Source organism: Citrobacter sp. C6_1, from assembly GCF_014596835.2.
In the GTDB taxonomy this organism is placed as follows: Bacteria; Pseudomonadota; Gammaproteobacteria; order Enterobacterales; family Enterobacteriaceae; genus Citrobacter; species Citrobacter pasteurii.
Genome location: NZ_CP115031.1, coordinates 1,726,051 through 1,839,447, shown reverse-complemented (window position 1 = coordinate 1,839,447; position 113,397 = coordinate 1,726,051). Strand labels below are relative to the sequence as shown.

Annotated in this window: 124 protein-coding genes, 4 tRNA genes and 4 pseudogenes (2 of these 132 cut by a window edge); 61 read left to right on the top strand and 71 right to left on the bottom strand. The window is 49.7% G+C overall.

Translation table 11 applies throughout. The annotated features are described in order from the left end of the window. Nucleotides 1–516, bottom strand: the 5' portion of a protein-coding gene (locus IB196_RS08940) for a FliC/FljB family flagellin (protein WP_188235313.1). Its footprint begins 966 nt before the window's first position; only the first 516 of its 1,482 coding nucleotides appear in the window; it begins with the start codon at nt 514–516; the stop codon falls past the left edge of the window. Nucleotides 517–771: 255 nt separating this feature from the next. On the opposite strand from IB196_RS08940, the gene fliD reads away from it, so the two are divergent. From fliD to amyA, 4 genes are all read left to right on the top strand, one after another. After that, nucleotides 772–2,175, top strand: coding sequence for a flagellar filament capping protein FliD (gene fliD / locus IB196_RS08935; protein ID WP_040232447.1), 1,404 nt, complete (start codon nt 772–774; stop codon nt 2,173–2,175). Nucleotides 2,176–2,190: 15 nt separating this feature from the next. Continuing rightward, the gene (gene fliS, locus IB196_RS08930) at nt 2,191–2,598 is read left to right on the top strand and encodes a flagellar export chaperone FliS (RefSeq protein WP_005127744.1); all 408 of its coding nucleotides are present in this window, start codon (nt 2,191–2,193) and stop codon (nt 2,596–2,598) included. Beyond that, a complete protein-coding gene (gene fliT, locus IB196_RS08925) occupies nt 2,598–2,969 on the top strand; it encodes a flagella biosynthesis regulatory protein FliT (protein ID WP_005127745.1) in 372 nt (123 codons plus the stop codon). Before fliS ends, fliT begins: the two co-directional genes overlap by 1 nt. Before the next feature lie 68 nt (nt 2,970–3,037). Beyond that, nucleotides 3,038–4,525 carry an alpha-amylase gene (gene amyA / locus IB196_RS08920; protein WP_188231701.1) on the top strand — a complete coding sequence of 496 codons (1,488 nt, stop codon included), beginning with the start codon at nt 3,038–3,040 and terminating at the stop codon, nt 4,523–4,525. A 40-nt stretch (nt 4,526–4,565) separates the two neighbouring features. Here the strand turns inward: amyA and yedD are convergent, their stop codons facing one another. Then, nucleotides 4,566–4,979 (bottom strand): lipoprotein YedD, encoded by a 414-nt coding sequence (gene yedD / locus IB196_RS08915; protein ID WP_188231715.1) that lies wholly within the window; start codon nt 4,977–4,979, stop codon nt 4,566–4,568. A 185-nt stretch (nt 4,980–5,164) separates the two neighbouring features. Here yedD and yedE point away from each other — a divergent pair, with 185 nt between their 5' ends. Both yedE and yedF read left to right on the top strand, forming a co-directional pair. Next, complete coding sequence (gene yedE, locus IB196_RS08910) at nt 5,165–6,370, top strand: selenium metabolism membrane protein YedE/FdhT (protein ID WP_188231702.1); 1,206 nt, start codon at nt 5,165–5,167, stop codon at nt 6,368–6,370. Then, the gene (gene yedF / locus IB196_RS08905) at nt 6,367–6,600 is read left to right on the top strand and encodes a sulfurtransferase-like selenium metabolism protein YedF (protein ID WP_000790504.1); all 234 of its coding nucleotides are present in this window, start codon (nt 6,367–6,369) and stop codon (nt 6,598–6,600) included. The genes yedE and yedF overlap by 4 nt, the downstream gene beginning before the upstream one ends. Nucleotides 6,601–6,657: 57 nt before the next feature. Here yedF and fliE read toward each other — a convergent pair whose 3' ends face one another. Beyond that, entirely contained in the window at nt 6,658–6,972 is a 315-nt protein-coding gene (gene fliE, locus IB196_RS08900; RefSeq protein WP_005127749.1) for a flagellar hook-basal body complex protein FliE, read from the bottom strand. 216 nt (nt 6,973–7,188) lie between these two features. On the opposite strand from fliE, the gene fliF reads away from it, so the two are divergent. The 14 genes and pseudogenes from fliF (at nt 7,189) to rcsA (ending at nt 18,618) form a co-directional block, all read left to right on the top strand. Then, nucleotides 7,189–8,868 carry a flagellar basal-body MS-ring/collar protein FliF gene (gene fliF / locus IB196_RS08895; protein ID WP_005127751.1) on the top strand — a complete coding sequence of 560 codons (1,680 nt, stop codon included), beginning with the start codon at nt 7,189–7,191 and terminating at the stop codon, nt 8,866–8,868. Next, the gene (gene fliG / locus IB196_RS08890; protein WP_005127752.1) at nt 8,861–9,856 is read left to right on the top strand and encodes a flagellar motor switch protein FliG; all 996 of its coding nucleotides are present in this window, start codon (nt 8,861–8,863) and stop codon (nt 9,854–9,856) included. The genes fliF and fliG overlap by 8 nt, the downstream gene beginning before the upstream one ends. Next, nucleotides 9,849–10,556 carry a flagellar assembly protein FliH gene (gene fliH, locus IB196_RS08885; protein ID WP_005127753.1) on the top strand — a complete coding sequence of 236 codons (708 nt, stop codon included), beginning with the start codon at nt 9,849–9,851 and terminating at the stop codon, nt 10,554–10,556. Before fliG ends, fliH begins: the two co-directional genes overlap by 8 nt. Next, on the top strand, nt 10,556–11,926 hold the full coding sequence (fliI, locus tag IB196_RS08880) for a flagellar protein export ATPase FliI (protein ID WP_188231703.1): 1,371 nt from the start codon (nt 10,556–10,558) through the stop codon (nt 11,924–11,926). Before fliH ends, fliI begins: the two co-directional genes overlap by 1 nt. A gap of 21 nt (nt 11,927–11,947) precedes the next feature. Beyond that, complete coding sequence (fliJ, locus tag IB196_RS08875; protein ID WP_005127756.1) at nt 11,948–12,391, top strand: flagellar export protein FliJ; 444 nt, start codon at nt 11,948–11,950, stop codon at nt 12,389–12,391. Further along, complete coding sequence (gene fliK / locus IB196_RS08870) at nt 12,388–13,605, top strand: flagellar hook length control protein FliK (RefSeq protein WP_149691530.1); 1,218 nt, start codon at nt 12,388–12,390, stop codon at nt 13,603–13,605. Before fliJ ends, fliK begins: the two co-directional genes overlap by 4 nt. Nucleotides 13,606–13,709: 104 nt before the next feature. Then, nucleotides 13,710–14,101 (top strand): annotated as a pseudogene (locus IB196_RS08865) (flagellar basal body-associated protein FliL). Between the two features lie 4 nt (nt 14,102–14,105). After that, the gene (fliM, locus tag IB196_RS08860; RefSeq protein ID WP_005127760.1) at nt 14,106–15,110 is read left to right on the top strand and encodes a flagellar motor switch protein FliM; all 1,005 of its coding nucleotides are present in this window, start codon (nt 14,106–14,108) and stop codon (nt 15,108–15,110) included. Next, nucleotides 15,107–15,520 carry a flagellar motor switch protein FliN gene (fliN, locus tag IB196_RS08855; protein ID WP_005127761.1) on the top strand — a complete coding sequence of 138 codons (414 nt, stop codon included), beginning with the start codon at nt 15,107–15,109 and terminating at the stop codon, nt 15,518–15,520. Before fliM ends, fliN begins: the two co-directional genes overlap by 4 nt. A 2-nt stretch (nt 15,521–15,522) precedes the next feature. After that, entirely contained in the window at nt 15,523–15,897 is a 375-nt protein-coding gene (fliO, locus tag IB196_RS08850; RefSeq protein ID WP_040232452.1) for a flagellar biosynthetic protein FliO, read from the top strand. Next, nucleotides 15,897–16,634: a flagellar type III secretion system pore protein FliP gene (fliP, locus tag IB196_RS08845; protein WP_005127763.1), complete on the top strand. Its 738-nt coding sequence runs from the start codon at nt 15,897–15,899 to the stop codon at nt 16,632–16,634. Before fliO ends, fliP begins: the two co-directional genes overlap by 1 nt. A gap of 9 nt (nt 16,635–16,643) precedes the next feature. Beyond that, nucleotides 16,644–16,913 carry a flagellar biosynthesis protein FliQ gene (fliQ, locus tag IB196_RS08840; RefSeq protein WP_003030425.1) on the top strand — a complete coding sequence of 90 codons (270 nt, stop codon included), beginning with the start codon at nt 16,644–16,646 and terminating at the stop codon, nt 16,911–16,913. Between the two features lie 8 nt (nt 16,914–16,921). Further along, nucleotides 16,922–17,707: a flagellar biosynthetic protein FliR gene (fliR, locus tag IB196_RS08835; protein ID WP_040232454.1), complete on the top strand. Its 786-nt coding sequence runs from the start codon at nt 16,922–16,924 to the stop codon at nt 17,705–17,707. A 287-nt stretch (nt 17,708–17,994) separates the two neighbouring features. Beyond that, a complete protein-coding gene (gene rcsA, locus IB196_RS08830) occupies nt 17,995–18,618 on the top strand; it encodes a transcriptional regulator RcsA (RefSeq protein WP_040232455.1) in 624 nt (207 codons plus the stop codon). A gap of 47 nt (nt 18,619–18,665) precedes the next feature. Here the strand turns inward: rcsA and dsrB are convergent, their stop codons facing one another. Beyond that, the gene (gene dsrB, locus IB196_RS08825) at nt 18,666–18,854 is read right to left on the bottom strand and encodes a protein DsrB (RefSeq protein ID WP_005127768.1); all 189 of its coding nucleotides are present in this window, start codon (nt 18,852–18,854) and stop codon (nt 18,666–18,668) included. Nucleotides 18,855–19,016: 162 nt separating this feature from the next. Here dsrB and yodD point away from each other — a divergent pair, with 162 nt between their 5' ends. Continuing rightward, nucleotides 19,017–19,244, top strand: coding sequence for a YodD family peroxide/acid resistance protein (gene yodD, locus IB196_RS08820; RefSeq protein WP_005127769.1), 228 nt, complete (start codon nt 19,017–19,019; stop codon nt 19,242–19,244). Nucleotides 19,245–19,431: 187 nt separating this feature from the next. On the opposite strand, the gene IB196_RS08815 is transcribed toward yodD, so the two are convergent. Both IB196_RS08815 and IB196_RS08810 read right to left on the bottom strand, forming a co-directional pair. Further along, nucleotides 19,432–19,632, bottom strand: coding sequence for a DUF2158 domain-containing protein (locus tag IB196_RS08815; protein WP_005127770.1), 201 nt, complete (start codon nt 19,630–19,632; stop codon nt 19,432–19,434). 77 nt (nt 19,633–19,709) lie between these two features. After that, complete coding sequence (locus IB196_RS08810; RefSeq protein WP_188231716.1) at nt 19,710–20,624, bottom strand: DUF808 domain-containing protein; 915 nt, start codon at nt 20,622–20,624, stop codon at nt 19,710–19,712. A gap of 175 nt (nt 20,625–20,799) precedes the next feature. On the opposite strand from IB196_RS08810, the gene yedA reads away from it, so the two are divergent. Continuing rightward, nucleotides 20,800–21,720, top strand: coding sequence for a drug/metabolite exporter YedA (gene yedA / locus IB196_RS08805; RefSeq protein ID WP_040232460.1), 921 nt, complete (start codon nt 20,800–20,802; stop codon nt 21,718–21,720). On the opposite strand, the gene IB196_RS08800 is transcribed toward yedA, so the two are convergent. The 3 genes from IB196_RS08800 to IB196_RS08790 form a co-directional block, all read right to left on the bottom strand. Continuing rightward, nucleotides 21,712–22,179, bottom strand: coding sequence for a very short patch repair endonuclease (locus IB196_RS08800; RefSeq protein WP_040232462.1), 468 nt, complete (start codon nt 22,177–22,179; stop codon nt 21,712–21,714). The two genes, yedA and IB196_RS08800, sit on opposite strands and share 9 nt — an antisense overlap. Further along, nucleotides 22,160–23,560: a DNA cytosine methyltransferase gene (locus IB196_RS08795; RefSeq protein WP_149691527.1), complete on the bottom strand. Its 1,401-nt coding sequence runs from the start codon at nt 23,558–23,560 to the stop codon at nt 22,160–22,162. Before IB196_RS08795 ends, IB196_RS08800 begins: the two co-directional genes overlap by 20 nt. Before the next feature lie 103 nt (nt 23,561–23,663). After that, a complete protein-coding gene (locus IB196_RS08790) occupies nt 23,664–24,359 on the bottom strand; it encodes a phosphohydrolase (RefSeq protein ID WP_040232465.1) in 696 nt (231 codons plus the stop codon). Between the two features lie 439 nt (nt 24,360–24,798). On the opposite strand from IB196_RS08790, the gene ompC reads away from it, so the two are divergent. Then, entirely contained in the window at nt 24,799–25,980 is a 1,182-nt protein-coding gene (gene ompC / locus IB196_RS08785; protein ID WP_188231704.1) for a porin OmpC, read from the top strand. Nucleotides 25,981–26,150: 170 nt separating this feature from the next. Here the strand turns inward: ompC and IB196_RS08780 are convergent. After that, a tRNA-OTHER gene (locus IB196_RS08780) sits at nt 26,151–26,273 on the bottom strand. Between the two features lie 345 nt (nt 26,274–26,618). Between IB196_RS08780 and IB196_RS08775 the strand changes: the two genes are divergently transcribed. Continuing rightward, the gene (locus IB196_RS08775) at nt 26,619–27,071 is read left to right on the top strand and encodes an NUDIX domain-containing protein (RefSeq protein ID WP_188231705.1); all 453 of its coding nucleotides are present in this window, start codon (nt 26,619–26,621) and stop codon (nt 27,069–27,071) included. A 40-nt stretch (nt 27,072–27,111) separates the two neighbouring features. Here the strand turns inward: IB196_RS08775 and IB196_RS08770 are convergent, their stop codons facing one another. Next, nucleotides 27,112–28,272, bottom strand: a complete 1,161-nt coding sequence (locus IB196_RS08770) for an IS30-like element ISCfr4 family transposase (RefSeq protein ID WP_188231706.1) — start codon at nt 28,270–28,272, stop codon at nt 27,112–27,114. Nucleotides 28,273–28,568: 296 nt separating this feature from the next. On the opposite strand from IB196_RS08770, the gene IB196_RS08765 reads away from it, so the two are divergent. Together IB196_RS08765 and IB196_RS08760 are read left to right on the top strand one after the other, a co-directional pair. Beyond that, nucleotides 28,569–29,183 carry a YagU family protein gene (locus tag IB196_RS08765; protein WP_040231974.1) on the top strand — a complete coding sequence of 205 codons (615 nt, stop codon included), beginning with the start codon at nt 28,569–28,571 and terminating at the stop codon, nt 29,181–29,183. A 68-nt stretch (nt 29,184–29,251) separates the two neighbouring features. Then, a pseudogene (locus IB196_RS08760) lies at nt 29,252–29,353 on the top strand (DinI-like family protein); the annotation flags it as partial. A 67-nt stretch (nt 29,354–29,420) separates the two neighbouring features. Here IB196_RS08760 and IB196_RS08755 read toward each other — a convergent pair. From IB196_RS08755 to IB196_RS08685, 15 genes are all read right to left on the bottom strand, one after another. Continuing rightward, entirely contained in the window at nt 29,421–29,936 is a 516-nt protein-coding gene (locus IB196_RS08755; RefSeq protein WP_115643217.1) for a tail fiber assembly protein, read from the bottom strand. 2 nt (nt 29,937–29,938) lie between these two features. Further along, complete coding sequence (locus IB196_RS08750) at nt 29,939–31,228, bottom strand: phage tail protein (protein ID WP_348936031.1); 1,290 nt, start codon at nt 31,226–31,228, stop codon at nt 29,939–29,941. Beyond that, the gene (locus IB196_RS08745) at nt 31,221–31,784 is read right to left on the bottom strand and encodes a phage tail protein I (RefSeq protein ID WP_101743194.1); all 564 of its coding nucleotides are present in this window, start codon (nt 31,782–31,784) and stop codon (nt 31,221–31,223) included. The genes IB196_RS08750 and IB196_RS08745 overlap by 8 nt, the downstream gene beginning before the upstream one ends. After that, nucleotides 31,774–32,694 carry a baseplate J/gp47 family protein gene (locus IB196_RS08740; RefSeq protein ID WP_188232095.1) on the bottom strand — a complete coding sequence of 307 codons (921 nt, stop codon included), beginning with the start codon at nt 32,692–32,694 and terminating at the stop codon, nt 31,774–31,776. Before IB196_RS08740 ends, IB196_RS08745 begins: the two co-directional genes overlap by 11 nt. Further along, entirely contained in the window at nt 32,678–33,031 is a 354-nt protein-coding gene (locus IB196_RS08735; RefSeq protein ID WP_101743195.1) for a GPW/gp25 family protein, read from the bottom strand. The genes IB196_RS08740 and IB196_RS08735 overlap by 17 nt, the downstream gene beginning before the upstream one ends. Nucleotides 33,032–33,070: 39 nt before the next feature. Next, nucleotides 33,071–33,514 carry a hypothetical protein gene (locus IB196_RS08730; RefSeq protein ID WP_223236936.1) on the bottom strand — a complete coding sequence of 148 codons (444 nt, stop codon included), beginning with the start codon at nt 33,512–33,514 and terminating at the stop codon, nt 33,071–33,073. Nucleotides 33,515–33,517: 3 nt separating this feature from the next. After that, a complete protein-coding gene (locus tag IB196_RS08725) occupies nt 33,518–34,024 on the bottom strand; it encodes a DUF1441 family protein (protein ID WP_115644301.1) in 507 nt (168 codons plus the stop codon). Nucleotides 34,025–34,312: 288 nt separating this feature from the next. Continuing rightward, nucleotides 34,313–34,486, bottom strand: a complete 174-nt coding sequence (locus IB196_RS08720) for an addiction module toxin, GnsA/GnsB family (RefSeq protein ID WP_003841960.1) — start codon at nt 34,484–34,486, stop codon at nt 34,313–34,315. Between the two features lie 204 nt (nt 34,487–34,690). Continuing rightward, nucleotides 34,691–34,921, bottom strand: coding sequence for a hypothetical protein (locus tag IB196_RS08715; protein ID WP_040230727.1), 231 nt, complete (start codon nt 34,919–34,921; stop codon nt 34,691–34,693). Between the two features lie 73 nt (nt 34,922–34,994). Next, complete coding sequence (locus tag IB196_RS08710) at nt 34,995–35,183, bottom strand: cold-shock protein (RefSeq protein WP_082031717.1); 189 nt, start codon at nt 35,181–35,183, stop codon at nt 34,995–34,997. Nucleotides 35,184–35,193: 10 nt separating this feature from the next. Next, the gene (gene cspG, locus IB196_RS08705) at nt 35,194–35,406 is read right to left on the bottom strand and encodes a cold shock protein CspG (RefSeq protein ID WP_003841958.1); all 213 of its coding nucleotides are present in this window, start codon (nt 35,404–35,406) and stop codon (nt 35,194–35,196) included. A gap of 372 nt (nt 35,407–35,778) precedes the next feature. Further along, complete coding sequence (locus IB196_RS08700) at nt 35,779–36,315, bottom strand: DUF2514 domain-containing protein (protein ID WP_188232094.1); 537 nt, start codon at nt 36,313–36,315, stop codon at nt 35,779–35,781. Next, a complete protein-coding gene (locus IB196_RS08695; RefSeq protein ID WP_040230723.1) occupies nt 36,312–36,860 on the bottom strand; it encodes a lysozyme in 549 nt (182 codons plus the stop codon). The genes IB196_RS08700 and IB196_RS08695 overlap by 4 nt, the downstream gene beginning before the upstream one ends. Continuing rightward, nucleotides 36,832–37,110 carry a phage holin gene (locus IB196_RS08690; RefSeq protein WP_001568784.1) on the bottom strand — a complete coding sequence of 93 codons (279 nt, stop codon included), beginning with the start codon at nt 37,108–37,110 and terminating at the stop codon, nt 36,832–36,834. The genes IB196_RS08695 and IB196_RS08690 overlap by 29 nt, the downstream gene beginning before the upstream one ends. 155 nt (nt 37,111–37,265) lie before the next feature. Further along, a complete protein-coding gene (locus tag IB196_RS08685; RefSeq protein WP_040230722.1) occupies nt 37,266–37,454 on the bottom strand; it encodes a hypothetical protein in 189 nt (62 codons plus the stop codon). A 345-nt stretch (nt 37,455–37,799) separates the two neighbouring features. Between IB196_RS08685 and IB196_RS08680 the strand changes: the two genes are divergently transcribed. Further along, nucleotides 37,800–37,970 (top strand): YnfU family zinc-binding protein, encoded by a 171-nt coding sequence (locus tag IB196_RS08680; RefSeq protein ID WP_162835200.1) that lies wholly within the window; start codon nt 37,800–37,802, stop codon nt 37,968–37,970. Between the two features lie 407 nt (nt 37,971–38,377). On the opposite strand, the gene cspA is transcribed toward IB196_RS08680, so the two are convergent. Continuing rightward, on the bottom strand, nt 38,378–38,593 hold the full coding sequence (gene cspA, locus IB196_RS08675; protein WP_040230721.1) for an RNA chaperone/antiterminator CspA: 216 nt from the start codon (nt 38,591–38,593) through the stop codon (nt 38,378–38,380). Between the two features lie 296 nt (nt 38,594–38,889). Between cspA and cspF the strand changes: the two genes are divergently transcribed. Continuing rightward, nucleotides 38,890–39,102, top strand: coding sequence for a cold shock-like protein CspF (gene cspF / locus IB196_RS08670; RefSeq protein ID WP_072041427.1), 213 nt, complete (start codon nt 38,890–38,892; stop codon nt 39,100–39,102). 286 nt (nt 39,103–39,388) lie between these two features. On the opposite strand, the gene IB196_RS08665 is transcribed toward cspF, so the two are convergent. The 6 genes from IB196_RS08665 to IB196_RS08640 form a co-directional block, all read right to left on the bottom strand. Then, complete coding sequence (locus IB196_RS08665; protein WP_052463721.1) at nt 39,389–39,820, bottom strand: antiterminator Q family protein; 432 nt, start codon at nt 39,818–39,820, stop codon at nt 39,389–39,391. Between the two features lie 14 nt (nt 39,821–39,834). Further along, entirely contained in the window at nt 39,835–40,875 is a 1,041-nt protein-coding gene (locus IB196_RS08660) for a DUF968 domain-containing protein (protein ID WP_040230720.1), read from the bottom strand. After that, nucleotides 40,872–41,231 (bottom strand): RusA family crossover junction endodeoxyribonuclease, encoded by a 360-nt coding sequence (locus IB196_RS08655; RefSeq protein ID WP_072041430.1) that lies wholly within the window; start codon nt 41,229–41,231, stop codon nt 40,872–40,874. Before IB196_RS08655 ends, IB196_RS08660 begins: the two co-directional genes overlap by 4 nt. Nucleotides 41,232–41,233: 2 nt before the next feature. Beyond that, nucleotides 41,234–41,434: a hypothetical protein gene (locus tag IB196_RS08650; protein ID WP_040230718.1), complete on the bottom strand. Its 201-nt coding sequence runs from the start codon at nt 41,432–41,434 to the stop codon at nt 41,234–41,236. A gap of 128 nt (nt 41,435–41,562) precedes the next feature. Next, complete coding sequence (locus tag IB196_RS08645; RefSeq protein ID WP_048221170.1) at nt 41,563–41,808, bottom strand: hypothetical protein; 246 nt, start codon at nt 41,806–41,808, stop codon at nt 41,563–41,565. A 45-nt stretch (nt 41,809–41,853) separates the two neighbouring features. Beyond that, nucleotides 41,854–42,087 carry a DinI family protein gene (locus tag IB196_RS08640; protein ID WP_040230717.1) on the bottom strand — a complete coding sequence of 78 codons (234 nt, stop codon included), beginning with the start codon at nt 42,085–42,087 and terminating at the stop codon, nt 41,854–41,856. 217 nt (nt 42,088–42,304) lie between these two features. Here IB196_RS08640 and IB196_RS08635 point away from each other — a divergent pair. From IB196_RS08635 to IB196_RS08625, 3 genes and pseudogenes are all read left to right on the top strand, one after another. Beyond that, nucleotides 42,305–42,553, top strand: a pseudogene (locus IB196_RS08635) (3'-5' exonuclease); the annotation flags it as partial. 70 nt (nt 42,554–42,623) lie between these two features. After that, nucleotides 42,624–42,866 (top strand): DUF4224 domain-containing protein, encoded by a 243-nt coding sequence (locus tag IB196_RS08630; RefSeq protein ID WP_072041425.1) that lies wholly within the window; start codon nt 42,624–42,626, stop codon nt 42,864–42,866. Continuing rightward, nucleotides 42,841–43,872 carry a tyrosine-type recombinase/integrase gene (locus IB196_RS08625; RefSeq protein WP_188232093.1) on the top strand — a complete coding sequence of 344 codons (1,032 nt, stop codon included), beginning with the start codon at nt 42,841–42,843 and terminating at the stop codon, nt 43,870–43,872. Before IB196_RS08630 ends, IB196_RS08625 begins: the two co-directional genes overlap by 26 nt. Here IB196_RS08625 and IB196_RS08620 read toward each other — a convergent pair. From IB196_RS08620 to IB196_RS08610, 3 genes are all read right to left on the bottom strand, one after another. Beyond that, nucleotides 43,869–44,909 carry a DNA cytosine methyltransferase gene (locus IB196_RS08620; protein WP_188232099.1) on the bottom strand — a complete coding sequence of 347 codons (1,041 nt, stop codon included), beginning with the start codon at nt 44,907–44,909 and terminating at the stop codon, nt 43,869–43,871. The genes IB196_RS08625 and IB196_RS08620 overlap by 4 nt on opposite strands. Nucleotides 44,910–44,932: 23 nt before the next feature. Further along, the gene (locus IB196_RS08615) at nt 44,933–46,762 is read right to left on the bottom strand and encodes an AAA family ATPase (RefSeq protein WP_188232092.1); all 1,830 of its coding nucleotides are present in this window, start codon (nt 46,760–46,762) and stop codon (nt 44,933–44,935) included. A gap of 200 nt (nt 46,763–46,962) precedes the next feature. Beyond that, nucleotides 46,963–47,052 (bottom strand) — tRNA-Ser (locus tag IB196_RS08610). A 93-nt stretch (nt 47,053–47,145) separates the two neighbouring features. Here IB196_RS08610 and mtfA point away from each other — a divergent pair. Both mtfA and IB196_RS08600 read left to right on the top strand, forming a co-directional pair. Continuing rightward, nucleotides 47,146–47,943: a DgsA anti-repressor MtfA gene (gene mtfA / locus IB196_RS08605; RefSeq protein ID WP_005127779.1), complete on the top strand. Its 798-nt coding sequence runs from the start codon at nt 47,146–47,148 to the stop codon at nt 47,941–47,943. A 99-nt stretch (nt 47,944–48,042) separates the two neighbouring features. Next, nucleotides 48,043–48,118, top strand: a tRNA-Asn gene (locus IB196_RS08600). A 42-nt stretch (nt 48,119–48,160) separates the two neighbouring features. Here IB196_RS08600 and cbl read toward each other — a convergent pair. Together cbl and nac are read right to left on the bottom strand one after the other, a co-directional pair. Further along, nucleotides 48,161–49,111 (bottom strand): HTH-type transcriptional regulator Cbl, encoded by a 951-nt coding sequence (gene cbl / locus IB196_RS08595; protein WP_005127780.1) that lies wholly within the window; start codon nt 49,109–49,111, stop codon nt 48,161–48,163. A gap of 101 nt (nt 49,112–49,212) precedes the next feature. After that, nucleotides 49,213–50,130 carry a nitrogen assimilation transcriptional regulator NAC gene (gene nac, locus IB196_RS08590; RefSeq protein WP_005127781.1) on the bottom strand — a complete coding sequence of 306 codons (918 nt, stop codon included), beginning with the start codon at nt 50,128–50,130 and terminating at the stop codon, nt 49,213–49,215. 327 nt (nt 50,131–50,457) lie between these two features. Between nac and IB196_RS08585 the strand changes: the two genes are divergently transcribed. The 5 genes and pseudogenes from IB196_RS08585 to IB196_RS08565 all read left to right on the top strand — a co-directional run bounded on the left by IB196_RS08585 (nt 50,458) and on the right by IB196_RS08565 (nt 55,257). After that, nucleotides 50,458–50,533 (top strand) — tRNA-Asn (locus tag IB196_RS08585). A 166-nt stretch (nt 50,534–50,699) separates the two neighbouring features. Then, a pseudogene (locus IB196_RS08580) lies at nt 50,700–51,485 on the top strand (integrase arm-type DNA-binding domain-containing protein). Between the two features lie 1,300 nt (nt 51,486–52,785). Further along, complete coding sequence (locus tag IB196_RS08575) at nt 52,786–53,097, top strand: phage holin family protein (protein ID WP_223236915.1); 312 nt, start codon at nt 52,786–52,788, stop codon at nt 53,095–53,097. Beyond that, a complete protein-coding gene (locus IB196_RS08570) occupies nt 53,084–53,473 on the top strand; it encodes a M15 family metallopeptidase (RefSeq protein WP_005127784.1) in 390 nt (129 codons plus the stop codon). The genes IB196_RS08575 and IB196_RS08570 overlap by 14 nt, the downstream gene beginning before the upstream one ends. 254 nt (nt 53,474–53,727) lie before the next feature. Beyond that, nucleotides 53,728–55,257 (top strand): aryl-sulfate sulfotransferase N-terminal domain-containing protein, encoded by a 1,530-nt coding sequence (locus IB196_RS08565; RefSeq protein WP_005127785.1) that lies wholly within the window; start codon nt 53,728–53,730, stop codon nt 55,255–55,257. Between the two features lie 147 nt (nt 55,258–55,404). On the opposite strand, the gene IB196_RS08560 is transcribed toward IB196_RS08565, so the two are convergent. Beyond that, nucleotides 55,405–56,544 carry a cytoplasmic protein gene (locus IB196_RS08560; RefSeq protein WP_182290277.1) on the bottom strand — a complete coding sequence of 380 codons (1,140 nt, stop codon included), beginning with the start codon at nt 56,542–56,544 and terminating at the stop codon, nt 55,405–55,407. Between the two features lie 156 nt (nt 56,545–56,700). Between IB196_RS08560 and IB196_RS08555 the strand changes: the two genes are divergently transcribed. The 8 genes from IB196_RS08555 to IB196_RS08520 all read left to right on the top strand — a co-directional run bounded on the left by IB196_RS08555 (nt 56,701) and on the right by IB196_RS08520 (nt 69,213). Beyond that, nucleotides 56,701–58,257, top strand: coding sequence for a bifunctional UDP-sugar hydrolase/5'-nucleotidase (locus IB196_RS08555; protein WP_005127787.1), 1,557 nt, complete (start codon nt 56,701–56,703; stop codon nt 58,255–58,257). 213 nt (nt 58,258–58,470) lie between these two features. Continuing rightward, nucleotides 58,471–60,033 (top strand): bifunctional UDP-sugar hydrolase/5'-nucleotidase, encoded by a 1,563-nt coding sequence (locus IB196_RS08550; RefSeq protein ID WP_040230761.1) that lies wholly within the window; start codon nt 58,471–58,473, stop codon nt 60,031–60,033. A 197-nt stretch (nt 60,034–60,230) separates the two neighbouring features. Beyond that, complete coding sequence (locus IB196_RS08545) at nt 60,231–61,064, top strand: nucleoside-specific channel-forming protein Tsx (RefSeq protein WP_223236933.1); 834 nt, start codon at nt 60,231–60,233, stop codon at nt 61,062–61,064. Between the two features lie 134 nt (nt 61,065–61,198). Beyond that, nucleotides 61,199–62,812, top strand: a complete 1,614-nt coding sequence (locus tag IB196_RS08540; RefSeq protein WP_188232091.1) for a bifunctional UDP-sugar hydrolase/5'-nucleotidase — start codon at nt 61,199–61,201, stop codon at nt 62,810–62,812. 185 nt (nt 62,813–62,997) lie between these two features. Beyond that, nucleotides 62,998–64,035, top strand: coding sequence for an SPASM domain-containing protein (locus tag IB196_RS08535; protein ID WP_188232090.1), 1,038 nt, complete (start codon nt 62,998–63,000; stop codon nt 64,033–64,035). 494 nt (nt 64,036–64,529) lie between these two features. Then, nucleotides 64,530–65,846 (top strand): shikimate transporter, encoded by a 1,317-nt coding sequence (gene shiA, locus IB196_RS08530; RefSeq protein ID WP_040230699.1) that lies wholly within the window; start codon nt 64,530–64,532, stop codon nt 65,844–65,846. A 118-nt stretch (nt 65,847–65,964) separates the two neighbouring features. After that, nucleotides 65,965–67,419: an AMP nucleosidase gene (locus IB196_RS08525; protein ID WP_005128994.1), complete on the top strand. Its 1,455-nt coding sequence runs from the start codon at nt 65,965–65,967 to the stop codon at nt 67,417–67,419. Nucleotides 67,420–67,434: 15 nt separating this feature from the next. Further along, a complete protein-coding gene (locus IB196_RS08520) occupies nt 67,435–69,213 on the top strand; it encodes an aminopeptidase P family protein (protein WP_040230698.1) in 1,779 nt (592 codons plus the stop codon). Between the two features lie 55 nt (nt 69,214–69,268). On the opposite strand, the gene ptsG is transcribed toward IB196_RS08520, so the two are convergent. From ptsG to yceD, 14 genes are all read right to left on the bottom strand, one after another. Next, a complete protein-coding gene (gene ptsG, locus IB196_RS08515) occupies nt 69,269–70,702 on the bottom strand; it encodes a PTS glucose transporter subunit IIBC (RefSeq protein ID WP_005128998.1) in 1,434 nt (477 codons plus the stop codon). A 293-nt stretch (nt 70,703–70,995) separates the two neighbouring features. Beyond that, complete coding sequence (locus tag IB196_RS08510; protein ID WP_005129005.1) at nt 70,996–71,793, bottom strand: metal-dependent hydrolase; 798 nt, start codon at nt 71,791–71,793, stop codon at nt 70,996–70,998. A 10-nt stretch (nt 71,794–71,803) separates the two neighbouring features. Continuing rightward, nucleotides 71,804–72,808 (bottom strand): DNA polymerase III subunit delta', encoded by a 1,005-nt coding sequence (gene holB / locus IB196_RS08505; protein ID WP_005129007.1) that lies wholly within the window; start codon nt 72,806–72,808, stop codon nt 71,804–71,806. Continuing rightward, the gene (gene tmk / locus IB196_RS08500; protein WP_188232089.1) at nt 72,805–73,446 is read right to left on the bottom strand and encodes a dTMP kinase; all 642 of its coding nucleotides are present in this window, start codon (nt 73,444–73,446) and stop codon (nt 72,805–72,807) included. Before tmk ends, holB begins: the two co-directional genes overlap by 4 nt. Then, nucleotides 73,436–74,458 (bottom strand): cell division protein YceG, encoded by a 1,023-nt coding sequence (gene yceG / locus IB196_RS08495; RefSeq protein ID WP_040230692.1) that lies wholly within the window; start codon nt 74,456–74,458, stop codon nt 73,436–73,438. Before yceG ends, tmk begins: the two co-directional genes overlap by 11 nt. A 2-nt stretch (nt 74,459–74,460) precedes the next feature. Continuing rightward, nucleotides 74,461–75,270 (bottom strand): aminodeoxychorismate lyase, encoded by an 810-nt coding sequence (pabC, locus tag IB196_RS08490; protein WP_155021304.1) that lies wholly within the window; start codon nt 75,268–75,270, stop codon nt 74,461–74,463. A 130-nt stretch (nt 75,271–75,400) separates the two neighbouring features. Continuing rightward, entirely contained in the window at nt 75,401–76,642 is a 1,242-nt protein-coding gene (gene fabF / locus IB196_RS08485) for a beta-ketoacyl-ACP synthase II (protein ID WP_005129014.1), read from the bottom strand. 85 nt (nt 76,643–76,727) lie between these two features. Beyond that, nucleotides 76,728–76,964 (bottom strand): acyl carrier protein, encoded by a 237-nt coding sequence (gene acpP, locus IB196_RS08480; RefSeq protein WP_000103754.1) that lies wholly within the window; start codon nt 76,962–76,964, stop codon nt 76,728–76,730. A gap of 155 nt (nt 76,965–77,119) precedes the next feature. Then, on the bottom strand, nt 77,120–77,854 hold the full coding sequence (gene fabG / locus IB196_RS08475) for a 3-oxoacyl-ACP reductase FabG (RefSeq protein WP_005129017.1): 735 nt from the start codon (nt 77,852–77,854) through the stop codon (nt 77,120–77,122). 12 nt (nt 77,855–77,866) lie between these two features. Next, a complete protein-coding gene (fabD, locus tag IB196_RS08470; protein ID WP_149691507.1) occupies nt 77,867–78,796 on the bottom strand; it encodes an ACP S-malonyltransferase in 930 nt (309 codons plus the stop codon). A 15-nt stretch (nt 78,797–78,811) separates the two neighbouring features. Then, entirely contained in the window at nt 78,812–79,765 is a 954-nt protein-coding gene (gene fabH, locus IB196_RS08465) for a beta-ketoacyl-ACP synthase III (protein WP_188232088.1), read from the bottom strand. A 77-nt stretch (nt 79,766–79,842) separates the two neighbouring features. After that, a complete protein-coding gene (gene plsX / locus IB196_RS08460; RefSeq protein ID WP_071887359.1) occupies nt 79,843–80,922 on the bottom strand; it encodes a phosphate acyltransferase PlsX in 1,080 nt (359 codons plus the stop codon). 122 nt (nt 80,923–81,044) lie between these two features. Further along, on the bottom strand, nt 81,045–81,218 hold the full coding sequence (rpmF, locus tag IB196_RS08455; RefSeq protein WP_003036242.1) for a 50S ribosomal protein L32: 174 nt from the start codon (nt 81,216–81,218) through the stop codon (nt 81,045–81,047). Between the two features lie 16 nt (nt 81,219–81,234). Continuing rightward, nucleotides 81,235–81,756 carry a 23S rRNA accumulation protein YceD gene (gene yceD / locus IB196_RS08450; protein ID WP_003036239.1) on the bottom strand — a complete coding sequence of 174 codons (522 nt, stop codon included), beginning with the start codon at nt 81,754–81,756 and terminating at the stop codon, nt 81,235–81,237. Nucleotides 81,757–81,953: 197 nt separating this feature from the next. Between yceD and IB196_RS08445 the strand changes: the two genes are divergently transcribed. Beyond that, a complete protein-coding gene (locus tag IB196_RS08445; protein WP_188232087.1) occupies nt 81,954–82,538 on the top strand; it encodes a nucleoside triphosphate pyrophosphatase in 585 nt (194 codons plus the stop codon). 132 nt (nt 82,539–82,670) lie between these two features. On the opposite strand, the gene rluC is transcribed toward IB196_RS08445, so the two are convergent. Further along, nucleotides 82,671–83,624, bottom strand: a complete 954-nt coding sequence (gene rluC / locus IB196_RS08440; RefSeq protein WP_005129028.1) for a 23S rRNA pseudouridine(955/2504/2580) synthase RluC — start codon at nt 83,622–83,624, stop codon at nt 82,671–82,673. A gap of 699 nt (nt 83,625–84,323) precedes the next feature. Between rluC and rne the strand changes: the two genes are divergently transcribed. Further along, nucleotides 84,324–87,605, top strand: a complete 3,282-nt coding sequence (gene rne, locus IB196_RS08435) for a ribonuclease E (protein ID WP_188232086.1) — start codon at nt 84,324–84,326, stop codon at nt 87,603–87,605. 40 nt (nt 87,606–87,645) lie between these two features. On the opposite strand, the gene IB196_RS08430 is transcribed toward rne, so the two are convergent. Beyond that, a complete protein-coding gene (locus IB196_RS08430; protein ID WP_040230679.1) occupies nt 87,646–88,581 on the bottom strand; it encodes a LysR family transcriptional regulator in 936 nt (311 codons plus the stop codon). A 111-nt stretch (nt 88,582–88,692) separates the two neighbouring features. Between IB196_RS08430 and IB196_RS08425 the strand changes: the two genes are divergently transcribed. Then, on the top strand, nt 88,693–89,892 hold the full coding sequence (locus tag IB196_RS08425; RefSeq protein ID WP_188232085.1) for an MFS transporter: 1,200 nt from the start codon (nt 88,693–88,695) through the stop codon (nt 89,890–89,892). Between the two features lie 78 nt (nt 89,893–89,970). On the opposite strand, the gene flgL is transcribed toward IB196_RS08425, so the two are convergent. The 11 genes from flgL to flgB form a co-directional block, all read right to left on the bottom strand. Continuing rightward, on the bottom strand, nt 89,971–90,924 hold the full coding sequence (gene flgL, locus IB196_RS08420) for a flagellar hook-associated protein FlgL (RefSeq protein ID WP_005129037.1): 954 nt from the start codon (nt 90,922–90,924) through the stop codon (nt 89,971–89,973). A 14-nt stretch (nt 90,925–90,938) separates the two neighbouring features. After that, nucleotides 90,939–92,597 carry a flagellar hook-associated protein FlgK gene (gene flgK, locus IB196_RS08415; protein ID WP_155021310.1) on the bottom strand — a complete coding sequence of 553 codons (1,659 nt, stop codon included), beginning with the start codon at nt 92,595–92,597 and terminating at the stop codon, nt 90,939–90,941. Nucleotides 92,598–92,661: 64 nt separating this feature from the next. After that, nucleotides 92,662–93,612: a flagellar assembly peptidoglycan hydrolase FlgJ gene (gene flgJ / locus IB196_RS08410; RefSeq protein ID WP_121584801.1), complete on the bottom strand. Its 951-nt coding sequence runs from the start codon at nt 93,610–93,612 to the stop codon at nt 92,662–92,664. After that, nucleotides 93,612–94,688 carry a flagellar basal body P-ring protein FlgI gene (locus IB196_RS08405; RefSeq protein WP_005129044.1) on the bottom strand — a complete coding sequence of 359 codons (1,077 nt, stop codon included), beginning with the start codon at nt 94,686–94,688 and terminating at the stop codon, nt 93,612–93,614. Before IB196_RS08405 ends, flgJ begins: the two co-directional genes overlap by 1 nt. A 33-nt stretch (nt 94,689–94,721) precedes the next feature. Then, the gene (flgH, locus tag IB196_RS08400) at nt 94,722–95,420 is read right to left on the bottom strand and encodes a flagellar basal body L-ring protein FlgH (RefSeq protein WP_003836756.1); all 699 of its coding nucleotides are present in this window, start codon (nt 95,418–95,420) and stop codon (nt 94,722–94,724) included. A 57-nt stretch (nt 95,421–95,477) separates the two neighbouring features. Further along, a complete protein-coding gene (flgG, locus tag IB196_RS08395) occupies nt 95,478–96,260 on the bottom strand; it encodes a flagellar basal-body rod protein FlgG (protein ID WP_005129045.1) in 783 nt (260 codons plus the stop codon). Between the two features lie 13 nt (nt 96,261–96,273). Next, nucleotides 96,274–97,029 carry a flagellar basal body rod protein FlgF gene (locus tag IB196_RS08390; protein WP_005129046.1) on the bottom strand — a complete coding sequence of 252 codons (756 nt, stop codon included), beginning with the start codon at nt 97,027–97,029 and terminating at the stop codon, nt 96,274–96,276. Between the two features lie 20 nt (nt 97,030–97,049). Further along, nucleotides 97,050–98,261, bottom strand: a complete 1,212-nt coding sequence (gene flgE, locus IB196_RS08385) for a flagellar hook protein FlgE (protein WP_040230673.1) — start codon at nt 98,259–98,261, stop codon at nt 97,050–97,052. Nucleotides 98,262–98,287: 26 nt separating this feature from the next. Then, nucleotides 98,288–98,986 (bottom strand): flagellar hook assembly protein FlgD, encoded by a 699-nt coding sequence (gene flgD, locus IB196_RS08380; protein ID WP_005129049.1) that lies wholly within the window; start codon nt 98,984–98,986, stop codon nt 98,288–98,290. An 11-nt stretch (nt 98,987–98,997) separates the two neighbouring features. Then, nucleotides 98,998–99,402 carry a flagellar basal body rod protein FlgC gene (gene flgC / locus IB196_RS08375; RefSeq protein ID WP_005129054.1) on the bottom strand — a complete coding sequence of 135 codons (405 nt, stop codon included), beginning with the start codon at nt 99,400–99,402 and terminating at the stop codon, nt 98,998–99,000. A 3-nt stretch (nt 99,403–99,405) separates the two neighbouring features. Then, nucleotides 99,406–99,822, bottom strand: a complete 417-nt coding sequence (gene flgB, locus IB196_RS08370; RefSeq protein WP_003036189.1) for a flagellar basal body rod protein FlgB — start codon at nt 99,820–99,822, stop codon at nt 99,406–99,408. A gap of 157 nt (nt 99,823–99,979) precedes the next feature. Here flgB and flgA point away from each other — a divergent pair, with 157 nt between their 5' ends. The 3 genes from flgA (at nt 99,980) to flgN (ending at nt 101,452) form a co-directional block, all read left to right on the top strand. Then, nucleotides 99,980–100,639, top strand: a complete 660-nt coding sequence (gene flgA / locus IB196_RS08365) for a flagellar basal body P-ring formation chaperone FlgA (RefSeq protein WP_005129055.1) — start codon at nt 99,980–99,982, stop codon at nt 100,637–100,639. Nucleotides 100,640–100,732: 93 nt separating this feature from the next. Continuing rightward, nucleotides 100,733–101,026 (top strand): flagellar biosynthesis anti-sigma factor FlgM, encoded by a 294-nt coding sequence (gene flgM / locus IB196_RS08360; RefSeq protein WP_005129057.1) that lies wholly within the window; start codon nt 100,733–100,735, stop codon nt 101,024–101,026. Between the two features lie 3 nt (nt 101,027–101,029). Next, nucleotides 101,030–101,452, top strand: coding sequence for a flagella biosynthesis chaperone FlgN (gene flgN, locus IB196_RS08355; protein ID WP_040230671.1), 423 nt, complete (start codon nt 101,030–101,032; stop codon nt 101,450–101,452). An 88-nt stretch (nt 101,453–101,540) separates the two neighbouring features. Here the strand turns inward: flgN and murJ are convergent, their stop codons facing one another. From murJ to rimJ, 4 genes are all read right to left on the bottom strand, one after another. Then, nucleotides 101,541–103,076: a murein biosynthesis integral membrane protein MurJ gene (gene murJ, locus IB196_RS08350; protein WP_005129059.1), complete on the bottom strand. Its 1,536-nt coding sequence runs from the start codon at nt 103,074–103,076 to the stop codon at nt 101,541–101,543. Between the two features lie 221 nt (nt 103,077–103,297). After that, nucleotides 103,298–104,221 carry a Gfo/Idh/MocA family oxidoreductase gene (locus tag IB196_RS08345; RefSeq protein WP_188232084.1) on the bottom strand — a complete coding sequence of 308 codons (924 nt, stop codon included), beginning with the start codon at nt 104,219–104,221 and terminating at the stop codon, nt 103,298–103,300. 1 nt (nt 104,222) lies between these two features. Then, nucleotides 104,223–104,870 (bottom strand): YceH family protein, encoded by a 648-nt coding sequence (locus IB196_RS08340; protein WP_188232083.1) that lies wholly within the window; start codon nt 104,868–104,870, stop codon nt 104,223–104,225. Nucleotides 104,871–104,905: 35 nt separating this feature from the next. After that, on the bottom strand, nt 104,906–105,490 hold the full coding sequence (gene rimJ / locus IB196_RS08335; protein WP_005129064.1) for a ribosomal protein S5-alanine N-acetyltransferase: 585 nt from the start codon (nt 105,488–105,490) through the stop codon (nt 104,906–104,908). A gap of 260 nt (nt 105,491–105,750) precedes the next feature. Between rimJ and mdtH the strand changes: the two genes are divergently transcribed. From mdtH to IB196_RS08290, 9 genes are all read left to right on the top strand, one after another. Further along, nucleotides 105,751–106,959: a multidrug efflux MFS transporter MdtH gene (mdtH, locus tag IB196_RS08330; protein WP_040230669.1), complete on the top strand. Its 1,209-nt coding sequence runs from the start codon at nt 105,751–105,753 to the stop codon at nt 106,957–106,959. 116 nt (nt 106,960–107,075) lie between these two features. Beyond that, on the top strand, nt 107,076–107,636 hold the full coding sequence (locus IB196_RS08325; protein WP_188232082.1) for a lipoprotein: 561 nt from the start codon (nt 107,076–107,078) through the stop codon (nt 107,634–107,636). A gap of 104 nt (nt 107,637–107,740) precedes the next feature. Continuing rightward, nucleotides 107,741–108,787 (top strand): dihydroorotase, encoded by a 1,047-nt coding sequence (pyrC, locus tag IB196_RS08320; protein WP_040230667.1) that lies wholly within the window; start codon nt 107,741–107,743, stop codon nt 108,785–108,787. 74 nt (nt 108,788–108,861) lie between these two features. After that, nucleotides 108,862–109,107: a DNA damage-inducible protein I gene (gene dinI, locus IB196_RS08315; RefSeq protein WP_005129073.1), complete on the top strand. Its 246-nt coding sequence runs from the start codon at nt 108,862–108,864 to the stop codon at nt 109,105–109,107. A 339-nt stretch (nt 109,108–109,446) separates the two neighbouring features. Continuing rightward, nucleotides 109,447–109,701 (top strand): biofilm formation regulator BssS, encoded by a 255-nt coding sequence (bssS, locus tag IB196_RS08310; RefSeq protein WP_003036154.1) that lies wholly within the window; start codon nt 109,447–109,449, stop codon nt 109,699–109,701. A 254-nt stretch (nt 109,702–109,955) separates the two neighbouring features. Beyond that, entirely contained in the window at nt 109,956–111,074 is a 1,119-nt protein-coding gene (gene solA, locus IB196_RS08305; RefSeq protein WP_005129078.1) for an N-methyl-L-tryptophan oxidase, read from the top strand. Nucleotides 111,075–111,126: 52 nt separating this feature from the next. Next, a complete protein-coding gene (locus tag IB196_RS08300; protein WP_003846814.1) occupies nt 111,127–111,240 on the top strand; it encodes a YceO family protein in 114 nt (37 codons plus the stop codon). Nucleotides 111,241–111,501: 261 nt separating this feature from the next. Next, complete coding sequence (locus IB196_RS08295) at nt 111,502–112,068, top strand: cytochrome b (protein ID WP_188232081.1); 567 nt, start codon at nt 111,502–111,504, stop codon at nt 112,066–112,068. Nucleotides 112,069–112,070: 2 nt separating this feature from the next. After that, nucleotides 112,071–112,646: a YceI family protein gene (locus IB196_RS08290; RefSeq protein ID WP_005129089.1), complete on the top strand. Its 576-nt coding sequence runs from the start codon at nt 112,071–112,073 to the stop codon at nt 112,644–112,646. 47 nt (nt 112,647–112,693) lie between these two features. On the opposite strand, the gene IB196_RS08285 is transcribed toward IB196_RS08290, so the two are convergent. After that, on the bottom strand, nt 112,694–113,397 hold the 3' portion of the coding sequence (locus IB196_RS08285) for a rhodanese-related sulfurtransferase (protein WP_040230660.1). Its footprint extends 349 nt past the window's final position; only the last 704 of its 1,053 coding nucleotides appear in the window; the start codon falls outside the window, past its right edge; its stop codon occupies nt 112,694–112,696.

The window sequence follows — 113,397 nt, the reverse complement described above, 5'->3', positions numbered from 1 at the left end:
GCTATCCAGCCCCAGGGTTTTGGAGTTGATTTCTTTCAGGTTGATATCGATGGTTTCGCCATCGTTAGCACCAACCTGGATGGTCAGGGTGTTGTCTTTCGCCAGTACTTTCACGCCGTTGAACTGGGTCTGACCGGATGCGCGGTCGATTTCGTTCAGACGCTGAGTGATTTCAGCCTGGATGGAGTCGAGGTCAGACTGGGAGTTGGTACCAGTAGAAGACTGAACCGCCAGCTCACGAACACGCTGCAGGTTGTTGTTGATTTCAGACAGAGAACCTTCAGTAGTCTGCGCGATGGAGATACCATCGTTGGCGTTACGGGACGCCTGAGTCAGACCCTTGATGTTAGAGGTGAAACGGTTTGCAATCGCCTGACCTGCAGCATCGTCTTTCGCGCTGTTGATACGCAGACCGGAAGACAGACGCTCGATAGCGGAGCTCAGAGAAGACTGAGATTTGTTCAGGTTGTTCTGGGTCAACAGCGACAGGCTGTTTGTATTGATGACTTGTGCCATGATCTTTTCCTTATCAATTACAACTTGATGTTATTGGGCTGTTGCCCACGGTTTCTGACCGTAACCCATGTATCGGCACCTTAAATTCGAACTTTAGAAAATTTTTACTTTCCGCCCATTTTTTTCTTAGCCCCGGAAATACCCGCTTTAATTACCACTATTCCGCGCATTATTTTTGCAAAACTATTATTAAACTTTGCGCGCAGATTGCCGATATAGCGGTTAACTACTGTTTGCAATCACAAGGAATTAGGCATGCCTTCATTTACATCACTGGGCGTTGGCTCGAACTTACCACTGGACACATTGCTGACAAACTTAACCACTGCTGAGAAAAAGCGCTTAACGCCCATTACCCAGCAGCAGAGCGCTAACACCTCGCGTCTGACCGCGTACGGTACGCTGAAAAGTGCATTAGAAAAATTTCAAACGGCGAATACCGCACTGAACAATGCCGACCTGTTTAAAAGCACCACGGCAACCAGCAGCACAGAAGACTTAAAGGTCAGTACGACCGCCGGTGCTGCTCCCGGTAAATATACCGTCAGCGTGTCCAAACTGGCACAAGCACAGTCGCTATCAACCACGTCCAAAATTACCTCTACCAAAGAACAGTTGGGCGATACCAGTGTTGATGAACGCACCATAACGATTTCACAACCGGGTCGTAAAGAACCCCTGGAAATCAAATTAGGCAAAGGCGAAACCTCTCTGGAGGATATTCGTGATGCCATTAACGATGCGGACAGCGGTATTTCGGCAAGTCTGGTAAAGGTTAAGGAAGACGATTATCAGTTGGTGTTAACCGCGGAAAGCGGCACTGAAAGCGAAATGACCATCTCCGTCTCGAATGATTCGAAACTGAGCGATTTACTGTCCTATGACAGCAAAGCGGGCAGCGGCAAAATGAAGCAACTGGTCGGTGCGCAAAATGCGCAGTTGACCGTCAACGGCATTGATATTGAACGTCAAAGCAATACCGTAACTGACGCACCGCAGGGCATCACGCTGCAACTGACCAAAGAAGTAAAAGATGCCTCTATCACGGTAACAAAAAGTGATGAAAAGGCCACAACGGCAATTAAAGCCTGGGTGGAAGCCTATAACTCACTGGTGGATACCTTTGGTACGCTGACTAAATATAAAGAAGTTGAACCGGGTGAAGCGGCCAGTACAGATAACGGCGCGTTACTGGGCGACAGTGTTCTCCGTACCATTCAAAACGGTATTCGTGCGCCATTTGCTAACAGCGGCAGCGAGTCCCCGTTTAAAACCATGTCTGAGATTGGCATTACTCAGGATGGCGGCACTGGCAAGTTAAAAATTGATGAAGAAAAACTGGCTAAGGCACTGAAAGATAACACAGCAGCGACCCGTGAACTGTTGGTGGGTGACGGCAAAGAAACCGGTATTACCACCAAGATTGCCACCGAAGTAAAAAGCTATCTGGCCGATGACGGTATTATCGACAATGCGCAAGACAATATTAACGCCAACCTGAAACTGCTGACAAAGCAGTATCTGACCGTGAGTAACAGCATTGATGAAGTCGTGGCTCGCTATAAAGCACAGTTTACCCAACTCGATTCCATGATGAGTAAGCTGAACAGCACCAGTACCTATCTGGGCCAACAATTTTCAGCGATGAATAATTCCTGATAACACGAGGTAAGCATGTATACCGCGAGCGGTACCAAAGCCTATGCACAGGTCAGCGTGGAAAGCGCCGTGATGAGCGCCAACCCGCATCAGTTGATCGAAATGTTGTTTGATGGCGCACATAGCGCCCTGGTGCGCGCTCGTCTGTTTATGCAGCAAGGCGATATCGTTGCCAAAGGTGAAGCATTAAGCAAGGCAATCAATATCATCGATAATGGTTTGAAGGCGGGTCTGGACCACGAAAAAGGAGGAGAGATCGCCACCCATCTTTCTTCGTTGTACGACTATATGGTTCGCCGTTTATTACACGCAAATCTAAATAATGATTGTCAGGCGATTGAAGAAGTCGAAGGGTTGCTCGGAAACATCGCGGATGCCTGGAAACAGATCTCACCAAACGCGTCGTCCCAGGAGTCCCGTTAATGACCTCAGCCGTGGAGTTTATCAACCGTTGGCAGCGCATTGCGCTGCTCAGTCACTCGCTGCTGGAACTGGCACAGCGAGGTGAATGGGACCTTTTACTGGAACAGGAAGTTACCTATCTGCAAAGTATTGAAGTGGTCATGGAAGAACAAACTCCATCAGGCATTACGCGAAGCGTTCAGGATTTGATTGCCGGGTATATTAAACAGACGCTGGATAACGAACAGTTGCTTAAAGCATTACTGCAGCAGCGTCTGGATGAACTCAGTACGCTGATCGGTCAGTCAACCCGCCAGAAGACGCTAAATAACGCCTACGGTCGGCTTTCCGGTATGTTGCTGGTTCCTGATGCCCCAACTGCCCCACAATAATTTCCCGTTACGTCTGAAAAATCCTCCATACTCCAGAAGTCGGCCAAACGGCTTCTGGAGCACGGAAGATGAAAAATCCCACCTTATTGCAGTACTTCCACTGGTATTACCCTGATGGCGGCCAGCTCTGGTCGGAACTCGCCGCACACGCGGGTGGACTTAACGATATCGGCATCAATATGGTATGGCTGCCCCCAGCCTATAAAGGCGCGTCCGGCGGATACTCCGTTGGCTATGACTCCTACGATCTGTTTGATTTAGGCGAATTCGACCAGAAAGGCACTATTGCCACCAAATACGGCGATAAAAATCAGTTACTGGCGGCAATCGACGCGTTAAAGCACAACGATATCGCGGTACTGCTGGATGTGGTGGTCAACCACAAAATGGGAGCCGATGAGAAAGAACACATTCAGGTTCAGCGCGTAAACGCCGATGACCGTACACAGATAGATGACGAGATTGTCGAATGCGAGGCCTGGACGCGGTACACCTTCCCTGCCCGTGCGGGTCAGTACTCTCAATTCATTTGGGACTACAAATGCTTTAACGGCATCGATCATATTGAAAATCCCACCGAGGACGGCATTTTTAAAATCGTTAATGATTATACCGGCGAAGGCTGGAACGATCAGGTCGATGACGAACTGGGCAACTTTGACTATCTGATGGGCGAAAATATCGATTTTCGCAATCATGCCGTGACCGAAGAGCTCAAATACTGGGCACGGTGGGTGATGGATCAAACCCATTGCGATGGTTTTCGCCTGGATGCCGTCAAACACATCCCGGCATGGTTCTATAAAGAGTGGATCGAGCACGTCCAGGAAGTCGCTCCCAAACCGCTGTTTATCGTCGCGGAATACTGGTCCCATGAGGTCGATAAACTGCAAACCTATATTAACCAGGTCGAGGGGAAAACCATGCTGTTTGATGCCCCTTTGCAGATGAAGTTTCACGAAGCGTCCCGCCAGGGGCGCGATTATGACATGAGCCAGATTTTCACCGATACGCTGGTGGAGGCCGATCCCTTTCATGCGGTGACGCTGGTTGCGAACCATGACACCCAGCCGTTACAGGCGCTGGAAGCCCCGGTCGAGCCGTGGTTTAAGCCGCTGGCCTACGCGCTGATCCTGCTGCGCGAAAACGGCGTGCCGTCGGTGTTCTACCCCGATCTCTACGGTGCACATTATGAAGATACTGGCGGTGATGGCGAAACCTACACCATCGATATGCCGATTATTGAACAACTTGATGAATTAATCCTGGCCCGCCAACGCTTCGCCCACGGCGTACAAACGCTCTATTTTGATCATCCAAACTGTATCGCCTTTAGTCGCAGCGGTACGGATGATGATCCCGGGTGCGTCGTCGTGCTGTCCAATGGCGATGACGGTGAAAAGAGCATCGCGCTTGGCGCAAATTACGGCAATAAAACCTGGCGTGATTATCTGGGGAATCGCGCAGAAAGCGTAGTGACCGATGAAAACGGCGTGGCGACGTTTTTCTGTGATGGCGGCAGCGTCAGCGTGTGGGTGATTGAAGACGTGTTGTAGCACTTAACCCCGGTGGCGACAGGCTACCGGGGCGCAATACTTATGGCAGCGGTGTAGCTAACGGCGTTTTCTTTAACACCTCGGCGCACTCCTGCGTCGGGCGATCCACCCGTTGCAGCGTCATACCGTCATAATCCAGCGTATTGCCATCGCGATCGATCTCATACAGCTCGCGTTTCACCGTCACGTTGGTGAGGTCACCGGAAAGCATGGTCAATTTCCCGGGGACGGCAATCACTCGCTGCCACTGACGGCAATCCAGCGTATCCCCCTCTTTCGTGACAATCAGACTGGCAATCGCTTCCGGGCTCACCAGCGCGCGCTGCGGACCTTTAGACTGCCAGTAACCTGCCAGACCGGCAGGGGCTGGTGTTTTCACCACGTCATTATAATTTTGTACTTCGGCGCAGCCGGCAAGCACCAACAATACACCCACAATTGCTAATTTTTTCATCATTCATCCTGCATGCGAAGAAAAAGGGATTGTGGCATTAAAGCCCTGATGTCGCCAGCCTTTCGGCAGCCCGGAGAAAGATTGATCCCGACGGTGTTACCTCTTATTACTCATAGTCAAAAATTCTGATCGGTGTAATATCCACGCTTCTTGTTACATACCTTCTGAGTTCAGAGTCAAAACGCATGTCATGGCAACACTTCAAACAGGCCTGGTTAATTAAATTTTGGGCCCCTGCCCCTGCGGTTATCGCAGCGGGTATTCTCTCCACTTACTATTTCGGCATTACGGGAACCTTCTGGGCCGTTACCGGCGAATTTACCCGCTGGGGTGGGCAAATCCTGCAACTGTTTGGCGTGCACGCCGAAGAGTGGGGATACTATAAACTGATCCACCTCGAAGGCTCGCCCCTGACCCGTATCGACGGGATGATGATCCTCGGTATGTTCGGCGGCTGTTTTGCCTCCGCGCTGTGGGCCAACAACGTCAAATTACGCATGCCGCGCAGTCGGATCCGTATTCTGCAGGCGGTGGTCGGCGGGATGATCGCCGGTTTCGGCGCCCGTCTGGCAATGGGCTGTAACCTGGCCGCGTTTTTTACCGGTATTCCACAGTTCTCGCTGCATGCCTGGTTCTTCGCGCTGGCGACGGCAATGGGTTCATGGTTTGGCGCCCGCTTTACCCTGCTACCGATGTTTCGTATTCCGGTTAAAATGCAGAAAGTTTCCGCCGCCTCGCCGCTGACGCAAAAACCTGAACAAGCGCGTCGTCGTTTCCGCCTCGGTATGCTGGTATTTATCGGCATGATCGGCTGGGCGCTGCTGACCGCAATGGACAAGCCGAAGCTGGGTCTGGCCATGTTGTTTGGCGTTGGGTTCGGCCTGCTGATTGAACGGGCGCAAATCTGCTTTACCTCGGCCTTCCGCGATCTGTGGATTTCCGGGCGCACCCATATGGCAAAAGCCATTATCTTCGGCATGGCGGTGAGCGCCATTGGTATCTTTAGCTATGTGCAGCTGGGCGTTGAGCCGAAGATTATGTGGGCCGGTCCAAATGCGGTGATCGGCGGCTTACTGTTTGGTTTCGGTATCGTGCTGGCGGGCGGGTGTGAGACCGGCTGGATGTACCGCGCGGTTGAGGGCCAGGTGCATTACTGGTGGGTGGGACTGGGTAACGTTATCGGCTCGACCATTCTGGCTTACTACTGGGATGACTTTGCCCCTGCCCTTGCCACTCGCTGGGATAAAGTGAATCTGCTTGACACCTTTGGGCCGCTCGGCGGGCTACTGGTGACTTATCTGCTGTTGTTTATCGCATTGATGCTCATCATCGGTTGGGAAAAACGTTTCTTCCGCCGCGCCGGGCTGACGCCTGCTAAGGAATCCGCATGAAAAATATCGTACCTGATTATCGCCTCGACATGGTCGGTGAACCGTGTCCTTACCCGGCGGTCGCCACGCTGGAAGCCATGCCGCAGTTGAAGAAAGGTGAAATTCTGGAAGTGGTCAGCGATTGCCCGCAGTCAATCAACAATATTCCGCTGGATGCGCGTAACCATGGGTATACGGTGCTGGATATTCAGCAGGATGGACCAACTATTCGCTATCTGATTCAAAAATAATAAGTGTTTGCCGGATAGCGCTGTGCGTATCCGGCCTACATTCTCTGCTTGTTGCACCTACACCTGCATCGACATCACTTCCTGGTAGGCTGATACCAGTTTGTTACGCACCTGAATGCCCATCTGCATCGAAACCGACGCTTTCTGCATATCGGTCATCACATCATTCAGCGCAATGCCTGGTTCACCCAGGGTAAATTTTTCAGCCTGAACGCGAGAGGCGGTTTGCACATCGCTGATTCTGTCCAATGCCGCGTGCAGTTGACCGGCAAAACTCACGGTCGATTGTGGCTGCACATCCTGCATTTTCGCTGACATTGCCGTGGCCTGTAGCTGACTGATAACCCCTTCAATCCCCTGTATTGCCGACATTCTGATCCCCTGGATGATTTTTTACGTAGCAGAGATTACCAGTTCGTCAATAAGATAAAGGCGCTAAATAACGATAAAAAACCTCGGTTTTTAACGCATAGAAAAATTCGAAACCGCAAATAATGAGACCGTCAATTTTTCGAGTTTGCTGACCCGGGAGTGAGTCTTGTTCCACTTTGCAAAAAACGCCGTCCACGATAAGCCACGAGGTGCGAGATGAGTGCGACAGCATCGACTGCAACCCAACTGAAACCTCTCGAGTGGTTAAATCGCCTGCGCGCGAATCCCAAAATCCCTCTGATTGTGGCGGGTGCCGCTGCCGTCGCTATCATCGTTGCAATGGTTCTGTGGGCCAAAACACCTGACTACCGCACACTGTTCAGCAACCTATCCGATCAGGACGGTGGCGCGATTGTCACGCAGCTGACGCAGATGAACGTTCCTTATCGTTTCACTGAGGGAAGCGGCGCCATTGAAGTCCCTGCTGATAAAGTTCACGAACTGCGTTTACGTCTGGCACAGCAAGGGCTGCCGAAAGGCGGCGCGGTGGGCTTTGAGTTACTGGACCAGGAAAAGTTTGGTATCAGCCAGTTTAGCGAGCAGGTCAATTACCAGCGAGCTCTGGAAGGCGAATTAGCCAGAACCATTGAAACACTGGGGCCGGTAAAACGCGCCCGTGTCCATCTTGCGATGCCCAAACCGTCACTGTTCGTACGTGAACAAAAGGCTCCTTCTGCCTCCGTCACGGTAAACCTGGAGCCGGGTCGAGCACTGGACGAAGGCCAGATTAGCGCGGTAACGCATCTGGTCTCCAGCGCTGTCGCAGGCTTACCGCCGGGCAACGTGACGCTGGTCGATCAGGCAGGACATCTGTTAACGCAGTCGAACACCAGCAGCCGCGACCTGAACGATGCGCAGCTGAAATATGCCAGCGATGTTGAAGGTCGCGTACAGCGTCGTATTGAATCAATTCTGTCGCCAATTGTCGGTAACGGCAACGTACATGCACAGGTTACCGCACAGCTGGATTTTGCCAACAAAGAGCAAACCGAAGAGAAGTACAGCCCAAATGGCGACGACTCACAGGCTGTTCTGCGCTCACGCCAGCTTAACGTCAGCGAGCAGATAGGAAGCGGAGCGCCTGGCGGCGTACCGGGCGCACTGTCTAACCAGCCCGCGCCGGCGAATACGGCCCCGATTAATACGCCACCGGCAAATCAGCAAAATGCGCAGAATGCACAGAATGCGCAAACGGCAAATAACGCCAATGCCGGCCCGCGCAGCACGCAGCGTAACGAAACCAGCAACTATGAAGTTGACCGTACCATTCGTCACACCAAGATGAATGTGGGTGATGTGCAGCGCCTGTCGGTGGCGGTAGTGGTCAACTATAAAACGTTACCGGATGGCAAACCGCTGCCATTAACCGCCGACCAAATGAAACAAATTGAGGACCTGACCCGCGAGGCCATGGGCTTCTCTGAAAAACGCGGCGATACCCTGAATGTCGTGAATTCCCCCTTCACCGCGAGTGATGACATGGGCGGAGAGCTTCCATTCTGGCAACAGCAGTCCTTTATTGAACAGCTGATGGTAGCCGGTCGTTGGTTACTGGTTCTGCTGGTGGCCTGGATCCTGTGGCGTAAAGCGGTTCGTCCGCAGTTGATGCGTCGCAGCGAAGAGGTCAAAGCCGCACAAGAACAAACACGTATTCGCCAGGAAACGGAAGAAGCGGTTGAAGTTCGCCTCAGCAAAGACGAGCAGACCCAGCAACGCCGTAACAACCAGCGGCTGGGTGCTGAAGTCATGAGCCAGCGTATTCGTGAAATGTCAGATAACGATCCGCGCGTCGTGGCGCTGGTCATTCGCCAGTGGATAAATAACGAACATGAGTAATCTTAGCGGCACCGATAAAAGCGTCATCTTATTGATGACCATTGGCGAAGATCGCGCGGCGGAGGTCTTTAAGCACCTTTCCACGCGCGAAGTACAGGCCCTCAGTACGGCAATGGCCAACGTGCGTCAGATCTCCAACAAACAGTTGACGGAAGTTCTGGCCGAATTTGAACAAGAAGCCGAGCAGTTTGCCGCACTGAACATCAACGCCAACGAATACCTGCGCTCCGTGCTGGTAAAAGCGTTGGGCGAAGAACGTGCCTCCAGCCTGCTGGAAGACATTCTGGAAACTCGCGATACCACCAGCGGCATTGAAACGCTCAACTTTATGGAGCCACAAAGCGCCGCCGATCTTATTCGCGACGAGCACCCGCAGATTATCGCCACCATTCTGGTTCACCTCAAACGGGCCCAGGCCGCCGATATTCTGGCGCTGTTCGACGAGCGCTTACGCCACGATGTCATGCTGCGTATCGCGACTTTCGGCGGCGTACAGCCTGCCGCACTGGCAGAACTGACCGAAGTGCTGAACGGCCTGCTCGATGGCCAGAACCTCAAACGCAGCAAAATGGGCGGCGTGAGGACAGCAGCAGAAATTATCAACCTGATGAAGACGCAGCAGGAAGAAGCAGTTATTACCGCGGTGCGCGAATTCGACGGCGAGCTGGCGCAGAAAATTATCGACGAGATGTTCCTGTTCGAAAATCTGGTGGATGTCGACGATCGCAGCATCCAGCGTCTGTTGCAGGAAGTGGATTCCGAATCGCTGCTGATAGCCCTGAAAGGTGCCGAACAACCATTGCGCGAGAAGTTCCTGCGCAACATGTCGCAGCGTGCCGCCGATATCCTGCGCGACGATCTTGCCAACCGAGGTCCGGTACGTTTGTCGCAGGTGGAAAACGAACAGAAAGCGATTCTGCTCATCGTACGTCGTCTGGCCGAGACCGGCGAGATGGTGATCGGCAGCGGCGAGGATACCTATGTCTAACGATCTGCCATGGAAAGTCTGGACGCCTGACGACCTCGCCCCGCCAATGGCGGAGTTCGTACTGGCCGATCATACCGACGATCAGCCGTCCGACGAGACAGAAGAGCCACAGCTATCTGCGGAACAACAGCTTGAGCAGCAGTTGGCGCAAATGCAGCTCCAGGCCCATGAGCAAGGATATAACGCCGGCCTGGCTGAAGGTCGGCAAAAAGGGCACGAACAAGGTTATCAGGACGGACTGGCCCAGGGGCTGGAACAAGGTCAGAACCAGGCTCGCGCCCAACATGCGCCGATTCATGCCCGCATGCAGCAACTGGTCAGTGAGTTTCAGAATACACTGGATGCCCTGGACAGCGTCATTGCATCGCGCCTGATGCAAATGGCACTGGAAGCCGCGCGCCAGGTTATCGGCCAGACACCCATCGTGGATAACGCCGCGCTGATTAAGCAAATCCAACAGCTGTTGCAACAGGAGCCGCTGTTTAGCGGTAAACCGCAGTTGCGCGTCCATCCGGACGATCTGCAGCGGGTAGAAGAGATGCTGGGGGCGACCCTCAGTCTGCACGGCTGGCGACTGCGTGGCGATCCAACGTTGCATCACGGTGGCTGTAAAGTCTCTGCTGACGAAGGCGATCTGGACGCCAGTGTTGCAACCCGCTGGCAAGAACTCTGCCGTCTGGCAGCGCCGGGAGTCGTGTAATGACCACTCGCCTGACTCGCTGGCTCAACACGCTGGACAACTTCGAAGAGAAAATGTCGCTGCTGCCTGCGGTGCGTCGTTACGGGCGTCTGACCCGCGCCACCGGACTGGTACTGGAAGCCACAGGTCTGCAGTTACCGCTGGGTGCCACCTGCGTTATTGAGCGTCAGGATGGCAACGAAACCCAGGAAGTCGAAAGCGAAGTAGTTGGCTTTAATGGTCAACGCCTGTTTCTGATGCCGCTCGAAGAGGTCGAAGGCGTTCTGCCGGGCGCGCGCGTTTACGCGAAAAACATCGCCGGCGAAGGGCTGCAAAGCGGAAAACAATTACCGCTGGGCCCTGCCCTGCTGGGGCGTGTTCTCGATGGCAGTGGGAAGCCGCTTGATGGGCTGCCTGCCCCCGACACCACGGAAACAGGGGCGCTAATCACCCCGCCATTTAACCCCCTGCAACGTACCCCGATTGAACACGTGCTGGATACTGGCGTACGACCTATCAATGCGCTGTTAACCGTCGGGCGCGGTCAGCGAATGGGGCTTTTCGCCGGTTCAGGTGTGGGGAAAAGTGTTCTGCTCGGCATGATGGCACGCTATACCCAGGCTGACGTCATTGTTGTCGGTCTGATTGGCGAGCGTGGACGCGAAGTTAAAGATTTTATTGAAAATATTCTTGGCGCCGAGGGACGTGCACGCTCGGTGGTGATCGCTGCTCCGGCGGACGTTTCCCCGCTGTTGCGTATGCAGGGTGCAGCCTACGCCACGCGCATCGCCGAAGATTTTCGCGATCGCGGCCAGCACGTGCTGCTGATTATGGATTCCCTCACCCGTTATGCAATGGCACAGCGTGAAATCGCACTGGCGATCGGCGAACCTCCGGCAACGAAAGGCTATCCGCCCTCGGTGTTTGCTAAATTACCCGCACTGGTTGAACGGGCTGGTAACGGTATTCATGGTGGCGGTTCCGTGACCGCATTTTATACCGTACTGACCGAAGGCGATGACCAACAGGACCCTATTGCTGATTCCGCCCGTGCCATTCTCGACGGCCACATTGTCCTGTCCCGTCATCTGGCAGAGGCGGGTCACTATCCGGCCATTGATATTGAAGCCTCAATCAGCCGCGCAATGACCGCATTGATCAGCGAGAAACATTATGCGCGGGTACGCAACTTTAAGCAGCTACTGTCCAGTTTCCAGCGTAACCGCGATCTGGTCAGCGTAGGCGCCTACGCCAAAGGCAGCGATCCCATGTTGGATAAAGCCATTGCCTTATGGCCACAACTGGAAGCATTTTTACAGCAAGGCATCTCTGAACGAGCCGACTGGGAAGACTCCCTGCAGGCTTTGGATCTGATTTTCCCTGGTGTGTGATTAAGCAGGAGAGCATAGGTCATGGCACAACATGGTGCGCTGGCAACACTTAAAGACCTGGCTGAAAAAGAAGTCGATGACGCAGCTATCTTATTAGGCGAGATGCGCCGCGGATGTCAGCAGGCGGAAGAGCAGTTGAAGATGCTGATCGATTATCAGCATGAATATCGCAACAATCTTAATAGCGATATGGGTCAGGGTATCACCAGTAATCGCTGGATTAACTATCAACAATTTATTCAGACGCTGGAAAAAGCGATTGAGCAACATCGCCAACAACTCAACCAATGGACGCAGAAAGTAGACCAGGCGCTGAGCAGTTGGCGCGATAAAAAGCAGCGACTGCAGGCATGGCAGACTCTGCAGGACAGGCAAACCACAGCCGCGTTACTGGCTGAAAACCGCCTGGATCAGAAAAAAATGGATGAATTTGCTCAGCGTGCAGCTATGAGGAAACCCGAATGATTACTTTACCCCAACTGATTACCACCGACACCGACGTAGCCGCAGGTCTTCAGTCAGGCAAAGCGGTAGATTCCCCCGAGGATTTTTTAGCGTTGCTGGCAGGTGCATTAGGTGCAGGCGATGCACAGGGTAAAGATGCCCCGCTGTCGCTGGCCGATTTACAGGCCGCAGGCAGCAAACTGCAAAAAGGGTTATTGCAAAAGAATGGTGATACCGCGCAGACGGTAAAATTAGCCGATCTGCTGGCACAAAAAGAGGTCCAAACCGAGGCGTCGCTGACCGACCTGACTGATGCACAACAGCTGTTGTCTGCGCTCACGCCGTCACTGAAGGTTAATGCCCTGACAACACTGGGTAAAACCGCACAGCAGGATGAAAAAACAGTCCGTCTGAGCGATGACGATCTCGCCAACCTGAGTGCGCTGTTCGCTATGCTGCCGGGGCAACAGGTGACCACTCCGGCTGTTGATGCCACCCCAGCCCCGGCGGATACGACGCTGTCGGTGCTGTTACGTGGTAATACCCCCAACACGACTACCGATAGCGCCAGTGAATTACTGACCGGTGAAGGGAAAAAAGGTAAAGCAGATACAGCGATGCATACCAGTGGCGCGGATCAGACCAATAATGTTGGTTTAACGCCATTAACGGTAGCGGCAGCTACGCGCGCGGAGATTGAAAGTTCACCGTCACCAACCAGCGTTGGCGCAACAATAGCTCCGCTGGCTGGCACACAGACACATGCGCAGCCGTTACCGACTGCCGCGGCACCGGTATTGAGTGCCCCGCTGGGAAGCCATGAATGGCAGCAATCACTGAGTCAGCACGTCACGCTGTTCACCCGCCAGGGCCAGCAAAGTGCGGAATTGCGCTTACATCCGCAGGATCTGGGGCAAGTGCAGATTTCCCTCAAGCTCGATGACAACATGGCGCAACTACAAATGGTCTCGCCTCATAGCCACGTGCGCGCGGCGCTGGAAGCAGCATTACCGATGCTGCGTACTCAACTGGCTGAAAACGGGATCCAACTGGGGCAAAGCAGTATCAGCAGCGAAAGCTTTGCCGGTCAGCAACAGTCGCCTTCGCAGCAACAACAGGCTGGGCGTGCGCATGGACAAGATATTTTTGCTCCCGAAGATGATGCTGTTCTGGCCACACCTGCCGCACTGCAAGCCGCGGCTCGCGGTGATGGTGCAGTAGACATCTTCGCCTAACGCCAGAGGTAGCATGATTATCCGTGTCTTTTCCACGCTTTGTCGTGGTCAGGACACGGGATAATCAGCCTATAAGCTGTACCGAAACAGGAAGCCCGTATCTGATGACTGACTCCGCGATTAACAAAAAGAGTAAACGCGCTATTTGGATCCCTCTGCTGGTGTTAATTACGCTCGCCGCCCTCGCTACTGCGGGCTATAGCTACTGGCGCATGCAGCAGCAGCCGTCCGCCAGCGTAAAAGCGGAACCGGCTCCACCGCCTGCCCCAGTGTTCTTTGCACTGGATACGTTTACCGTCAATTTAGGTGATGCAGATCGCGTGCTGTATATCGGTATCACACTGCGCATGAAAGACGAGGCGACACGCTCGCAACAGAAGAAGGCAAACAGCAGCTGATTGCCGCTATCAAAGAGACGCTCGCGACTCCGCTCGTTGTCGGGCAGCCGAAACAGGTTGTCACCGACGTTCTTTATACAGCTTTTATTCTGCGGTAAAGACATGGGCGACAGTATTCTTTCTCAGGCTGAAATCGACGCATTGCTTAACGGCGATAGCGAAACTAAAGACGAACCCATTTCCGGTATCGCAAATGAAAGCGATATTCGTCCTTATGATCCCAACACTCAGCGCCGCGTCGTTCGTGAGCGTTTGCAGGCGCTGGAGATCATTAACGAACGCTTTGCGCGCCAGTTCCGTATGGGGTTATTTAACCTGCTACGCCGCAGCCCGGATATTACAGTGGGCGCGATCCGTATCCAGCCCTACCACGAGTTTGCACGTAACTTACCGGTTCCGACCAACCTGAACTTAATCCACCTGAAACCGTTACGCGGGACAGGTCTGGTGGTGTTCTCACCGAGTCTGGTGTTTATCGCCGTAGATAACCTGTTCGGCGGTGATGGTCGTTTCCCGACGAAAGTCGAAGGCCGTGAATTTACGCACACTGAACAACGCGTAATCAACCGCATGCTGAAACTGGCGCTGGAAAGCTACAGCGACGCGTGGAAGGCTATCAACCCACTGGAAGTGGAATATGTCCGTTCCGAGATGCAGGTGAAGTTTACAAATATCACCACCTCCCCGAACGACATCGTGGTGAACACCCCGTTCCACGTTGAAATCGGCAACCTGACCGGTGAATTTAACATCTGTCTGCCATTCAGCATGATTGAACCGTTGCGCGAACTGCTGGTAAACCCGCCGCTGGAAAACTCGCGTAATGAAGATCAGAACTGGCGCAATAATCTGGTGCGTCAGGTTCAGCATTCCGAGCTGGAACTGGTAGCAAACTTTGCTGACATTCCGCTGCGGCTGTCCCAGATTTTGAAGCTGAAACCCGGCGATGTACTGCCGATTGAAAAACCCGACCGCATTATTGCTCATGTGGACGGCGTACCTGTGCTGACCAGCCAATATGGCACCGTAAATGGTCAGTATGCGTTACGCGTAGAACATTTGATAAACCCGATTTTGAATTCGCTGAATGAGGAACAGCCCAAATGAGTGACATGAATAATCCGTCCGATGAGAACACTGGTGCATTGGACGATCTGTGGGCTGACGCGTTAAACGAGCAAAAAACAACGACCACCAAAAGTGCGGCCGATGCGGTATTCCAGCAGTTAGGTGGCGGCGACGTCAGCGGTGCGCTGCAGGATATCGACCTGATCATGGATATTCCGGTCAAGCTGACCGTTGAATTGGGCCGCACCCGCATGACCATCAAAGAACTACTGCGCCTGACGCAAGGTTCGGTCGTCGCGCTGGACGGTCTGGCGGGCGAGCCGCTGGATATTCTGATCAACGGTTATTTGATTGCTCAGGGTGAAGTTGTGGTAGTCGCAGATAAATACGGTGTACGTATTACTGACATTATTACCCCATCTGAACGTATGCGTCGTCTGAGCCGTTAACGATGAATACCCAGGCCACCGTCGCTCAGCCCGCTGCTGTACCCGGATCACCGTTAGTGCAGGTCAGCGGCGCGCTGCTGGGGATCATTGTGTTGATCCTGGGAGCCGCCTGGCTGGTTAAGCGCCTGGGATTTGCCCCCAAAAGCGTCAGTACGCGTGGGCTGAAAGTTTCGGCCAGTACCTCATTAGGCCCACGTGAGCGAGTGGTAATTGTTGAGGTCGAAGACGCGCGTCTGGTGTTGGGCGTTACAGCATCGCAGATTAACGTTCTGCATACCCTCCCCCCGGCACCTGCCAGTGCAGAAGAAAAAGCGGCCTCCCCTGCGGATTTCCAGGCCATGATGAAGAGTTTGCTGAAGCGTCCTGGGAGATCCTGATGCGCCGTTTGTTATCCCTCACGCTGACGGGTTTGTGGCTTTTCAGCCCAGCAGCCCTGGCCCAACTACCGGGTCTGGTTAGCCAACCGCTGCCCGGCGGCGGACAAAGCTGGACATTGCCCGTCCAAACGCTGGTGTTTATCACCTCGCTGACGTTCCTGCCCGCTATTTTGCTGATGATGACCAGCTTCACCCGCATCATCATCGTTTTTGGCCTGTTACGTAATGCGCTGGGAACACCGTCAGCACCACCGAACCAGGTTTTACTTGGACTGGCGCTGTTTTTGACCTTTTTCATCATGTCGCCGGTGATCGACAAAATCTACGTTGATGCGTATCAACCCTTCAGCGAAGAGAAGATCTCCATGCAGGAAGCCATGGAGAAAGGCGCACAGCCGTTGCGTGAGTTTATGTTACGTCAGACCCGCGAAGCCGATCTGGCTCTGTTCGCCCGCCTGGCAAACAGCGGCCCGTTACAGGGGCCTGAAGCAGTGCCGATGCGCATTTTGCTGCCGGCTTATGTCACCAGCGAGTTGAAAACGGCATTCCAGATAGGTTTTACCATTTTCATTCCATTTCTGATAATCGATCTGGTTATCGCCAGCGTCCTGATGGCGCTCGGGATGATGATGGTGCCTCCTGCCACCATTGCACTTCCATTCAAGCTCATGCTGTTTGTGCTGGTTGACGGCTGGCAGCTGCTTGTCGGCTCGCTTGCACAAAGCTTTTACAGTTAGAGGCGCGAAATGACTCCTGAATCGGTCATGATGATGGGCACTGAGGCGATGAAAGTTGCCCTTGCCCTTGCCGCACCTTTGTTGCTGGTTGCCCTCGTTACGGGTCTTATCATCAGTATCCTGCAGGCGGCAACCCAGATTAACGAAATGACGCTGTCCTTCATTCCGAAAATTGTCGCGGTCTTTATTGCCATCATCGTTGCCGGTCCGTGGATGCTTAACTTGCTGCTCGACTACGTGCGTACGCTGTTCAGCAATATTCCCTACATCATCGGGTAAACGACGCTATGTTGCAGGTGACCAGCGTTGAGTGGCTCCACTGGCTGAATCTTTACTTCTGGCCCCTGCTGCGCATACTGGCGCTCATTTCAACGGCTCCAATACTCAGCGAACGCGCCATCCCCAAACGGGTAAAACTGGGGCTGGGATTGATGATTACCATGGTTATCGCTCCGCTGCTTCCCCCCGCAAACGTGCCTATCTTTTCTGTCGGCGCGATATGGCTGGCGATGCAGCAAATCCTGATCGGCATCGCGTTAGGGTTCACCATGCAATTTGCGTTTGCCGCGGTGCGTACCGCCGGGGAAATCATCGGTCTGCAAATGGGTCTCTCCTTCGCAACCTTCTTCGACCCGGGCAGCCGCCTGAATATGCCCGTTCTGGCACGTCTGATAGATTTGCTGGCGATGCTGCTGTTCCTCACCTTTAATGGTCACTTGTGGCTTATCTCGCTGTTAGTGGATACCTTCCATACTCTGCCTATCGGTGGCCATCCGGTTAATAGCAATGCCTTTCTCGCGCTGGCGCGGGCGGGGGGGCTCATCTTCCTCAATGGTCTGATGCTGGCTCTGCCGGTGATGACGCTGCTGCTCACACTCAACCTCGCACTCGGTTTGTTAAACCGTATGGCGCCGCAGCTATCGATATTTGTCATTGGTTTCCCTCTCACCCTGACCGTGGGTATTTCATTAATGGCTGCGCTCATGCCATTAATTGCCCCCTTCTGTGAGCGCTTATTCAGTGAGATTTTTAATTTGCTGGCTGACATCATCAGTGAAATGCCTTCAAAATAATAACCCTTATTTTTTATCCTGTCTTACTAAGGATTGTCCTAAATTCAAATACAGACAACATCCACCAGGATAACGCTGTCGCTGTTTATTTGTTTTTGCCTCCCTCACATAACGCAACATTTACTTTACTTTAAGATGTTTCCTGGCAAATTATACGCAACTTTACGGGATAGTAAATTCGCCTGAAAACAGCGAAAGCGTCATATTGGGTCGTTATTATTCCGTTTAGTTGTGATGAAATAATCAGGTAAGGGGAATTATCGTTACGCATTGAGTGAGGGTATGCCATGTCAACGATTATTATGGATTTATGCAGTTACACCCGGTTAGGGTTGACCGGATATCTGGTAAGTCGGGGGGTGAAGAAAAGGGAAATCAACGATATTTCAAGCGTTGATGAACTCAGCATCGCCTGTGTCTCACTGCAGCCGTCTGTGGTGTTTATTAATGAAGACTGCTTTATTCACGATCCGGATAACAGCCAGAGAATTAAGCAAATCATTAATCAACATCCCAGCACTTTATTTATTGTATTTATGGCGATTGCCAATGTCCATTTTGATGAGTATCTCTTAGTAAGAAAAAATTTATTAATCAGTTCTAAGTCGATTAAACCAGATTCACTGGATGAACTTCTTGGCGATATTCTGAAAAAGGAAGTGGATATTGTCATTGATGTGAACCTGCCAACACTATCATTAAGCCGTACCGAATCCAGCATGCTACGTATGTGGATGGCCGGTCAGGGAACAATACAGATATCCGATCAAATGAATATCAAGGCGAAGACAGTCTCATCCCATAAGGGGAATATAAAACGAAAGATCAAGACACATAATAAACAAGTTATCTATCACGTTGTACGACTCACAGATAACGTCACCAATGGTATCTTTGTGAATATGCGTTAGGATGTTCTGACTGGTGGGTTTGCCACCAGTCAGAATCAGCGTCTGGATTACTCCACTTTTTCCACAAAGATCCCATCCTGATGGCCTGACTCATTAAAGAACCAGATACCGAGCGGGTAGTCTTCCAGAGAAACCAGGTACATGGTGCCTTCACTAAACTCTTCAATCGCCAGTACCCGGCCTGGCCGACGCGGCCCGCCGTCCGTTTTGACTGTAACCCGATCATTCACCTTCATCATTTTCCTCCTGTGGCTTTGTGCCAGTGTAGAACAAATTCCTTTTCCTGGCAGCGCCATGCTCGCGTGATTGCGGGTTTTCTCGACGGTCTATACTTAACTTGTACGCATCAGAGATTCTGATACGTGCCCCGGTATCCTTAACGGTTGAGAGGTATGAGGATGAAAACCGCGAAAGAGTACAGCGATACGGCCAAACGTGAAGTCAGCGTCGATGTGGACGCGCTATTGAAAGCTATCAACGAAATCTGCGAGAGCGAAATTCACCGCAGCCATGATGACCCCGATCGCGTCAGCATTGATGGCCGGGATTATCATACATGGCATGAACTGGCCGACGCATTCGAGCTTGATATCCATGATTTTAGCGTGACGGAGATCAATCGCTGACTTTGGGCGAAAAAAATCCCGGCCCTTATCGGGTCGGGATCAAACTTGCTTATGCAAGAAGCACTTGAAAATTCGTTACACCAGGAAATCTGATGCGAAACCAACCTTATCTGCAATTTTTTTGCCTGACAAGTAAATAATTCTCACCAAAATGATAAATATAACTAATGGTTGAGAGATCACCAGGTTACGCCAGCCTGCGGTATTCAGGCATCCTGCGTAGTGGACTGCGTTCGCCAGGAACCAGTTCATCTTCACGAAATGCCTCCCGTTTGACGCCAAAACCGTCATACCAGCGGCACTCCACCATTCCGCTGGCATACCCGGTAACGATCATGCGTGGGCCACCTTCTTTCGCGGTGACTTCCTCACTGACAGAAAAGACCATACCCGCCTCCTGTATCAAGAGAAACCTTTTCACCTTAGACGACAAAGAGACGTTTTGCGTAATTCGGTACGCGACAATTAGTGCGAAACTCCGCGTAACCTGGCTACCATATTTACCAGCAGTACCACGAACCCACCGATAATAAAGCCGAGCACCAGGTTCAGCAGAGTCGGAAGCATCAGAGCAATGAATGAACTCTGCTGTTGGGCAAATTGCTCAATCGCATGATGCAGCGGCGCAATACCGTGTACCACAATGCCGCCGCCGACTAAAAACATCGCCAGCGTGCCAACCACGGAAAGTGATTTCATGAGCCAGGGAGCAACCACCAGCAATCCTTTACCCAGAGCCTGAGTAAGTGCGCTGCGCTTTTCTGCCAGCCAGTAGCCAATATCATCGAGCTTCACAATAATACCGACCAGACCATACACGCCAACGGTCACCACCAAAGCAATACCCGACAAAACCAGGACCTGATTCAACAATGGCGCATCCGCCACAATACCCAACGTGATGGCCACTATCTCTGCAGATAAAATAAAGTCGGTACGTACCGCCCCTTTGATTTTATCTTTCTCAAACGTCAGCGGGTCCTGTGCGGCAAGAGACGTCAGACGTTGCTGGCGTTCTTCCGGTGTTTCCTGGTGTTTTCGCGCTTCCAGGGTGTGAAGCACTTTTTCCACGCCCTCAAAACAGAGGAACGCCCCGCCAATCATCAATAAGGGCGTGATCGCCCATGGAATGAAGGCGCTGATCAATAGCGCCAGCGGCACCAGGATAACTTTGTTGACGAAAGATCCTTTGGCTACACTCCAGACCACCGGAAGCTCGCGGTTCGCCCGCACGCCCGACACCTGTTGCGCGTTAAGCGACAAATCGTCTCCCAGCACACCCGCCGTTTTTTTCGCGGCCAGTTTTCCCATCACTGAGATATCGTCCAGAAGCGTGGCGATGTCATCAAGCAAGGTGAGTAAGCTACTTCCTGCCAAAATTTTAACCCTCAATATTATTTTTTTGCAGCCATAAGTATGAAGTAAAACACGCCATGCTGAAACAGACCTTTCTGGTCAACAAATATTTAACAACGGCAGGCAATTATAAGTCTCGCCAGCATGATAGTTTTGACGTTTACTATGTTGCACCTTTTTATTTCCACCGTGAGGGATTATGCGTTTCAGGCAATTGTTACCGCTTTTCAGTGCGCTATTCGCGCTGTACATCATTTGGGGTTCCACGTACTTCGTTATTCGCATTGGCGTAGAAAGCTGGCCGCCGTTGATGATGGCTGGCGTACGTTTTCTCTCTGCTGGAGTGTTATTAACATTTTTTTTACTTCTTCGCGGACACAAGCTACCGCCTCTGCGCCAGCTCCTGAACGCCGCGTTAATTGGTATCCTGCTGCTGGCCGTGGGTAATGGGCTGGTTACCGTTGCAGAACATCAAAATGTTCCTTCCGGTATAGCCGCCGTAGTGGTTGCCACCGTCCCGCTGTTTACGTTGTGCTTTAGTCACTTTTTTGGCATCAAAACGCGCAAACTGGAATGGATGGGGATCGCAATTGGACTCGCCGGGATCATCATGCTGAACAGCGGTGGTAACTTGAATGGTAATCCCTGGGGGGCGGTATTAATCCTGATTGGTTCAATGAGCTGGGCGTTTGGCTCCGTGTACGGCTCACGCATAACCTTGCCCGTTGGCATGATGGCCGGAGCTATTGAAATGTTAGCCGCGGGTATTGTGCTGATGTGCGCATCGCTGCTCAGTGGAGAAAAGCTGACCACGATGCCAACCTTCTCCGGTTTTATGGCGGTGGCATACCTCGCCCTGTTCGGCTCAATTATTGCGATTAACGCTTATATGTTCCTTATCCGTAATGTAAGCCCGGCGTTAGCCACCAGCTATGCCTATGTCAACCCGGTAGTGGCGGTTCTGTTAGGTACGGGACTGGGAGGTGAAAGCCTGGCGTTGATCGAGTGGCTGGCGCTCGGAGTCATTGTTTTTGCCGTGGTATTGGTGACGCTGGGGAAATACTTATTCCCGGTCAAAGCTGACGCGGTCGCAGCCCCATCGGAAAAGTCGTTACAGTAAATGAATGCCCTGAGTGTCGATCTGCGCAGTGGCACCGCCGCCGCAGATCCACTCGATAACCCGTTCAGACAGCGCCTCGTTATCCAGTTTCTCACGCCCACGCAGGGCGCACTCCCAGACAATCAAGACCCGCCATCCCAACGACTGCAATTTTTCGCAGTCCCGCTTATCACGTACCACGTTTTTTCCTATCTTCTCCAGCCAGAACGCCGTGCGGGTTGCCGGGACTTTAAAGAGATAGCAGTTGTGCTGATGCCAAAAACAGCCGTGGGTAAAGAGAACACAACGATAATCATCCACCACGAAATCGGGGCGGCCGGGCAACGTCGCATCCTGCACGCGAAACGTTACCCCCTGCTCCGTCAGGATGTCGGCCAGACGTTTTTCGATCGCCGTATCGCGGGTTCCTATCGCCCGCATATTTTTACTGCGTGTCGCCTTATCGTGAACGTCTGCCATGCTGCTGTTCTTTCTCACGGAGTGCAACAGCCTGTTTGATCTTCGGCTCCAGCAGTTTGGCTACCGCCGCAAATGCCGGAACGACCACCGAATTACCGAACTGGCGGTAAGCCTGGGTATCTGATACCGGAATGCGAAACTGGTAACCCTGAGGAGACTCAAACCCCATCAGGCGAGCGCACTCTCTTGGCGTTAATCGACGAGGACGATGTCGCTGATTGGCGGGATCATCGAAATCCTGTTCACCCAGCGCCATATCCCAGCCACGGTCTATCAAAATTTCAGCCCCATCCTTATAGTAACGTGCGGATAATGTACGCGTTACGCTATCGGGGTTACCGGGATAGACCATACCGTAGCCAAACCCATTGCCCCGTGCCTGATGTTTTTTCGCATAGCGATACAGGTATTTCCACAGGACCGGTGTCAGCACATATTTCGCATCAACGGTCGGTTCAAGCAGCTCTGCGAGCGTCGTTCGACGCTGAGGGTAGCGGCTGACAATATCGCGCAACGTAAAGTCTGACTTCAGGCTCAGATCACGTCGGAAGCCGACGAGCACGATACGTTCGCGATGCTGGGGTAAAAAATGTTGCCCATCGATAATCTTCGGATCATCCGGGCCATTATCTGCTGCATCCGCCACGTCATAGCCCAGTTCATCCAGCGTTTGCATAATGATGCGAAAAGTTTTTCCCTGGTCATGACTCTTCAGATTTTTAACGTTTTCGAGCACAAATATAGCCGGTCGCCGCGCGTCGATAATTCGCACCACGTCAAAAAAAAGCGTGCCTTGCGTATCACAGGCAAAACCGTGGGCACGCCCTAACGCGTTTTTCTTTGATACACCCGCCAGAGAAAATGGCTGGCAAGGGAAGCCAGCCAGCAGGACATCATGCTCGGGAACATGTTGACAAATATGTTCTGCAGCCTGCTCGTCACTCACCCCCTCATGATGGCTGAGGGTGATATCACGAATATCTTCATTAAAGTGGTGCTGCAGAGGATCGCAGTAGTGATTCGCCTTGTAGGTGCGCACCGCATGCTTGTTCCACTCGCTGGTAAACACGCACTGCCCGCCAATCGCTTCAAAACCGCGACGAATCCCGCCAATACCAGCAAAAAGATCGATAAAGCGAAAAGCATAATGTGGATGATGCGCAGGCGGCGTCGGGAGTAAAGAATACAGGTGAGCAAACTCACGATCGCTGAGGCGATGCCATGTTTGATTGGCGACCACACGCTTAAAGATGGCCGGACTCCAGTGGTTTTCGCCGACGCCATTAAGATGAGCAACCAGCGTTTTCACATCGTATATTTCAAGCAACTTAGCCAAAATCACCTGAACGGTAACTCCGGTATCATCTGTCATCGGTTTCATGGAGCCTGCTACTGAAAAATTATCCTGCATACGTTTAACCGGCCGAAATGGATAGTCGACAGGTTAACATAAATTGGTGCAATTGACGTTTCAGCAATGACGACTACTGATATGCTTTAAGGAGTTGAATCGCCGCAAGATCCAACATTTCATATTCTCCTTTTAATTCTGCGCTGAGTTTTGCCATATACGTCAATAAAAAGTCAGCATTATGCTGTGCCAAATGCCGCCCTTGTTCAGTTTGCATTGTCAGTGGCAGCGTCAGCAGTTTGGTCTGGAAATGATCAAGCGCGTACTGTTTATCATCCAGGTTGCGCTGCCGGGCAAACGGATCCTCCGCATCAAACAATGCCACACCCAGCGAGCCAGAAACGGCGAACACGCGCGCCAGACCGATAGCCCCCAGCGCCTCAAGCCGGTCAGCATCCTGCACGATTTTGGCTTCCGGGGTTTCTGGTATGATTTTGGCGCTGAAGCTGTGCGCCTCAATGGCATGGCACACGGCAGGTATTCTTTGTTGTGGAAAATCAGGGAAATCGTGCATCAAAACGCGACGGGTTTCCTGGGCTGCCAGTACCGACGAACGATGGCGATCGGGATGATTCTTCGGCAAACTGACGAGATCATGGAAGTAGCACGCCGTCAGCACCACCAGCCAGTCTACGTTCGCATCCGTGCTCAGCTTTTGAGCCGTCTTCCACACGCGGCGAAAGTGAAAGATGTCGTGGGCAGCGTCGTGCTCTGAATGATTTTCACGTAACCAGGCTTCAAATCGCGACTGCCAGTCGTGGAGTTCCATGCTCTCTCCCTTTACATAAAGAAAACCACCTTAGCAATAATTTTTACTCCGAACCACTGTCTGCCCTCTTTTATAGCAAAATTCAATTATTAAATAATATTTATAACAAATATCAATTTATAATTTCTGCATGCAGCATTGATAAAAAATTACCCAGAAAGCACGAGCAATAATAATAAAAGCACATAAAATACACATAACAAATACTAAAACCATAAGCATAAACCAATTGATAAATATACATTTGCGTGTTGAATAAAAACAACAAAAACATATAAAAATAATTTAAAATATTCAAATGGAAACATTTTGAAATATTTAAAATATAATTGTTACATGTTATATTTTAAATTAAATGAACTTCATAGATAGTATCGAAATGTAGTTTTCAGGACATCACTACATATTCATTTTAATTATTAAATAAAGGGAATACATAATGAAAAGAAAAGTACTGGCACTGCTTCTCCCAGCTTTATTAACTGCAGGCGCAGCAAATGCGGCTGAAATTTATAATAAAAACGGCAATAAACTGGATCTGTACGGAAAAGTCGATGGCCTGCGTTATTTCTCTGACGATGCAGGCAGCGACGGCGATCAAACCTATGCACGTCTGGGCTTTAAGGGCGAAACGCAGATCAACGATATGCTGACTGGCTACGGTCAGTGGGAATATAACGTTCAGGCTAACGGCACCGAAGGTGACAAAGGCGATTCCTGGACTCGTTTGGCTTTCGCAGGCCTGGGCTTTGCTGAAAACGGCACCTTCGATTACGGTCGTAACTATGGCGTCGTGTACGACGTTGAAGCCTGGACCGATATGCTGCCAGAATTCGGTGGTGATACTTACACTCAGACCGACGTGTATATGCTGGGTCGTACCAACGGCGTTGCCACTTATCGTAACCACGGCTTCTTTGGTCTGGCTGATGGCCTGAACTTCGCCCTGCAGTATCAGGGTAATAATGAAGGTAGCAGCGTAGGTCAGGAAGGTTCTGGTAATAGTGAAAACCGCAAACTGGCGAAAGAAAACGGCGACGGTTTCGGTATGTCCACTTCTTATGACTTTGACTTCGGTTTAAGCCTCGGTGCAGCGTACTCCAGTTCTGATCGTACTGATGACCAGGTTGCTCGCGGTTACCATGATGGTATAAACAAACGCAACAACTACGCAGGCGGCGAAACAGCTGAAGCCTGGACTGTTGGTGCGAAGTACGACGCTAACAACGTTTACCTGGCAGCCATGTATGCAGAAACCCGCAACATGACCTACTACGGCGGCGGTAATGGCGAAAGCAATGGCGGTATCGCAAACAAAACGCAAAACTTTGAAGTTGTGGCTCAATACCAGTTCGATTACGGTCTGCGTCCGTCCATCGCTTACCTGCAGTCCAAGGGCAGTGATTTAGGTGGTCAGGAAGTGAGCCATGGTAACTGGCGTTACGTTGACAAAGACCTGGTCAAATATGTTGATGTGGGTATGACTTACTACTTCAACAAAAACATGTCCACCTACGTTGATTACAAAATCAACCTGCTGGACGAAGACGACAGCTTCTATGAAAGCAATGGTATCGCGACTGACGACATCGTTGCCGTTGGTTTAGTCTACCAGTTCTAATTTTGCACAATACGTATCAGGCCTGCTTCATATGAAGCGGGCTTTTGTTTATTTTGAAGCGGATTTTTATGTCGCGAAGGCAATAGAACGACAAACTTGTGAGGATACTCAAAGAAAAAAACATCCGTGACTGCTGTCGTTGAAAGCAAGGCGTGCAAGTGTTTGAATAGTGGCGGAGAGAGGGGGATTTGAACCCCCGGTAGAGTTGCCCCTACTCCGGTTTTCGAGACCGATTTTATCGGTAATATTTTCAATAACTTAAATTTTCTCGTTGGTATATCCACAATATTTCCACTTCATAAAATTCAGCTACTTGCACATTTATCCATAGTTAATATACCAACACTTTCTGAGCTAAAACCTATACTTCAAAGTACAGCCTGGAGGTGAAAATGTGTGGGAGATTTTCCCAGTTAATGACGCGTGAAGACTATCTCGCCCTGCTTTAAGACTGGGCATCCTACTGATTATCTGTATTAGCTCAGACTCAAACTGACAGTCTGCTTTGAGCGAGGAGCGGACGATAAGCGCAGTTGACGTGGTAAGAAAAGGTATTTTCAATGTGCACTTGTAGACTGCAATCTACGTTTATTGGAAAATCCGAAATGAGGGTTTAAATGTTATTTAAGAGGGATTACATGCGTACTCGTCCAGCCTCTCGATTGATAGTCCTTTCACCTGAAAATCACGTTCTGCTCTTTAGATTCTGCCATAAAGCTGATGCTCTGGAAGGAAAAATATACTGGGCAACGCCAGGGGGAGGACTCGAGCACAACGAGTCTTTTGAGCAGGCGGCGTTACGTGAATTATTTGAAGAAACGGGCCTGACAAGAAGAACTACGGGACCACAAATAGCCTCCAGAACCTTCCCTATGGTGCTACCAAGTGGTGAGAACGTTCTTGCTGAAGAACGTTTCTTTATTATAACTACGGATAAATCAGAAATTGACCGCTCAGGTTGGAGTAACAACGAAAAAGAAGTCATTAGCGATCACTACTGGTGGAGCTTAGAAGAGCTCAGACAGACCAATGAAATCATCTTCCCACTCGATTTGATAATTAACATACTTGAAGACTTCCCGTGCACTTAACACTCTGAAATGATCTGGATGTCCGCTCCTGGCTGTGAGTTCAACTGATGGACGCAACACACTTATTGAACCGTTCTGCGGGTGATTCATAGTCTAGCGTTTTTCTCGGCCTTTCGTTGAGCTGTCTGGCAACACTGTTAAGTCTTTGCTGGCTGTGAACCGATAAGTCAGTTCCTTTTGGAAAATATTGTCTGAGCAATCTGTTCATATTTTCATTCGAGCCACGTTGCCAGGGAGATTGAGGATCACAAAAATAAATCTGAATGTCTGTCGCTATAGTAAATCGTGTGTGGCTGGTCATTTCAGCGCCACGATCCCAAGTTAATGTTTTATAAAGCTCAGCAGGTAATTCCCGGGCTTGTCTGATGAGTGCAGATATAACCGTTATGGTCTTGTTGTCTCTGATCTTCGCCAGCATAACAAAACGGGAATGACGTTCTACGAGGGTGATGATATAGGAGTTTTTCGAGCCCTGAATCAAGTCACCTTCCCAGTGACCTGGAATGGCTCTGTCTGCCGCCTCTGGTGGCCTTTCGCTGATAGGTATCGTGTTCGGGATTGACCCTAATCCTTTCCCTTTAAGCGATGACGTTCTGGATCTACGCACTGCTCTTCCGCTTCTGAGGCATTGCTGCAGCTCTTTTTTTAATGCTCCCCGGGTTTGTATAAAAAGCGTTTTATAAATCGTTTCGTGTGACACATGCATTTCCTGATTATCCGGATAACAGCGTTTCAGCCAACCGGCGATCTGTTCCGGCGACCAGTCCTGATGCATCTTCTCTGCAATGATTTTACACAATGCGGGGCTTTCAATTAGCTTGCAAGGTTTTGGTCTCAGTGCATTTTCCCACGCAGTAGCATCGGCTTTTGCTGCACGGTATTGTTTTGCACCACCGTGCCTCCTGACCTCGCGGCTAATCGTTGAGGGCGCTCTTGATAATTTGGCGGCAATGTCCCTGATACTGAGTTTGGCTACCAGCCCTCTGGATATCTCCTCTCTTTCATCAAGCGTAAGCGCTAATCGATGCCGCTTTCGAACGGGAGGACGGTAGCCACCTGTCTGGTGGATTGTGGGCATGATAGAAGAATGATATCTGTCGAACATTCTGGCGATATCATGCAGGGAATCACCTTGCTTATATCTGTCCCAGATAATAGCCTTCTGCTCTGGCGTGTAGTTAATCCGAGTTCTTCGTTTCATGGCAACGTCCCCCCCTTGATTAAGGATAGCGTTGCATCGACCCATTGAACTCACAGCACAAAGCGGACGAAGGTATCTGATGAGACTCATCTGACTGGGTAAGAGGGTTCACCGGATTTTCCCGGATGCTGATATCACCGTCTTTCTGCCGCAGCATATGAAGTAGTTTAATTTAGGAATTCCTGTTACTAACTCAGGTGTAGAACATACAACCACATACAATTCTTTACATTCATTGTTTTTTATGAATACTACTTAGTAATTACGTTGATGTAATGAAATGCGATGGATGAAATATGAATATATTTGAACAAACACCACCTAACCGCAGACGTTATGGCCTGGCTGCTTTTATCGGGTTAATCGCCGGTATCGTATCAGCATTCGTTAAATGGGGTGCTGAAGTACCCTTGCCGCCCCGTAGCCCGTCGGATATGTTCACTACTGCATGTGTTCCGGAATCATTAATCAGAGCGGCGGGACAAATTGATTGCTCCCGCAATTTCCTGAACCCTCCATATATTTTCCTTCGGGACTGGATGGGACTTGCAGATCCTAACGCAGCGGTCTACACCTTTGCCGGGCATGTGTTTAACTGGGTTGGTGTAACACACATCATTTTTTCTATTGTGTTCGCCGTAGGCTACTGTGTAGTTGCAGAAGTTTTTCCTAAAATTAAACTCTGGCAGGGGTTGTTGGCTGGTGCATTAGCCCAGCTTTTCGTACATATGATTTCCTTCCCTCTCATGGGACTGACCCCTCCTCTCGCTGACCTTCCATGGTATGAGAATGTATCCGAAATTTTTGGTCATTTAATCTGGTTCTGGTCCATCGAAATTATTCGACGAGATCTACGTAACAGGATTACTCACCAACCGGATCCGGAAATCCCTTTGGGGACAACCCGCTGATACCATCAATGAGATAGTAAAATGGCGCATATACTGCGCCATTTTTAGTATCTATGTGCTGAATACCACCAGCGATCAACACTGAAGCCAGCAAGCATGAGAAAGAGCAGATAAGCCGTACTGTCCAGGAAATGTTTGAAGAAGCTGAGTTTTGGTTAGTGAGTGAATGAAGTTCTTAAATATCCGCTACAACCTTGTTTTGATTAAGTGGCAGCGGATGAATTCTCAATCCCGTTCCTATTGGTCTGGTTTGTCCGGCCAGACAATTTCCAGCGGCTTACTGGTATCAATCCTGCTCAGAAGCACCGAATATCTTTCCCATTCAGTGAGCATTGATGTTTCCTGAGCGGTTGCCATCCCCAGTTTTACGGCTCGGGAAAGCGGGGAAATAGCGGCTTCTGCATCGTCAATTAATGTTTTTTTCTTTGCCTCTGCCTGACGTTGTAATTCCTCTGGCTCATACACACGCGGAATAACTTTTTTTCCGTCAAATACCCATCCGCCGAAAATGTCACAACCATCAGGAATACTGTCAACATCAACAACCGTCAAACCACCGGGATACAACCTGGATGCATCTTCGCTGATACTACGAATAACACCAGTATCATTCTCGATTGCCAGGCTGTATTTCTTTGTGAATTTGGGTAGCGATTTATACCAGTCCTTACCTGTGGCATCTATAAAATACTGAATGCCATCACCTAAAAATAATTCATCAGGAATGTAGCGTTGCAAATTAATCAGTTTCATTTTTAGTTCTCAATAATAGCCCAGACATTATTACGACGCGTTTGCAGTGAACGGTATAAAGCTATGCCAATCTGATTGCTCTCGTTACCGTTACCACCAGTAAGAAAACATCCGGCAGGAGCTTCCACTAAACCGCCATCCATGACCATACTGGCCTGGTCGCCTCGCCTTACCACATTGACAAAGTTTTGGTTAACCCAGGTTCTTACATCATTAATACGATTGGTTATCCACAGATTTATCCAGCCCGAATTACCGTTCTCTCCCCATGCAGCGCCGTAAATATTTGCATCAGCCTGGATGATACCCGACCCAAATCTTATATTGGCATGCGGAATACTGAACTCGCCAGTTTCCAGATCGAAAGTGAATTGCTTAACTGGACCACCGCCCCACGGAACACCAAAAATACGAAGCCTTCTGTCAACAAGATCCATATTCACAGATGTCCCCGTTGTGGTGTTAATAATTGTGTACTGCGGGCTGTCTGAACTTGATGTTTTAAGGACAATATCGCTTTCCAGCAGCGTCAGCCCCCCGGTCATCGTGTCGCCATTTTTATCAACGGCATTAGCAGCTTTATCAACCGTAGGCTTTAAGCCGATATTCTGGACAAACAATGGCGGATTCGGAATATCAGCGCCGTTCCGGTCTTTTGCCAGTCGCGCATTCGCATTATCCATCGCGATTTTGACAGCCAGCGGAGTCGCCGACTGTGTTTCACTGGTGCTGTTCACCGCACTGTTAAGCTGGAGCAACCCCTTTTGTTGTGTAGAACCATCAACGATACCAATTGACTCCCGCGATGTCTTTTGTGCTTCCGCGCCACGCGCTTTTATCTCTTTCAGGTTCTGGTCTATACGCAGAAACAACCCGTCTCCTGTGGAGACATTCAGCGTGATGCTTGAGGTATCTGATACTGCCAGGCGAAACTGCATATTTACGCTGACACCACCAACAGGTTTATCGATCGATGGGCAGTTTGCCACCGCGTAAAGTTCTCCGGTATCCGTCATTAAACCAACTTCACGAACGGTAAATCCACCAATCCCGGTCGGCAGAACGATTTTCGCCATTAACTGTGTGGACTGTTCCGGTGACACAACCAGTTCAGCGATATCTCCCCGGTAAGTTTCATTAATCAACCGGACTTGCGCCGGATCAGGCTTGACCTGCTTGCCATTACTGTCACCCACCACAAAGTGAGTCAGTGTAATCAGACGACCACTGGCAAGCGCCTCTGCCTCCAGTTCTTTACCCCGGTTCGTGATAATTGAGTAGTAATCAGCCATGAGATTCCCCGGCAAAAATGTCCACATCGATATGCGCTGTTGTCGCACCCGAAATATAAAAAGCACCGTCCATACCCACATTCGCCATCACATCAATTTTGCTCAGATAGCTACGCAGGTTCTTGGCACGGTCAGTAAGCTGGCGTATCTGATGATAGAGAGCGTCACTGACCCCTTCACTGCTCTGTACTTCGATCCGGAAGGTGTAAGGTACAGCGCGTGGGGTGTCTTCCCACCACTCAACCACGGTCGTGGGCAGGTTCACTGACCCAAGAGAACGGCGTACCGCCCCGGCCGTTCCCCTGTGCTGATGAACATAAGCGGCATCTTTTATCACCTGCCGCTTTTGCGCCTCTGTCCAGCTGTCATCCCAGAAATCAACAGCATGCTCCCAGGCCAGCCAGGGGAGAAGATGCGCCGGGCAGGTATCAGGGTTTTTGGACTTGCGCACCATATTGGTATCAAGAGTGGCGATTTGCTCAGCGCTGGCCTGCTCCTGCGCCCGCTCTTCATGAAATGCGCCAGGAGGCAGCAGGGATCGAAACTTAGCCGTCATTGCTGCTGACCTCCCTGCGGGTGACATTGATGGCCGTATACCACGGTGCTTTACCCGCTTCCGCTTCCAGATCTGCCACCGGAGAAATCAGTCTTACCCTGACCACACCGGATTGCTGCAGAGCTGCATAAATGGCGGACAGGGGGACGACGGTTTTAATCCGATGGGAAAGCGTGGTGTATGACCGTAAAACATCGATGGCATTATTCAGCACTGTACTGGCGTCCGGTCCTTCCGGAATTTCCAGTTCTGCCGTAACAGCATAGTTTGCAATCGTGGCACTTTTTATCGTCACATAGTCCGTTAACGGGCGGATTTCATCCGCATTCAGTGTGCTGTTAACCTTATCAAGCAGGGGCTGTCCCGCTGTCCCATCCCCGGTACGGGACAGGACATAGACATCAACGTAGCCGGGCCGGTTATGGGTTTCCGGCCCATAGGCATCTGCATCCAGCACATCCGTATCGGCAGACTTTGCATGAAAGCGGTAAGCGTTACGCGCGCCTGCTGTATTCAGCTGTGCCCATGAAAGCTGGATACGTTCGCGAAATGCCGCATCGCCTTCCAGCTCAGGCTCCACAGGCGGAACAGCAAGTGGATCGCCGGGCTTAATCACCTGCCGCTTAACGTTGAATGCGGCACCTATCTGGTCAAGGTCAGCCTCTTTTGCACTCGCGAGAAATACCGCCCGCACGGCATCATTAACCCGCTGAAAAGCCAGCGTCAGCTGATAGGCATTCACCTCCCCCTGTTTAAACGTCGGATCGGATTCCACCAGCGCATCAAACTGCTCATCAAGTTCCCGCAGGCGCGCCAGCCACCGGGTGAAGATTTCCGTCGCATCCGGCACCACAATGGCATCCGGTACGTCCAGTTCTGACAGGTTGATCACGTCATAGCTGCTTGCCATAAATCGTTATGTCTCCCGTTCTGACAGGTAAATTGGTTTCCTTGTTGATCCCCTCGATATCCAGTACACAGCCGGACTTCCCTTCAGGAAAGGAAACAAGCACACGGGTTACCTTCAGCCGCGTCTCCCACCGGGCCAGTGCGGTCGCAGACGCGGCGATTATTTGTAGACGGGTCATATCATCCCGTGGGTTATCCACCAGCGAAAACAGATCACTGCCATAGTCACGGACAAGAACCCGGCTCCCGATGGGCGTGGTCAGTATGTCGCTGACGGACTGGCGCAAATGGGCGACGCCGGACAGGCGTTTTCCGGTCCGGTTGTTTACACCGTTCATGATTAAATTCCGTTGCTGATTCGCCGGATGGCGGGAGGGTTAACCGAAGTAGGACGGGCTTGTTTTGTCCTGCTTTTCTGATTTTTTCGAAGCCGCTGCGGGTTTACGAATGTCCACGACAAGGTTGTAGGTGTAGCTGAATCCTGCTGACGTCAGAGAAAAGACCAGAGACTCAACCACCCAGGCCCGATCCTCACGGGAGCCAAAACCGGAAGTCGTCACACCTGCCTCTGCTGTCAGCGGAACATGTTTGGGGCGACATGGCCCCGTGAGCGTCATTTTCTGCTCGTTACGTTTCGCCTGGGTTTTCCTGGAGTTTGCCTGTTGCTCGGCAGTGGTTTTCTCCGACTGGGTAACGGAGTTACCCACGCCGACCGGAACACGCATATATTTATGTACGGCTTCGGCTACAGGCATTCGACGCGGTGCTCTGATGATCCCGGCAGTGTTTTTTCTTAGCTCCGCCGCCGTGGCCTGTCGCATGGCTTACTCCTCTTCTGGCGAACTGTCCTCCTGTTCCGGCGTATCTGCCTGCTCAACCTTCAGGGCTATCTGATCCCGCAGGTCATCGATGACTTTTTGCACCCGAACGACAGCTGCGGGCGTCATCGCACAATCACGTTCAAGAATATCCGGCAGTGTTTCCAGCACCTGAACGACGGCTTTTGCCATCGATGAAAATTCTCGGGTCACTGTCGATGCCGGGATTAACTCACCTGTTTCCTGCTGGAATTTAAGCCTCTCGCGTTCAGACTGAAACCATGCCTTACGATCCGGCGGCAACATCTTATCGATATCCACCAGCTCGGGTGCCGTGGTACGGCCCAGCAGTTCCCGGAGAATATCCACGACAGAATAAAGCTTGAGACGAGAATTACTGCCAGGGGCAGGCTCAATATTATTCAGCTTGCTGGAGATCGTCTGACGATGAAGATCGGTCACCGCTGCCAGCTGATTGATATTGAGGCGAAGGTTTTTCAGTTCGTTATCCATGATGATGAACAATATTTAACCATTTCGACATCGTGAATAATTTCACGACTGAAATATCAACAAGTTAAGGAAATGATGATGATGCCGATAAAATGCAAAAAACCAGCCGTTTTCCGCGTGTCCTCGCCCCCTCGGTGTTCAGAATCGCCAGAAGGACCCGTTAAAAGGTAGGCAGAAAATCTATGCTTAGAAGTGAAGGCTTTGACAACGTTCTAAATTTTATGACAGAAATAAAAAAGCATTACCTTTCAAGATAATGCTTTTCACTCGAACTGAGTCTTATACCAATTAGATTAATGTAATTTTAATATCATAGCTTTCAAGCCCAGTCATTTTTTCACGAGCAGTAAACTGGATGTCGGAAACTTCTTTTCCCGTCTTCTTTTTGAGTTCAATAATTTTTTTTGTGATGAATTCAGAAATATCCGCTTCAGTTTTTCTTTTTAAATCTTCGACGTTCATTGTTTACCTCTCTTGATCTCTAACGTATCAACGCCAAGCATGTTACATTCCCCGTGGAGCACTTGTATAAGCGCTGACATGTTTAAAAGATAGAATGGAAAGACTCAATTATCAAGAGGTTGCAGTACAATCTTCATGCAAAAGAGCTCGCGCCCCCACAAACTACTGTACTAAAATCCGGGTAGGTCACGAAACAACCAGTTCTCATCTCAAAAGCTTCGATGCAGCCTCGAGAATCTCTTCGGAACTGACATCACGGTCAGAAGCCACATAAACTATTTTATGGTCTCCAGTCAGAGATGGGAATCCCGCAGACATCACGGATAAATGAGCTTTTTCTCCATTGGGAAACTCACGCATTATCGTCGTAACACCCTTCATTACAGATACAACTACTGCCGGTTCTGAGTTAAAAAAAACAATTACTTTTTTCATAATTATACCGTGATGGTTCTTACATAAATGAACAGTTAAGCATACAAAAAAGGCTCCATAAGGAGCCTGAAATTTATTTTCTAAAATCTAACGAAGACTGACCAGAACGAATGTATAGTGCAACATTATCAAATGTTATCATTGTTGATTTGCAAAAAATACATTTTGCTCCGAAAGGATTTTTTTCAGTAACATCAAAGTTTGACGTTCTGTATTGAGATCCGTGACAACACGGGCATCTGAAGTGAATATTATTAGTAATAACAGTTACCTTATACAGCCACGACATTAACTGCCGAGGGTCCTTTGGGTCCCTGTTCAACACTAAATTCAACTTCCTGATTCTCATTCAGAGTTTTGAAATCATTGCTCTGGATAGCAGAGAAGTGTACAAACACATCTTTACTGCCGTCCTTAGGGGTGATAAACCCAAAACCTTTTTCAGGATTGAACCATTTTACTAAACCAGTCATTTTATTAGACATAATCATTACCTTAATTGAGTGGGCCCTTGGGCAGATTGGTCCGAAAAAAATTATCAGAGAGAAAAGCTAACAAGGAAATCTCAACAGGAACAAGGAATAAAATTACTTCAGCGACTGCTTCAGATAAATTCGTAACAAACCAGAGATTCATTAACGCATGATTAACCAAACATAGCAAGATTTAGTTTTGTAAGGAAATAACACATAACTTTGAGCATAAAAATTAATTTAAATAGCTTAAATCGAAAATCATGTCATGCTGCTTAAGACCTTTATCTAGCATCCTAAGTTGTCAGGGATTTTGACTCAGGGATGAGTCGTATTTCATTCATTGGATAATTCATATCCATCACATGTAAAAGTGCCAACCTCTTAATTTTTATCTTTATTTTGCCTTTTTTCTATGCGTCCATTATTGGTATTTCTCATAACCTCATATACGCGTTCACAAGTTAATCCGGCATAGAAGCGGTCGTCAGCAATCTCAGCATAATATTTAGCTTCTGTTGCAATATTTCCGAGCATGTCGGCGAGCATTGTGACGTCGGCTCTGGCTGTTTTGCTTCTGACGGTAGCGGCAAGATCTGCGGTGTGCTTTGCGGCATCCAGGCTGGTGGCAAGTTTTGTTGCTTCGGTGCGCAACTGGCTAACAGTGGCAGACAAGCCAGCAGCAGTGGCAGCAGATTTAGCGACTTGTGCTTGTGCATCTTTAACGGCCTCATCCCGAGCAATAATTCGCCCTTGTTCAATCATGCGGGCTGCGGTCTGCGCGTTCGCCATTTGCGATGATTCCACACTATCACGTTCCGCCCACTTACTTTCCCAGCCACGGTTACTCCAGGCATTTCCGCCGATGAATGCGACGGCCACCAGCAGCAAAATGGCAATAAACTGATAGCGCAGGCTCACTGGTCTATCCCCCAGCACGTCAGCGCGCTTTCCTGGTCTCGTCGCTCTACCTGCCCATAGCAGCCATTTTTCTGGCCTTTGGTCTGGCGACAATCGCGACCACCGTCTTTAATCCACCAGCGAATGGCTTCACATGCACCTTTACGGTCTCCTGTATTAATTCGCTTATAGAAAGTAGACGGGAAGCATTTTCCGGGACCGATGTTATATGGGCAGAAAGATGCGATCCCGGCTTTCTGTGGTTCGGTCAGTGGTACCTTGATATTTCGCTCAACCCACGCCAACGCCTTGTCGCGTTCTTTGCCATTCACCTGGGCGCACTTCTCAGCAGACAGTTTCATGCCCTGAACTACCGGCTTATCATCAACCATCGTGGCGCCACGGCAAATCGTCCAGAGCCCTCCGCCGTCGCGATACGCCGTCAGACTATTCCCCTCTTTCTCATCCAGAAACTGATCGAGAATAACGGGCGCGGATGCCCCGGCAAGAATCAAACCAACGACAGCTGCACTCAGTTTATTCTTCAGCTTTGGTGGCATAGCCATTGCGCCGATCCTCCCGTTCTTTCCAGCGGAAATACCAGTTCACTGCACAGGTGATAACTGTGCATGCGATACCGACAATAATTGCCCAGTCGCTCAGGCTTAACCCTGCAATTCTGTCGGCCAACATCCAGGACACCTCTTTTGCTGTTTTAGCTGTTTCGGCATATGCCTTCGCTGATACACCGCAGCCGGTCAGCGTGGTTCCTGTTCCATATGAAAGTCTGCTGTAAATGGTGCTCATTCTGGTCATAGCCTCACCTCCGATTTTTCGGATGGCGCTGTGTGTGTATGAAAAGGGTCAGGCTTCACGTGCTGGATTTATCAACAAAGCACGTAGTGAGTGATACCCGTGAGCCTGAAATGAAAAAGGCCGCCATGCGGCAGCCTCGGAGTAAGTACGGGTGTTTACATTGGTGGAGTGATTGGGCCTTGTAGCACCTCAGCTTCACCGTTATGGCAAATGTCATCGCCTCTGGTCAGATGCCAGACACCTGTGATTGTTTTACCTGTTTCCAGATCATCAACAGTGTCATTCGTATAGTACGCTACCTGTACAACACCGACATGCTGAATCCAGTAATACCCTTCCTTCATATCTCCCCCAATAACTAAAAATCATATTGTAAAGGAAGACTCATATGCTGTTTGTGCAAGAAAACACAACGGACAAGGGTGAGACGTCCCATTAGGTCACTGTCCGTTTTCTCAGATAGGGGCATTCTCATACTCAGGTTCTTTACGAGACTTTTTCTTAGTGCTATTCACCGCTAACCACTATCTTCTCGGCGACTCATTACAATCAATCTATGCGCGTTACCTTACTAATGGCTATATCAATTCAGTCACCGATATTTTTATCAGCTTCCTATCTTTTCATAAAATTAAGATTTCCTGGGCAAATTAAGGTAAAGTTGAAGTCCATCCATCAAGGAAAAGCCTATGTCAGAACGTAAAGACTCTAAATCACGCCGTAACTATCTTGTCAAATGTACCTGCCCAAACTGTACCCAGCAATCTGAACACAGTTTTTCAAGAGTACAAAAAGGTTCCCTTTTAATCTGTCCTCATTGCAATAAAGTATTCCAGACGAATCAAAAAGAAGCAGCCTGAATCTGTTTGAGATACCGTTTCTCGCACAGAATCACTACGTCTGTATTTTAAGATTATTCAAGTTACAGATAATAAAAAACCCGCTGGCTGCGGGTTTAGTATTTTCATATTCAATGAATAGTAATTATGATGATATCTGGGAAAACCATCCCCTTGCATACTTTAGTAGTGTAAGGCAAGCAGTTAGTCTCTACCGTTAAACTTTCCGTGCAGTGAACCTACACTCAACGACAATGGTCAGTATACTTTCTTTTCAAGATAGAGATGAAATATGCTCACCGTTGCCTTTAATGCTGGATCAGTAACATTCTAACGCTACTGATCCAACAATACATCCATTACTTCTGTCAGTATATCTACTCAGGCCTTAGCCGTCATCGTTATCGCATACAGACAAAAAAAGGATTTTACTCTGTGATAACTACACTGCCGGCAACCGGACCTTTAGCACCATTCTCAATGGAGAATGAGACTTTTTGGCCTTCAAACAAGGTGCGGAAATTATCGCTCTGGATAGCAGAGAAATGAACAAATACATCTTTACTACCATCTGCAGGAGAGATAAAACCGAATCCCTTATCAGCATTAAACCATTTTACTAAACCAGTCATTTTATTTGACATTTTCATTCCTTAATTTGGCCTTCCGGCGAACATGGTTTTATTACAGAAACTACTTAGCGCTTAGTGGAGAGACTCAAAGAAGGGATAAATATACAACACCTGAAATGAGAACTGCTTTAGTAAACTACTTTGTATTTTGTCTGATCTTAAAACCGACACAATCATTAACGCATGGGCGTATATAATAATCAATATTTATTTTAGCCATCCAGATCTCACGATGGCCGAAAAGTATTTCTGGCATTATCTATGAGCATGTGTATAGTGCACCTCGTTATTAGCTTTAAGGAATTTTTTTGTCTCGTAAAATGACAGGTATTGTCACAGCCTTTGACTGCAAAAGCGGAAAAGGTCTAATCTCCCCCTCCGATGGTCGCAAAGATGTGCAGCTTCACATTTCAGCTCTAAACCTCCGTGACTCAGAAGTACTCCTTCCCGGATTACGCGTTGAGTTTTGTCGAATAAATGGTCTTCGAGGCCCGTCGGCAGCGAACGTATATCTCTCATGACTTGTAGCCCCCTCTGACTTCTGGAATCATAATAGATAATTTAAAAACAGGGAGAGTTTCATATGTATCCGAAAATCTACTTAAACGACTGGCTGACAGGTCTTAAGAGCTCATGCTGCACGCTGATAGCGACTATACTTCTTTTCATCTAACCTGTTAGTTCGCCGCGTCCTGCTGGCCCCAGCTTGAAAGCAGGGGCTAGGAATCATGGTATCATCTGGAAAACACTGCAAATTCAAGCAGATGTCATTACAAATTGCGGTGCGAAATAACAATACTTAACAGACTAAATAGCTTTTTGGAATTCCACAACCCTTTTTGCTTTATATGTGCCAGTATTTTTTCTCGGGCATTCTATATCCATCTCCAGAGTTACATCCACCATCGCCAAGCAACCTTCAATAAAACCCTCAGCAGCCTGCAGTCGCTTTAATACTTGCGTATGGGAAATTCCCAACTTTTTCCCCATAACACGAACGGGAATACAATGGACGTAATACCATTCAAGCATCACACACAAAAGAGGATCATGTTTCTTAAGTCTGGCCATTGCGCAATTAATAATTAACCCATCGTTATCACTGCAAGACAATCTGGTTTTGCATGTCTGGGGCAACAGCCCCTTGAATCCTGCTGCTACTGGAGAATAGTTCACTCCTGAACTATCACTAGCGACCCAACCGCCCCATCGTTTTAAAGCCATCTGAATATCTCGCATGTTATCTCCTCTATTCATGCCAGTACGCCGATTGCCAGCGCACGATCTATAACGCGAAAAACAAGCATCAACTGGTCACCATATTTCGCTTCAAATGCCACAGGATCAGCATGCAACTCATCGTGATGTTCTCTGCACAGTGGTATAACAAACAAGTCGTGCGCCTTTGTTCCCATCCCCCCCTGTCCCTGGCCAATCAGGTGATGCGGATCATCTGCCGGTCGCCTACAACATTCGCAGGGTTGAGTTTTAATCCATGCCAGATATCTGGGAGCCGTCCAGCGGATCCGCTTTGGACGTTTCATATAAGTTTGCGGGGATTCAGGATCGACCAGAACACCAACAACGGGCTTAACCGCTGGTGCCTGCGCTGGTGGCATTTTCACGTTTACTGTGCTGGCTTTAGCTGTAATGATGCTGGTGGCGGTTACACCCGGTTCGATATCGCATTCACGCATGACTGACTGATGTTCTTCCGAAGGAATACGAAGCGCCCGACCGGCTACTGATTCGGGAATTGCGTCGGTAACCCCCATACGTACCGCCCACCAGCAAAGCTCCGCCAGCGACAATTCTTTGGAAGGATCCTGATTCAGCGCCACCATGATGCTGTTGATAATCCAGTTAATAACATTACGTCTCGCCAGCTCTGCAAGTTGCTCGCTGTAGTGGTCACGCAGATGGTTATCACAATGCCCACACAGAAGAACCGATCCGGGTTCATGATGTAGGATGGTTAACTCATGATAATGGTAATCACTGTGTGGCCACTGGCAGCAGTTACCGCCATAACGCATAAGCCAGTAATCAAGACCACCTAACCCACCAGCAGCCTTTGTAACCTTTTCGTCCAGGAAGAACGGTCGCAGGGACTCGTCACACGCAAGCGGCTGGCGAACGTCAGGAACGCGGCCTGCAGGCAAACGCTCCATACCTGCTGGCTGGCTTTCCACCAGCACGCGTTCACAACTGAATAATGACATCAGCTCACTGCCCGGCTTGAGCAGCACAATTCCAAGCTCACGTGCAACCACGGGTTTTAGCAGCGCCCTCATTCTGCTATCTCCCCGATAATTATTTGTCCCTTCTCTCCCCATAATTTAGTGACACGTGAATCCCAGATGTGAGCGTCATCTTCGTAGATGGCATCCATCAGGGCTTTCATCATGTTGTCGAAATCAGGTTTAGCCTGGTGTGGTTTACCGTTTAACTCAGCCCGTTTCTTTTTGCTCCAGCTCGCCGGCATCGGAAGAATAAAGGTGACATGCGAACCGCTTTCCGGCAGATCAACACTCTGCAGACGTACTTCATCACAGAAAGCCCGGTAACGCAGAACCTCAGGGCGCTTTTTCCATTTGTCAGCGCGCGTCATTCTGGGCTTACCCATTGGGGTGATATCGTAGACTTTCACATTCACCTCCATGTCCGTTGTTGCCAGGTTCTGTCCTGACGCGGAGGCTTAGATACCTCTGGCAAGAACGCGCTGATCGTCCAATGAACGAAGTCATTATCCAGACTACGCACGGTCTTAATCTGCTTTGCGTGATAGCGGGCTTCCAGTTCGTCAGCCTGCTCAGTGGTGAGTTGGGTATGTTGAAACCAGCTTTTCTTCATAACGCACCTCTGGATGCGGCAAAAAGAAAATCGCTGGCGTTGGTTAACGTCAGTACGTGGGATTTCTTGAATTGATCTTGCGCCATGGGGCTTTCTCCTGTGGCGCAGCAGGTATAGGTTGTTCAGGCCTATGACGGGAGTGTAACAGAATTCTGGGTAACGCGATAACCAGCCCTTTCCAGCATCTGAGTAAACAACGTAGGTGTACCAATAATTTCATTATCCTGAAGAGGCATGAAAGACACCATGCTACCGCGACGGTACATCAGGGCGCGCTCACACTCTGGAAATGATTGCAGTCTGGCAACGATGACCCCATCGTGACATCTGATGACTGCGTAGCCTTTTTTGGGCAATTCTACTTTTTCTTTCACCTAAACTCCCCCATGCAAACGGGATCAAAGTAACACCCAAAATAATTAATAAAACCAGTCGTCAGCGCTTTCCCAGGTATCCTGGAGGATTGATTCAATTTTCTTTTTGTCGTCCTTGTCACCGCCTAAAACATTTAACCCATCTGACCCGGCACGGCGGATTGTGAGCCTGCAATTGTCATAGTGATCATTCAGGCGCTTAAGCAATTCTTTCTCCAGTGCTGGTACCGCGCCTTTAGGAAGTTCTTTCATGCGATCAATGGTTAATTCAACTTTCATAATGGCCTCCACTGCATATACTGTGTTTTTATACAGTATACCTACACACGAAAATGATCAACGGCTTAAGAGCACAAATTGTTAAATTTCTGTCAGTAGTAAAAAAAGAAAACCCGCCGTAGCGGGTTGAATTAGCAATGTTTTATTAAGACGCTATTTGTTTCTGCTGACAAAACTTCGTCAGGTTAGCCCTTACCAGAGATTCAGCTAATGGTGGCTATGGGGTAATGGCTGTTCGTTTGATAACGTCATTCTCCGCCGCGCGTATGTGTTAACAGAAACGCCCTTCGCTGTTCCGTTCTGGAATGACAGGGACGTAAGGACCATGGTTGAACTGGGTAAATCTGTCGGTATCAATCCGCGCTTCGACATCCCGTTTGAAGGTGATTTGCACAATGCACTTTCTGACGCCCGGCATCAGGTCAAATACGTCTCTGCAATCTGGAAACGTCTGACCGCAAACTGATTTTCTAATTTCACAATTTATGGTTCCTGCCTGGTATGTTTTTACAGGCAGGCCATCAGAGAGATGAGCTATGCACGAACTTACACTGTCTCCTCAGGAAATTGCAGAAATTACTGGCTATCAGCGCTACACCCACCAGCAGCGACAGCTGCGGTGTCACGGCATACCGTTCACCACTGATGGGCGGAACCGCCCAATTGTATTGCGCAGAAGTATTGGTCCCGGAGTTTCTGAATTACCTAAGGTCGATGAATATGTTGCACTTGAGCCAAATTACGACGCAATCAATGGGCAGACCAAGAAAAGATCCTAAAGACAAGCACCTCCCGCCACGCGTAACTAAAAACCGTTATAGCTATGTGTGGAAGCCAAAAGGAACAAAACAAAGCGTAACTCTTGCACCTATTACCGGGACAAGTATGTCCCGGCTATGGGCGCGTTATGAGGAAGAGAAAGCCAAGCGTTCAGACGTGATGACATTTTCTAAATTATGGAAGTTATTCACCAGTAGCCCAGCTTTTGCTGAACTGGCTCCACGGACGCAGACTGATTACAGATCGTATGAAAAAAACCTGGTCCCAGTGTTCGGGAATATGCGAGCAGATGACATAAAAATTGAGATGGTCAGGATCTATATGGATAAACGTGGCCAGCGCAGCATTAACCAGGCAAACCAGGAACTCGGCGGGATGTCGCGTGTTTTCTCATGGGGATATGAACGAGGGTACGTGAAAGGAAATCCGTGCAAAGGAGTGCGCAAGTTCTCTTTAAAAGCCCGTGACGTGTACGTGACAGACGAAGAATATCAGGCAATTTATGAAGAGGCGGTACCAGCTCTCCGGGTTGGCATGGAGATATCTTACTTATGCGCAGCTCGCGTTTCCGATGTACTTTCTCTCAAATGGTCGCAAGTAAGCGAGGAAGGCATTTTTATCCAGCAGGGAAAGACCGGGACTAAACAAATAAAAATCTGGACTGAACGGCTTCATAACGCCATCGAACTTGCAAAAACTCTGGGTGGGCGGGAAACGGTTATCTGTAGCAGCAAAAAAACTAAATACTCGAAAAGTGGGTTTAACGATCTGTGGGAAACCGCAAGGGAAGCAGCAGGAAAAAAACTAGATAGAAAACTGCCGTGTACATTTCATGATCTCAAAGCCAAGGGAATATCTGATTACGAAGGTTCAAGTAAGGACAAACAACTATTCTCAGGTCATAAAACTGAAAGCCAAGTTGTGATTTATGACAGAAAAGTGAAAATTTCTCCCACACTTGATCTACCAAATATACAGACTGTAAAAAAAGTCAAAGCCTCCTAGGAGGCTTTGATTACATTAAGTAAATGCTTACCCATCGCCTCAGACATCTTAGGGGGAACCGCATTTCCTATTTGGCGAGCCCGAGATTGCAAAGAACCAGTAAACTTATAATCCAAAGGGAAAGTTTGTAAACAAGCTGCTTCACGAACAGATATTGCTCGATTTTGTGTCGGGTGTCCAAAACGTCCATTTGAATAACTAATACAGCGCGTTGTTAGTCCACTGGCAGGCTTATCCCAGCTCAGACGGCCATAGACATCTGTATGGCCTTTATGGTTACGATGACATTTCAAAATCAGTTCATCAGGCCAGAACTCTCGACTGCCACCCTCTGGGGTACATTTAATCCTACGCAAATTAAGCTCTGATAAACGTGCAGCCTCATGATCAGGAAGACTATTATGCTTTTCACCCGCCTCTATCCTCGGAAGATTACCGATCCAGTCTTTGACTGTTGAATAAGGTGTGTTTCCAATTCCATGTGTGGGGGAAGGTAATGCAACATCAAAATCTTTAGATGCAATAAGCACTAGTCTCTCCCGCGTTTGTGGCACACCGTACCATGCAGCCGGCATTACTTTATAATCCACACTGTAGCCATTTGAAGTGAGCATTTCTAAAAAAAGCATGAATGTCCCTTCATTTTTATTAAACCTTTGCATTCCAGGCACGTTTTCAACAAAAATGAAATCGGGCATATAATGTTCTACAAAACGACTGAATTCTTTTAATAAATCCAACCGAGGATCATCAGATTTTTTATTTGAGTTTTGCTTAGAGTATGGCTGACAAGGCGCACACCCTGAAAAAAGGATATAATCATTACGATGATTCTCTACCAGATTTTTTATAGCATCATTTTCAATAATTCGAATATCCGAATTAATAAACTCAGCCTGTGGGAAATTTGCACGAAATGAATTGGCCGCATCTACGTCGAAATCCAGACCAAAAACAACATCCATACCAGCTTGGTGGAAGCCTTGACTAGTTCCACCACAACCGGAGAAGAAATCGAACACTTTGATTTTCTTCATTTTTCCCTCAAATTCCAAAATCGTCACTTAATGATACCACGTTCAATAGCTTGAGTAATTACCTTTCTTATTTCCGCCATTTCTGGTAAATCATCTTTAAGTCTAGCAATCATTATTTTTTGAATACAAAAAATCTCTCCTGAATCTACTTCTTCTTTATCATATTGATGTTGCGCTAATAATCTAATCTGTTTTTTATACATATCCAAATCATTAGCATCCCAACTCTGTGAATCAATTATATTTTGTTCATCTGGCAATATAGCAGATTCGATAAGGAATTGTTCAGGAGTATTAAATGGTAAATACTGTACTTTCTGAAAAGCATACTCAAGCGCTTGTCTTTTCAGAGCATTTGCTTCAAGTTCATTTGCCTTACCATTACTACCACTTGCATTGATAACCAATTCACACCCGTAATATTCGCGCATTGTTTTAACTAAATTAGCATCTGCGATCTCACTAATTCTTACCGGTTTAACTTTTTTATTTTTATCTCCATCCAGCAAAAACAGAATATCATCACGAGATACCATAGCATAACTTGGAAGGTGCTTACTTAATATAGTCTCAGATCCACCAGGTATATAGCTTATATTAAACGATAGCTTTAGCATATCATCACTTTTAATTGCCTTGGCTATTATCTCTTTAGCTAACTTATCTTCTACAATTATAGTTTTCTTTGTAATATCATGACCTAACTCTACGAAAGCCTCATCTGGTGATATATTTTGAGCTATTTTTGCCGTTTCACTATCCTCATCAAAAATAAATAACTTAATCGCTTCTTTCGGAAGCAAATTTACAATAACTGGAGAATGAGTTGAAACAACTACTTGGTGTTTTTTTTGCTCAACAATAGAGTAAAGAATTTCCATCATTCTCTTCTGAGCACCTGGATGTAGAGAAACCTCTGGTTCATCAAGAAGAATTAATGAATTAGGTTTGGCTGAGTAAATGCTAAGTACAAGTGAAACAATAGCGAATTCACCACTCCCAGCAAAAGCCTCAGTATAGTTTAGTTTATCCGTTGAAAGTAAGGCAGTCCCACCTCTGGCTCCCCATAATCTATGCTCTAGAAATTTTATATCTTTATAATTTCTACCCAAAATATATGAAACAGCCTGAACCAAATCGGGTGTTAAGGTTACATTTCTTACAATGGTTTCCGAACCCCAAAGTCTTAAATTTTTAAGTTTTTCATCAAAAGCCTTCTTTATATATTTAGACTTACTTCTGATGTAATCCTGTTTTGTGATCAATTTTCCATCTTTCTTTTTTCTCAACTTAAAGTCAGAGTGATACATACATCTATCAAAAGCACTTATTTCTGATCTGAAATCTAAGAAAACCAATCCCTTTTTAACCTTTTGCCATCGAGTGGCATTACTTTCTGCACCTGAAACCTCAGAAACACTTTCCATATTATCGCCAACTGACGGGCGACTAGTCTCCCAATAGTCGATTGTATGTTTGGTCGCATTAATACGCGTTTGTAGTATTTCGACCAAGCGTCCATCAGAGTTTTTATAACCATAAATGTATCTAGGTTTCAGAGAACTTCCATCCGCAAGTTGTAGGTCAGGAAATTCATCTGTTTCTGTAGTAAACCAATAGCGCGTAATGCTTTTCCCATATGGGCAACCAAACAATGCCTTTATAACAGAGCTTTTGTTGGTTCCATTTTGACCAACCAAAGCAGTGATCGGAAATTGAAAGTCGATTCTTGCATTCTGCTCTATGTTTTTAAAGTATGGAAAACGGATATGCTGTATGAAAGGCTCAAATTGTCCGGCATTCAGTGCACGCTGAAGGGAACGGATCTTGTCCTTGTAAGATGAAGTACTCATTTTTCGCTAAAATCCATAAGCTATTAATAGGTTATGGGTGACATGATAGCGATTTTTAATGTAGATAAAAGAGGTTTGTTGACCAGTACTCCAATGGTATGTTAGCTGCCAAAATTAGCAAATATACCAAGCTAATATACCAACACTATACCAAGTGTGACGTGAGTCGTTGAAAGGAACTGGGCTAAGTGCTTGAATAGTGGCGGAGAGAGGGGGATTTGAACCCCCGGTAGAGTTGCCCCTACTCCGGTTTTCGAGACCGGTCCATTCAGCCGCTCTGGCATCTCTCCGTTCTGGTGGTTGCCATGATGCCAGGTAATTTGGCATTTTAACAGACCCAGTTCCGTCAATTTCGTTCAAGTGACGAGTTTGCGAGCAAAACGATGATTAAGTGGCCCTGGAAAGAGCAAGAAACAGCCCGGAATGATGACTGGCCCTGGGATGATGCCCTGGCAATTCCTCTTCTGGTGAATCTTACTGAACAAGAACAAGCCAGGCTTATTGCCCAGGCTGAGCGTTTTTTACAGCAAAAAAGATTGGTTGCGCTACAAGGATTTGAACTGGACGCACTGAAAAGTGCACGTATTGCTCTGCTTTTCTGTTTGCCTGTTCTGGAATTAGGCATCGAATGGCTCGATGGTTTTCATGAAGTCCTCATTTACCCTGCTCCGTTTGTTGTGGATGACGAATGGGAAGATGATATTGGGCTGGTGCACAATCAACGGATTATTCAGTCAGGCCAAAGCTGGCAACAGGGTCCGGTGATCCTGAACTGGCTTGATATCCAGGATTCCTTCGATGCTTCCGGCTTTAACCTGATTATTCACGAAGTGGCACATAAACTTGATATGCGTAATGGCGATCGCGCCAGCGGCGTTCCGGCTATCCCGCTGAGGGAAATTGCAAACTGGGAGCACGATCTCCATGCAGCTATGAACAACATCCAGGATGAAATCGATCTGGTGGGTGAAACAGCCTGCAGTATAGATGCCTACGCAGCAACCGATCCTGCAGAATGCTTTGCGGTATTATCCGAGTATTTCTTCAGCGCCCCCGAGTTATTTGCACCACGTTTTCCGGCATTGTGGCAACGTTTTTTCCAGTTCTATCGCCAGAATCCAATGCTTCGGTTGCGCGATAGCCAGGAAGAAGACCATTTTCGCTCATCAAATGTACATTAATACTGAATTTGAAGATTAATTAACCAATTGATATGACGTATTAATTTTACTATTGACACGTCATGATGAGGTCAGTAATATGCGCCTCGTTCACACGATTCCTCTGTAGTTCAGTCGGTAGAACGGCGGACTGTTAATCCGTATGTCACTGGTTCGAGTCCAGTCAGAGGAGCCAAATTTAAGAAGCCTGCTTAGGAAACTAAGCAGGCTTTTTGCTTTATATCTGATAATCAATCATCACTTCATCAGGCTCCATCGCCTGGCGTTTAATCTCTTCCACAGATAAACCTGCGTTGCATAGCTCGATGAATCGCCAGACGTAATTGCGCTGCAACTGACCGCGTTTGAGCCCCAGCCAAACGGTGTTCGCATCAAATAAATGCCGGGTATCAAGGCGGGTTAACGTCCCCTCCTCCTGCTCGCCACTGGATTGCTCCGCCACCAGTCCGATTCCCAGCCCCAGCGCTACATACGTTTTAATTACATCCGAGTCCTGTGCACTGAGGATAATATCCGGCACCAACCCTTTACGCGCAAATGCCTCATCAATACGTGAGCGCCCCGTAATACCCTGCCGATAGGTAATGAGTGGCCAGTGAGCAATAGACTCAAGCGTAAGCGGGGAAGCCTTAACTAATGGATGATCGTGTGGAACAAGCAGGCTGTGCTGCCAACGAAACCAGGGAAACGCCACCAACAGCGGATCGCTGCTGAGTCGTTCACTGGCAATACCAATGTCAGCGCCACCATTTTGCAGGAGAACGTCAATTTCTTGCGGCGTCCCCTGGATAAGCTCCAGGCGAACCTCCGGGAAGAGCTCACGAAATGCTTTGATCACCGCAGGCAGACTATAGCGTGCCTGCGTGTGTGTGGTCGCAATGGTCAGCACGCCAGACGTGTCATTGGTAAACAGGTCCGCCAGTCGGCGAACATTACTGGCTTCATTAAGAATACGCTCAGCGATCACCAGCAACGCCTTCCCCGGTTCGGTCATGCCAAGTAAACGTTTACCACGGCGAATAAAAATTTCGATGCCAAGTTCATCTTCAAGTTCGCGAATATGCCGGCTTACCCCCGACTGCGAGGTATAAAGAATATTCGCGACTTCCGTCAGGTTGTAATCCTGACGGGCCGCCTCGCGGATTATTTTAAGTTGCTGGAAATTCACTTTTCGCTCCGGGTACATCAAACATTACGCTATTGTTAAAGTCTGATGCCCGGCATAACAAATAATAAAAACCTGCATCTTATTCCTGGCTGGAATAAGGTCTAACTCACCAGCTGTAGCTCCCGGTTTTCCAGTGCCGGACGGCTAACCAGCGACAACAGGATCTCTTTCACCGCCTGAGCCTGTGGTGTCAAACTGCCCCTGGCTGACATGTTAAGCGAGAGGGGCAGATTCATGGAGGGCGTTGTAATCCGCGCCATCCAGCCATTCGCTGCATGACATAATGCCCGGGCTGCCGATTCAGGCAAAACCGTCACCCCCATACCACTGGCAATCGCGGCCGTTAGGGTGGAGATAGAATCAATTTCACCTATTACTTTGGCCGTTAAGCGGCGCAGTGAGAAGGCTTCGTCAACACGGAGGCGAACCGCACTGTAATCCCGTGGCAGAAACAAATTCATCTGCGCAACTGCCGTTAAATCGACACTTGGCCCTGGACATTCGCGCGTCCCCACCAGGAAAAGATCCTCTTTGAGTAACGGTTGACTGGAAATACCCGCGATCGGCGAACGCTCGTAGAGCACCGCCATATCTAATTGACCACTGAGCAGTTTATCGTTCAGCACCGCCCCGCTGTTTTCATGCAAATAGACCAGTACATCGGGCAGCTCGGCGCGGACGGTCTGTAATAACGGCATGGTAATTGATGATGCCGCAGTGCCAGGTGCCAGGCCAATAGAGACGTGTCCACTCAGGGTCTGCCCTACATTATTAACCGCAAGCTGCGCCTGTTCACACTGACGTAATATTGTCCGGGCGTGCGTGTACAGTACTTTCCCAGCTTCCGTCGGCGTCACCCCGCGTTTGGTGCGGATCAACAACTGTTGATCCAATTCCCCCTCCAGCGTAGCAACCTGCTGGCTCAGCGCGGGTTGAGCGATATGCAATACTTCCGCTGCCTGGGTCAGGCTACCAATATCGACGATTTTTACGAAGTATTTCAGTCGTCTGAAGTTCATTTTGCCTCCTGTCGGAATACCAGAACCCATGCTGGCAGTCATGAAACTCAGGATTGCAAGATGCTTGCCAGTTTCATCTGTAGACGATTATTTAATGTTAAGCTCCCGTTAAGTAAGGGATGGCGCAGGAAAGTGATCGCTTCTATTGATTCCGCCTTTATCCGGGCTGCCCCACAAGAGGTAGACACGCACCAGAATGGGGCAAATGTCTAAAAAAGCATGAAAGATCGCCGCTTTGTTGAATTTGTCAGCAAACGAACACACAATTTCATTTCCCCCTTTGACAACCCCCATCGCCCCCGCTAATATGCGCCTCGTTCAAACGATTCCTCTGTAGTTCAGTCGGTAGAACGGCGGACTGTTAATCCGTATGTCACTGGTTCGAGTCCAGTCAGAGGAGCCAAATTTTAGTTTCAGGACATCCCAGCGAGTCCGGAAGCTTGTTAAAAAACAAGAACTTATCTTTACCCGGCTGTCCTGAGAAGGATTGCCGGGTTTCTTGACACCCATAGTTTTTTGGGGCTTAATCGGGTGCCTCACGGTTCGGTGAGAAAATAGAGCCGCCCGCTATGGCATTAACAGATACCGCTATCCGCAAGACTAAACCCACAGAAAAACCCTTCAAACTGGCAGACAGTTCAGGACTGTACCTGCTGATCAAACCTAACGGCTCGAAACTCTGGTATATGAAGTATCGCATCGACGGCAAAGAGAAAAAACTCGCCTTTGGCCCCTACCCGGATGTGTCCCTGTTTAAAGCGCGACAGTTACGTGATGCCGCGCGGGCGAAAATACGTGAGGGGGTCGATCCCTCCGCTGACAAGAAAATCGCGCAACAGAAAAATAAAAACGGTCATACATTCCGCCAGATCGCCATGAACTGGCACGGTGAACACAGGCGCTGGTCTGAACATTATGCGAACACCATCCAGCGCAGGCTGGAAATGTATGTTTTCCCGGATATCGGAGGACAGCCTCATCGATCATATCACCACGGAAACGCTGTTATTTACCCTGCACAAAGTGGAAAACAAGGGCTTTCTGGAGAAAGCCGCGCAGCTGAAAAACTACGTCACCGAGATCATGCGCTATGCGGTGAAAAGGAGTTAATCAAATCAAACCGGACGATGGCGTGCAGTGCGCTGAGTGAGTCGGGGTTGTGGAGCAAAGAAGCCATTGAAAAGCAGATGAGCCATCAGGAAAGAAACAGCGTGCGGGCGGCCTATATTCATAAGGCTGAATATCTGGAAGAACGGATCGCGATGATGCAGTGGTGGGCAGATTATCTGGATGCAAATACTGGCGGATATATTTCACCCTATCAGTTTGCCAGTAGGCTGAAAAAAGTGTCGTAATACAACGGGTTATTAAAGGGTAAACGGGTGTTTCCCCTTAAGTACGTTTCAATCCGTGAATTATTTCAGCAGATCAATCAACCGCAGCAGAGCCAGTAACAGCTCCAGTACGGCAATGAGCACAACCAGCTTACGCGTTAGTGTGTCCATTCGCTCTCCTTTTGAAAGGAGCGCAACGCCTGCATCTTACCCTTACACTGCCTGTCAGTGCAGGATTACATCTGCCAGGATTGTATTATCACGCAACGCCGCTCAGGTCGCCATCCGCAGCCTGAGAGCGAAAAATAGAGAACCCTGCCTCACCAGCAGGGTTTTTTATTTTCTGCGATCGGCCTTCCAGAGTGTCTCTTTATGTTGGCGGCTAATCGCGGTATCTTTTAGCTGTACCTGCAAAACCGGGTACCTGGTTAGGTGTTACGCCAGAACAAATCTGGCCGTCCCGTTATCGTAAGCCGGAATATAGCCAGAGCTAAACCGACTCGCCCGATCTTCTGTCAGCTTTGCTGGCGGAAGATCGGGAAAAGACAAGCGAAGCGCGGCAGACTGTCATTCATAAAATTGCGAAAAAATCTACAAACAACTCAATTCCCGAAAAAAAGGTTTCCTCTTTTCATCCGTGTAAAACGGTTGTAATCACCCTCTTGCCCTATGCTGTCGTAGACAGCTCCCGTTGCTTCACAACCTGAAAGAAGCACCTGTTCCGTCAGGACGGTTGATCCCTTTACCGGTGCAGGCCTCTGCAAACACTGGGTCGCAGGACATCGCGGCGGAGGCTCGAAGTTCACACTCAATAGATTTTTTAACCGCGCCAGTTCACCAGCACTCATTTCACACAACTGAAAATTCTACGATTTTCCGGCAAGTTTATACCTGCTGAATTTCAGCGCCTTTTACTTTATGGGCTGCGGCCTGCATTTACCGTAAGGCATTTGCTGCCGCGTGACCGTAAACCTGCACCAGAATCCGCGATCTTTCACACACTGCCCCTGCTTTCGGGGTTCCAGCACTCATTCCCGCATCTGACACGCCTTTTGAAGGATACGTTGCCCCTTCTCCCGCTTGCCCCTCTTATGCATTCCGTTAATAAATATAATCATCAATATAAATAACATAGAACTATCGTTTATCAAAAATCGATCGGTAAAGACTATTAATTGCATTCCGTGTGACATTAATCACAAAACTGGGGTACTCAATGTTTATTATTTACTGCATAGCAAAGCATATAGTTTTATTGCAAGAGAATGATCTCATCATGCGGTAAAATTTTTTACTTATGCAATCTTTGGAGGTAATTATTTTGCCATGGAAAGACCCATCATCAAATGCATTTTTTAGCTGGATTTACATAATATTATTCGGCGCGTGGGGAGGTTTTGTTAGATATATCCTTGACGTTAAATCTGGCCGGTCGGGAAGAAATTTATTTTCGGCGTTAGCACAAATTATAGTATCAGGATTTACCGGCGTGCTTTCTGGATTGATGTCACAAAGTCTTGGAACAGTATTTCATACTACGCTTGCAATCAGCGGTATATCAGGTGCAATGGGCGTTGTTGCCCTTAATTATTACTGGAAAAAAATTTCTGGAGATAGCAATGATAAATCATGAATTCAGTAAAACATCTGAAAAGAATCTTAAAGGCGTACATAAGGATCTTTCTGATGTGATGAGAAGAGCATTGAAGTTATCACCTATCGATTTTGGTATTTCAGAAGGGTTAAGAAACCAAAAGAGGCAGCTTGAGTTATTGGCATCAGGAAAATCATTAACGTCAAAAAGCAGGCATTTAACGGGACACGCCGTCGATATATTCGCAGTCATAAACGGTACAGCATCATGGGAGTTTAAGCATTACCAGACAATTGCAACGACTGTGTTTCAGGCAGCTAAAGAGCTAGCTATTGACGTTGAATGGGGGGGTAACTGGGCGGAAATTAAGGATGGCGTTCATTTTCAACTCTCACGAAAAATGTACCCAGAATAGCATCTACCGTGTTTAGCAGACCTACTCAAACGGATAATACGACATACCAACATTGGCAGGGTGATTAACCTCACTCCCGTTTAGACAGCTATTTTACAAAAGGAGGGTTATAATAAAAATCAGTTTTTAATTACCACAACACTAAGTTATAAATCAGGCATTTATTTTCTCGCTGTTTTTATTATCGACACATTTATGCCCTGATAGAAAATCGCATCTATATTTTATTGAACCAACCCAAAAGGAATAAAATCATGACAATTACTTATGTTAAAACTGAACTTGCACCAGCCGATAATCAGCTCGCTGCATATATTTATTTTACCTCAGATACACCAGTAAGCTATTCTTACACTGTATCAAAAAGGACAACCAGTTCAACCAGCGTAGATTTTACCTATACATCGGATCTGATTTATGGTGTCTCTCAAACCATAAAAATCCCTGTTATTGGCCTTTATGCACAATATGCAAACAACGTCCAGGTCGTGTTTAAAGATGAAACCGGAACTGAAGTTTTCAATCAGCCATTCTCTATTAGCACGGTAGATCAGGTTTATGATACATCGGTTATCTTCCACCTCGATATTGAACAAACAGATCCTTCGCTATTTACATCTGTATGGGGCAATAGTTGGTTAATGCAATCTACTGGCCGTGGTTACGACCAAAATGGTGACCTGCGTTTTAACTTTGTATCGGCTTATCATCTTCAGCCGTTGCGAATTCACAATGGTTACATCTACACTGGTACTGATGAAGATATGTCGTGGTACGGTCGCCGCTTTTTCAAAATTGACATTCTTGGTAATGTCATCTTTGAATTCGATATGCGTGATTCTGATGGCAATCACTACTCAAACACTCACGATTTAGTCTGGGACTCCGCAGGCGATGTCTATATGTTTGGTAACGACATTCCTAATCGGATAACCAATACGCGGGGCCAGGATTCCCTAGTCATGAAATTCAACGATCAGACTGGGAAAATGATTTGGGCAAAAAATTATACTAGCGAGTATAGCGGCTCTCAAATCTTAAATAACAGCACCCCTAATGATATTCATTTAAACTCGCTGTCATGGATTACCAGTAGTCCAAATAATGAGGAAGCAGTTATTGTGCATTCCCGTTCAACGAGCACGACCTTTGGCATCTCTATTGTTGATGGTAGTATCTTGTGGGCGCTCGACACCGGTAATTTCAACCCTCAGTTTCCGGTAAATCCAGACACTATTCATATTGATAACTCCGGTATTACTCACTTTGAGAATGGTGCTCATACTGTGTGTATCACGAACAATAGTGCCTTTGCAGAATATATCGACCCTACCGTAGGTAAATTTGTTTTATCTGTCTTTGATAATAGATCTTGTCTTGATGCTGATGGAAATTCTGTTGTTCGCCCGATTAATGACAATGCAACAACCGATGCCTATTCAACGCCTCCGGCTCGTATTCTATTCTATGCTGTAGACATGGCGGCAAAAACAGCTTTGGAAATTCAAGCACCTATCGAACTACCAACAACCCCTATCGTCCAGTGGACTGATTTTATGGGTAATGTTTTTGACCATGATGATTACTTCTCTATTTTCACCAACCATGCCCGTTCATTCTTTATCTCCGATGTGAACGGCAATATGATTGCCAGTATCTACGATGTCATCGCGCTTCCTGATGGCGCACCTCAATTCCCAGGTGAGGGCTATCGTACAAGATTATTTAAAGATACGGAGCTATCTGAATTAATCACTACAGCATCAGTTACTGTTAATCTGTAAAATGATGTAATCATAAAAACAGAAGCAATTGAACATCATGTTTTAAAAACTATTTGTTCCAACTGCATATGTTAAAAGGGTTCATGTATCTACATGAACCCTTGACAATATATACAACACCTTTGCTATTGAAAACTGTCGATGATACTAATCGTCAGAAGGCGCTATTGTAAGTTTACCGTTATATTCATGCGCCAGAGAAAGTAACGTTTGCGTTACGCTCCCTGCTGATAATTTGGTGCTATGGATAAAATCCGCTTGTTTATATAACCAGTGAATAAAATGTCTGCTGGCCGTCAAAGAGAGCATTTTAGCATTACGGCTATCACCACCTGTTAACGGGCAAACCATCTTACGGTTTGTTCCCTGCACCCAAAGCTGCCACTGGTTTTGCCACCAGCCATGCTGTGTTGTTCTCTGAAAACTCCAGGGTACATAAATATCACTATCATTTATTTCCTCTTCTATAAACCAAAGCTCACCTTGCCGTTGGCGAAACAGTTCTGCCCAAACAGTAATGACGGCTCCCCGAAGAAAGCATTCGTGTGAAATAACATGCTTCTTTACCTTAGGAAAAAAGATGTTCAGTACTCGAAAATGCCCGTGAGCCGTGATAACAGGACGCAGAATAGCACCTCTGGCGTTGCGTTTGAGAATCGCACTTCCATATTGAATTTCATCAAACTGACTCCTACGTAGGAATTGCGTCTCGCGCATATCAACGCGATTTACGATATCACTATGATGTAAATCAGGCTCAGCATTCCCGTGCCAGCGATACCGTAAAGTCTCACCAACATAATGCTGAGTAAAATTTGTGGAGATATGCAGAACATTACCGCAGACGGCATCAAAACTGAGTAGAACATACAGTTTCTGTTCTGCACTGCCCCCCTGGAACGGCACAACTAGTGAAACAGTTTCAATTCGTTCTGGGGGGACTATTTTTCTTTGTTCTTGCTGTTTGGGCGTCCAGACTTTTCTGCAGACTCGGCATTGAACACGCTGTGTTCCCTGTGGGTTATGACCATAACAAATAATTTCTTTGCGATAACATTCAGGACAAAAATGACCGTTTTCTGAAGCATAGGCACTTAAGTGAACAGACAGCCATTCATTAAATTGCTGTTCATCAAACAGCGGGGGATAACTCCCGCATGCTCGACAGTGTAATGCAGGAAATCCCAGTCTGTAGTCTGGCCAACTGAAATCTGCACATGCCCATATGGGTTGCCCTAAATTGCGGCAACCATACGATTTACAGGTATTGATCGTAAACTGAGTCAATTTAAGTCACCAACGATTTAAACAGGTCGTTGATTTTAGCGAGTAACTCCAGACTACTTTTGTGAAAAAAATCACACATCATGTAAATATTTTCACATATAAAAACAATCCTAAACGTAATTTGATAATTTTTTAACTAACTAAAGGTGACTGATTGTGAAGGTGAAAGTAATTGCAGCAAGCATTCTGTTGACGCTACCGCTTTGGGCTTGCGCCAAGGATATAACCATCATTTATACCAATGATCTGCATGCTCATGTAGAACCTTATAAGATTCCCTATATTGCGGACGGAAAACGCGATATCGGTGGCTGGGCAAATATCACAACCCTGGTTAAACAGGAAAAAGCAAAAAGTAAAGCAACATGGTTTTTTGATGCTGGAGATTATTTTACCGGTCCATATATCAGTAGCCTGACGAAGGGAAAGGCAATAATTGATATTATGAATACAATGCCATTTGATGCAGTTACAATGGGAAATCACGAATTCGATCATGGCTGGGATAATACATTATTACAGCTTAGCCAGGCGAAATTCCCAATTGTACAGGGCAATATATTTTATCAGAACAGCGACAAAGCATTCTGGGATAAGCCTTATACCATCATCGAAAAAGATGGCGTGAAAATTGGCGTCATTGGTTTGCACGGCGTGTTTGCCTTCAATGATACCGTTTCTGCGGCGACGCGCGTAGGTATTGAAGCCAGGGATGAAATTAAGTGGTTGCAGCGCTATCTCGACGAACTGAAAGGTAAAGTCGATTTGACCGTGCTGCTTGTCCATGAGGGAACACCAGCCCGTCAGTCCAGTATAGGGGGCACCGATGTACGTCGTGCTCTGGATAAAGACATCAAGACCGCAAGCCAAGTTAAAGGACTGGACATTCTGATTACCGGACACGCACATGTCGGTACGCCGGAACCGATTAAAGTAGGTAATACACTTATCCTCTCGACCGATAGCGGCGGTATTGATGTGGGTAAACTTGTGCTGGATTACCAAAATAAGCCGCATAACTTCACGGTGAAAAATTTCGAGCTTAAAACCATTTACGCAGATGAATGGAAACCCGATCCACAAACGAAATCGGTGATCGACAACTGGAATAAGAAACTTGATGAAGTGGTGCAACAAACAGTGGGACAGTCGCCGGTTGAATTGACACGCGCCTATGGCGAATCGGCTCCGCTAGGGAATCTGGCTGCGGATGCGTTGCTGGCGGCAGCAGGTAAAAATACACAACTGGCTTTAACTAATTCAGGTGGCATCCGCACTGAGTTACCGGCGGGCGCGATTACTATGGGTGGAGTCATCAGTGTGTACCCGTTCCCCAACGAGCTGGCAACGATGGATCTCACCGGTAAACAATTGCGTAGCTTGATGGAACATGGCGCAAGTTTAACTAATGGCGTTTTGCAGGTATCTAAAGGCCTGGAAATGAAGTACGACAGTAGTAAACCAATCGGCCAACGGGTCGCCGAACTGACTCTTAATGGCAAACCAATTGAGGATGCGACGGTTTACCATATTGCCACCCAGAGCTTCCTTGCTGATGGTGGCGATGGTTTTACCACATTTACTGAGGGTAAATCGCGTAATACAACAGGCGGTTACTATGTTTCTAACGCGGTGATTGATTATTTCAAAGCAGGCAACACCATCACGGATGAACAGATCAAAGGTATGCGCGTTGCTGATGTGAAAAAATAATCTCCTTTTAGATTATTTAGTGAAACAGAATTATCTGGCTTAATCACAACGGCATCGATGCCTGTAAATTAACAAGCAAAGATCAAATAAAGCGCTAGAACATTAGTTATTTGAGCATTATTGATTCAACCGCAGATGAAAAAGGATTCATGTGTTCACATGAATCCTTTTGAAAGCACCACTAAATTTTATATAACCAAATGGAAACTAGTTATGCAAATAATAACAAAACTTAGTCTGATTACATTGTGCTTATCCGCAACGTTAGCTGCACCAATTAGTGCAAAGGATGTGACTATTTATTACACCAACGATTTACATGCCCATGTTTCCCCGGGAAAAATCCCCGCCGTTGATAAAAACCGAGCCGTAGGTGGTTTTGCTAACATTGCAACCATCGTTAATGATGCCAAGAAAAAAAGCAAAGATGTATTTTTCTTTGATGCGGGTGATTATTTTACTGGTCCATATATAAGCACCTTAACCAAAGGCGAAGCAATTATTGATATTATGAATACCATGCCTTTTGATGCTGTGTCGGTAGGGAACCATGAATTTGACCATGGCGTCGAAAATATGGTTAAGCAGCTATCAAAAGCGAACTTCCCAGTTTTACTGGGCAACGTTTTTTATACTGATAGTGATAAACCTGTCTGGAATAAACCCTGGACAATTGTCGAAAAAGACGGCATAAAAATTGGCGTAATCGGAGTACATGGAAAATTTGCGTTTTATGACACTATTGCAGCTAAGGCTTACGCTGGCTCAGAGGCTCGTGATGAAGTGCCTTACATTCAAAAAGGGCTTGATGCATTAAAGGGTAAAGTCGACATCATCGTGCTACTCATCCACGAAGGGACACCAGCGCGTCAGTCAAGCTATGGAAATAAAGATGTTGCCAGAATGCTGCAGGCCGATATCGATACCGCAAAGAAATTTAAAGGTATTGATGTACTTATCACCGGACATGCGCATGTGGGTACACCAGAGCCGATTAAAGTCAATGACACACTTGTTGTTTCAACAGATGCGTATGGTACCGATATTGGTAAGTTAGTCCTGGACTTTAACCCCAGGACTAAAAAAATTGATGGCTATAACGGCAAGTTAATCACTGTATTTGCTGATGAATATAAGCCCGATCCAAAGGTCCAGGCCAGGATTGATGTGTGGAATACTAAACTGAAAAGCATCACCGACCAGGTTATTGGATCGACAACGGCACCGTTCACCCGTGCTTACGGTGAATCCTCACCGATGGGTAATTTAGTTCTCGACGCCATGATGGCCAAAGCACCAGATGCCGTCCTGGGATTACAAAACAGCGGTGGGTTGCGTGCCGATTTTCCACAGGGAAAATTGAAATATGGTGATGTAATTACGACCTTCCCGTTTAATAACGATCTTGTCGAAATGGATCTTACCGGAAAGGATCTTATTAATTTAATGACCCACGCCACTAACCTTACCAACGGGGTTTTGCAGGTGTCAAAAAGTGTCCATGTTGTATATGACAGTAAAAAACCGTTGGGTGAGCGGGTTGTTAAATTCACCATTAATAACCAACCTGTAGAGCCTGCCAAAACATATCGGGTTGTTACACATTCTTTTTGTGCGACCGGTGGTGATGGGTTTGAAGCTTTCTTAAACGGCACGAATGTCAAAACTATTAACAGCACCAGTTCTTCAGAGTCAATCATTGATTACATTAAGTCCAGTAGCCCATTAAAACCGGATCTGGAAATGAGGGTGGTTGATATAAGCTCGGCTAAATAATCTCAATTAATTAGCGACAGATATATTTTTGCCCAACTGCATTTTAAATATATAAAACATATAATGCTATTTTTACACTGGGAATTATTTACATTTTCTCTTTAAAGATGGCATTTTAAAAAAACCTCAACAGAAGGATTCTGTTTATGTTAAAGAAGAATGAAGTATTTTTATTGGGAACACTTTTATCATTACCAATGGTAACACTTGCAGAGACAGGAAATGATGAATATCTGTCAGACTGGTGGCATCAAAGTATTAACCTGGTGGGAAGCAACTCTACACGCTTTGGGCCACAAAAACGAGCTGATTTATATCCAGAATATCGAGCATGGGCGCATAAGGATTGGTTCGATTTCTATGGTTATGCAGATTTACCTAAGTTTTTCGGTTTAGGAAATGTTAACGACAAAGGTATTTGGGATAATGGTTCTCCATTTTTTATGGAAATAGAACCTCGTTTTAGCATCGATAAATTAACAGGACTCGACTTAAGTTTTGGTCCATTTAAAGAATGGTATTTTGCCCACAACTATATCTATGATGCAGGTAGTAATGAAGGACAACGTCAGAGTACCTGGTACATGGGATTAGGTACTGATATTGACACTGGATTGCCGATGTCTTTATCTGCAGATATCTATGCGAAATATCAGGGAAATAATTATAACGCTGCCAATGAAAACGAGTGGGATGGATATCGTTTTAAATTAAAATATGTTATTCCAATTACTCAGTTTTGGGGCGGAAAGTTAAATTATGTAGGTTTTACTAATTTTGATTTCGGTTCGGATTTAAAAGAAAAATCAGGTGGCAAGCAACAATTTTACTCTCGAACCAATAGCTCGATAGTAACCACTAATGTATTGGCATTAGTTTATCCTCACTGGAGTTACAGTGCGAGCTTCCGTTATTTCTATCATGGTGGACAATTTGAAGAAGGTAGTAAAGCATTTAATACCAATGGAGGAGCAGTCTCTATAGATTCAACAGGATGGGCATATTATTTGTCCGTGGGTTACACGTTTTAATTAAGACAAATAAAGTGGTTGGTCATCGATTTTTTAAGAGATAGTTGATTCGACTGCAAATGGTAAAAGGTTCATGGGCATGCATGAACCTTTTATCTAAATGTCATACTTTATATACCTAAAAGGAACTAATTATGAAGATGAAAATAATTGCTGCGGGTATTCTATCGACACTCTCGCTCTGGGCGAATGCCAAAGATGTCACTATTATTTACACCAATGATCTCCATGCTCATGTTGATAGTTACAAACTCCCGTATATCGCAGATGGTAAACGAGATATCGGCGGCTGGGCAAATATCACTACCATGGTTAAACAGGAAAAAGCAAAAAATAAATCCACTTTTTATTTTGATGCTGGAGACTATTTTACCGGACCATATATCAGCAGTTTAACCAAGGGGGAGGCAATAATTTATATTATGAGGACTATGCCCTTTGATGCGGTATCCATCGGTAATCATGAGTTTGACCATGGCTGGGATAACCTCTTGCGCCAGTTAAGTAAGGCGAACTTCCCTGTTCTGTTAGGGAATGTGTTCCATAAAGACAGCGAGATACCTTTCTGGAACAAGCCCTATACTATACTGGAAAAAGATGGTGTCAAAATTGGTGTTATTGGGCTGCACGGTGTGTTTGCATTTAATGACACGATTTCAGAACTCTCAATACAGGGCCTCGATAACAATAATAACAATCGTTTTGATAAATCAGCCGCAGCCCTTAAAAACCAGGGGATAGAAGCGCGTGATGAGGTAAAATATCTGCAGCACTACCTGGATGAGTTACGTGATAAAGTTGATATCACCGTTGCTCTCGTTCACGAAGGTGTCCCGGCACGCCAGTCCAGTATTGGTAATACAGATGTCAGACGTGCGCTGGATAAGGATATTCAGACAGCAAGCCAAGTGAAAGGGCTTGATATCCTCATCACCGGACACGCTCACGTAGGGACACCAGAACCGATCAAAGTTGGGAACACGTTAATTCTTTCTACTGACAGTGGCGGTATTGACATTGGTAAACTGGTACTCGATGTTAACCCAGCAACCAATACTCATGAAGTAAAAAGCTTCGAACTGAAAACAATTTATGCTGATGAATGGGTACCTGATCCAACAACCCAGAAAGTTATCGATGGCTGGAATAAAAAACTTACAGATATCGTGCGCCAACCAGTAGGTGAGTCACCTATCATGTTAACCCGTGCCTATGGTGAATCCTCACAACTTGGTAACTTGTTTACGGATGCAATGCTGGTTGCTGCACCGAAAGCACAGATCGCACTGATTAATTCCGGCAGTTTACGCGCGGATATAAATGCTGGCTCGATTACCTTTGGCGACATTACCAGTACATTCCCCTTCAAGAATGAGCTTACAGAGATGGATCTCAGTGGCAAGGATTTACGTAATCTGATGGAACATGGAGCATCACTCACGAATGGCATACTACAAATGTCAAAGGGTGCTGAAATGCATTATATCCCGCAAAAACCAGTCGGCCAGCGAATAGCATCTCTCACTATCAATGGCAAAGCGATTGTGGACACGGAGACTTATCATGTAGCAACGACAACATTCCTTGCACTGGGAGGGGATGGTTTTCTGGCCTTTAAAGAAGGTAAAAATGTGCAAGTTCGTGCCGGGCATAATATGTCCGATGTCGTGATTGACTATCTGAAATCAGGGCACAAAATCGTTCCTGCACAAGTTAATGAAATGCGAGTCGAAGTTATTAAGCAATAAAAGATAAATATTGATGATGCAATCCATTTTATGGATTGCATCACTTCCTTGCATATTACAAAACAAATAAAAATAAAGTGATGAAAACGATAATGAAAAATTGCCATGTGATGACACCCCCCACCAGTGCATCCTGCAATTCACGTTGTACGTAATGCTTCAAGGCGCAACCCTGCCCGAACGGTATGGATATAGATGATGTGACGCTTCAACTATTTATTCGCCAGCAAATTGATACCCAGGAAACTGGCGATGTGATTTTTACCTGGCAGGGAAATGAACCAACGCTTGACAGATTTAACTTTTTTAAACGAGTTATCGAGCTGCAACAGCAATTTGCACAAGGTAAAAACATTATCAACACATTGCTAATCGACGGCATTCTGCTGGATGATAGCTGGTGTGAGCTATTCAAGAAAAATCAGTTTCTGATTAGTATTGCAGTGGATGACGATATTTCGTTGCAAGACAGTGTCTGCAAAACGATTTCTGGTAAACCTCTATATCATCTGATTGAAGAGGCCGTGAGGTTGCTGCAAAAACACGATCTTGAATTTAGTACGCGGACTGTCATTAACGCCATGAATAGCCAGAACCCGTTGCGACTCTATCATTATCTGAAGAATCTTGGCAGTCGCCACATGCAGTTTATCCCCTTACTTGAACCTCTTACGCAAGGTGGTGTGGATGCACGAAGCCTTACGCCCGCGGCATTAGGGACTTTTTTAAAAACGCTTTTTTACAGCTGGGTACGTCTGGATATCGGAACAATTAAAATCCCCATTTTTGAGCACGCTTTCGCTGCGTGGTGTGGGTTGCCTGCACCGACCTGTGCTTTTGCGCTCTTTGGTGATAGCGTGTTCGCATCGAAAATAAACGATGATTTGTACGAGTGCGATTGCCTGGTTAATCCAAAAACTTTGCTGAGTAACAACCATCAACCTGTTATAACTACGATACTAAAAAGCACTGAAAATCAAATAATTGAGCAGAACAAGCCGCTACTGGTAGCAGAGTGTATGAGTTGCAAAGTGAAATTTGCCTGCCATGGCGGTTGCCCAAAAGATCGCGTTGTGCTTTCTGAACGCGGCATCCCGGAGCTCAATTATTTTTGCGAAAGCTATCAGGTTTTTTTCACTTATATTGAGCCCTATATGTTAATGATGAAAGCTTTGTGGGAACAAAACTATGCACCTTCCGATATTCGTCAGTATTTGTCCTGACATGATTCTCAATACGTGGTGATGGATGAAACAGCCGCACCGACAGTATTTTGCAATACCAGGGCTATTTTAGCGTCCGGGATTTGATTAATCCCGGAAGTAGGCGTTTTAGTGTTCGCGGAACTGCTAACATAAATCAATGTAATTCATCCGCTACTTCACAACACCCTGCATCCCCACAAACAAATGGTGGTCATTCTGATGGTCTTGACAAAACAAGATTTCTGATCTAGCTCCCAGTCAGTTAATGACTAAGGCGATCCCAGTCAGAGGATCCAAATTTAAGAGGCCCGTTTAAGGAAACTTAAGCGGGCTTTTTGCTTATTAATTTCTTCAATCGTCTTATTTTTCATCTTGCCCTCTTGTAAGGGATAAAATCGTTTTATCTTCTCGTCTGTCGCGGTAGTCTCATTACAGTCGTTTATATCTCGACTGCAATGTGCGTAACCTAACTCCAAGACTAATAATTAAAAAACAGTACAGACAGGATAACTATGGATTCCACCCTCACCTCCACGGGTCCCCAGCAGGACACCTCATCGCTTAACCGTGCCCGACGTGCCGCACTCGGCAGCTTCGCGGGTGCCGTGGTCGACTGGTATGATTTTCTGCTTTATGGCATCACCGCCGCGCTGGTTTTTAATCGCGAGTTCTTCCCGCAGGTCAGCCCGGCGATGGGTACACTTGCCGCATTTGCCACCTTTGGCGTCGGATTTTTGTTCCGTCCGTTAGGCGGGGTGATCTTCGGTCACTTCGGCGATCGCCTGGGTCGCAAACGAATGCTGATGCTCACCGTCTGGATGATGGGCATTGCCACAGCGTTGATTGGTATTATTCCCTCTTTTGACACCATCGGCTGGTGGGCCCCGGTTCTTCTGGTTACGCTGCGCGCCATTCAGGGATTCGCCGTTGGCGGTGAATGGGGCGGCGCGGCGCTACTCTCCGTCGAAAGCGCACCAAAAAACAAAAAAGCATTCTACAGCAGCGGCGTTCAGGTGGGTTATGGCGTCGGCCTGCTGCTCTCGACAGGACTGGTTTCGCTAATCAGTTCGCAAACGACCGATGAGCAGTTTCTGCGTTGGGGCTGGCGCATCCCGTTCCTGTTCAGCATTGTGCTGGTTCTGGGCGCATTATGGATGCGTAACCGAATGGAAGAGTCGGCAGAGTTTGAACAGCAAAAACAACAGCAGACGCAAACCAAAAAACGCCTGCCGGTTGTCGAAGCGCTGGCCCGGCACCCAGGGGCATTTTTGAAAATTATCGCCCTGCGCCTGTGTGAACTGTTGACCATGTACATCGTCACCGCGTTTGCCCTGAATTATTCCACGCAAAATCTGGGGCTACCGCGCGAACTTTTTCTCAATATCGGGCTGCTAGTCGGTGGATTGAGTTGCCTGACCATCCCCTGCTTCGCCTGGCTTGCCGACCGATTTGGCCGCCGCCGGGTCTACATTATCGGTGCCCTGGTCGGTACGCTGAGCGCCTTCCCGTTCTTCATGGCCCTGGAAGCGCAGTCCCTCTTCTGGATAGTGTTCTTCGCGATTATGCTGGCCAACATTGCGCACGATATGGTGGTCTGCGTACAGCAGCCTATGTTTACCGGCCTGTTTGGCGCAAGCTATCGCTACAGTGGCGCGGGCGTGGGTTATCAGGTTGCCAGCGTTGTCGGCGGTGGTTTTACGCCTTTTATTGCCGCTGCATTAGTGACTTTCTCCGGTGGCGACTGGCACAGCGTGGCCATTTACCTGATGGCCGGATGCCTTATTTCGGCCGTCACCGCAATGCTGATGAGAGATAAGCAACACGCGTAAACCTTTGTGCGAAGGCCATCGGGTCTTCGCATAATCTTCCTCAACGTCTGACTTTTGTTTCACATTCCTGTGACATACTATCGGGAGAGCAGTACATCTGTGGAACAAGGAGACAGACATGAACAATAAGGGCTCCAGCCTGACACCTGCTCAGGCACTGGATAAACTGGACGCGCTGTACGAACAGTCGGTGAAGGCTCTGCGTAGCGCCATTGGTAAGTATATTGAAACAGGGACGCTCCCTGACGACATCGCCCGCCAAAACGGTCTTTTTGTTTACCCATCGCTTTGTGTCACCTGGGATGGCAGTGCCACAAACCCACCGAAAACGCGCGCATATGGCCGTTTTACCCATGCAGGCTGCTATACCACGACCATCACCCGCCCGTCGCTTTTTCGCCCTTATCTTGAAGAACAACTGACGCTGCTGTATCAGGATTATGATGCGCATATTTCCGTCGAGCCGTCGCAACATGAAATTCCCTATCCGTATGTAATTGATGGTTCTGAACTCACGCTTGACCGCTCGATGAGTGCCGGATTGACGCGCCATTTCCCAACCACCGAGCTTTCACAGATTGGTGATGAAACAGCCGACGGTACCTATCATCCGGCGGAGTTCTCCCCGTTGTCGCACTTCGACGCGCGACGAGTCGATTTCTCGCTGGCGCGACTGCGTCACTACACGGGAACGCCGGTTGAACACTTCCAGCCGTTTGTGCTGTTCACTAACTACACCCGCTACGTCGATGAGTTCGTGCGCTGGGGCTGCAGCCAAATCCTTGACCCGGACAGCCCCTATATCGCGCTGTCATGCGCGGGCGGGATCTGGATCACCGCGGAAACCGAAGCACCGGAAGAGGCCATCTCCGATCTGGCGTGGAAAAAACACCAGATGCCCGCCTGGCATTTAATCACCGCCGACGGTCAGGGGATCACGCTGGTTAATATCGGCGTCGGCCCCTCTAACGCCAAAACCATTTGCGACCATCTGGCCGTGCTGCGTCCTGACGTCTGGTTGATGATTGGTCACTGCGGCGGCCTGCGAGAAAGCCAGGCGATTGGCGACTATGTTCTGGCCCACGCTTATCTGCGTGACGACCATGTACTGGATGCCGTACTGCCGCCGGATATTCCGATTCCGAGCATTGCGGAAGTACAACGCGCCCTGTATGACGCGACCAAAGAAGTCAGCGGCATGCCGGGTGAAGAGGTTAAACAGCGGCTGCGTACCGGCACCGTCGTCACCACCGACGACCGTAACTGGGAATTACGCTATTCCGCTTCTGCACTGCGTTTTAACCTCAGTCGTGCCGTCGCTATTGATATGGAGAGTGCCACCATTGCAGCCCAGGGCTATCGTTTCCGCGTCCCTTATGGCACGCTGCTGTGTGTTTCCGATAAACCGCTCCACGGTGAGATCAAACTGCCTGGTCAGGCCAACCGTTTTTATGAAGGGGCCATTTCTGAGCACCTGCAAATTGGCATCCGGGCTATCGACCGGCTGCGTGCCGAAGGCGACCGGCTGCACTCCCGCAAATTACGTACATTCAACGAACCGCCGTTCCGTTAAGGCCTGAAGGTAACTATGCACAATTCAACTCCCCTTTCCGCCCTGCGCAGTCTGCTGTTAGCGCAGGGACTGGATGGCATGATTGTTCCCCGCGCCGATGCTCATCAGAGCGAAGATTGCACACCGCACGACAATAAACTAGCCTGGCTCACCGGTTTTAGCGGTTCCGCGGGTCTTGCATTGGTACTTCGCGATCGCGCGCTGATGTTTGTCGATGGGCGCTATCAGGTCCAGGTGCGTAACGAAGTCTCTCTCGATGATTTTGAAATCCATCATTTACACGATGAACCTCTGGCCGACTACTTGCAGGCTTACGTCACCTCTGGTGCGCGTATCGGCTTTGAACCTCTGCTGATGGTCAACAGCCAATTTGAAGCACTGTCGGCCACCCACTGCAAACTGGTTCCGATGGAACGCGATCCCTTCGACCAGATCTGGCTCGACCGTCCAGCCGCCCCCAGTGGTGTTATTCGTGAAATGCCCGTTGAGATAAGCGGCGAAAGCAGCACACATAAGCGCGAACGAATAGTAGAGCAACTGACTCAGTATCAGGCCGACGTGCTGGCGATTACGCTACCGGATAACATCGCCTGGCTACTCAATGTCCGTGGAGCCGATCTTGCGATGGTTCCGGTTCCTTTTTCGTTTGCCCTGCTCCATCGCAGCGGCGAACTGGAGTGGTTTGTTGATAATAATAAGACGCAGCAACTGCCCGCATCATTGCTGGAGACGGTCACGCTGGCCCCGCAAGAGAGTTTCCTTGCGCGCTGCCAGCAGTTGGCGGAAGGAAAACGCTTCCTCGTTGATAAAGACTACGCCCCGGTCGCGCTGCGCTTTGCTATTGAAGGACACGGCGGTGACGTCTTATGGGCCCCTGACCCCATTACCTTAATGAAAGCGCATAAAAATGATGTTGAACTGGCAGGGTATCGGGAATGCCATGAACAGGATGGCGCCGCATGGGTAAACTTTCTGGCCTGGCTGGCGCATGAGGTCCCTCTGCGCGAGGCAGCAGGTAATCCTGTCACTGAACTGGAAGCACAAGCCAAACAGCTGGCGTTTCGCCAGCAGCAGCCAGGATTTATCGAGCAAAGTTTCAGCACGATTTCCGCCTCTGCCAGCAATGCGGCGATGTGTCATTACCATTCCAGCGAGAAAACAAACACGCCCATCACCACACAGGCAATGTACCTGAATGATTCCGGCGGCCAGTATCAAAATGGCACTACGGATACAACAAGAACACTCGCCTTTGGTCCACAGGAACCGCAGCGGCGACTGCATTACACCGCCGTGCTGAAAGGGTTTTTATCACTGATCTCATTGCAATTCCCCAGCGGCACGCAGGGTCATCAACTGGATGCGTTTAGCCGTCGGGCGCTTTGGGAGTTGGGTCTGGATTTTGACCACGGCACAGGACACGGCGTTGGCCACCAGCTACTGATCCATGAGCAGCCTCATCGTATTGCAAAAAAAGTAAATCCCTGGCCGCTGGTGGCAGGTAACATTATCACCATCGAACCGGGCTATTATCTGGCTGGACAATATGGCATCCGCATTGAGAATCAGGTGGAGATTATCAACAGTCGCCCTGGCTTCTGTCGTTTCTCAACGCTGACGCTGGTGCCGATTGATTTGAATCTGGTTGAGCGGCATCTGCTGAGTGAGGCTGAAAAGCAGTGGATTGATGATTACCATCAACAGGTCAGAGAAACGCTATCGCCACGCGTGGGCAGCGACGCGCGCCCGTGGCTGTTCGCGGCGACGGCGCCGATACGCGTTCAGGCCAATTAATGCAATAAAAAAGGCAGCCCGCAGGCTGCCTTAGTTCTCCCCAACGTCTTACTGCTTAGCTGTTACGGATGTACTCATCCATTTCAGTTTTCAGGTTATCGGACTTGGTACCGAAAATAGCCTGAACACCAGAACCCGCGACCACAACGCCCGCCGCACCCAGTTTCTTCAGGCCAGCCTGATCCACTTTGGCAACGTCAGCAACGCTGACGCGCAGACGTGTGATGCACGCATCGAGGTTAGTGATGTTTTCTTTACCGCCGAACGCGGCAACCAGGGCCGGTGCCATTTCGCCAGTCGCGCCCGCTTTGTTGTCTTCAGTCGCATCTTCACGACCCGGCGTTTTCAGGTCCAGCGCTTTGATCAACACACGGAAAATGGTGTAGTACACGATCGCATAACCGATACCGACAATCGGGAACAGCCACAGTTTGCTGCTGTTACCGGACAGAACGATAAAGTCGATCAGACCGTGGGAGAATGATGTACCGTCGCGCATACCCAGTAGAATACAGATTGGGAATGCCAGGCCAGCCAGAATCGCGTGGATGATGTACAGAATCGGTGCCACGAACATGAAGGAGAACTCGATCGGCTCGGTGATACCGGTCAGGAACGAGGTCAACGCCGCGGAGATCATGATACCGCCCACTTTCGCACGGTTTTCTGGTTTTGCAGAATGCCAGATAGCGATAGCGGCAGCCGGCAGACCGTACATTTTGAACAGGAAGCCACCGGACAGTTTGCCCGCAGTCGGGTCACCTGCCATATAGCGAGGGATGTCGCCGTGGAAAACCTGGCCTGCAGCGTTGGTGTATTCACCGATCTGCATCTGGAATGGAACGTTCCAGATATGGTGCAGACCAAACGGCACAAGGCAGCGTTCAATGAAGCCGTAGATACCGAACGCCACGACCGGGTTCTGGTATGCAGCCCACTGGGAGAACGTCTGAATAGCAGTACCGATCGGCGGCCAAATGAAGGACAGGACCACACCCGTGAAGATGGCAGCCAGACCAGAAATAATAGGAACGAAGCGCTTACCGGCAAAGAAGCCCAGATACTCAGGCAATTTGATACGGTAGAAGCGGTTGAACATATACGCTGCGATCGCACCGGAGATAATTCCCCCGAGAACACCCGTATCAGCAAGGTGTTTAGCGGCGATCTCTTCAGCAGGTAAATGCAGAACCAGCGGCGCAACAACAGCCATGGTCTTGACCATGATGCCGTAAGCAACAACGGATGCCAGAGCGGATACGCCGTCGTTGTTGGTGAAGCCTAACGCAACACCGATAGCGAAAATCAGCGGCATGTTCGCAAAAACAGAACCGCCTGCTTCTGCCATTACGTGCGATACAACGGCTGGCAGCCAGCTGAAGTTAGCGGAACCGACACCCAGCAGGATACCTGCGATCGGGAGTACGGATACCGGCAGCATCAGCGATTTACCGACCTTTTGCAGGTTAGCAAATGCATTCTTAAACATAATTAGGAGTGCTCCTGAGTATTTGTGCTTTTCTACGTTCTCACGCATTGGCGAGGGGGGAGAACCTCGCCGTGGACAGGGTATCTAAGTACCCTTTATTTATTACACAGAGTAAAATAATTCAGTTCGTTTTTGTTTGACGGCTATCACAATTCAGCTTTGGATGGCCGAAAAACTCGCACATTCCGATAAATTGAGTATCTGAATGTTTCCAACTGGTTATTCACCGCCCATTTAATGGCGGTGAACTTTACTCGCTTTATTTATTAATTACGAGCTTTAAAAAAACTCAGTTAGCGGACTGATTGCAGGCGAGAGGCGTCGATGTGAAACAGGCGGGCAAAGTTATCTGTGGTGATTTGCGCCAGTTCTTCAACGGCAACACCTTTCAATACGGCCATGTACTCTGCGACATCACGAACCATGGCTGGCTGATTCTCTTTTCCACGATGCGGTACGGGCGCAAGGTATGGGGAATCAGTCTCAACTAACAAACGATCCAGCGGAACATAACGCGCAGCATCACGAAGCTGTTCAGCATTACGGAACGTGACGATGCCAGAAAACGAGATATAAAATCCGAGATCCAGCAATTTACCCGCAGTTTCCCTGTCCTCTGTAAAACAGTGTAGTACGCCGCCACAATCCGTCACTTTTTCTTCGCGCAGAATCGACAGCGTATCAGTACGCGCATCGCGGGTATGTACGATAACAGGCTTGTGTAACTCACGGCCAATCTGAATGTGGTGGATGAATGATTCCTGCTGGCGCACCTTGGTTTCTGGCGTATAGAAATAGTCCAGTCCGGTCTCCCCCATCGCGACAACGCCTTCTTCAGCGGCATAACGGCGCAGGTCTTCAACGTCATAGGTTTCGTCCTGATTTAACGGATGCACCCCGCAGGAGAAAACCACATTGTCACGTTCACCAACCAGTTCACGCATACTGCGGTATCCCGGTAGCGTGGTGGCAACGGCAAGACAGAACTTCACATCGCGTGCGGCCGCTTTCGCCAGCACGTCATCCACGTCCTTATGCAGAGATTGATAATCCAGGCCATCAAGATGGCAGTGCGAGTCGACTAAAAACATAATGTCTCTCTCAAAGATGGGGAACAGGCAGCGTGGTGCCCGGTTGCAGATAATGCTCAGTACGGAGAATAAGATCGGTTAATACCAGTTCACGGTTTACGCCCGTCACGTTAAGCAATTGCTGACGACAGTGACAAACATCACCAAGTATCGCCTGTATCTGCGCGACGGATAACCGCTCAGCGATTGACGATATCAACGCCAGAGCATCAGGATTAGTTAAATGTGCCACACCATACGGGCGTTTGAGGGCATCTGTAAACAACGTTGCCAGCCAGTGTAAACGGGTCGCAGCTTGCTCATGATTGAGTGCCGCCAACAGGATATACCAGTCGTCGGACTGCAATGTGTTCGCCAGTGCCGCACAGAAGTCGGTCCGGTGCGCCCAGCTTTCGGCTTGTAGCAACGTTAATGCCGCACCGGGCGATCCGGCACTCAGCCGCAATGCGCTCAGTAGCGCCTCCTGAGATGCCGTCACTTCGCGGGCAAGCCAGGATATGGCATACGATTCTGCCGGAGGAGCAAGATGATGTAACCGACAGCGGCTACGTAGCGTCGCTAACAATCTTGCCGGCTCTGTGCTGGCGAGGAAAAACCAGGTCTGCGCGGGCGGTTCTTCCAGCGTTTTCAGCAAGGCATTGGCGGCGGCATCGGTTAACTGAGCGGCATCCGGGATCCACACCACTTTCGCACCGCCAAGGCGTGAATGCTCATACAGCTTCTCGCTGACTTCACGTACCGCATCAATACCCAGCGTGCTTTTGCCTTTTTCCGGCAGCAACGAATAGTAGTCCGGGTGTGTACCTGCCTGCATCAACTGACAGCCACGGCAGTGCCCGCAGCTTTTATGCCCTTCCGGCTGCTGGCACATTAAATAGCGGCTGAGCGCGTAAATCAACGCGTCGTCACCCATGCCGGGTAACGCCTGAATCAGTAACGCATGGTGACCACGACCCGCCTGGTAGCTGGCTACCAGTTTTTCAAAATCCGGTCGTAACCATGGATACCATTTCATGCGCCCTGCTCCTTCACCCACTCGGTGATGGTATTACGGATATCAGCCATTACAGCCTCCAGCGGCTGCGTAGCATCAATAGTACGAATGCTGGCGTCTTTAGCGGCGAGTTCGAGATAGCGTGCGCGGGTGCGATTAAAGAAATCAAAAGATTCCTGCTCGATACGATCCAGCTCGCCACGGGCACGGGCACGTTTTAAGCCGACTTCTGGAGTTACATCCAGATAGAGCGTCAGGTCCGGGCGAAAATCGCCGAGCACCGCATCGCGCAGGGTTGCCAGCATGTGTTGATCGATGCCACGGCCGCCGCCCTGATAGGCCTGGGTCGACAGATCGTGACGATCGCCAATAACCCAGCGGCCTTTTGCCAGCGCCGGCTTAATCACCGTATCAACCAGTTGGACGCGCGCGGCATAAAACATCAGGACTTCGGCTTTGTCGGTAATCACCTCGTCGCCGACCGATTTAATGTCCAGCACCAGACTTCTTAATTTCTCCGCAAGCTGCGTCCCACCGGGTTCGCGGGTAAATACCATGTCGCGAATCCCGAGTTGCTCAAGTGTCTCAACCACCACATTACGCGCAGTAGTTTTTCCGGCGCCTTCCAGGCCCTCGATGACGATATAGTTACTGCCCATTTTTTTCCTTAAGCACTTTCAGATAATCCTGCACGGAGCGGTTGTGGCTGACAAGATTAGTGTTAAACGTGTGGCCGCCTTTACCGTCAGCGACGAAATAGAGATACGGCGTTTTGGCCGGATGCGCTGCGGCCTGTAACGAAGCCTCGCCAGGCATGGCAATCGGACCCGGCGGCAAACCTGTGATGGTATAAGTGTTATAGGCAGTCGGCATTTCCAGATCCGCACGCGATAATTTGCCATTATACCGTGTCCCCATCCCGTAAATCACCGTTGGATCGGTTTGCAAACGCATGCCAATACGCAAGCGGTTAATGAAGACTGAAGCCACCTGGTCGCGCTCACTGGCAACCGCGGTTTCTTTTTCAATGATAGAGGCCATGGTGACCAACTGATTTTTATCCTGATAAGGCAAGCCGTCAGCACGCCCTTCCCAGACGGTGTCCACCGCTTTAACCATTTTCTGATGCGCACGTTTTAGCAACGCCACGTCGGTGGTATTCGCGGTATACATCCAGGTATCTGGCCAGAACCAGCCTTCCACCCATTGCGGGTTTTCCAGCTTCAGCGCCTGGGCGACGGTCTCATAGTTATCATCACTCAGCGTATGTTTGATATACGGCGCATCGCGCAGCTGTTTCAGGTAATCGCTCAGGCGCATCCCTTCAACCAGGCGTAACGGGAACTGCGCCTCTTTACCGCTTTCCAGCAGTTGTAGCATGTCCCGCACCGTCATGTCGGGCGTAAAACGGTAGGTTCCGGCTTTAAAATGCGACAGGTCGGGTTCCACACGCAGCAGCCACTGGAACACGCGCGGGCGATTGATAACCTTGTCCGTATACAACTGTTCCCCTAGCGCCAGACGGCCCGTCCCCGCTTTCAGCGTAAAAATCGTCTCTTCTTTGATCAATAACTTACTGTCCGCCAGATGGCGAACTTTCCACATTCCCACTCCCGCGGCAATGCCCAGCACAACCAGCAATAACAGGACAACGAGTAACAGTTTTTTCATGACTAATTCGGGTGCTCACAAAGTGGGGCTAAAAAATCGAATAACAAACGTGAAGACAGCAGCGTGTTACCACAAACACGCACGGGAATAACAGGCATTAACGCATTACAGACGACGATTTCATCGGCCCGCATAACCTCTTCCAATCCGGCATACTTTTCGACAATACTGAACGTCGATTGTGCCAGCATCCGGATACAGAATTGTCGCATAATGCCATTCACGCCGGCCTGATCCAGCCGCGGCGTATAAACCACGCTGTCTTTTCGCCAGAACAAATTAGCCGCACAGCATTCCGTAACCCATCCCTCGCTGTCAAGAACCAGCGCCTCATCGGCGTCCGTCTGCTCAAGATGAGAGCGAATCAACACCTGCTCAAGTCGATTCAGATGTTTAAGCCCGGCAAGCATCGGATTGCGCCCCAGGCGAACAGGACTTAACGTCAGCACGATACCTTGCTTTCGCCAGCTATCATAATGTGCAGGGTAAACAGAGACGGAGAGGATACGTGTCGGCTCATGACAGCTTGCCCCACTGTAACCACGACCGCCACTGCCACGACTGATAATCACTTTCAGTACGCCACGAGCATGCCCTGCAGCCAGTTTTTCCATTTCAGCTTGCAGTTCTGACCACTTATCGAAGGGGATAAACAATGTTTGGCATGCGTCCTGTAAACGCTGGAGATGCGCTGCAAAAAAGCAAATTTCGCCGTCGGTAATACGCGCAGTGGTAAAGCAGCCATCACCAAACTGCATCGCCCGATCGCTTGCAGCCAGCATATCCTGCTCACGGCCATTAATTAAGAACATAGTGGCTCCTTATTCGTGGTTCGCTAGTTTGGCAGGATGAGTCACCCAGGACAAGGACTGAAAACTGAATAAAAAAAGACCCGACAAGCGGGCCTTTTCTCTTAGAGCCTGGTAAGTCACCTGCTGGCGCTTAGATCTTTTTGAAGATCACAGAACCGTTGGTGCCACCGAAGCCGAAGGAGTTACACAGTGCGTATTCCATACCGCTAACCTGGCGCGCCTCGTGCGGAACGAAATCCAGGTCACAACCTTCATCCGGGTTGTCCAGGTTGATGGTTGGCGGAACAGCCTGATCGCGCAGCGCCAGAATAGAGAAAATAGACTCTACCGCACCCGCTGCACCCAACAGGTGACCGGTCATGGATTTGGTTGAACTGACCATCACACTACGTGCAGCATCCCCAAACACCGATTTCACGGCCTGGGTTTCTGCTTTATCACCTGCTGGTGTGGACGTACCATGCGCATTGACATAGCCAATACGACCAGGCTCAATCGCCGCATCACGCAGCGCATTGACCATCGCCAGTGCAGCACCTGCACCATTTTCCGGAGGTGATGTCATATGGTAAGCATCGCTGCTCATACCAAAACCAACCACTTCAGCATAGATTTTTGCGCCACGTGCTTTCGCATGCTCGTACTCTTCCAGTACCACCATACCTGCGCCGTCGCCCAGCACAAAACCGTCACGCTCTTTATCCCACGGACGACTTGCCGCTTGCGGGTTATCATTACGCGTAGACAGCGCACGTGCTGCGCCAAAACCACCCACACCCAGCGGTGTACTGGCTTTTTCTGCTCCACCCGCAACCATCGCATCCGCATCGCCGTATGCAATGATACGCGCAGCATGACCGATGTTGTGCACGCCTGAAGTACAGGCCGTGGCGATGGAGATGCTTGGCCCTTGCAGGCCGTACATGATGGTCAGATGACCCGCCACCATGTTAACAATCGTCGACGGAACGAAGAACGGGCTGATCTTACGCGGTCCACCATTTACCAGAGAGGTATGGTTTTCTTCGATAAGACCGAGACCGCCAATACCGGAGCCGATAGCGGCGCCAACACGGTGAGCGTTCTCTTCCGTAATTTCGAGGCCAGAATCCTGCATGGCCTGAACGCCAGCGACAATTCCATATTGAATGAAGGCATCCATCTTACGCTGTTCTTTGCGCGAGATAATGTCGTCACAGTTAAAATCCTTTACTAAGCCAGCAAATTTCGTTGCATAGGCGCTAGTATCGAAATGGTCGATCAGGCTGATGCCACTCTGACCGGCAAGGAGAGCTTTCCAGGTAGACTCTACGGTATTGCCGACAGGAGACAACATGCCCAGTCCGGTCACAACTACACGACGCTTAGACACGGTTGTCCTCCAGGGAGGGAAAAATAATTCAAGTGGGAAAAAAGATAAAACTCAGGCGGTCGAATGACCGCCTGGAGATGTTCACTTACGCCTGGTGGCCGTTGATGTAATCAATGGCAGCCTGAACGGTAGTGATTTTCTCAGCTTCTTCGTCCGGAATCTCAGTATCAAACTCTTCTTCCAGAGCCATTACCAGCTCAACGGTGTCAAGAGAATCTGCGCCCAGGTCTTCAACGAAGGAAGCATTGTTGGTTACTTCTTCCTGCTTAACGCCCAGCTGTTCGCCGATAATTTTCTTAACGCGTTCTTCGATAGTGCTCATACTCTTAAATTTCCTATCAAAACTCGCTTTCGCGATGGTTTTCGTAGTGTATAAAATGTTGAAAAATTTGCAACTAAATCCCGGCAGGTCTTACCACGATTTTGCGCTATTTTGAGGCCATTCACCCTAATAACGCAAATATTTTTCAATCGTGGTTAAACCATGTACATCCCGCCGTTGACGTGCAAAGTCTCACCTGTGATGTAACTTGCTTCGTCAGAAGCTAAAAATGCAACCGCACTGGCGATTTCCTGAGCGCCGCCAAGGCGACCCGCAGGAACCTGCGCCAGAATACCCGCACGCTGATCATCAGACAGCGCACGCGTCATGTCCGTTTCAATAAAGCCCGGAGCAACAACGTTTACAGTAATGCCACGAGACGCAACTTCGCGCGCCAGTGATTTACTGAAGCCGATCAGACCCGCTTTCGCCGCAGCGTAGTTAGCCTGACCCGCATTTCCCATGGTACCAACCACAGAACCGATAGTGATAATACGCCCATGACGCTTTTTCATCATAGCTCGCATTACCGCTTTTGACAGACGGAAAACAGATGACAGGTTGGTTTCGATGATATCGTTCCACTCGTCATCTTTCATGCGCATTAACAGGTTATCACGAGTAATCCCGGCATTATTGACCAGGATATCGACTTCACCAAATTCTGCACGAATATTTCCCAGAACTGATTCGATAGATGCAGGATCGGTCACATTCAACATCAGACCTTTGCCATTTGCACCTAAGTAATCGCTAATGGCCTGCGCGCCGCTTTCGCTGGTTGCAGTACCGATAACTTTCGCGCCACGGGCAACGAGAGTCTCAGCAATTGCGCGGCCAATGCCACGGCTTGCACCGGTAACCAGCGCGATTTTTCCTTCAAAACTCATGGTTTTCCTCTTTTATTGCTCTAGCGCCGCAGACATCGCCGCCGGCTCATTCAGTGCCGAAGCAGTCAGGGTGTCAACAATACGTTTCGTCAAACCGGTGAGGACTTTACCCGGACCGACTTCATACAGGTGCTCTACGCCCTGAGATGCCATAAATTCAACGGTCTTAGTCCACTGAACCGGGCTGTAAAGTTGACGAACCAGCGCATCGCGGATAGCATCGGCAGTGGTTTCGCACTTCACGTCAACGTTGTTCACAACGGAAACAGTCGGCGTGTTAAAGGTAATTTTCTGCAGTTCAACAGCCAGTTTCTCGGCTGCAGGCTTCATTAGCGCACAGTGAGATGGAACGCTAACCGGTAACGGCAGAGCACGCTTAGCGCCAGCAGCTTTACAGGCTGCACCTGCACGCTCTACAGCTTCTTTGTGCCCGGCAATAACCACCTGACCCGGTGAGTTAAAGTTTACCGGTGAAACCACCTGGCCTTCGGCAGACTCTTCACATGCTTTAGCGATAGCCGCATCATCCAGACCAATGATAGCAGACATGCCACCAGTGCCTTCCGGAACCGCTTCCTGCATAAATTTGCCACGCAGTTCAACAAGGCGCACGGCATCAGCAAAACTGATAACACCTGCACACACCAGCGCAGAGTATTCACCCAGACTGTGACCTGCCATCAGCGCAGGTGTTTTACCACCCTGCTGCTGCCATACGCGATACAGCGCGACAGATGCCGTCAACAGCGCTGGCTGCGTCTGCCAGGTTTTATTCAGTTCTTCTGCCGGACCTTGCTGAGTCAGAACCCACAGATCATAGCCCAGCGCCGCTGAGGCTTCAGCAAAAGTTTCTTCAACAATTGGGTAGCTTGCTGCCATATCAGACAACATTCCAACGGTTTGAGAACCCTGACCGGGGAACACAAATGCAAATTGCGTCATGTTAAAATCCTTATACTAGAAACGAACCAGCGCGGAGCCCCAGGTGAATCCACCTCCGAAGGCTTCAAGCAATACCAACTGCCCTGCTTTAATTCGCCCGTCCCGGACGGCTTCGTCCAACGCGCACGGTACGGAGGCAGCGGACGTATTGCCGTGTCTGTCCAGCGTGACGACGACATTATCCATCGACATACCCAGCTTTTTCGCTGTTGCGCTGATAATGCGCAGGTTTGCCTGATGTGGCACCAGCCAGTCCAGCGCAGAACGGTCGAGATTATTTGCTTCCAGCGTTTCATCAACGATATGAGCAAGTTCGGTAACCGCAACTTTAAATACTTCGTTACCCGCCATCGTCAGGTGAATCGGGTTTTCCGGATTCACGCGATCGGCATTAGGCAGCGTCAGCAGTTCGCCATAGCTACCGTCAGCGTGCAAATGGGTGGAGAGAATGCCTGGCTCTTCTGATGCGCTCAGTACAACCGCACCCGCGCCATCACCGAAAATAATGATCGTTCCGCGATCGGTTGGATCACAGGTGCGCGCCAGAACATCAGAGCCAACCACCAGAGCGTGTTTCACTGCGCCAGACTTAACGTACTGGTCGGCAACGCTCAGGGCATAGGTGAAACCGGCACAAGCGGCCGCGACGTCAAACGCCGGGCAGCCTTTGATCCCCAGCATACTTTGGATCTGGCATGCCGCGCTTGGAAATGCGTGAGTGGATGATGTGGTGGCAACCACAATCAGACCAATTTGTTCTTTGTCGATGCCCGCCATCTCAATTGCACGGTTTGCGGCAGCAAAGCCCATCGTCGCAACTGTTTCGTTTGGCGCTGCAATATGGCGTTCACGGATACCTGTGCGAGTGACGATCCACTCATCAGATGTCTCGACCATTTTTTCCAAATCGGCGTTAGTACGCACTTGTTCAGGCAGATAGCTGCCAGTACCAATAATCTTCGTATACATGTACGCTCAGTCACTTTTTGGTTATATACCGCCACGAGCAAATCACTGGTACGTTGACAGCACCCTCAGTCGCACTGTTACCTGTGCACTCGTGAGTTGATACTTTCGCCACCGTCCAGCAGTTCGAATCCAGCTGGGTATACAGATTCCAGGCGAGCGGCAATTCGCTGAGGAACTTGTCGCTGCACCGCCTGCACCGCCTGTTCAATCGCGACTTCAAATGCTCGCTGATTGGCAGCACCATGACTCTTAATCACCGTGCCGCGCAATCCTAACAGACAGGCGCCATTATACTGGTCGGGGTTGAGGTGACTAAATCGCCTTGTCAGGCTTTTTTGTAACCAACGTTTTAATAACAGCAGCCACCACGACCGTTTTTTGCCCTCACCCTGAGATTTCAGCAGTGAAAGGAACATTCTGACAACACCTTCCATCGTCTTTAATGTGACATTACCTGTAAAGCCGTCACAGACCAACACATCAGTTTTGCCAGTCAGCAACTCATTGGCTTCAAGATAGCCGATATAATTGATAGAAGGGATTGTTTTTAGCACAGCAGAAGCATCCCGAATACTGTCGAGACCCTTAGTTTCTTCTTCGCCGATATTGAGTAACGCAACGCGAGGCCTGGCAATGCCAACCACCTCTTCTGCCAGCACGGAACCCATGACGGCAAATTGCACCAACATCGTGCTATCACAATCCACGTTGGCGCCTAAATCCAGCACCACCGTTTTGCCCTTTTGCTGATGCGGTAAAACCGTGACCAGCGCAGGACGCTCAATACCCTCAAGGGGTTTGAGCAAGAGTTTCGCAAGCCCCATTAGTGCGCCCGTATTACCCGCGCTGACACAGGCTTGCGCTCGACCTTCTTTCACGAGCTCCAGGGCAACACGCATTGAGCTTCCACGACTGGCGCGAATAGCTTGCGAGGGCCGGGCATCACTGGCAATAACTGACTGAGCAGGGATAATCTGCAGACGTGAACGTTGTTCGAAGTCAGCTTTGGCAAGTAATGGCGTGATTGTATCGGGATCCCCGACTAAAAGAAGAGTGAGTTGCGAATTAGAATTCAGTGCCTGCAATGCTGCAGGCACTGTCACGGTAGGGCCAAAATCTCCCCCCATGACATCTAACGCCAGGGTTAGACGTGTCAAGGTATCGTCGCTGCCCGGTTAGGTATTTCCCCAGTTACCCGGGGAAAGCCTCACTAAGCTTCATCACGCTTGTACTCTCTGTGTTTCTCACCGAAGTGGGAAACCCATTGAGTCATGCGTGATTACTTAGCGATTACCTTACGGCCACGGTAGAAACCGTCGGCAGTGATGTGGTGACGCAGGTGTTGTTCACCAGAAGTTTTGTCTACAGACAGGCTGGTGACTGCGGTCAGAGCGTCATGAGAACGACGCATGCCACGTTTGGAACGGGTTGGTTTATTCTGTTGTACGGCCATGGACCTTACTCCTCAATTACTTACGCTTTAAGCTGGCTAATACGGCAAATGGGTTTGGTTTTTGCGCTTCATCAGGCAATTCACCAAAGACCATGTCCGCCTCGGACACTTCACAGTGTTCAGAATCATGCACCGGAACTACCGGCAAGGAGAGGATAATCTCATCTTCAACCATTGCAAGCAGATCGATTTCACCGAATTCGTTAACCTCAATCGGCTCATACGCTTCCGGGAGTGCTTCAGCCTGCTCGTCAGAACGGACAGGACTAAAACAATATGTTGTGTGAACATGAAGTGGGAACGGTTTCCCGCAACGCTGACACTCGAGCGTAACCGAAACCTTTGCATCACCGGTTATAACGGCAAGGCGCTGGTTATCGATAGCGAACGACATGGAGCATTCCACATCACTGTCCACACTGACTACAGAATCGGCGACGCGCTCAACCAGATCAGAAGTATAGATACCTTCATAATCGAGGCGTTTTTGAGCCGTACGAACCGGATCAAGAGTCAGGGGTAATTTTACCTTTTGCATAGGGCGCGCATATTAACTTTGTAACGTCATATAGTCAAAGAAAAAGGCAGCCTGTGGTTGCCTTTTGCCAATAATTCGCACACATTGCGGGTCATCGACTTAAAATCGATCACGACAAGCCATCGCAGCCAGCTTGAAGGACGAAGTTCATAGTTTAAAATGGCTCTCATCATTACGCTATATGCGGGAGAAAAAATATGCCTCAACTTATTCTTGCGTCTACCTCTCCCTGGCGTCGCGCTTTGCTCGAAAAATTGGCCATCCCGTTTGAATGCGCAGCCCCAGAGGTTGATGAAACCCCCTTACCCGGCGAAACACCCCGGCATTTAGTGTTACGCCTGGCACAGGAAAAAGCGCAATCCCTTGCCCATCGGTTTCCATCACATTTGATAATTGGGTCTGATCAAATTTGTGTTCTTGATGGTGAAATAACCGGCAAGCCGTTAACGGAAGAAAACGCCAGACAACAATTAACCAAAGCCAGTGGAAATATTGTCACTTTTTACACCGGACTGGCGCTTTATAATTCAGCTAACGGTCATCTACAAATCGAAGTTGAACCGTTCGATGTCCATTTCCGCCATTTAAGTGAAATGGAGATTGAAGATTACGTGCGTAAAGAACGCCCGTTACACTGCGCAGGTAGTTTTAAAAGTGAAGGATTAGGTATCGCACTCTTCGAGCGTCTGGAGGGCCGCGATCCTAACACACTGATTGGCTTGCCGCTGATCGCCTTGTGTCAGATGCTGCGCCGGGAAGAGATGAACCCGCTGAACGCCTGATTAAAGAACTGCTGTACAGGCGTAATCAAGTAGGCCTGATAAGCGCAGCGCCATCAGGCGGAAAGATGCCGGATGGCGACGTAAACGTCTTATCCGGCCTACGGGTTTAACGCGATAAAATCGCAACGCGCATCAGGCTTTGCTGCGTAATACCTCAAGGCAGCGTTTCAGCTGATTATCCATCGGCGCTTCAACCCGCATAACCTCACCCGTACCAGGATGAGTAAACTTCAACGCAGCAGCGTGCAGAAACAGACGGTTCAACCCCGTACCCGTCAGTTGCTTATCGAACTCACGGTCGCCATAGCGGTCATCAAAAGCAATCGGATGTCCGGCAAATTGCGTATGCACACGGATCTGGTGAGTACGACCGGTTACCGGGCTACAACGTACCAGCGTGGCAAACGCATAGCGCTCCTCCACTTTAAAACGGGTTTCCGACGGTTTTCCTTCCTGATTTACCCGCACGATACGTTCGCCGCTTTGCAGAATGTTCTTTAACAAAGGTGCCTGCACAGCTTTGACATGCGATTGCCACTGACCTCTTACCAGTGCCAGATAGTCTTTTTGCATCCCTTTTTCACGCAATTGTTCATGCAGTGAACGCAGCGCCGAGCGCTTTTTGGCGACCAGCAACACACCGGAGGTATCACGGTCCAGACGATGCACCAGTTCAAGGAAACGCGCTTCCGGACGTAAGGCACGTAAACCTTCGATCACGCCGAAGCTTAATCCGCTGCCACCATGGACGGCGGTGCCAGAAGGTTTGTTAAGCACCAGAATATGGTCATCTTCATACAAAATGACATCAGTCAGCGCAGCGACCTTCTGCAAATTCGGAGAAATCGCTTCTTCTTCACGCTCAGCGACACGCACTGGCGGAATACGCACAATATCCCCGTCTTCAAGTTTGTACTCGGGTTTGATGCGTTTTTTATTCACCCGCACTTCGCCTTTACGCAAAATGCGATAAATCATACTCTTCGGCACGCCTTTGAGCTGGGTGCGCAAAAAGTTGTCGATGCGTTGCCCTGCTTCATCGGCAGTAATGGCAACTATTTTTACGGCTGGAGTCTCTGTTTTCATGGGGGCCGATTTTAAATAGCCATCAAGATTCGCGCCACACATTTTTCTATGCTTATATTAACTGATATACCCGATTACTTAAGTTTGACATAACCGATTTGGTGGTTATTAAAGCAATCACCAGGCGGAAGTGTAAAAACTGTGAGTAACCGGGTGATAAATGGCAAAAGTCATCTTGCTATAACAAGGTTAGCAGTGGAATAATGGTCTTGTTTCCGTGTTGAATCTTGTTAAAACAAGAACTTTTCCGGAATGACCCAATTTTGCCCGACCGATCATCAACGCAGCAATGGCGTAAGACGTATTGATCTTTCAGGCAGTTAGCGGGCTGCGGGTTGCAGTCCTTACCGGTAAGTGCTCTATGGATTTCGCGTTGTAGGAAGGCGGCAAGTCTGGGAACCACCAGAAGCTTACTCCTGTAAGTGTCTGGGGTGAGAAGATGAAGCCAACGCACCAACAGCGTGTAAGACGACAAGCACAATGGAAGCTTCTCTGGAGAGTAATACCCAGACTGTTCCCCTGATAATTGCGCTGTGTTTCCGTATGAAATACAGGCAACCGACACTCTGCGCCTCTTTGAGCTGACGATAACCGTGAGGTTGGCGACGCGAATAGACACGAGGCCATCGGTTCACACCCGGAAAGGCATTTCTCTGCCCGCAGCTTAGTCGTCAATGTAAGAATAATGAGTAAGTTACGATGAAAAGAATGTTAATTAACGCGACTCAGCAGGAAGAGTTGCGTGTCGCCCTTGTAGATGGGCAGCGTCTGTACGATCTGGATATCGAAAGTCCTGGACACGAGCAGAAAAAAGCCAACATCTATAAAGGTAAAATTACCCGTATTGAACCGAGTCTGGAAGCTGCTTTTGTTGATTACGGAGCTGAACGTCACGGTTTCCTCCCGTTAAAAGAAATCGCCCGCGAATATTTCCCCGCAAACTACAGTTCCCACGGCCGCCCCAACATTAAAGATGTGTTGCGTGAAGGTCAGGAAGTTATCGTTCAGATAGATAAAGAAGAGCGCGGAAATAAAGGCGCAGCACTGACAACCTTTATCAGTCTGGCAGGCAGCTATCTGGTTTTGATGCCGAACAATCCGCGTGCGGGCGGCATCTCTCGTCGCATTGAAGGCGACGACCGTACCGAATTAAAAGAAGCGCTGGCAAGCCTCGAACTGCCTGATGGCATGGGGCTTATCGTGCGTACCGCAGGTGTCGGCAAATCGGCCGAAGCACTGCAGTGGGACCTGAGCTTCCGTCTGAAACACTGGGAAGCCATTCAAAAAGCGGCTGAAAGCCGCCCTGCCCCGTTCCTGATCCACCAGGAAAGCAACGTCATCGTTCGTGCTTTCCGTGACTATTTACGTCAGGATATTGGTGAAATCCTTATCGATAACCCGAAAGTGATGGAGATGGCGCGTCAGCACATCGCTGCGCTGGGTCGTCCGGATTTCAGCAGCAAAATCAAACTGTACACCGGTGAAATCCCGCTGTTCAGCCACTACCAGATTGAATCCCAGATTGAATCCGCCTTCCAACGTGAAGTGCGTCTGCCTTCCGGCGGCTCAATCGTTATCGACAGCACTGAAGCGCTGACAGCTATCGATATCAACTCCGCACGCGCAACTCGCGGCGGCGATATTGAAGAAACGGCGTTTAACACTAACCTTGAAGCTGCCGATGAAATTGCGCGTCAGCTGCGTTTACGTGACCTTGGTGGCCTGATCGTCATCGATTTTATCGATATGACCCCGGTTCGCCACCAGCGAGCGGTAGAAAACCGTCTGCGTGAAGCCGTTCGTCAGGACAGAGCGCGTATTCAGATCAGCCATATTTCTCGCTTCGGTCTGCTGGAAATGTCCCGCCAGCGTCTGAGCCCGTCACTGGGTGAATCCAGTCACCACGTCTGCCCGCGTTGCTCCGGCACCGGTACCGTGCGTGACAACGAATCGCTGTCGCTCTCCATTCTGCGCCTGATCGAAGAAGAAGCGCTGAAAGAGAATACCCAGGAAGTTCACGCGATCGTCCCGGTACCCATTGCGTCTTATCTGCTCAACGAAAAACGTACTGCGGTCAATGCCATTGAGACGCGTCAGAACGGTGTGCGCTGTGTGATCGTGCCAAACGATCAGATGGAAACGCCGCACTATTCCGTACTGCGTGTACGCAAAGGGGAAGAGACGCCAACTCTGAGCTATCTGCTGCCGAAACTGCACGAAGAAGCGATGGCGTTGCCGACGGAAGAAGAATACGTCGAGCGTAAGCAACCTGAACAACCGGCACTCGCCACTTTCGCGATGCCTGATGTTCCGCCGGCCCCTGCACTGCAGGAACCAGCAGTGAAAGCTGCCGCGCCTAAAGCTGCTGCTGCGACCGCACCTGTCGCTGCACAGCCGGGTTTGATTAGCCGTTTCTTCGGCGCGCTGAAGTCCATCTTTGGCAGCAGTGAAGAAGTGAAACCGGTTGAACAACCGGCCCCGAAAGCTGAAGAGAAAACGGAACGCCAGCAGGATCGTCGCAAACCGCGTCAGAACAATCGTCGCGATCGTAACGAGCGTCGTGATAATCGTGACAACCGTGGTGACCGTGACAACCGTAATGAGCGTTCAGAAAACGGCGAAAACCGTGAAGATAACCGCCGTAACCGTCGTCAGTCACAGCAGCAAAATGCGGAAGCACGCGATAACCGCCAGCAATCCACTGACGTCGCAGACAAAGCGAAATCTGGTGATGAGCAGCAGGCCCCGCGTCGCGAACGCAACCGTCGTCGCAACGATGACAAACGTCAGGCACAGCAGGAAGTTAAAGAACTGAACCTGGCTGAACAGCCTGCGCAGGATTCCGAGCAGGAAGAACGCGTGCGTCAGCCGCAAACTCGTCGTAAACAGCGTCAGTTGAATCAGAAAGTTCGATTCACCGACAGCGCGCCGGTTGAAGCCGAAGTGGCGACTGCAGCGATTGTTGCTGAAACCGCCGTTGCTCAATCGGTTGAACAGTCCGCCCCGGCTCAACGTACCGAACTGGCTAAAGTCGATTTACCCGTAGTCGTTGCACCAGAGCAAGAGGACAACAACGAAGCACGCGATAATAACGGTATGCCCCGTCGCTCGCGTCGTTCTCCTCGCCATCTGCGCGTAAGCGGGCAGCGTCGTCGTCGCTATCGGGACGAACGCTATCCGGTTCAGTCGCCGATGCCGTTAACGGTTGCCTGTGCTTCTCCGGAATTAGCGTCCGGCAAAGTCTGGATTAGCTACCCTGTTGCCCGCACTCAGGACATGCAGGTTGAAGAACAGCGCGAACAGAAACTGGATCAGGAACAAAACGCATCTGTGGCAGTAGAGCCTCAAGCCGCCGCCGCTGTCGTTGAGCACATTGCGGATATCCCTGTACAGGAAAACGTCGTGCAACCTGATGTTAGCGTAGCGGAAACGCAGGCCGTCGTTGTTGAAACCACGCATCCGGAAGTTATTGCTACTCCGGTCGAGCAGCAACTGCAAATTATCGCTGAGTCTGACGCACCGGTTGCCGAAGAGATCGCTGCGAAAGCCGAACCTGTGGCTGAAGAGATCGCTGCGAAAGCCGAACCTGTGGCTGAAGTTGTGGCTTCGCCGGTTATCGAAGAACCTACGGACGTCGTGGTCTCCCAGCCGGAAGCGGTTGAAGAGATTGTCGAGGTTGTGGAAACAGCGCCTGTTGTTGAAGAAGTCGCAGCGTCGCAACCAGTTGTTGCAGCACCTGTCGTCGAAACTGCAGTCGTTGAATCTGACGCTGTCGCAACCCGCGTTGACGCAGAACATCTTCACAGCCATGCGACCGCACCGATGACCCGCGCTCCGGCTCCGGAATATGTGCCTGAAGCGCCGCGTCATAGCGAGTGGCAGCGCCCGGCATTCGCCTTTGAAGGCAAAGGTGCTGCAGGCGGACACAGCGCCACACACCAGGCGACCGCGCCTGCAACGCGCCCGCAGCCCGTTGAGTAAATCATAATCAACATCACAGCCGACCTTCGGGTCGGCTTTTTTATATCTGTTCTACGCCTTTCATCCCCGTCAGCTGCGGCATGACATCCTTCATTAAGGCTAAAAATTTGCGTAATCGGGTCGGATAGTAGCGCGCCCAGGGGTAGACCAAATGTACAGGCAACGATGCCGCATGCCACTCGGGTAGCAGCGCAACCAGGCGTCCGCTGGCAATATCTTCCTCGACCATCCAGCTCGACACAATCGTCACACCTAGTCCTGCCAGGGCGGCATTTCTTGCAACATAAATACTGTCGGTGCTTAATCTGGGTGAAATATTCAGAGTGACCGGTTCATTACGCGATTGATTCAGTAACGAAACGCTGTGTTGGTAAAACGTGTTCACGGCAATCCACGGCAGCGCGGATAACTGCTCCGGATGCGAAGGCTCACCATACTGTTTCAGCAATGCGGGACTCACCACCATACTACGGGGAACTTCAGCCAGTAAAACCGAGACCGTAGCAGGATCAACCTCAGCCCCAACCCGGATAGCGCAGTCGATATTGTCGCTGAGAAAATCAACGGTCTTATCATTCAGCATCCACTCAACGGATAACTGTGGATAGCGGGAAAGGAACTGCAGAAGCGGTTCAAGGAGTTGTTGTTGGCCGAACGCATGTGGTGCCCGAACCCGCAACGTCCCCACCGGCTCATCCTCCGTGATGTTCAGTCCGTCCTCCAGCGCCAGCCAGGCATCAATGATGTGTTTGGCATGCTGATACCCTCGCTCACCATCATCAGTCAGCTTCATTGCATGGGTGGTACGCATAATCAGCTTAACGCCCAACAGCGTCTCAAGGGATTGTAACCGCCGACTGACGGTTGCCTGGGTGGTGCCCATTTGCTTTGCCGCCGCTGAAAGCGAACCGGCCTCGACGATGCGCACAAACGTGCGCATCAATTCCACCCTATCTATACGTTCAGTTTTTATCATTTAGTCATTATTCATACGTGTAACGTATAACTGTTTTACCACTGCGCTCGCTACCGTGCTACCTGTTGAAGGATAAAAATAGCCGCACATCCCGTGATTGAGGAATCATTTGTGAACACACACACCGCACTTTCCCGTTGGGTTATTTTTGTTCTGGCACTGGGCGCTGGGTTCAGCGTTGCCGCAATCTATTATGCCCAGCCTCTTTTACCTTTGATGGGTCAGGACCTGGCCTTAGGCGTCACTGGCATGGGGCTGGTGCCAACGCTCACCCAGGCAGGATACGCGCTGGGCATTTTATTTTTGTTGCCGCTGGGCGACCGTTATGACCGCCGGACATTGATCCTGCTAAAAAGCGTTTCTCTTGCCGCGCTGCTGTTGGCCTGCAGCTTTACCGGTCAGTTGCATTCGCTACTGCTGGTTAGCTTATTGATGGGGATGACAGCGACCATGGCTCAGGATATCGTGCCGGCCGCAGCCATCCTTGCGCCTGAAGGCAAGCAGGGAAAGACAGTGGGTACCGTCATGACCGGTCTTCTGCTGGGGATCTTACTCTCGCGGACCATCAGCGGGCTGGTAGGTGAAGCCTATGGCTGGCGGGAAATGTATCAACTTGCCGCTGTCAGTATTGCCGTGATTGCCGTACTGATGTGGAAAATGCTGCCCCGCTTTACGGTCCATTCCACGCTGAGTTATCCGGCATTAATGTTCTCCATGGCGCAACTGTGGCAGCGTTATCCTGCACTACGCCGGGCGGCGTTGGCACAGGGCTTCCTGTCCATTGCCTTTAGCGCCTTCTGGTCAACACTGGCGGTTATGCTCTCTGAGCATTACCACATGGGCAGTGCGATAGCGGGAGCATTTGGTATTGCAGGGGCAGCCGGGGCGCTGGCAGCCCCTATGGCAGGTCATCTGGCAGATAAAGTAGGTGCCGGACGGGTAACACAGTTGGGCGCGCTGTTAGTCACGCTTTCATTTGCACTGATGTTCTTGCTTCCGGCCCTGCCAGTACAGGGGCAGTGGCTGCTGATTGCCCTGTCAGCAATAGGCTTTGATCTCGGACTGCAATCCAGCCTGGTCGCCCACCAGAACCTGGTTTATAGCCTGGAGCCTCAGGCAAGAGGTCGTCTGAATGCGTTGCTATTTACCATGGTGTTTATCGGCATGGCGCTGGGTTCTGTACTCGGAAGTCAGGTCTATGCGCTGGCAAACTGGGAAGGCGTGGTGACACTGGCCACTTTCAGCGGCGTTGTTGCGCTGGTAATTAGACTGACCGGTAAATTACCTGTTAGCCAGACAACTGCAGCCTAAAAAAATGCCCGCTCCGGGGTGTATGTGGAGCGGGCAGACAAACATATCCAGTTTCATGATATGTTTCAAAAAGGATTGTTACCTGTTGAGCTGGAATAGTGACATTCCCTGCATATCGGTAAACGTTTTATACGATGCCTGTAGCGCAGCCTGCTGCATAACATACGAAGAAATCGCCGCATTCCAGTCAACATCAACCAGATTGCTCATCTGTTGCGTTTGACCCAACGCGCGATCGGCCCCCAACGAGTCCAGAGCGCTAAGTTCACTGAGTTGCGTACCGAGTTCAGCACGAACAGACAGCACATTATTCAGTGAGTTCTTCAGACCACGGTTGGATTTATCGATGGCGGCTTTGGCTGCCTCTTTAGCCGCATCATCGCCTTCAATCGGCTTATTCAGGGCTGCAATAGCGGTATCCAACATGACGAATAAGTTCGTTTCTGACTTGCTTCCATCTGGCTCTGGAACCGCGTTGCTGGTCACCGAGTCAAAAATCTTATCCCCGGTATGACCAATCACCATTGACCGAGCGGCATCGACCTGTTGGGTGATATTTTGAGTTCCACCACTATAGGTACCATCAGTTTGGGCAAATGGCGGGGCTTCCGTTTTGTAGCCGCCAAAGATATAACGACCATTACCGTCGGTACTGTTCGCCAGATTCATTAACTGATCGCGGATCCCTTGCAAATCAGTTGCCAACGATGCCCGGTTATCATCACTCAATGTACCGTTGCCAGCATTGACAATTTTTTCCTGTGCCGCGGTAATAGCGGTCGTCGCCCGGCTTAACACGTTCTCTTCCAGTGACACTTTTTGCGTCGCGAAAGTGCGCGCCAGCGTATATTGGCTGTTCTGCGCCTGGGCCTGTGAAAGTACCACGGCCTGTGATGCGGCAATCGGATCGTCAGACGGGTTGTTCACGCGTTTCCCCGTTGACATCTGCTCGCCAAATTTCAACCATTCAGCCTGAGAGTTGGTGATGCCGCGCATATTCTGCTGGTACATCATCTGAGTACTGATACGCATTGAATTCCTCTCCCTTAGCGAATATTCAGCAGTGCATCAAAGAGTGAATTCGCCGTTTGCAGTACCTGAGCGTTGGCCAGGTAATACTGCTGATAACGCTGCAAATTCCCGTACTCTTCGTCGAGGTTAACCCCGGAAATAGACTGTTGCTGATTTGAAAGCTGCGTGACCACGTTGTTTTGCGTGGTACTACTGGTTTTTAAGGTCGCCGTTTTGTTGCCGACATCGCTCACCAGCGTAGCGTAAGCATCGTTAAAGGTTTTATTCCCGATAGTTGCCTTGGTCTGCAGATCCAGCAATTTCTGACCGTTACGGTTATCGCTTTTTCCTTTATCAACATTGGGGTCAGTGTCATTTTTGGACACTTCAGCCATGGCGATTTTCGACTCGTCGGTCACCGCCACTTTCATATTAATAATGGCGTCACCCACGGGTTTCACCGTAAAGCTATCATTCGCCAGCGCACCATTTTTGACGGTGATTTCCAGCCCATCAAACGACATTTTTCCGTCAGTGACCGTCGGCTTAAAGCTGGTATTGTCAGCCAGACGGGTCACCTGCCAGTCAACGCCATCAAACGTAATTTTATAGTCTGTGGCCTGCACCGACGAGCTGTCGGTCATTTTAACGTCCAGCGCACCGGTCCCTTTATTTTTCGTATTGCTAAGGACTGCCGGGCCACCAATATCGAAAAAGTTTTTGCCCGGGTCGCCGTTGGCATCAAAACCTTTTTTGTGCTGCGTGTTAAACGCATCAGCAAAAGCGAGGGCCAACTGACCAAGGGTATTACGCGTCTGGTCGAGTTCCTGCGAACGGAACGTCAACAGCCCGCCCAGCGAACCGGTCGTGATCAGCTTTTCCGGGATGGCAACTTCTCCGGCCACGCCGTCAACATAAGCGACAGTCGTGCGAGAGGGATCATCGCTGGAAGGTACAGCGGCCAGTTGGCGAGCATTGCTGCCTTGCACCAGCGAATAGCCATTCGCCATAGTCACGTTATAGGTGCCGCCGTCCTGAATGCTGACTTCCACGCCGACAATCTTGTTCAGCTCACTCACCAGTTGATCGCGCTGATCGAGCAGATCGTTCGGTGATGCACCCGCGCCAACGCCGGTCAAACGGGAGATTTGGTCGTTAAGGCTGGCAATTTGCTTCGAATAGTTGTTGATTTGATCGACGCTGGCCTTAATCGCAATATTGACCTGCTTATCCTGATCGCGTAGATATTGGTCCGTCGTTCTGAACTGATTGACTAAGCCATCAGCTTTACCGATAAGTGCCTGACGCGCCGCCGGATCTTCTGCGTTACTCACCAACGTCTGCAGGCTGGTAAAAAAGCCCTGCATCGACGTTGAGATCGAACTGGTTTTGCTGGCGAGCAGGTTGTCGATTTTTGACATTTGCTCGTAACGTGTCGTCAGGCCGCTGCTCTGGTTCTGCGCCGCACGTAACTGATTAGTGATAAATGAGTCATACTCACGCTGTACGCCAGAAACATAGACACCATTGCCGACCCAGCCCCCCGCACCCAGCGTGCTGTTCGCTTGCGCCATAATTGTCGTTTGTCGGGTATAGCCGGCAACGTTATAGCTGGAGATGTTATTACTGGCAGTGTTCAACGCGGCCTGCGCTGCGCTGAGTCCACTCATCGCGTTATTAATCAAGCTGGACATGGAGGTTCCTTGTAATCCTTCAATACTCGGTATTATCGGCAGCAGGTCAGCAGACTTGAGCTATTTAAAAGAGATTATCGAGATTCGTGCTGTAGGTTTTACTCACCTTTTCGCTCATCGATTTTAGCTGCTGGATCATGCTGGTTAATTTGCGCGCATAGTTAGGGTCAGTGGCGTAACCAGCATTCTGCAATGCCTGGGCACCCTGCTCAGCGGTCGCGGCACCGGTCACCGCGGCGTAACGCGGATTGCGGGATATCAGACCGACATAATCCGACAGTGCTTCAAGATAGGAGCTATAAACACGGAATTTCGCTTTCACTTTTTTCGCCTCACCGTTTTCGTATTCGGTGGTGGTGATTTCAGTGGTCGGCCCTTTCCAGCTTCCCGAGGCTTTCACACCAAAAATGTTAAAGCTCGGCTCGCCATTCTCCCGTCGAATTTGTCGTTGCCCCCACCCGGACTCCAGCGCAGCCTGCGCCAGAATCAGATGATGAGGAACCCCACTCTGCTGACTGGCCAGTTTTGCCGGCAGCGAAAGTTGAGCCAGGAAGTCTTTGCTGTCACCCGACAGTGGCTCATCATTGCTTTCTGTGGTTCTGGGCATCGCTTTACGCACCAGTTGCGTCAGCGTCTGATTTTGATAGCTGGTCACCGTTTCCAGCGAGAATTTCATCGGTACCTGCGGCGCATCATCCGCAGGTTGCCCCTGTCCTTGCGTCATCTGCTTGACCATCATTTCTGCCAGCCCCAGACCTTTTCCTGCGGTCATCTGCTGGGCGATCTGTTGGTCATACATGCTGGTGTATAAACGCGTGGAGTCGCTGCTAAACACACCGTCTTTTGGCAACGCCTCGCGCATACTTTTCAGCATCATCTGCACGAACATCCCTTCAACCTGGCGGGCGACCGGGCGGATATTTGCCGCCGGATCCTGACCCGCTTTCGCTTTCAGTTCGTTCAGTGATTGTGCATCCCAGGCTGCGCTGGTCAGCAGTTTGCTATCACCAATCATCAGATGATTTCCAGTTTGGCGCGCAGACAACCCGCACTTTGCATGGATTGCAGGATAGACATCAGGTCCATCGGTGTTGCCCCCAGCGCATTCAATGCACGTACGACGTTGTTCAGGTTGGCGCTGGAACGCACGCTCTGCAACGAACCACCGCTCTGGCGCAGATCGATCTGCGTTTGTGGCGTCACTACAGTTTGCCCACCGCCAAACGGTGTATCCGGCTGGCTAACATTCGCCTGGCGGTTAACCGTAATCGACAGGTTGCCTTGCGCCACGGCACAGCTGTCCAGCGTTACCTCGCGGTTCATGACCACCGATCCCGTACGCGAGTTAATAATTACCTTCGCGTCCTGCGGCGTGACGTTCACCTCCATATTCTGAATGTCGGCGAGGAAGCGCACCTGCGAACTGTTGCCGCTTGGCACCCGCACCTGGATCGTCCGGGCATCCAGCGCCGTTGCGCTGCCAAAACCGCGCGAGCGGTTAATGGTGTCGGTAATTTGCTGCGCCATGGTGAAATCTTCATTATTCAGCTGCAAATTAATGGTGTTACCACCGCCGAACTGGCTGGGTAATTCGCGTTCGATGGTCGCGCCGTTGGTAATACGTCCGCCATTGAGCTGGTTTACCTGCACGCTGCTGCCACCCGCAGCCGCGCCTGCACCGCCAACCAGAATATTCCCCTGCGCCAACGCATATACCTGGCTATCGACCCCTTTCAGCGGAGTCATCAGCAGCGTACCGCCGCGCAGGCTTTTAGCGTTCCCCATGGAAGAGACCACCACGTCAATGGTTTGCCCCTGACGACCAAAGGCCGGGAACTGCGCGGTGACCATTACCGCTGCCACGTTTTTCAGCTGCATATTGGTGCCGGTGGGCACGGTGATCCCCAACTGCGACAGCATGTTGTTGAGCGTTTGTGTCGTAAATGGCGTCTGGGTAGTCTGGTCACCCGTACCATCCAGCCCGACCACCAGCCCATAACCAATCAGCGAGTTTTCCCGCACGCCCTGCACGCTGGTCAGGTCTCGAATACGGTCGGCATGCGCGAAGGCGGTTACCAACACCAGTACCATTCCAACAAAAGTTTTAAACACTGGAGACCTCGCTTACATCGGCGACAAGTTAAGGAAGAAACGCTGCAACCAGCCCATATTTTGCGCTTCATTGATGTAGCCGTTGCCGACGTACTCAATCCGCGCGTCCGCAACCTGCGTTGACGGTACGGAGTTACTGCCACTGATGGTGCGCGGGTTAACCACCCCGGAGAAGCGAATGAATTCAGTGCCCTGATTAATGGCGATCTGTTTTTCACCCACGACATGTAAGTTGCCATTCACCAGTACCTGATCGACCGTTACGGTCAGCGTACCGCTGAAGGTATTTCTGGCGTTCGCGCCGCCTTTACCGTTAAACGAGTTGCCACCAGAAGCCTCTACGTCGGCACGCTCGTTGCCAAATAACCCCTGCAGATAACGTGGTACCGTGTCAAACCCAAAGTTAGTTTTGCCATCACGACTGGCATTCGCCGAGGAGCTTTTGCTCGCGCTGACGTTTTCCTGCAATACGATAGTCAACGTATCGCCAATATTGCGCGGACGGCGGTCTTCAAATAACGGCTGGTAGCCATAATTAATCGGCTGCGCAGACTGAAATATTGATCCATTCGCCACCGGCGTCGGGCCTGGAACTGGCTGGGCAGTCGTCGCGCCCTGCACGAGCGGAGTGGCCGGGATCCAGGCGCATCCTGTCAGTGAAACCACCAGCAGGGCCAAAATCGGGTATGGGTGAAGCGCGTATTTTCGCATTGCCTTCATCTTCAAAATCAGTACGCCGGTGAGGCTTTCACCCCACCGGACGTCACTTTAGAGTTGCGTCAGTTTCTGCAGCATCTGATCGGTGGTCGATACCGCTTTACTGTTGATTTCATAAGCACGTTGAACCTGGATCATGTTGACCAGTTCTTCCGCCACGTTGACGTTAGAGGTTTCCACATAACCCTGGTACAACAGGCCCGCACCGTTCAGCCCCGGCGTGCTTTCGTTCGGTGCACCGGACGATTGCGTTTCGGTGTACAGATTCTCACCAATACTTTCCAGACCGGTATCATTCATGAAGGTCGTCAGGTTGAGCTGCCCTACCTGAACTGGAGCAGCCTGACCCTGCTGGGTGACACTGACAATCCCGTCGCGCCCAATAGTGATACTGAGCGAGTTAGCCGGGATAGTGATTGCAGGCTGCACCTGAAAACCACCCGCCGTTACCAACTGACCGTTCTGATCCACCTGGAAAGAGCCATCACGGGTATAGGCTGACGTGCCATCTGGCAGCATGACCTGGAAAAACCCCTGGCCTTTAATCGCCACATCTTTACTGTTGTTGGTCTGCGACAGGTTACCCTGGCTATGTAAACGTTCGGTCGCAACCGGACGCACACCGGTACCAATCTGCAAACCAGACGGCAGCGTTGTCTGTTCAGAAGACTGAGCGCCAGGCTGGCGAATCGTCTGGTACAGCAGATCTTCAAACACCGCACGCTGGCGTTTAAAACCATTAGTACTGACGTTTGCCAGGTTGTTGGCAATCACATCCATGTTGGTTTGCTGCGCGTCCAGGCCGGTTTTGGCGATCCATAATGAATTGATCATAAAATGTCCTGTATTAACTCATCGACAGCAGTTGGTTGGCGCGGCCCGCGTTATCATCCACGCTACTGATAATCTTCATCTGCATTTCGAAGCGGCGAGCGCTGGCGATCATATCGCTCATCGCCGCAACCGGTTTGACGTTACTGCCTTCCAGTACGCCCGACATCACGCGGATGCTGGGGTCGGCTTGCAGTGTCGGTCCCCGGGTAGCCTGCGCTGCCGCACTCAGACGGAACATACCGTCATCACCACGTTGCACTTCACTTCCCGTCGCTTTAACCAGCTTCAGACGTCCTACTGGCGCCACCGTATTCGCGGGATCGCCTGGGTTGAGCGCCGAAATCGTTCCGTCAGCGGCGATAGTCACTTCCGACCCTTCCGGTACCGCTATCGGCCCAGCTTCGCCAATCACCGGATGTCCCTGAATGGTCAGTTCACCGGTTGGACTCACCTGAATTGCGCCATTGCGGGTGTATCCTTCGCGGCCATCAGCGGTCTGCACAGCCAACCAGCCATCCTGCTGCAAAGCCACATCCAGCGGACGGGAGGTATAATCCATCTGGCCTGGCGTCATGTCAGCTCCAGGCGTGGAGGCGACCACCAGCGTACGCGTTGGCAGCGAAAGCCCTTCTACGGGAACCGCACGCAGCGCGTTGAGCTGAGCACGAAAACCCGGTGTGGAGGCATTTGCCAGGTTGCTGGCCGTCACCGCCTGTTGATTCAGCGTCTGACTGGCCGCGCCCATGGCGGTATATATTGCGTGATCCATTAAGCCATCCCGTCAGGCGCTTAGCGCAGGTTGACCAGTGTGTTAAGGATCTGATCCTGGGTTTTGATGGTCTGCGCATTCGACTGATAGTTACGCTGAGCGACGATCATATTCACCAGTTCTTTACTCAAATCCACGTTAGAGGCTTCCAACGCACCGTTGGTCAGTTTGCCGAAGTTCCCCGTACCCGCGGTACCCAGCAGTGCCACACCGGAGGCCTGCGTTGCCGCCCAGACGTTATCACCCTGAGATGCCAGACCTTCGTTGTTGGCAAAGTTTGCCAGCACGATCTGTCCCAAAACCTGTTTCTGTTCGTTGGAGTAGTTACCGACTACGGTACCGTCATTGTTAATCTGGTAGCTCACCAGATCGCCTGGTTTGTAGCCGTCCTGGTTAGTGGCAACAATGTTGTTTGCACCGGTGTTCTGCTGCATGGAGTTCTGGAAACTCATTGCGAAGGTGACGGCAGGTGCGCCATTGAGCGCAGCTGTGGTGATATTGAATGTACCGCCACCGGTTAGCGCCCCATTGGTATCAAATTCCAGCGTGGACGTTGGTGCGGTTGGTACAGCAGCCTTCGGATCGCTGCTATCAATGGTATAGACAGCCCATTTGTTATCAGGCTGTTTTACAAAATAGGCGTTAACTTCGTGGGCATTGCCCAGGCTGTCATAAACGGTAACAGGGCCTTTTTTGTTATAGCTGTCAGCATCTTTCGGATCGAACTTTGTCGTTGTCGGGATTTTATCCGATGAGTTCAGGTTGATCTGCATTGAGGCCTTGCTGGTTGCCTGTGCCGCCATCAATGTATTAGGGATCGTGATCGGCCCTGGGTTCGCACCTTGCTGAACTGTCGGCGGCGTACCGGTCGCTGGATAGCCCGTCAGTTTCAGTCCCTGCATGTTAACGATATTGCGGTTTTCATCGAGCTTGAACTGACCGTTACGGCTGAAGAAAACAGAACCATTGCTGTCAACCATACGGAAAAAACCGTTCTGGCTGATAGCCACATCCAGGCCACGTCCAGTGTTGGTGGTGGTACCATCGGTAAAGTCCTGGGTAATACCCGCAACTTTAACGCCCAGACCCACTTTAGAACCGGCGAACATGTCGGCAAAGGATGCCGTGCCGGATTTAAAACCGTAGGTGGCGGAGTTGGCGATGTTGTTACCAATGACATCGAGGTTGGTCGCTGCAGCGTTCAGACCGCTGACCGCTTGTGAAAAGGCCATGACTTACTCCTGATAAGTGTGAAGGCTTAAATTATCTGCCGTACTTCGTCGAGGGTGGTGGTTCCATAGGTGCCCAGGTCCAGCGTATTACCGCCGTTACTGCGGATAACACCCTGCACCAGCGCAAACTGTAGAGGCTGCGCCACAAGTTGCGTTCCGGCGTTGCTGGCCGCAATCGAAACGTTATACGAACCGCTCGGCGCATCCGTGCCGTCCGTCATGGTGCCATCCCAGGTAAAGGTGTGAACGCCCGCTTTCAACCCGCCAATATCAATGGTGCGTACCACCTTGCCGTCTTTATCGGTAATGGTTGCGGTAACCTTATCTGCCGGTTGCTGCAGCTCAACGCCAAACGGTGTCGTGGTCGTCGTTGCCCCTTCTTCCGCACCTTTACCGGTCAGAATGGTGGTTCCCGGGATCATGACGCCATGACCAATCAGAGTACTGGCCTGCAACGACTGGCTGCTATCGATCTGCCCGGAGATCGATCCCAGCGTGGTATTCAATTTTTCAATGCCGCTTACGGTACTGATTTGCGCTAACTGGGTAGTCAACTCATTGTTTTGCAACGGGTTGGTCGGATCCTGGTTTTTCAACTGCGCGACCAGAAGCGTCAGAAAGCTGCTTTGCAGATCGGCCGCGTTGCTCCCTGTCAGCGAACTTTTGCCAGTGGCAGTATTAACACCCGACGTACTCGGGTCATTCATTTTTACAGCAACGGACATGTGCGCCTCCTTTACTGGCCCAGCGTCAGCGTTTTAAGCATCAAGCTTTTTACGGTATTGAGCACTTCAACGTTTGCCTGATAGCTGCGTGAAGCAGACATGGTGTTAACCATCTCGCCGACCACGTCGACATTCGGCATTTTTACGTAGCCATTCGCATCCGCCAGCGGATTGCCCGGCTCATAAACCAGCTTGTCCGGCGCCTGACTTTCAATGACGTCAGAAACTTTTACGCCACCGGTTGCTGCGCCTGGCGCTGCATCGACCTGAAAAACAACCTGCTTTGCGCGATACGGCTGACCATCAGGTCCGGTCACGCTATCGGCGTTCGCCATGTTGCTGGCAGCCACGTTCAGACGCTGAGACTGAGCCGTCAGCGCAGAACCTGCGATATCAAAAATATTGAGCAACGCCACGGGTTAGTTCCCTCCTTGCAGCACGTTCATCATGCCCTTGATTTGCCCACCTAACGCGGTAAGCCCCATCTGGTACTTCAGGCTGTTATCCGCAAACTGCGTACGCTCCCTGTCCATATCCACCGTGTTGCCATCCAGAGACGGCTGGTCAGGAATGCGATAGAGCAACTCCGTAGAAGGAGCCGAGACAGTCTGGGCAGGAATGTGTTGTGCAGAGGTCAGCGTCAACGAAACACCGCCCGTTTCTTCCCGCCCGCGCACCATGACTTTTTTTAATTCACTGGCGAAATCCAGGTCGCGCGCCTGATACCCTGGCGTGTCGGCATTGGCAATGTTGGCCGCTAATATTTCCTGGCGTTGGGCGCGCAAATTCAGCGCTTCCTGTTGAAAACGTAAGGCGGCGTCGAGCTTATCGAGCATATCTCCTCCGCAAATGACAAAATTCAGCCGACAGCTTAAATCCCATCACGCGCGCGTTATCGCCGGAATAAACGCAAAATGCGTCGCTATTTGTTGCGTTGATGACTGCGTCACACAGGTAGAATCCTGCCACTACCTGAAAAAGCGCGAGGTTTTGATGCAAACGTTTAAACGTGGAATAGTTGTGGCAGCACTGCTGTTCAGCCCTATGACGCTGGCACAAGACCTGAATTCGCAGTTAACCGCGTGGTTTTCCCAGCGCCTGGCCGGGTTTAGCGATGAGGTGGTCGTCACTGTCCGTACGCCGCCAAACTTGCAGCCCAGCTGTGACCAGCCTGCGCTGAGCGTGTCCGGCAGTGCGAAACTGTGGGGTAACGTGAACGTACTGGCTCGCTGCGCCAATGAAAAGCGCTACCTGCAGGTCACGGTGCAAGCCACCGGCAACTATGTTGTCGCAGCGGCCCCTGTTGCCCGAGGAAGCGCACTGAACGCGGCCAGCGTAACGCTAAAACGTGGTCGTTTGGATCAACTGCCGCCACGCGCCGTACTGGACGTTAATCAGGTTCAGGATGCCGTGAGCCTGCGCGACCTGGTTCCCGGTCAGCCAATCCAGCTCACAATGTTGCGCCAGGCGTGGCGGATAAAAGCGGGTCAACGCGTGATGGTTATCGCCAACGGAGACGGCTTTCGGGTCAATGCCGAAGGTAAAGCGCTCAACAATGCAGCCGTCGCGCAAAACGCACGGGTGCGGATGATTTCTGGTCAGGTGGTGAGTGGAATCGTCGATTCTGATGGGAATATTCTTATTAACCTATAATAGGTTAAAGATTTTTTAGCGAGTGCCGATAGATAATCAACCAATGATTAAAGCGGGTCGCTATAGCGTAACCCCTCGATGAGGATAGAAAAAATGAGTATTGATCGTACCTCACCATTGAAGCCAGTAAGCACTGTCCAGCCACGCGAAACCAGCGACTCGCCGGTACAAAAAGCGCGGAAGGAAAAAACAGCGACGACAAACAGCACCAGCGTAATGCTGAGTGACGCTCAGGCCAAACTGATGCAGCCCGGCACCAATGACATCAACATGGAACGTGTCGAAGCGCTGAAAACCGCGATCCGTAACGGCGAGCTGAAAATGGATACCGGAAAAATTGCCGACTCGCTGATCCGCGAGGCACAGAGCTACCTACAGAGTAAATAAAGTATGACTCGTTTGTCAGAAATACTTGATCAGATGACGGCCGTCCTCAATGACCTGAAAACGGTGATGGATGCTGAGCAGCATCAGCTTTCTGCAGGGCAGATCAACGGTAGCCAGCTACAGCGAATTACAGAAGAAAAAAGTTCTTTGCTGGCCACCCTCGATTATCTGGAACAGCAGCGCCGCCTGGAAAATGATGCCTCGCGCAGCGCCAATGATGAGATTGCCGAGCGCTGGCAGACAATCACGAAGAAGACACAGCATTTGCGCGATCTCAACCAACACAATGGTTGGCTGCTCGAAGGGCAGATCGAACGCAATCAACAGGCAATTCAAGTGCTGAAACCGCACCAGGAGCCGACGCTGTATGGCGCAAACGGCCAGACCTCTGCGGCACATCGCGGCGGGAAAAAATTCTCTATTTGATCATTGCCTGATGGCATTGTGCTTATCAGGCAACGCTATTCTGTTGGCCGGATGCGGCGTTGCGCCGCCATCCGGCATAGGATGTCCATTACGCCGTCCGGCGAACAAACTCTTTCACTTTAAAGCCCAGCACAGCAAGAGCGGCAAAGTAGGCAACGATTCCCACGACCACCACCGCCATCAGACGCATCACACGCCACACCATTGTCCCCTGTGACCAGTCCGGCATCATGTAAAGCATCCCTACCAGCGCAGCAGACATCACCAGCACTGAAATCAGCAGACGCGTCAGGAACCAGGCCCAGCCCGGCTGTGGGGTGAATATTTTCTGTTTGCGCAGTTGCCAGTAGAGCAGTGAAGCATTCAGACACGCCGCCAAACCGATCGACAACGACAGTCCGGCATGCTTCAACGGCCCGATAAACGCCAGGTTCATCACCTGGGTCAGAATCAGCGTTACAATGGCAATTTTTACCGGCGTTTTAATATCCTGACGCGAGTAAAAACCAGGCGCCAATACTTTCACGACGATAATACCAATCAGCCCGACCGAATACGCCACCAGCGCGCGCTGGGTCATCGCCGCATCAAACGCGGTAAATTTTCCGTACTGGAACAGCGACACCGTCAGCGGTTTCGCCAGGATCCCCAATGCCACGGCACTGGGTAACGCCAGCAGAAAGCACAGGCGCAGCCCCCAGTCCATCAGGCGGCAATACTCATCATGATTACCGCTGGAAAAACTTTTGGACAGTGACGGCAGCAGGATTGTCCCCAGCGCCACCCCCAAAACACCGGACGGAAACTCCATCAGGCGGTCGGCATAGTACATCCATGACACCGAGCCGGAGGCCAGAAACGAGGCAAAAATCGTATTGATGATGAGAGAAATCTGGCTGACAGAGACCCCAAGGATCGCCGGCCCCATTTGCTTCACGACGCGCATCGCACCTTCATCGCGGAAGTTGACACGCGGCAGTACCAGCATGCCAATTTTCTTCAAATGTGGAAGCTGATAAACCAGTTGCAGCACACCGCCCACGGTGACAGCCCACGCCAGCGCCAGCACCGGCGGATGGAAATAAGGCGCGGCAAACAGCGCAAAACCAATCATGCTGATATTCAGAAACGTCGGCGCAAACGCTGGAATGGAGAAGCGATTCCATGTGTTAAGGATTGCACCAGCCAGTGAGGCCAGCGAAATCAGCAAAATATAAGGAAAGGTTATTCGCAGCAGTTGGGTGGTCAGTGTGAACTTATCTGCAGTATCAGCAAACCCTGGCGCGGTGACCATTATCACCCACGGCGCAGCAAGCATCCCGGCCACCGTGACGACGGCCAGCGCCAGCGTCAATAGACCAGAAACATAGGCGACAAACACGCGGGTGGCGTCTTCGCCCTGCTTACTTTTGTATTCGGCAAGAATCGGTACAAACGCCTGAGAGAACGCTCCCTCAGCAAAAATGCGGCGCAGCAGGTTAGGAAGTTTGAATGCCACAAAAAAGGCGTCGGTCGCCATCCCTGCGCCAAAGATTCTGGCGACAATCGCGTCACGCGCAAAACCCAGCACACGTGAGAACATCGTCATCGAGCTGACGGCTGCCAGCGATTTTAATAAATTCATCTATGTTGTATTCCAGACTCTGAGGCAGAACCCCGCATAGCCAGTCCATTGGCCGGAGAAGGCGTTGAGCCCTCATCCGGCAATGTCGCAGGGCCTGATGCCGACGCTAAAGCGTCTTATCAGGCTGACAAACTGGTCTATAGCTTGAAAAGAGGTGTTTTTTGAGTGGGCATATAGTACCTGGATTACCGTGAATTACTACCGCCAGATGTTACAGGGGGTTATTCCGCCATCGCCTCCCGCCACAGTTTATCAACCACACGCTGCGCCAGAATCGCCTGCTCGCCGGCCGTCTCAGGAACCGTCTGATTTTGTACACAGGCTATAAAATGGCGTGCGCATCCGGCAAACCCACGTTGTTCTAGCGTAGTTTGCCATCCAGCAATGGGCTTATGTACCCCCCCCTGCCCGCGTTCTTCGCGCCATTCCCGCATATCCGTTACATCAATCAAGCCACCCTCAGTCACGGCCTGGATACACTCGCGCTGGCTACCAGCACGGCGGTGCATACTGGTGGTTATCTGTAGCTGATCGGCAGAAAAATGATGTTCAGCATAAAGCATTTCACCGATGTCATTTGTTAACAGCGTGCCGCCATTAAGTTGAACCTTTCCTCCTGCCAGCCACAGCGCGGTGTCTACCACATGCAGGTAATCATCCAGCAGCGTAAAACGCAGATCGTGCGGCCCGACGCTGTTCGTACGGTGCTTGTCCATACGGACAGACGCCGCATTGACCAACTGCGCCTTTAGATCCTGATACAGCGGCGCAAAGCGGCGATTAAATCCAACCATTAGCGTCAGTTTTTTCCGCGCCGCTAGCTCCACCAGTTGTTCAGCTTCGCGCAGATTTTCTGCCAGCGGCTTGTCCACGCAAACATGAACGCCGGCATTCAACAACTCACTCACTACGGCGTAGTGAGTGGCGGTACTGGAATGAACGAAAACAGCATCGCAGGTTGCCGCTAAATTCTGTACGGAATCAACGTATGGCATTCGCCAGGTTTCACAAATACGCTGCGCTTTTTCCCGCGAGGGGGACCATGCGCCCTGCAGCGTCCAGTCCACAGATGCACCCAACACAGGCAACCATGCCTTTTGCGCGATGCCTCCTAACCCGACCACGCCAATACGCAATTTTCCCACGTCAGTCTCCCAGGTGTGCCAATAACGAATCGAGCCGCTGTTTCAACTCTGCCACTTCGCTTTCCAGCGCTTCAACACGCGCCTGCAAATCTCCAGGCGCCGCCTGCGGTTCATCTGCCGCGGCGAGTAACTCATCAACCTCGCCACAAAACAGGTGCATATAACGACTTTCTCGTTTCCCAGGTTCACGCGCCAGGCGAACCACATAAGGACCATCTTCCCGGGTAGCCAGTTTCTCCAGCGTCGACTCCACTTCCGCCATATCGCTGAACTCATACATTCGGGATGCGCGGCTACGCAATTCACCCGGTGTCTGAGCGCCACGGAGTAACAGCGTGGTAATCAGTGCCACTTCACCCGCGCTAAGCTTAAGATCGCCAAACTCTGAATTACAGAACCGCTGTTCGTATTTGGTCACGCGATTACCAAAGCCGCTCACCGTACGCAGAAAATGCCTTTTTACCAGGTTATCAAGCTGATCCTGCACGTCGGCTTCCGATAGATTCATCACCGGTTCACGGTTGGTTTTTTGATTACACGCGGTCACCACACCATTCACGGAAAGGGGATATTGTTCCGGTGTAGTAACCTGCTTTTCTAATAAGCAGCCAATCACACGGGCTTCGGTGGCGGTTAATTCGTATTTCATCGTCTTCTCCATTATTCAGGCCGTGCGCCTGAAACTTAGCGACCGGGGGTCCATTCTGATGTGGTCAACGCCGTCAGCACATGATCGCGCCACTGTCCATCAATCAGCAGATAGTCTTTTGCATACCCTTCTTTCTCAAAGCCGAGTCGCGCCAGCAAATCGCCGCTACGCTTATTGTGTGGCATGTAGTTCGCCATAATGCGGTGAATATGTTGCGTCCGCTGCACATAACGAATAGCGGCGGTCAGGGCTTCGTACATCAGCCCCTGCCCTTGCCACTTCTGCGCAATGGAATAACCGAGATAGCAAGCGTGGAAAGATCCGCGCACCACGTTCGAGAAGTTCGCTACGCCGATAATTTCTTTTTCATCAGGATCGAGCAGCGCGAAATACCAGGCCGTGCCTTGTTTATGAAATTCAGAGATCATGCTCAGACGCGCCTGCCAGCCAGAGGGGTAGCAGTGGCTTTCATCGCGGATAGGTTCCCAGGGCTTTAAGAAATGACGATTCTCTGCGTAATAATCTGCCAGACGCCAGGCATCACGCTCATGCACCAAACGCACGACAAGACGATCCGTGGTTAAGCGCACTTTTGGCACGTTACTGCGATAGCCAAACATTCTATACCTACTCCTTCCCGTAACGTCTTCAATACGCAATTCGCATTACTATACCTGTGCAAATACACCGTGTGAAAAGAGCAAAATGCCATTTTTTGAATTATTCACACATTTTGATGAAAACTCTCTATCAAGACTGACTTTTGATAAAAAAATATTGTCCCGCCAAGGGTGGGAAAAGCGCAAACGACACCGCAGAATAGAAGGTGCTTATCTTTTAAACTCTCCACCGAGTGACGAGTTTTTTCCCTGGAGGGGAAATGTCGCAAGTCTCGCAGGCAAGGAGCCTGGGTAAATATTTCCTGCTCATCGATAATATGCTGGTCGTGCTGGGTTTCTTTGTCGTTTTCCCACTGATCTCTATCCGTTTCGTCGACCAAATGGGCTGGGCCGCCGTGATGGTCGGTATCGCACTTGGATTGCGCCAATTTATCCAGCAAGGTCTGGGGATTTTTGGCGGCGCAATTGCTGACCGCTTTGGTGCCAAACCGATGATTGTGACCGGCATGCTGATGCGTGCCGCCGGATTCGCCACGATGGGGATTGCGCACGAACCCTGGCTATTGTGGTTCTCCTGTTTCCTCTCCGGCTTAGGCGGTACGTTATTCGACCCGCCCCGCTCGGCACTGGTGGTCAAACTGATCCGCCCGGAAAAGCGCGGGCGTTTTTTTTCTATTCTGATGATGCAGGACAGTGCCGGTGCCGTTGTTGGCGCATTACTCGGCAGTTGGCTGTTACAGTACGATTTCCGCCTGGTCTGCGCCACAGGTGCGATTTTGTTCGTTCTGTGCGCCGCGTTTAACGCATGGCTGCTTCCGGCATGGAAGCTATCCACCGTGAAGATTCCCGTGCGCGAAGGCATGAGTCATGTGATGCATGACAAACGATTTGTCACCTATGTCCTGACGCTGGCGGGGTATTACATGCTGGCGGTACAGGTTATGTTGATGCTGCCGATTATGGTTAATGACATTGCCGGTTCGCCAGCCGCCGTGAAGTGGATGTATGCCATCGAAGCGTGTCTCTCTTTAACGCTGCTCTACCCTATCGCCCGCTGGAGTGAAAAACGTTTTCGTCTTGAACATCGGCTGATGGCAGGCCTGCTGATCATGTCTCTTAGCATGATGCCCATCGGTCTGGTCGGGAATTTACAGCAGCTTTTCACCCTGATTTGCACCTTCTATATCGGTTCTATCATCGCCGAACCGGCACGCGAGACGTTGAGCGCGTCGTTGGCAAATGCGCGCGCACGGGGCAGTTACATGGGCTTTAGCCGCCTCGGGTTAGCCATCGGCGGCGCCATCGGTTATATCGGTGGCGGCTGGCTGTTTGACATGGGTAAAGCACTGTCACAGCCAGAGCTCCCGTGGATGATGCTCGGCATTATCGGCTTTATCACCTTCCTCGCGCTGGGTTGGCAGTTTAGCCATAAACGCCCGTCACGCGGCATGCTGGAACCTGATGCCTGATAGCTGACCAGGCGTCCCGGACTCAATTTCAGTTTTTTCTGCTGGTGTCCGGGCCGCTGGTGCTGGATGCTGCTTTGTGTCACGATTACGCCACAAGCATCATGTTGAGGAACCCCATGAAAAAGTTTCTTTTTGCTGCTGCACTGATTGTCAGCGGCCTGTTGGTTGGTTGTAATCAACTCACACAATACACGGTTAGCGAGCAAGAGATTAATCAGGCACTGGCAAAGCATAACGACTTCTCGAGAGATATTGGTCTGCCTGGCGTTGCTGAAGCCCATATCGTACTGACCAATCTCGCCAGCCAGATTGGTCGAGAAGAACCGAATAAAGTGACTCTGACAGGCGATGCCAATCTGGATATGAATTCCCTTTTTGGTAGTCAGAAAGCGACCATGAAGTTGAAGTTAAAAGCATTGCCAGTCTTCAATAAAGAAAAAGGCGCGATTTATCTGCAAGAAATGGAAGTGGTCGATGCGACCGTCACACCGGAAAAAATGCAGTCGGTACTGCAAACACTGATGCCTTATTTAAATCAGTCGCTGCGCAATTACTTTAACCAGCAACCGGCCTATATTTTGCGTGAAGATAGCAGCAAAGGCGAAGCGTTGGCGAAAAAACTGGCGAAAGGGATTGAGGTTAAACCGGGCGAAATCATTATCCCGTTCACCGATTAATAAACAACAGGGCGCTAATGCGTCCTTTTTTTCGTGCAAACGAAAACGTTTCCGCTTATCCTTTGTTTCCGGCAAAAAAGACTATCCTCAGCCGGAGCATATTGATGACTGCACCATCCCAGGTTTTAAAGATCCGCCGCCCAGACGACTGGCACCTTCACCTTCGCGATGGCGACATGTTGAAAACTGTCGTGCCTTATACCAGTGAAATTTATGGTCGCGCGATTGTTATGCCAAACCTCGCTCCGCCGGTCACGACAGTTGATGCGGCCATTGCGTACCGTCAGCGCATTCTGGGCGCTGTACCCGCCGGACATAGCTTTACTCCGTTAATGACCTGCTACTTAACGGACACGCTGGATCCTAATGAACTTGAGCGTGGATTCAACGAAGGCGTCTTCACCGCCGCGAAACTTTATCCCGCCAATGCAACAACCAACTCTACACATGGTGTAACCTCAGTCGATGCCATTATGCCGGTACTGGAGCGCATGGAAAAATTGGGGATGCCACTGTTGGTGCATGGTGAAGTGACGCACGCTGATATCGACATTTTCGATCGCGAAGCACGTTTCATCGAAACGGTGATGGATCCCTTGCGTCAGCGTTTAACCGCGCTAAAAGTGGTGTTTGAACATATCACGACCAAAGATGCCGCCGAATACGTTCGCGAGGGCAATGAGCTTCTTGCAGCAACCATCACACCGCAGCATTTAATGTTTAACCGCAACCATATGCTGGTCGGTGGAATTCGCCCGCATCTGTACTGCCTGCCAATACTCAAACGTAACGTTCACCAACAGGCGCTGCGTGAACTGGTTGCCAGCGGATTCAGTCGTGCATTCCTGGGTACCGACTCCGCACCGCATGCGCGTCATCGTAAAGAGTCCAGTTGCGGCTGTGCGGGCTGCTTTAATGCGCCGACCGCGCTGGGCAGCTATGCCACTGTGTTCGAAGAGATGAACGCGCTGGACCATTTCGAGGCCTTCTGCTCACTCAATGGCCCACAGTTCTATGGTTTGCCGGTGAATGAGACCTTTATTGAGCTGGAACGCGTGGAGCACCAGGTCCCGGAGAACATCGCGTTGGAAAACGATACGCTGGTGCCGTTCCTTGGCGGTGAAACGGTACGCTGGTCAGTAAAACGCTAAAAAAGTGTAGCCCACTGTTGTCAACTGGCGTAGTTAACTGTATAAATAACCAGTATAAACAACAGGGGGCTATTATGCGTATTGAAGTCACTATTGCCAAAACTTCACCTTTACCTGCCGGTGCTATCGACGCGCTGGCAGATGAACTCTCCCGCCGTATTCATCATCATTTTCCGGATAACGAAGGTAACGTTACCGTTCGTTATGCCGCGGCCAACAATCTGTCGGTTATTGGCGCAACAAAAGAGGACAAAGAACGCATCAGCGAAATCCTACAGGAAACCTGGGAAAGCGCGGATGACTGGTTCATCAACGAATAAAAAATGATATGCAGTGATGTTTGTTTGCCGGGTCGCCCCGGCTTTTTTACACATGCGTCCTTTAAATCAATCTTGCATTCACCACGCTAGCAGATAATTTATATTAAACACCTTGATTATCTTTTAATCAAAACACCAAAATAATTGCACAACATGCTAAAAAAAAATGAATAACATGTTGTTTTATTAATCATATAACACCGAAAACAAAAAATTTATGCGCCGTCCTCTTTAAATTTTCAATGAATACCCTTATTTATTGATATACTGAAGTTGCTTCAGAAAAAAACGCATTGAACCTCGAAAACCGTTGTCTAGTAACACGAATTAGGGGGCATGATGGAAAAGAATAATGAAGTCATTCAGACTCATCCGCTTGTAGGGTGGGACATCAGCACTGTTGATAGCTACGATGCGCTGATGCTGCGTTTGCACTACCAGACCCCGAATCGTCCGGACCCGGATGGGACTGAAGTCGGTCAAACGCTCTGGTTAACCACTGATGTTGCCAGGCAATTTATTTCGATATTAGAAGCCGGAATCGCCAAAATTGAATCAGGCGATTACCAGGTAAATGAGTATCAGCGACATTAAACCTGATACATCACCCCATCAAAAGGCACCTTCACGGTGCCTTTCTTATTTCCAGGTTGAATATTCCGGATCAGTTATTTACTCTGCTATACCTGTCATACTTCAAGTTGCATGTGCATTGGCTTTATTACTCGGCCCATCCCTGGGCCTCGCCCCTTCGGGGCCAGCGCAAGCGCTGTTCAAAACGGCCGGGGCGTTTTGTCCTGCAACTCGAATTATTTAAGGTATACTATCGCGATTGCAGAGAGAAGCGGATGAAATACGACTTAATCATTATTGGCAGCGGTTCCGTGGGCGCCGCAGCCGGATACTACGCCACTCGCGCCGGTCTGAAGGTACTGATGATCGATACGCATATGCCACCACATCAGCAGGGCAGCCACCACGGCGATACACGATTAATTCGTCATGCGTATGGCGAAGGTGAAAAATACGTTCCGCTGGTGCTACGTGCGCAAACATTGTGGGATGAACTTTCCGCACAAAATGAAGAGCCTGTTTTTGTTCGCTCTGGCGTTATCAACCTGGGTCCAGCAGATTCGACCTTCTTAGCGACCGTGACGCAAAGTGCCAAACAGTGGCAGCTCAATGTCGAACAGTTGGATGCAACTGCCATCATGACCCGCTGGCCAGAAATTCGCGTGCCTGAAAACTATATCGGGCTGTTCGAAGCCGAATCCGGTTTTTTACGCAGTGAGCTAGCCATTAAAACCTGGATCCGCCTGGCTGAAGAGGCTGGTTGTGCGCAGCTGTTTAAATGCCCCGTCACGGCAATTCATCACCACAATGATGGCGTAACGGTTGCAACAGCCGATGGTGACTACCACGCGAAAAAAGTTGTCGTCAGCGCCGGCACCTGGGTCAAGGCATTATTGCCTGAACTGCCGATACAGCCGGTGCGTAAGGTATTCGCATGGTATCAGGCTGACGGGCGCTACAGTGTCAAAAACAAATTCCCGGCATTTACCGGCGAACTGCCTAATGGCGATCAATACTACGGTTTTCCGGCTGAAAATGACGAGTTAAAAATTGGCAGGCATAACGGCGGACAGGTCATTCATTCACCTGAGGAACGTAAACCGTTTGCCGCTGTCGCCAGCGATGGTTCTGAAGCCTTCCCATTCCTGCGCGCTATTTTGCCTGGCATCGGCTGTTGTCTGCATGGCGCATCCTGTACTTACGATAACTCGCCAGATGAAGACTTCATTATTGATACGCTGCCAGACCATGACAACACGCTGGTGATTACCGGACTCAGCGGACACGGTTTTAAGTTTGCTTCCGTACTGGGCGAAATCGCGGCTGATTTTGCCCAGGGTAAACCGTCAGCCTTTGACCTGACGCCATTCAGGCTGTCCCGTTTTAAGCGATAATTGATCAATGGCCTCGTTGGTGAGGCCATTTTTAATGACAGGAATAACATTGATGCGCCGCATCTTTCACTATCTGGTTAATAATATTCGCGAGCATTTCATGCTCTACATTATTTTATGGTCGCTGCTGGCGATTATGGACGTCATATATATTATGTTCTTCTAATCTATATGCGCTGACATTAATTGACAAAAACTGATAATTACTTAATTTCATTGCAATAAACTGAATAACATAACTTTCATCTTTCCTTGTTTTCAAGCCCTTCCCCCTGTCCACTCACACTAACGATTTGATGATTGCGCCTTTAATTAATCAATTTTATTGAAATAAAAATAAATATCATCACCATTGTTATTTATTAGTTGCATTAATGTCTTTTACGCGCCATTTTCATTCACTTCTGAAATATCTAACGGTGTATTTATGCAATTCAATAATAGTCCACAGCGCTATGGCGTGGTGTCTGCCGCATTACACTGGCTGGTCGCTATTGCCGTCTATGGCATGTTTGCTCTGGGTTTATGGATGGTAACACTCAGTTATTACGATGGTTGGTATCACCAGGCGCCTGAACTGCATAAAAGTATCGGTGTGTTGCTGATGATGGGACTGGTTGTCCGCATTGTCTGGCGGGTTGTTTCCCCTCCCCCTGCCGCGCTGAAAAGCTATTCCCGTTTAACCCGTATTGCAGCGGCATTGGGCCACCTCACGCTGTATACCCTACTTTTTTCTATTGGCATCAGTGGCTATCTGATCTCTACCGCAGACGGTAAAGCAATAAGCGTATTTGGTTGGTTCGATGTTCCCGCCACGTTTGCCAACGTAGGCGTACAAGCCGACATCGCCGGTAGCGTGCACCTGTGGCTCGCGTGGGCCGTGGTGGTTTTATCACTTCTGCATGGGTTAATGGCCCTGAAACATCACTTTATCGATAACGACGATACCCTTAATCGCATGTTGGGAAAATCGTCATCTGACTATGGAGCTTAAAAATGAAAAAAAACCTGCTGGGACTTACCCTCGCCTCTCTGTTATTCACCACCGGGTCGGCCGTAGCGGCAGATTACAAAATTGACAAAGAAGGACAGCATGCCTTTGTTAATTTCCGCATTCAGCATCTGGGATACAGCTGGCTGTACGGCACATTTAAAGACTTCGACGGCACATTTACCTTTGACGAGAAAAACCCGGCTGCCGATAAAGTCAATGTCACCATCAACACCAACAGTGTTGATACCAATCATGCCGAACGTGACAAACACCTGCGTAGTGCAGAATTCCTCAATGTGAGCAAATTCCCGCAGGCTACCTTTACGTCCACCAGCGTGAAGAAAGAGGGCAACGATTTGGATATCACCGGTAACCTGACCCTGAACGGCGTCACCAAACCGGTAACTCTGGATGCAAAGCTGATGGGCCAGGGTGGCGATCCATGGGGTGGCACACGCGCCGGTTTTGAAGCTCAAGGGAAAATAAAGCTGAAGGATTTCAACATTACCACCGATCTTGGTCCCGCTTCGCAGGAAGTCGAATTAATTATCTCGGTGGAAGGCGTACAGCAGAAATAACATCCTATTGATGCCGGATGAGGCTTTTGCCGCCATCCGGCATCGTGTTATTGCGCAGGATCGGGAATACCGAGCTTAGTATTTAAACGACCACGCGATTTATTAAAGATCTTATTGCCATTCTCACGCCCCGCGCGACGGCGGCGCTGCTCCTCTTCCGGCAGTTCACTCTCTTCACAACACAGTTCACTACAGCAGCCTTTATACTTTTGCGCACAGGCTGGACACTGTATAAACAGCAGATGGCAGCCATCGTTTTTGCAATTGGTATGGCTGTCACATGCGGTACCGCACTGGTGACAATGCGAAATCACATCGTCAGAGATCCTTTCACCCATGCGTTCATCGAAAACAAAATTTTTACCGATAAAACGCACAGGCAGTCCCTGCTCACGCGCTTTGCGGGCATACTCAATAATGCCGCCCTCAATGTGCCAGACTTTGCTAAACCCGTTATGTTTCATCCAGGCACTGGCTTTCTCACAACGAATTCCCCCAGTACAATACATAACGATTTTTTTATCCTTATGCTCCTGCATCATTTCTACCGCTTTCGGCAGTTGATCGCGGAAGGTATCTGCCGGGATCTCCAGTGCGTTTTCGAAGTGACCTACTTCATATTCATAGTGGTTGCGCATATCAATAAACACTGCATCCGGATCGTCCAGCATGGCATTCACTTCAGCAGCCTTCAGATAATCACCCACGTTGCTGGCGTCAAAATCAGGATCATCAATGCCATCCGCGACAA

Bases quoted from the DNA above. Each gene is read 5' to 3' on its own strand.
- IB196_RS08735 (WP_101743195.1), bottom strand. From the start codon at position 33,031: ATGAACGGTGTAAACAACCGGACCGGAAAACGCCTGTCCGGCGTCGCC.
- flgJ (WP_121584801.1), bottom strand. From the start codon at position 93,612: ATGATTGGTGATAGCAAACTGCTGACCAGCGCAGCCTGGGATGCACAA.
- IB196_RS08615 (WP_188232092.1), bottom strand. From the start codon at position 46,762: ATGAGTACTTCATCTTACAAGGACAAGATCCGTTCCCTTCAGCGTGCA.
- IB196_RS08430 (WP_040230679.1), bottom strand. From the start codon at position 88,581: ATGATAAAAACTGAACGTATAGATAGGGTGGAATTGATGCGCACGTTT.
- IB196_RS08550 (WP_040230761.1), top strand. From the start codon at position 58,471: ATGCAAATAATAACAAAACTTAGTCTGATTACATTGTGCTTATCCGCA.
- IB196_RS08720 (WP_003841960.1), bottom strand. From the start codon at position 34,486: ATGAACGTCGAAGATTTAAAAAGAAAAACTGAAGCGGATATTTCTGAA.
- flgB (WP_003036189.1), bottom strand. From the start codon at position 99,822: ATGCTCGATAAGCTCGACGCCGCCTTACGTTTTCAACAGGAAGCGCTG.
- IB196_RS08685 (WP_040230722.1), bottom strand. From the start codon at position 37,454: ATGAAGGAAGGGTATTACTGGATTCAGCATGTCGGTGTTGTACAGGTA.
- IB196_RS08715 (WP_040230727.1), bottom strand. From the start codon at position 34,921: ATGAAAAAAGTAATTGTTTTTTTTAACTCAGAACCGGCAGTAGTTGTA.
- yceG (WP_040230692.1), bottom strand. From the start codon at position 74,458: ATGAAAAAACTGTTACTCGTTGTCCTGTTATTGCTGGTTGTGCTGGGC.
- rimJ (WP_005129064.1), bottom strand. From the start codon at position 105,490: ATGTTTGGCTATCGCAGTAACGTGCCAAAAGTGCGCTTAACCACGGAT.
- rluC (WP_005129028.1), bottom strand. From the start codon at position 83,624: ATGAAAACAGAGACTCCAGCCGTAAAAATAGTTGCCATTACTGCCGAT.
- IB196_RS08290 (WP_005129089.1), top strand. From the start codon at position 112,071: ATGAAAAAAAACCTGCTGGGACTTACCCTCGCCTCTCTGTTATTCACC.
- IB196_RS08340 (WP_188232083.1), bottom strand. From the start codon at position 104,870: ATGAAATACGAATTAACCGCCACCGAAGCCCGTGTGATTGGCTGCTTA.
- flgG (WP_005129045.1), bottom strand. From the start codon at position 96,260: ATGATCAATTCATTATGGATCGCCAAAACCGGCCTGGACGCGCAGCAA.
- fliM (WP_005127760.1), top strand. From the start codon at position 14,106: ATGGGCGACAGTATTCTTTCTCAGGCTGAAATCGACGCATTGCTTAAC.
- yedA (WP_040232460.1), top strand. From the start codon at position 20,800: ATGCGTTTCAGGCAATTGTTACCGCTTTTCAGTGCGCTATTCGCGCTG.
- cspA (WP_040230721.1), bottom strand. From the start codon at position 38,593: ATGTCAAATAAAATGACTGGTTTAGTAAAATGGTTTAATGCTGATAAG.
- fliJ (WP_005127756.1), top strand. From the start codon at position 11,948: ATGGCACAACATGGTGCGCTGGCAACACTTAAAGACCTGGCTGAAAAA.
- fliO (WP_040232452.1), top strand. From the start codon at position 15,523: ATGAATACCCAGGCCACCGTCGCTCAGCCCGCTGCTGTACCCGGATCA.
- yceD (WP_003036239.1), bottom strand. From the start codon at position 81,756: ATGCAAAAGGTAAAATTACCCCTGACTCTTGATCCGGTTCGTACGGCT.
- fabH (WP_188232088.1), bottom strand. From the start codon at position 79,765: ATGTATACGAAGATTATTGGTACTGGCAGCTATCTGCCTGAACAAGTG.
- IB196_RS08665 (WP_052463721.1), bottom strand. From the start codon at position 39,820: ATGCGAGATATTCAGATGGCTTTAAAACGATGGGGCGGTTGGGTCGCT.
- fliK (WP_149691530.1), top strand. From the start codon at position 12,388: ATGATTACTTTACCCCAACTGATTACCACCGACACCGACGTAGCCGCA.
- fabG (WP_005129017.1), bottom strand. From the start codon at position 77,854: ATGAGTTTTGAAGGAAAAATCGCGCTGGTTACCGGTGCAAGCCGTGGC.
- fliQ (WP_003030425.1), top strand. From the start codon at position 16,644: ATGACTCCTGAATCGGTCATGATGATGGGCACTGAGGCGATGAAAGTT.
- IB196_RS08640 (WP_040230717.1), bottom strand. From the start codon at position 42,087: ATGAAAGTTGAATTAACCATTGATCGCATGAAAGAACTTCCTAAAGGC.
- IB196_RS08445 (WP_188232087.1), top strand. From the start codon at position 81,954: ATGCCTCAACTTATTCTTGCGTCTACCTCTCCCTGGCGTCGCGCTTTG.
- fliP (WP_005127763.1), top strand. From the start codon at position 15,897: ATGCGCCGTTTGTTATCCCTCACGCTGACGGGTTTGTGGCTTTTCAGC.
- holB (WP_005129007.1), bottom strand. From the start codon at position 72,808: ATGAAATGGTATCCATGGTTACGACCGGATTTTGAAAAACTGGTAGCC.
- ptsG (WP_005128998.1), bottom strand. From the start codon at position 70,702: ATGTTTAAGAATGCATTTGCTAACCTGCAAAAGGTCGGTAAATCGCTG.
- IB196_RS08300 (WP_003846814.1), top strand. From the start codon at position 111,127: ATGCGCCGCATCTTTCACTATCTGGTTAATAATATTCGCGAGCATTTC.
- IB196_RS08520 (WP_040230698.1), top strand. From the start codon at position 67,435: ATGCACAATTCAACTCCCCTTTCCGCCCTGCGCAGTCTGCTGTTAGCG.
- rcsA (WP_040232455.1), top strand. From the start codon at position 17,995: ATGTCAACGATTATTATGGATTTATGCAGTTACACCCGGTTAGGGTTG.
- IB196_RS08750 (WP_348936031.1), bottom strand. From the start codon at position 31,228: ATGGCTGATTACTACTCAATTATCACGAACCGGGGTAAAGAACTGGAG.
- flgN (WP_040230671.1), top strand. From the start codon at position 101,030: ATGACTCGTTTGTCAGAAATACTTGATCAGATGACGGCCGTCCTCAAT.
- yodD (WP_005127769.1), top strand. From the start codon at position 19,017: ATGAAAACCGCGAAAGAGTACAGCGATACGGCCAAACGTGAAGTCAGC.
- flgE (WP_040230673.1), bottom strand. From the start codon at position 98,261: ATGGCCTTTTCACAAGCGGTCAGCGGTCTGAACGCTGCAGCGACCAAC.
- fliG (WP_005127752.1), top strand. From the start codon at position 8,861: ATGAGTAATCTTAGCGGCACCGATAAAAGCGTCATCTTATTGATGACC.
- IB196_RS08745 (WP_101743194.1), bottom strand. From the start codon at position 31,784: ATGACGGCTAAGTTTCGATCCCTGCTGCCTCCTGGCGCATTTCATGAA.
- bssS (WP_003036154.1), top strand. From the start codon at position 109,447: ATGGAAAAGAATAATGAAGTCATTCAGACTCATCCGCTTGTAGGGTGG.
- IB196_RS08815 (WP_005127770.1), bottom strand. From the start codon at position 19,632: ATGGTCTTTTCTGTCAGTGAGGAAGTCACCGCGAAAGAAGGTGGCCCA.
- pabC (WP_155021304.1), bottom strand. From the start codon at position 75,270: ATGTTCTTAATTAATGGCCGTGAGCAGGATATGCTGGCTGCAAGCGAT.
- acpP (WP_000103754.1), bottom strand. From the start codon at position 76,964: ATGAGCACTATCGAAGAACGCGTTAAGAAAATTATCGGCGAACAGCTG.
- fliF (WP_005127751.1), top strand. From the start codon at position 7,189: ATGAGTGCGACAGCATCGACTGCAACCCAACTGAAACCTCTCGAGTGG.
- yedF (WP_000790504.1), top strand. From the start codon at position 6,367: ATGAAAAATATCGTACCTGATTATCGCCTCGACATGGTCGGTGAACCG.
- IB196_RS08325 (WP_188232082.1), top strand. From the start codon at position 107,076: ATGAAAAAGTTTCTTTTTGCTGCTGCACTGATTGTCAGCGGCCTGTTG.
- IB196_RS08660 (WP_040230720.1), bottom strand. From the start codon at position 40,875: ATGAGGGCGCTGCTAAAACCCGTGGTTGCACGTGAGCTTGGAATTGTG.
- IB196_RS08525 (WP_005128994.1), top strand. From the start codon at position 65,965: ATGAACAATAAGGGCTCCAGCCTGACACCTGCTCAGGCACTGGATAAA.
- yedE (WP_188231702.1), top strand. From the start codon at position 5,165: ATGTCATGGCAACACTTCAAACAGGCCTGGTTAATTAAATTTTGGGCC.
- flgA (WP_005129055.1), top strand. From the start codon at position 99,980: ATGCAAACGTTTAAACGTGGAATAGTTGTGGCAGCACTGCTGTTCAGC.
- solA (WP_005129078.1), top strand. From the start codon at position 109,956: ATGAAATACGACTTAATCATTATTGGCAGCGGTTCCGTGGGCGCCGCA.
- murJ (WP_005129059.1), bottom strand. From the start codon at position 103,076: ATGAATTTATTAAAATCGCTGGCAGCCGTCAGCTCGATGACGATGTTC.
- IB196_RS08570 (WP_005127784.1), top strand. From the start codon at position 53,084: ATGATAAATCATGAATTCAGTAAAACATCTGAAAAGAATCTTAAAGGC.
- dinI (WP_005129073.1), top strand. From the start codon at position 108,862: ATGCGTATTGAAGTCACTATTGCCAAAACTTCACCTTTACCTGCCGGT.
- IB196_RS08790 (WP_040232465.1), bottom strand. From the start codon at position 24,359: ATGGAACTCCACGACTGGCAGTCGCGATTTGAAGCCTGGTTACGTGAA.
- mdtH (WP_040230669.1), top strand. From the start codon at position 105,751: ATGTCGCAAGTCTCGCAGGCAAGGAGCCTGGGTAAATATTTCCTGCTC.
- fabD (WP_149691507.1), bottom strand. From the start codon at position 78,796: ATGACGCAATTTGCATTTGTGTTCCCCGGTCAGGGTTCTCAAACCGTT.
- fliE (WP_005127749.1), bottom strand. From the start codon at position 6,972: ATGTCGGCAATACAGGGGATTGAAGGGGTTATCAGTCAGCTACAGGCC.
- IB196_RS08625 (WP_188232093.1), top strand. From the start codon at position 42,841: ATGGGCAGACCAAGAAAAGATCCTAAAGACAAGCACCTCCCGCCACGC.
- IB196_RS08620 (WP_188232099.1), bottom strand. From the start codon at position 44,909: ATGAAGAAAATCAAAGTGTTCGATTTCTTCTCCGGTTGTGGTGGAACT.
- IB196_RS08650 (WP_040230718.1), bottom strand. From the start codon at position 41,434: ATGAAGAAAAGCTGGTTTCAACATACCCAACTCACCACTGAGCAGGCT.
- fliR (WP_040232454.1), top strand. From the start codon at position 16,922: ATGTTGCAGGTGACCAGCGTTGAGTGGCTCCACTGGCTGAATCTTTAC.
- IB196_RS08740 (WP_188232095.1), bottom strand. From the start codon at position 32,694: ATGGCAAGCAGCTATGACGTGATCAACCTGTCAGAACTGGACGTACCG.
- nac (WP_005127781.1), bottom strand. From the start codon at position 50,130: ATGAACTTCAGACGACTGAAATACTTCGTAAAAATCGTCGATATTGGT.
- fliN (WP_005127761.1), top strand. From the start codon at position 15,107: ATGAGTGACATGAATAATCCGTCCGATGAGAACACTGGTGCATTGGAC.
- IB196_RS08565 (WP_005127785.1), top strand. From the start codon at position 53,728: ATGACAATTACTTATGTTAAAACTGAACTTGCACCAGCCGATAATCAG.
- mtfA (WP_005127779.1), top strand. From the start codon at position 47,146: ATGATTAAGTGGCCCTGGAAAGAGCAAGAAACAGCCCGGAATGATGAC.
- IB196_RS08295 (WP_188232081.1), top strand. From the start codon at position 111,502: ATGCAATTCAATAATAGTCCACAGCGCTATGGCGTGGTGTCTGCCGCA.
- IB196_RS08510 (WP_005129005.1), bottom strand. From the start codon at position 71,793: ATGTTTTTAGTCGACTCGCACTGCCATCTTGATGGCCTGGATTATCAA.
- IB196_RS08725 (WP_115644301.1), bottom strand. From the start codon at position 34,024: ATGGATAACGAACTGAAAAACCTTCGCCTCAATATCAATCAGCTGGCA.
- flgD (WP_005129049.1), bottom strand. From the start codon at position 98,986: ATGTCCGTTGCTGTAAAAATGAATGACCCGAGTACGTCGGGTGTTAAT.
- yedD (WP_188231715.1), bottom strand. From the start codon at position 4,979: ATGAAAAAATTAGCAATTGTGGGTGTATTGTTGGTGCTTGCCGGCTGC.
- ompC (WP_188231704.1), top strand. From the start codon at position 24,799: ATGAAAAGAAAAGTACTGGCACTGCTTCTCCCAGCTTTATTAACTGCA.
- fliI (WP_188231703.1), top strand. From the start codon at position 10,556: ATGACCACTCGCCTGACTCGCTGGCTCAACACGCTGGACAACTTCGAA.
- pyrC (WP_040230667.1), top strand. From the start codon at position 107,741: ATGACTGCACCATCCCAGGTTTTAAAGATCCGCCGCCCAGACGACTGG.
- cspG (WP_003841958.1), bottom strand. From the start codon at position 35,406: ATGTCTAATAAAATGACTGGTTTAGTAAAATGGTTCAATCCTGAAAAA.
- IB196_RS08795 (WP_149691527.1), bottom strand. From the start codon at position 23,560: ATGAAACCGATGACAGATGATACCGGAGTTACCGTTCAGGTGATTTTG.
- tmk (WP_188232089.1), bottom strand. From the start codon at position 73,446: ATGGGCAGTAACTATATCGTCATCGAGGGCCTGGAAGGCGCCGGAAAA.
- fliD (WP_040232447.1), top strand. From the start codon at position 772: ATGCCTTCATTTACATCACTGGGCGTTGGCTCGAACTTACCACTGGAC.
- IB196_RS08680 (WP_162835200.1), top strand. From the start codon at position 37,800: ATGTCAGAACGTAAAGACTCTAAATCACGCCGTAACTATCTTGTCAAA.
- flgK (WP_155021310.1), bottom strand. From the start codon at position 92,597: ATGTCCAGCTTGATTAATAACGCGATGAGTGGACTCAGCGCAGCGCAG.
- IB196_RS08390 (WP_005129046.1), bottom strand. From the start codon at position 97,029: ATGGATCACGCAATATATACCGCCATGGGCGCGGCCAGTCAGACGCTG.
- IB196_RS08540 (WP_188232091.1), top strand. From the start codon at position 61,199: ATGAAGATGAAAATAATTGCTGCGGGTATTCTATCGACACTCTCGCTC.
- fliH (WP_005127753.1), top strand. From the start codon at position 9,849: ATGTCTAACGATCTGCCATGGAAAGTCTGGACGCCTGACGACCTCGCC.
- IB196_RS08690 (WP_001568784.1), bottom strand. From the start codon at position 37,110: ATGACCAGAATGAGCACCATTTACAGCAGACTTTCATATGGAACAGGA.
- IB196_RS08535 (WP_188232090.1), top strand. From the start codon at position 62,998: ATGGATATAGATGATGTGACGCTTCAACTATTTATTCGCCAGCAAATT.
- rpmF (WP_003036242.1), bottom strand. From the start codon at position 81,218: ATGGCCGTACAACAGAATAAACCAACCCGTTCCAAACGTGGCATGCGT.
- IB196_RS08755 (WP_115643217.1), bottom strand. From the start codon at position 29,936: ATGAAACTGATTAATTTGCAACGCTACATTCCTGATGAATTATTTTTA.
- IB196_RS08545 (WP_223236933.1), top strand. From the start codon at position 60,231: ATGGTAACACTTGCAGAGACAGGAAATGATGAATATCTGTCAGACTGG.
- IB196_RS08775 (WP_188231705.1), top strand. From the start codon at position 26,619: ATGCGTACTCGTCCAGCCTCTCGATTGATAGTCCTTTCACCTGAAAAT.
- dsrB (WP_005127768.1), bottom strand. From the start codon at position 18,854: ATGAAGGTGAATGATCGGGTTACAGTCAAAACGGACGGCGGGCCGCGT.
- rne (WP_188232086.1), top strand. From the start codon at position 84,324: ATGAAAAGAATGTTAATTAACGCGACTCAGCAGGAAGAGTTGCGTGTC.
- IB196_RS08765 (WP_040231974.1), top strand. From the start codon at position 28,569: ATGAATATATTTGAACAAACACCACCTAACCGCAGACGTTATGGCCTG.
- IB196_RS08405 (WP_005129044.1), bottom strand. From the start codon at position 94,688: ATGGTACTGGTGTTGGTAACCGCCTTCGCGCATGCCGACCGTATTCGA.
- fliS (WP_005127744.1), top strand. From the start codon at position 2,191: ATGTATACCGCGAGCGGTACCAAAGCCTATGCACAGGTCAGCGTGGAA.
- amyA (WP_188231701.1), top strand. From the start codon at position 3,038: ATGAAAAATCCCACCTTATTGCAGTACTTCCACTGGTATTACCCTGAT.
- IB196_RS08630 (WP_072041425.1), top strand. From the start codon at position 42,624: ATGCACGAACTTACACTGTCTCCTCAGGAAATTGCAGAAATTACTGGC.
- IB196_RS08800 (WP_040232462.1), bottom strand. From the start codon at position 22,179: ATGGCAGACGTTCACGATAAGGCGACACGCAGTAAAAATATGCGGGCG.
- IB196_RS08770 (WP_188231706.1), bottom strand. From the start codon at position 28,272: ATGAAACGAAGAACTCGGATTAACTACACGCCAGAGCAGAAGGCTATT.
- shiA (WP_040230699.1), top strand. From the start codon at position 64,530: ATGGATTCCACCCTCACCTCCACGGGTCCCCAGCAGGACACCTCATCG.
- flgH (WP_003836756.1), bottom strand. From the start codon at position 95,420: ATGCGAAAATACGCGCTTCACCCATACCCGATTTTGGCCCTGCTGGTG.
- IB196_RS08730 (WP_223236936.1), bottom strand. From the start codon at position 33,514: ATGCGACAGGCCACGGCGGCGGAGCTAAGAAAAAACACTGCCGGGATC.
- flgM (WP_005129057.1), top strand. From the start codon at position 100,733: ATGAGTATTGATCGTACCTCACCATTGAAGCCAGTAAGCACTGTCCAG.
- fliT (WP_005127745.1), top strand. From the start codon at position 2,598: ATGACCTCAGCCGTGGAGTTTATCAACCGTTGGCAGCGCATTGCGCTG.
- IB196_RS08695 (WP_040230723.1), bottom strand. From the start codon at position 36,860: ATGGCTATGCCACCAAAGCTGAAGAATAAACTGAGTGCAGCTGTCGTT.
- flgL (WP_005129037.1), bottom strand. From the start codon at position 90,924: ATGCGTATCAGTACTCAGATGATGTACCAGCAGAATATGCGCGGCATC.